The sequence below is a fragment of the Paenibacillus larvae subsp. larvae genome, from assembly GCF_002003265.1.
Classification (GTDB): domain Bacteria; phylum Bacillota; class Bacilli; order Paenibacillales; family NBRC-103111; genus Paenibacillus_H; species Paenibacillus_H larvae.
This window is the reverse complement of record NZ_CP019687.1, coordinates 3,592,844-3,707,550: the sequence shown is the minus strand read 5'-3', so window position 1 is coordinate 3,707,550 and position 114,707 is coordinate 3,592,844. Positions and strand designations below refer to the sequence as shown.

Annotated in this window: 115 protein-coding genes, 5 tRNA genes, 20 pseudogenes and 1 other annotated feature (2 of these 141 running past the window's edge); of the genes and pseudogenes, 41 read left to right on the top strand and 99 right to left on the bottom strand. The window is 42.5% G+C overall.

Going from position 1 to position 114,707, the window contains the following annotated elements:
• From BXP28_RS19260 to BXP28_RS19250, 3 genes are all read right to left on the bottom strand, one after another.
• On the bottom strand, window positions 1–205 hold the 5' portion of the coding sequence (locus tag BXP28_RS19260) for a BhlA/UviB family holin-like peptide (protein ID WP_036655918.1). It extends 32 nt beyond the left edge of the window; the window shows 205 of its 237 coding nt (coding positions 1–205); its start codon is at window positions 203–205; its stop codon lies off the left edge, out of view.
• Window positions 206–514: 309 nt separating this feature from the next.
• Complete coding sequence (locus BXP28_RS19255) at window positions 515–802, bottom strand: hypothetical protein (RefSeq protein WP_024093137.1); 288 nt, start codon at window positions 800–802, stop codon at window positions 515–517.
• A gap of 11 nt (window positions 803–813) precedes the next feature.
• Window positions 814–1,404, bottom strand: a complete 591-nt coding sequence (locus BXP28_RS19250; protein WP_036655915.1) for a hypothetical protein — start codon at window positions 1,402–1,404, stop codon at window positions 814–816.
• Window positions 1,405–1,973: 569 nt separating this feature from the next.
• On the opposite strand from BXP28_RS19250, the gene BXP28_RS19240 reads away from it, so the two are divergent.
• The 3 genes from BXP28_RS19240 to BXP28_RS19235 are packed head-to-tail and all read left to right on the top strand — an operon-like array spanning window position 1,974 to window position 3,457.
• Window positions 1,974–2,468 (top strand): LexA family protein, encoded by a 495-nt coding sequence (locus tag BXP28_RS19240; protein ID WP_023485547.1) that lies wholly within the window; start codon window positions 1,974–1,976, stop codon window positions 2,466–2,468.
• Between the two features lie 12 nt (window positions 2,469–2,480).
• On the top strand, window positions 2,481–2,771 hold the full coding sequence (locus tag BXP28_RS24630) for a hypothetical protein (RefSeq protein WP_051427979.1): 291 nt from the start codon (window positions 2,481–2,483) through the stop codon (window positions 2,769–2,771).
• Window positions 2,759–3,457 carry a site-specific integrase gene (locus BXP28_RS19235; RefSeq protein WP_051427978.1) on the top strand — a complete coding sequence of 233 codons (699 nt, stop codon included), beginning with the start codon at window positions 2,759–2,761 and terminating at the stop codon, window positions 3,455–3,457. Before BXP28_RS24630 ends, BXP28_RS19235 begins: the two co-directional genes overlap by 13 nt.
• Window positions 3,458–3,536: 79 nt before the next feature.
• On the opposite strand, the gene BXP28_RS19230 is transcribed toward BXP28_RS19235, so the two are convergent.
• From BXP28_RS19230 to BXP28_RS19205, 6 genes are all read right to left on the bottom strand, one after another.
• Window positions 3,537–3,619, bottom strand: a tRNA-Leu gene (locus BXP28_RS19230).
• A gap of 16 nt (window positions 3,620–3,635) precedes the next feature.
• Window positions 3,636–3,708, bottom strand: a tRNA-Lys gene (locus BXP28_RS19225).
• 32 nt (window positions 3,709–3,740) lie between these two features.
• A tRNA-Glu gene (locus tag BXP28_RS19220) sits at window positions 3,741–3,815 on the bottom strand.
• Between the two features lie 166 nt (window positions 3,816–3,981).
• Window positions 3,982–4,073 (bottom strand) — tRNA-Ser (locus BXP28_RS19215).
• An 11-nt stretch (window positions 4,074–4,084) separates the two neighbouring features.
• Window positions 4,085–4,160, bottom strand: a tRNA-Asn gene (locus BXP28_RS19210).
• A gap of 18 nt (window positions 4,161–4,178) precedes the next feature.
• Window positions 4,179–4,649 carry a SprT family protein gene (locus BXP28_RS19205; RefSeq protein WP_023485402.1) on the bottom strand — a complete coding sequence of 157 codons (471 nt, stop codon included), beginning with the start codon at window positions 4,647–4,649 and terminating at the stop codon, window positions 4,179–4,181.
• Between the two features lie 98 nt (window positions 4,650–4,747).
• On the opposite strand from BXP28_RS19205, the gene BXP28_RS19200 reads away from it, so the two are divergent.
• The 3 genes and pseudogenes from BXP28_RS19200 to BXP28_RS24625 all read left to right on the top strand — a co-directional run.
• On the top strand, window positions 4,748–5,104 hold the full coding sequence (locus tag BXP28_RS19200) for a hypothetical protein (RefSeq protein WP_036655908.1): 357 nt from the start codon (window positions 4,748–4,750) through the stop codon (window positions 5,102–5,104).
• Window positions 5,105–5,265: 161 nt separating this feature from the next.
• A complete protein-coding gene (cmpA, locus tag BXP28_RS22970; RefSeq protein WP_096761197.1) occupies window positions 5,266–5,373 on the top strand; it encodes a cortex morphogenetic protein CmpA in 108 nt (35 codons plus the stop codon).
• A 12-nt stretch (window positions 5,374–5,385) separates the two neighbouring features.
• Window positions 5,386–5,561, top strand: a pseudogene (locus BXP28_RS24625) (AAA family ATPase); the annotation flags it as partial.
• 120 nt (window positions 5,562–5,681) lie between these two features.
• Here the strand turns inward: BXP28_RS24625 and BXP28_RS25345 are convergent.
• The 5 genes and pseudogenes from BXP28_RS25345 to BXP28_RS19175 all read right to left on the bottom strand — a co-directional run bounded on the left by BXP28_RS25345 (window position 5,682) and on the right by BXP28_RS19175 (window position 8,413).
• Window positions 5,682–5,861, bottom strand: coding sequence for a S8 family serine peptidase (locus BXP28_RS25345; protein WP_052337368.1), 180 nt, complete (start codon window positions 5,859–5,861; stop codon window positions 5,682–5,684).
• A 14-nt stretch (window positions 5,862–5,875) separates the two neighbouring features.
• Entirely contained in the window at window positions 5,876–6,880 is a 1,005-nt protein-coding gene (locus tag BXP28_RS19185; RefSeq protein ID WP_024093129.1) for a S8 family peptidase, read from the bottom strand.
• 255 nt (window positions 6,881–7,135) lie between these two features.
• On the bottom strand, window positions 7,136–7,363 hold the full coding sequence (locus tag BXP28_RS19180; protein ID WP_036655907.1) for a hypothetical protein: 228 nt from the start codon (window positions 7,361–7,363) through the stop codon (window positions 7,136–7,138).
• A 59-nt stretch (window positions 7,364–7,422) separates the two neighbouring features.
• A pseudogene (locus BXP28_RS25800) lies at window positions 7,423–7,719 on the bottom strand (YqxI family protein).
• A 235-nt stretch (window positions 7,720–7,954) separates the two neighbouring features.
• The gene (locus tag BXP28_RS19175) at window positions 7,955–8,413 is read right to left on the bottom strand and encodes a YqxI family protein (protein WP_023485404.1); all 459 of its coding nucleotides are present in this window, start codon (window positions 8,411–8,413) and stop codon (window positions 7,955–7,957) included.
• A 438-nt stretch (window positions 8,414–8,851) separates the two neighbouring features.
• On the opposite strand from BXP28_RS19175, the gene BXP28_RS19170 reads away from it, so the two are divergent.
• Complete coding sequence (locus tag BXP28_RS19170) at window positions 8,852–9,376, top strand: RNA polymerase sigma factor (RefSeq protein WP_235430723.1); 525 nt, start codon at window positions 8,852–8,854, stop codon at window positions 9,374–9,376.
• 201 nt (window positions 9,377–9,577) lie between these two features.
• Here the strand turns inward: BXP28_RS19170 and BXP28_RS19165 are convergent, their stop codons facing one another.
• The 6 genes from BXP28_RS19165 to BXP28_RS19135 all read right to left on the bottom strand — a co-directional run bounded on the left by BXP28_RS19165 (window position 9,578) and on the right by BXP28_RS19135 (window position 16,186).
• Window positions 9,578–11,782: a Tex family protein gene (locus BXP28_RS19165; protein WP_046655196.1), complete on the bottom strand. Its 2,205-nt coding sequence runs from the start codon at window positions 11,780–11,782 to the stop codon at window positions 9,578–9,580.
• Between the two features lie 171 nt (window positions 11,783–11,953).
• Entirely contained in the window at window positions 11,954–12,304 is a 351-nt protein-coding gene (locus BXP28_RS19160; protein WP_023485406.1) for a type II toxin-antitoxin system PemK/MazF family toxin, read from the bottom strand.
• Window positions 12,305–12,307: 3 nt separating this feature from the next.
• A complete protein-coding gene (locus BXP28_RS19155; protein WP_024093124.1) occupies window positions 12,308–12,589 on the bottom strand; it encodes a CopG family ribbon-helix-helix protein in 282 nt (93 codons plus the stop codon).
• 234 nt (window positions 12,590–12,823) lie between these two features.
• Window positions 12,824–14,011, bottom strand: a complete 1,188-nt coding sequence (gene alr, locus BXP28_RS19150) for an alanine racemase (RefSeq protein ID WP_023485408.1) — start codon at window positions 14,009–14,011, stop codon at window positions 12,824–12,826.
• A gap of 167 nt (window positions 14,012–14,178) precedes the next feature.
• Window positions 14,179–15,435 (bottom strand): LolA family protein, encoded by a 1,257-nt coding sequence (locus BXP28_RS19145; protein ID WP_024093122.1) that lies wholly within the window; start codon window positions 15,433–15,435, stop codon window positions 14,179–14,181.
• Between the two features lie 544 nt (window positions 15,436–15,979).
• A complete protein-coding gene (locus BXP28_RS19135) occupies window positions 15,980–16,186 on the bottom strand; it encodes a hypothetical protein (RefSeq protein ID WP_144029578.1) in 207 nt (68 codons plus the stop codon).
• A gap of 741 nt (window positions 16,187–16,927) precedes the next feature.
• Between BXP28_RS19135 and BXP28_RS19125 the strand changes: the two are divergent.
• Window positions 16,928–17,714 (top strand): annotated as a pseudogene (locus BXP28_RS19125) (IS5 family transposase).
• On the opposite strand, the gene BXP28_RS23385 reads toward BXP28_RS19125, so the two are convergent.
• From BXP28_RS23385 to BXP28_RS19100, 6 genes are all read right to left on the bottom strand, one after another.
• Window positions 17,711–17,881: a hypothetical protein gene (locus BXP28_RS23385; protein WP_024093118.1), complete on the bottom strand. Its 171-nt coding sequence runs from the start codon at window positions 17,879–17,881 to the stop codon at window positions 17,711–17,713. The pseudogene BXP28_RS19125 and the gene BXP28_RS23385 sit on opposite strands and share 4 nt — an antisense overlap.
• Window positions 17,878–18,549 (bottom strand): ABC transporter ATP-binding protein, encoded by a 672-nt coding sequence (locus tag BXP28_RS19120; RefSeq protein WP_023485410.1) that lies wholly within the window; start codon window positions 18,547–18,549, stop codon window positions 17,878–17,880. The genes BXP28_RS23385 and BXP28_RS19120 overlap by 4 nt, the downstream gene beginning before the upstream one ends.
• Window positions 18,542–19,087, bottom strand: a complete 546-nt coding sequence (locus BXP28_RS19115; RefSeq protein WP_036655900.1) for a hypothetical protein — start codon at window positions 19,085–19,087, stop codon at window positions 18,542–18,544. The genes BXP28_RS19120 and BXP28_RS19115 overlap by 8 nt, the downstream gene beginning before the upstream one ends.
• Window positions 19,088–19,089: 2 nt before the next feature.
• Entirely contained in the window at window positions 19,090–19,650 is a 561-nt protein-coding gene (locus tag BXP28_RS19110) for a stage II sporulation protein M (RefSeq protein ID WP_046655195.1), read from the bottom strand.
• Window positions 19,613–20,557, bottom strand: coding sequence for a hypothetical protein (locus BXP28_RS24620; protein ID WP_257125650.1), 945 nt, complete (start codon window positions 20,555–20,557; stop codon window positions 19,613–19,615). The genes BXP28_RS19110 and BXP28_RS24620 overlap by 38 nt, the downstream gene beginning before the upstream one ends.
• 888 nt (window positions 20,558–21,445) lie before the next feature.
• Window positions 21,446–21,772 carry an uberolysin/carnocyclin family circular bacteriocin gene (locus BXP28_RS19100; protein ID WP_036655898.1) on the bottom strand — a complete coding sequence of 109 codons (327 nt, stop codon included), beginning with the start codon at window positions 21,770–21,772 and terminating at the stop codon, window positions 21,446–21,448.
• A 268-nt stretch (window positions 21,773–22,040) separates the two neighbouring features.
• Between BXP28_RS19100 and BXP28_RS19095 the strand changes: the two are divergent.
• The 3 genes and pseudogenes from BXP28_RS19095 to BXP28_RS19085 all read left to right on the top strand — a co-directional run.
• Window positions 22,041–22,925: pseudogene (locus BXP28_RS19095) on the top strand (HAMP domain-containing sensor histidine kinase); the annotation flags it as partial.
• A complete protein-coding gene (locus BXP28_RS19090) occupies window positions 22,894–23,562 on the top strand; it encodes a response regulator (protein WP_036655897.1) in 669 nt (222 codons plus the stop codon). The pseudogene BXP28_RS19095 and the gene BXP28_RS19090, both read left to right, overlap by 32 nt.
• Window positions 23,563–23,734: 172 nt before the next feature.
• Window positions 23,735–24,538: pseudogene (locus BXP28_RS19085) on the top strand (IS256 family transposase); the annotation flags it as partial.
• A gap of 5 nt (window positions 24,539–24,543) precedes the next feature.
• Here BXP28_RS19085 and BXP28_RS19080 read toward each other — a convergent pair.
• From BXP28_RS19080 to BXP28_RS19040, 8 genes and pseudogenes are all read right to left on the bottom strand, one after another.
• Window positions 24,544–24,702 (bottom strand): annotated as a pseudogene (locus tag BXP28_RS19080) (transposase); the annotation flags it as partial.
• A pseudogene (locus tag BXP28_RS19075) lies at window positions 24,632–25,536 on the bottom strand (type III-B CRISPR module-associated Cmr3 family protein). The pseudogenes BXP28_RS19080 and BXP28_RS19075, both read right to left, overlap by 71 nt.
• A gap of 2 nt (window positions 25,537–25,538) precedes the next feature.
• Complete coding sequence (gene cas10, locus BXP28_RS19070) at window positions 25,539–27,212, bottom strand: type III-B CRISPR-associated protein Cas10/Cmr2 (protein ID WP_023484479.1); 1,674 nt, start codon at window positions 27,210–27,212, stop codon at window positions 25,539–25,541.
• Window positions 27,212–28,144 (bottom strand): type III-B CRISPR module RAMP protein Cmr1, encoded by a 933-nt coding sequence (cmr1, locus tag BXP28_RS19065; protein WP_023484478.1) that lies wholly within the window; start codon window positions 28,142–28,144, stop codon window positions 27,212–27,214. Before cmr1 ends, cas10 begins: the two co-directional genes overlap by 1 nt.
• Window positions 28,145–28,166: 22 nt before the next feature.
• The gene (locus BXP28_RS19060; RefSeq protein ID WP_023484477.1) at window positions 28,167–29,048 is read right to left on the bottom strand and encodes a DUF6602 domain-containing protein; all 882 of its coding nucleotides are present in this window, start codon (window positions 29,046–29,048) and stop codon (window positions 28,167–28,169) included.
• Between the two features lie 153 nt (window positions 29,049–29,201).
• On the bottom strand, window positions 29,202–29,468 hold the full coding sequence (locus BXP28_RS19055) for a hypothetical protein (protein ID WP_024093104.1): 267 nt from the start codon (window positions 29,466–29,468) through the stop codon (window positions 29,202–29,204).
• Window positions 29,469–31,014: 1,546 nt separating this feature from the next.
• Window positions 31,015–31,791, bottom strand: a complete 777-nt coding sequence (locus BXP28_RS19050) for a hypothetical protein (RefSeq protein WP_051427976.1) — start codon at window positions 31,789–31,791, stop codon at window positions 31,015–31,017.
• 426 nt (window positions 31,792–32,217) lie between these two features.
• Window positions 32,218–32,538 (bottom strand): annotated as a pseudogene (locus BXP28_RS19040) (transposase); the annotation flags it as partial.
• A gap of 181 nt (window positions 32,539–32,719) precedes the next feature.
• On the opposite strand from BXP28_RS19040, the gene BXP28_RS19035 reads away from it, so the two are divergent.
• Together BXP28_RS19035 and BXP28_RS25795 are read left to right on the top strand one after the other, a co-directional pair.
• Complete coding sequence (locus BXP28_RS19035) at window positions 32,720–33,346, top strand: HAAS signaling domain-containing protein (RefSeq protein WP_036655891.1); 627 nt, start codon at window positions 32,720–32,722, stop codon at window positions 33,344–33,346.
• Between the two features lie 135 nt (window positions 33,347–33,481).
• The gene (locus BXP28_RS25795; RefSeq protein WP_496543682.1) at window positions 33,482–33,580 is read left to right on the top strand and encodes a hypothetical protein; all 99 of its coding nucleotides are present in this window, start codon (window positions 33,482–33,484) and stop codon (window positions 33,578–33,580) included.
• Window positions 33,581–33,636: 56 nt separating this feature from the next.
• Here BXP28_RS25795 and BXP28_RS24615 read toward each other — a convergent pair whose 3' ends face one another.
• The 20 genes and pseudogenes from BXP28_RS24615 to tyrP (BXP28_RS18950) form a co-directional block, all read right to left on the bottom strand.
• Window positions 33,637–33,858: an RNA polymerase sigma factor gene (locus BXP28_RS24615; protein WP_024093097.1), complete on the bottom strand. Its 222-nt coding sequence runs from the start codon at window positions 33,856–33,858 to the stop codon at window positions 33,637–33,639.
• 50 nt (window positions 33,859–33,908) lie between these two features.
• Complete coding sequence (locus BXP28_RS24610; RefSeq protein WP_235430730.1) at window positions 33,909–34,217, bottom strand: RNA polymerase sigma factor; 309 nt, start codon at window positions 34,215–34,217, stop codon at window positions 33,909–33,911.
• A 242-nt stretch (window positions 34,218–34,459) separates the two neighbouring features.
• Window positions 34,460–35,256 (bottom strand): annotated as a pseudogene (gene rfbD / locus BXP28_RS19025) (dTDP-4-dehydrorhamnose reductase).
• A 53-nt stretch (window positions 35,257–35,309) separates the two neighbouring features.
• Complete coding sequence (gene rfbB / locus BXP28_RS19020) at window positions 35,310–36,269, bottom strand: dTDP-glucose 4,6-dehydratase (RefSeq protein ID WP_023483984.1); 960 nt, start codon at window positions 36,267–36,269, stop codon at window positions 35,310–35,312.
• Complete coding sequence (gene rfbC, locus BXP28_RS19015) at window positions 36,266–36,823, bottom strand: dTDP-4-dehydrorhamnose 3,5-epimerase (RefSeq protein ID WP_023483983.1); 558 nt, start codon at window positions 36,821–36,823, stop codon at window positions 36,266–36,268. Before rfbC ends, rfbB begins: the two co-directional genes overlap by 4 nt.
• A gap of 209 nt (window positions 36,824–37,032) precedes the next feature.
• Entirely contained in the window at window positions 37,033–37,422 is a 390-nt protein-coding gene (locus tag BXP28_RS24605; protein WP_051427975.1) for a glycoside hydrolase family 18 protein, read from the bottom strand.
• A 143-nt stretch (window positions 37,423–37,565) separates the two neighbouring features.
• Entirely contained in the window at window positions 37,566–37,844 is a 279-nt protein-coding gene (locus BXP28_RS25340) for a hypothetical protein (RefSeq protein ID WP_051427974.1), read from the bottom strand.
• A gap of 42 nt (window positions 37,845–37,886) precedes the next feature.
• Window positions 37,887–37,994, bottom strand: a pseudogene (locus BXP28_RS25335) (carbohydrate-binding protein); the annotation flags it as partial.
• 289 nt (window positions 37,995–38,283) lie between these two features.
• Window positions 38,284–39,099 carry an N-acetylmuramoyl-L-alanine amidase gene (locus tag BXP28_RS19005; RefSeq protein WP_023483981.1) on the bottom strand — a complete coding sequence of 272 codons (816 nt, stop codon included), beginning with the start codon at window positions 39,097–39,099 and terminating at the stop codon, window positions 38,284–38,286.
• Between the two features lie 231 nt (window positions 39,100–39,330).
• Window positions 39,331–39,981, bottom strand: a complete 651-nt coding sequence (locus BXP28_RS19000; protein WP_036657415.1) for a TVP38/TMEM64 family protein — start codon at window positions 39,979–39,981, stop codon at window positions 39,331–39,333.
• Between the two features lie 309 nt (window positions 39,982–40,290).
• Complete coding sequence (locus BXP28_RS18995; RefSeq protein ID WP_023483979.1) at window positions 40,291–40,587, bottom strand: YerC/YecD family TrpR-related protein; 297 nt, start codon at window positions 40,585–40,587, stop codon at window positions 40,291–40,293.
• A 286-nt stretch (window positions 40,588–40,873) separates the two neighbouring features.
• Window positions 40,874–42,258 (bottom strand): annotated as a pseudogene (nhaC, locus tag BXP28_RS18990) (Na+/H+ antiporter NhaC).
• 91 nt (window positions 42,259–42,349) lie between these two features.
• Window positions 42,350–43,165: a bifunctional hydroxymethylpyrimidine kinase/phosphomethylpyrimidine kinase gene (gene thiD, locus BXP28_RS18985; RefSeq protein WP_023483977.1), complete on the bottom strand. Its 816-nt coding sequence runs from the start codon at window positions 43,163–43,165 to the stop codon at window positions 42,350–42,352.
• A gap of 109 nt (window positions 43,166–43,274) precedes the next feature.
• A complete protein-coding gene (gene tdc / locus BXP28_RS18980; protein ID WP_036655885.1) occupies window positions 43,275–45,137 on the bottom strand; it encodes a tyrosine decarboxylase in 1,863 nt (620 codons plus the stop codon).
• A gap of 57 nt (window positions 45,138–45,194) precedes the next feature.
• Window positions 45,195–46,643, bottom strand: a complete 1,449-nt coding sequence (gene tyrP / locus BXP28_RS18975) for a tyrosine-tyramine antiporter (protein WP_024093087.1) — start codon at window positions 46,641–46,643, stop codon at window positions 45,195–45,197.
• Window positions 46,644–47,635: 992 nt separating this feature from the next.
• Window positions 47,636–48,337, bottom strand: a complete 702-nt coding sequence (locus BXP28_RS18970) for a protein rep (protein WP_023483974.1) — start codon at window positions 48,335–48,337, stop codon at window positions 47,636–47,638.
• Between the two features lie 31 nt (window positions 48,338–48,368).
• Window positions 48,369–49,631, bottom strand: coding sequence for a tyrosine--tRNA ligase (gene tyrS / locus BXP28_RS18965; RefSeq protein WP_036657413.1), 1,263 nt, complete (start codon window positions 49,629–49,631; stop codon window positions 48,369–48,371).
• Window positions 49,632–49,794: 163 nt separating this feature from the next.
• Window positions 49,795–50,018: a binding site (T-box leader), on the bottom strand.
• A 162-nt stretch (window positions 50,019–50,180) separates the two neighbouring features.
• Entirely contained in the window at window positions 50,181–51,569 is a 1,389-nt protein-coding gene (nhaC, locus tag BXP28_RS18960) for a Na+/H+ antiporter NhaC (RefSeq protein WP_023483972.1), read from the bottom strand.
• Between the two features lie 70 nt (window positions 51,570–51,639).
• The gene (gene tdc, locus BXP28_RS18955; protein WP_024093084.1) at window positions 51,640–53,508 is read right to left on the bottom strand and encodes a tyrosine decarboxylase; all 1,869 of its coding nucleotides are present in this window, start codon (window positions 53,506–53,508) and stop codon (window positions 51,640–51,642) included.
• An 11-nt stretch (window positions 53,509–53,519) separates the two neighbouring features.
• Window positions 53,520–54,971 carry a tyrosine-tyramine antiporter gene (gene tyrP, locus BXP28_RS18950; RefSeq protein ID WP_036655882.1) on the bottom strand — a complete coding sequence of 484 codons (1,452 nt, stop codon included), beginning with the start codon at window positions 54,969–54,971 and terminating at the stop codon, window positions 53,520–53,522.
• A 757-nt stretch (window positions 54,972–55,728) separates the two neighbouring features.
• On the opposite strand from tyrP (BXP28_RS18950), the gene BXP28_RS18945 reads away from it, so the two are divergent.
• Window positions 55,729–55,971 carry a hypothetical protein gene (locus tag BXP28_RS18945; RefSeq protein WP_036655880.1) on the top strand — a complete coding sequence of 81 codons (243 nt, stop codon included), beginning with the start codon at window positions 55,729–55,731 and terminating at the stop codon, window positions 55,969–55,971.
• Window positions 55,972–56,017: 46 nt separating this feature from the next.
• Window positions 56,018–56,194, top strand: coding sequence for a hypothetical protein (locus BXP28_RS22965; RefSeq protein ID WP_155116268.1), 177 nt, complete (start codon window positions 56,018–56,020; stop codon window positions 56,192–56,194).
• Window positions 56,195–56,666: 472 nt separating this feature from the next.
• Here BXP28_RS22965 and BXP28_RS18940 read toward each other — a convergent pair whose 3' ends face one another.
• Together BXP28_RS18940 and BXP28_RS18935 are read right to left on the bottom strand one after the other, a co-directional pair.
• The gene (locus BXP28_RS18940) at window positions 56,667–57,086 is read right to left on the bottom strand and encodes a hypothetical protein (protein WP_051427973.1); all 420 of its coding nucleotides are present in this window, start codon (window positions 57,084–57,086) and stop codon (window positions 56,667–56,669) included.
• Between the two features lie 292 nt (window positions 57,087–57,378).
• Complete coding sequence (locus BXP28_RS18935) at window positions 57,379–57,588, bottom strand: hypothetical protein (protein ID WP_036655878.1); 210 nt, start codon at window positions 57,586–57,588, stop codon at window positions 57,379–57,381.
• 199 nt (window positions 57,589–57,787) lie between these two features.
• Here BXP28_RS18935 and BXP28_RS18930 point away from each other — a divergent pair, with 199 nt between their 5' ends.
• Window positions 57,788–58,045, top strand: coding sequence for a hypothetical protein (locus BXP28_RS18930; protein WP_051427972.1), 258 nt, complete (start codon window positions 57,788–57,790; stop codon window positions 58,043–58,045).
• A gap of 529 nt (window positions 58,046–58,574) precedes the next feature.
• Here the strand turns inward: BXP28_RS18930 and BXP28_RS18915 are convergent.
• The 9 genes and pseudogenes from BXP28_RS18915 to BXP28_RS18885 form a co-directional block, all read right to left on the bottom strand.
• On the bottom strand, window positions 58,575–58,817 hold the full coding sequence (locus tag BXP28_RS18915) for a hypothetical protein (RefSeq protein ID WP_051427970.1): 243 nt from the start codon (window positions 58,815–58,817) through the stop codon (window positions 58,575–58,577).
• A 26-nt stretch (window positions 58,818–58,843) separates the two neighbouring features.
• The gene (locus tag BXP28_RS23375; protein WP_162544274.1) at window positions 58,844–58,996 is read right to left on the bottom strand and encodes an N-acetylmuramoyl-L-alanine amidase C-terminal domain-containing protein; all 153 of its coding nucleotides are present in this window, start codon (window positions 58,994–58,996) and stop codon (window positions 58,844–58,846) included.
• Complete coding sequence (locus BXP28_RS25330; protein WP_152532836.1) at window positions 58,954–59,205, bottom strand: N-acetylmuramoyl-L-alanine amidase; 252 nt, start codon at window positions 59,203–59,205, stop codon at window positions 58,954–58,956. The genes BXP28_RS23375 and BXP28_RS25330 overlap by 43 nt, the downstream gene beginning before the upstream one ends.
• A complete protein-coding gene (locus tag BXP28_RS22955) occupies window positions 59,189–59,353 on the bottom strand; it encodes an N-acetylmuramoyl-L-alanine amidase CwlD (RefSeq protein WP_155116269.1) in 165 nt (54 codons plus the stop codon). Before BXP28_RS22955 ends, BXP28_RS25330 begins: the two co-directional genes overlap by 17 nt.
• A gap of 1 nt (window position 59,354) precedes the next feature.
• Window positions 59,355–59,579: a BhlA/UviB family holin-like peptide gene (locus tag BXP28_RS18905; RefSeq protein WP_036655875.1), complete on the bottom strand. Its 225-nt coding sequence runs from the start codon at window positions 59,577–59,579 to the stop codon at window positions 59,355–59,357.
• 367 nt (window positions 59,580–59,946) lie between these two features.
• Complete coding sequence (locus tag BXP28_RS18900) at window positions 59,947–61,170, bottom strand: anthrax toxin lethal factor-related metalloendopeptidase (RefSeq protein WP_036655873.1); 1,224 nt, start codon at window positions 61,168–61,170, stop codon at window positions 59,947–59,949.
• A 137-nt stretch (window positions 61,171–61,307) separates the two neighbouring features.
• Window positions 61,308–64,334, bottom strand: a complete 3,027-nt coding sequence (locus BXP28_RS23370) for a binary toxin-like calcium binding domain-containing protein (RefSeq protein ID WP_036655871.1) — start codon at window positions 64,332–64,334, stop codon at window positions 61,308–61,310.
• A 71-nt stretch (window positions 64,335–64,405) separates the two neighbouring features.
• Complete coding sequence (locus tag BXP28_RS18890; protein WP_024093080.1) at window positions 64,406–65,656, bottom strand: hypothetical protein; 1,251 nt, start codon at window positions 65,654–65,656, stop codon at window positions 64,406–64,408.
• A gap of 522 nt (window positions 65,657–66,178) precedes the next feature.
• A pseudogene (locus BXP28_RS18885) lies at window positions 66,179–66,346 on the bottom strand (transposase); the annotation flags it as partial.
• 106 nt (window positions 66,347–66,452) lie between these two features.
• Here BXP28_RS18885 and BXP28_RS18880 point away from each other — a divergent pair.
• The 4 genes and pseudogenes from BXP28_RS18880 to BXP28_RS18865 all read left to right on the top strand — a co-directional run.
• Window positions 66,453–67,979, top strand: a complete 1,527-nt coding sequence (locus tag BXP28_RS18880) for a spore germination protein (RefSeq protein ID WP_394804619.1) — start codon at window positions 66,453–66,455, stop codon at window positions 67,977–67,979.
• Window positions 67,892–68,998: pseudogene (locus BXP28_RS18875) on the top strand (GerAB/ArcD/ProY family transporter); the annotation flags it as partial. The gene BXP28_RS18880 and the pseudogene BXP28_RS18875, both read left to right, overlap by 88 nt.
• A gap of 77 nt (window positions 68,999–69,075) precedes the next feature.
• Window positions 69,076–69,570: a Ger(x)C family spore germination protein gene (locus BXP28_RS18870; protein ID WP_024093077.1), complete on the top strand. Its 495-nt coding sequence runs from the start codon at window positions 69,076–69,078 to the stop codon at window positions 69,568–69,570.
• 269 nt (window positions 69,571–69,839) lie between these two features.
• Window positions 69,840–70,328, top strand: a pseudogene (locus BXP28_RS18865) (peptidoglycan recognition protein family protein); the annotation flags it as partial.
• Between the two features lie 421 nt (window positions 70,329–70,749).
• On the opposite strand, the gene BXP28_RS18860 reads toward BXP28_RS18865, so the two are convergent.
• Complete coding sequence (locus tag BXP28_RS18860) at window positions 70,750–72,525, bottom strand: M60 family metallopeptidase (RefSeq protein WP_023483965.1); 1,776 nt, start codon at window positions 72,523–72,525, stop codon at window positions 70,750–70,752.
• A gap of 446 nt (window positions 72,526–72,971) precedes the next feature.
• Between BXP28_RS18860 and BXP28_RS24595 the strand changes: the two genes are divergently transcribed.
• On the top strand, window positions 72,972–73,073 hold the full coding sequence (locus tag BXP28_RS24595) for a YjcZ family sporulation protein (protein WP_230460612.1): 102 nt from the start codon (window positions 72,972–72,974) through the stop codon (window positions 73,071–73,073).
• A 200-nt stretch (window positions 73,074–73,273) separates the two neighbouring features.
• On the opposite strand, the pseudogene BXP28_RS18855 reads toward BXP28_RS24595, so the two are convergent.
• The 4 genes and pseudogenes from BXP28_RS18855 to BXP28_RS18840 form a co-directional block, all read right to left on the bottom strand.
• Window positions 73,274–73,492 (bottom strand): annotated as a pseudogene (locus tag BXP28_RS18855) (transposase); the annotation flags it as partial.
• A gap of 17 nt (window positions 73,493–73,509) precedes the next feature.
• Complete coding sequence (locus BXP28_RS22950; protein WP_144029688.1) at window positions 73,510–73,767, bottom strand: RICIN domain-containing protein; 258 nt, start codon at window positions 73,765–73,767, stop codon at window positions 73,510–73,512.
• A gap of 28 nt (window positions 73,768–73,795) precedes the next feature.
• A complete protein-coding gene (locus tag BXP28_RS18850; RefSeq protein WP_144029687.1) occupies window positions 73,796–74,164 on the bottom strand; it encodes a hypothetical protein in 369 nt (122 codons plus the stop codon).
• 492 nt (window positions 74,165–74,656) lie between these two features.
• A complete protein-coding gene (locus BXP28_RS18840; RefSeq protein ID WP_036655866.1) occupies window positions 74,657–75,049 on the bottom strand; it encodes a YmaF family protein in 393 nt (130 codons plus the stop codon).
• 220 nt (window positions 75,050–75,269) lie between these two features.
• Here BXP28_RS18840 and BXP28_RS23640 point away from each other — a divergent pair, with 220 nt between their 5' ends.
• Together BXP28_RS23640 and BXP28_RS18835 are read left to right on the top strand one after the other, a co-directional pair.
• Window positions 75,270–75,395: a sporulation protein YjcZ gene (locus BXP28_RS23640; RefSeq protein ID WP_188318549.1), complete on the top strand. Its 126-nt coding sequence runs from the start codon at window positions 75,270–75,272 to the stop codon at window positions 75,393–75,395.
• Between the two features lie 232 nt (window positions 75,396–75,627).
• Window positions 75,628–75,912 carry a hypothetical protein gene (locus BXP28_RS18835; RefSeq protein ID WP_036655864.1) on the top strand — a complete coding sequence of 95 codons (285 nt, stop codon included), beginning with the start codon at window positions 75,628–75,630 and terminating at the stop codon, window positions 75,910–75,912.
• Window positions 75,913–76,160: 248 nt separating this feature from the next.
• Here the strand turns inward: BXP28_RS18835 and BXP28_RS25325 are convergent, their stop codons facing one another.
• Together BXP28_RS25325 and BXP28_RS25320 are read right to left on the bottom strand one after the other, a co-directional pair.
• Window positions 76,161–76,268, bottom strand: coding sequence for a hypothetical protein (locus BXP28_RS25325; protein WP_367869719.1), 108 nt, complete (start codon window positions 76,266–76,268; stop codon window positions 76,161–76,163).
• A 51-nt stretch (window positions 76,269–76,319) separates the two neighbouring features.
• The gene (locus BXP28_RS25320) at window positions 76,320–76,553 is read right to left on the bottom strand and encodes a DDE-type integrase/transposase/recombinase (RefSeq protein ID WP_077585170.1); all 234 of its coding nucleotides are present in this window, start codon (window positions 76,551–76,553) and stop codon (window positions 76,320–76,322) included.
• On the opposite strand from BXP28_RS25320, the gene BXP28_RS25315 reads away from it, so the two are divergent.
• Window positions 76,449–76,661, top strand: a complete 213-nt coding sequence (locus BXP28_RS25315; protein WP_036655862.1) for a hypothetical protein — start codon at window positions 76,449–76,451, stop codon at window positions 76,659–76,661. The two genes, BXP28_RS25320 and BXP28_RS25315, sit on opposite strands and share 105 nt — an antisense overlap.
• On the opposite strand, the gene BXP28_RS25310 is transcribed toward BXP28_RS25315, so the two are convergent.
• The 3 genes from BXP28_RS25310 to BXP28_RS18810 all read right to left on the bottom strand — a co-directional run bounded on the left by BXP28_RS25310 (window position 76,632) and on the right by BXP28_RS18810 (window position 78,682).
• On the bottom strand, window positions 76,632–76,814 hold the full coding sequence (locus tag BXP28_RS25310; protein WP_367869718.1) for a hypothetical protein: 183 nt from the start codon (window positions 76,812–76,814) through the stop codon (window positions 76,632–76,634). The two genes, BXP28_RS25315 and BXP28_RS25310, sit on opposite strands and share 30 nt — an antisense overlap.
• Before the next feature lie 148 nt (window positions 76,815–76,962).
• Window positions 76,963–78,186 (bottom strand): IS256 family transposase, encoded by a 1,224-nt coding sequence (locus tag BXP28_RS18815; protein WP_023483236.1) that lies wholly within the window; start codon window positions 78,184–78,186, stop codon window positions 76,963–76,965.
• A 292-nt stretch (window positions 78,187–78,478) separates the two neighbouring features.
• Window positions 78,479–78,682, bottom strand: coding sequence for a hypothetical protein (locus BXP28_RS18810; RefSeq protein WP_080675781.1), 204 nt, complete (start codon window positions 78,680–78,682; stop codon window positions 78,479–78,481).
• Window positions 78,683–78,769: 87 nt separating this feature from the next.
• On the opposite strand from BXP28_RS18810, the gene BXP28_RS25305 reads away from it, so the two are divergent.
• The 3 genes from BXP28_RS25305 to BXP28_RS18800 all read left to right on the top strand — a co-directional run bounded on the left by BXP28_RS25305 (window position 78,770) and on the right by BXP28_RS18800 (window position 79,712).
• Window positions 78,770–78,937: a helix-turn-helix domain-containing protein gene (locus BXP28_RS25305; RefSeq protein ID WP_077585168.1), complete on the top strand. Its 168-nt coding sequence runs from the start codon at window positions 78,770–78,772 to the stop codon at window positions 78,935–78,937.
• The gene (locus BXP28_RS23625; protein WP_024093072.1) at window positions 78,870–79,157 is read left to right on the top strand and encodes a hypothetical protein; all 288 of its coding nucleotides are present in this window, start codon (window positions 78,870–78,872) and stop codon (window positions 79,155–79,157) included. Before BXP28_RS25305 ends, BXP28_RS23625 begins: the two co-directional genes overlap by 68 nt.
• 117 nt (window positions 79,158–79,274) lie before the next feature.
• Complete coding sequence (locus tag BXP28_RS18800) at window positions 79,275–79,712, top strand: tyrosine-type recombinase/integrase (protein WP_024093071.1); 438 nt, start codon at window positions 79,275–79,277, stop codon at window positions 79,710–79,712.
• A gap of 88 nt (window positions 79,713–79,800) precedes the next feature.
• Here the strand turns inward: BXP28_RS18800 and groL are convergent, their stop codons facing one another.
• From groL to BXP28_RS18755, 8 genes are all read right to left on the bottom strand, one after another.
• Window positions 79,801–81,429, bottom strand: a complete 1,629-nt coding sequence (gene groL / locus BXP28_RS18795) for a chaperonin GroEL (RefSeq protein WP_023482503.1) — start codon at window positions 81,427–81,429, stop codon at window positions 79,801–79,803.
• An 89-nt stretch (window positions 81,430–81,518) separates the two neighbouring features.
• A complete protein-coding gene (gene groES / locus BXP28_RS18790; protein ID WP_023482502.1) occupies window positions 81,519–81,800 on the bottom strand; it encodes a co-chaperone GroES in 282 nt (93 codons plus the stop codon).
• Window positions 81,801–82,121: 321 nt separating this feature from the next.
• The gene (gene tatC, locus BXP28_RS18780) at window positions 82,122–82,883 is read right to left on the bottom strand and encodes a twin-arginine translocase subunit TatC (RefSeq protein WP_024093068.1); all 762 of its coding nucleotides are present in this window, start codon (window positions 82,881–82,883) and stop codon (window positions 82,122–82,124) included.
• 44 nt (window positions 82,884–82,927) lie between these two features.
• A complete protein-coding gene (gene tatA, locus BXP28_RS18775; protein WP_036655855.1) occupies window positions 82,928–83,191 on the bottom strand; it encodes a twin-arginine translocase TatA/TatE family subunit in 264 nt (87 codons plus the stop codon).
• A 31-nt stretch (window positions 83,192–83,222) separates the two neighbouring features.
• Entirely contained in the window at window positions 83,223–84,233 is a 1,011-nt protein-coding gene (locus tag BXP28_RS18770) for a molybdopterin-binding protein (RefSeq protein WP_023482500.1), read from the bottom strand.
• Entirely contained in the window at window positions 84,230–84,721 is a 492-nt protein-coding gene (locus BXP28_RS18765) for a MogA/MoaB family molybdenum cofactor biosynthesis protein (RefSeq protein ID WP_023482499.1), read from the bottom strand. The genes BXP28_RS18770 and BXP28_RS18765 overlap by 4 nt, the downstream gene beginning before the upstream one ends.
• Window positions 84,722–84,739: 18 nt before the next feature.
• Window positions 84,740–85,237: a cyclic pyranopterin monophosphate synthase MoaC gene (moaC, locus tag BXP28_RS18760; protein ID WP_023482498.1), complete on the bottom strand. Its 498-nt coding sequence runs from the start codon at window positions 85,235–85,237 to the stop codon at window positions 84,740–84,742.
• 13 nt (window positions 85,238–85,250) lie between these two features.
• The gene (locus BXP28_RS18755; protein ID WP_036655852.1) at window positions 85,251–85,880 is read right to left on the bottom strand and encodes a 5-formyltetrahydrofolate cyclo-ligase; all 630 of its coding nucleotides are present in this window, start codon (window positions 85,878–85,880) and stop codon (window positions 85,251–85,253) included.
• 280 nt (window positions 85,881–86,160) lie between these two features.
• Between BXP28_RS18755 and BXP28_RS18750 the strand changes: the two genes are divergently transcribed.
• On the top strand, window positions 86,161–88,092 hold the full coding sequence (locus BXP28_RS18750; protein ID WP_036655851.1) for an ABC-F family ATP-binding cassette domain-containing protein: 1,932 nt from the start codon (window positions 86,161–86,163) through the stop codon (window positions 88,090–88,092).
• Window positions 88,093–88,187: 95 nt separating this feature from the next.
• Here the strand turns inward: BXP28_RS18750 and BXP28_RS18745 are convergent.
• A pseudogene (locus BXP28_RS18745) lies at window positions 88,188–89,203 on the bottom strand (S66 family peptidase).
• Between the two features lie 636 nt (window positions 89,204–89,839).
• On the opposite strand from BXP28_RS18745, the gene BXP28_RS24585 reads away from it, so the two are divergent.
• From BXP28_RS24585 to BXP28_RS18730, 4 genes are all read left to right on the top strand, one after another.
• Window positions 89,840–89,953, top strand: coding sequence for a sugar diacid recognition domain-containing protein (locus BXP28_RS24585; protein ID WP_024093062.1), 114 nt, complete (start codon window positions 89,840–89,842; stop codon window positions 89,951–89,953).
• A gap of 22 nt (window positions 89,954–89,975) precedes the next feature.
• A complete protein-coding gene (locus BXP28_RS24580) occupies window positions 89,976–90,254 on the top strand; it encodes a hypothetical protein (protein ID WP_024093061.1) in 279 nt (92 codons plus the stop codon).
• Window positions 90,166–90,468: a PucR family transcriptional regulator gene (locus tag BXP28_RS24575; RefSeq protein WP_096761331.1), complete on the top strand. Its 303-nt coding sequence runs from the start codon at window positions 90,166–90,168 to the stop codon at window positions 90,466–90,468. The genes BXP28_RS24580 and BXP28_RS24575 overlap by 89 nt, the downstream gene beginning before the upstream one ends.
• A 224-nt stretch (window positions 90,469–90,692) precedes the next feature.
• The gene (locus tag BXP28_RS18730; RefSeq protein WP_023482492.1) at window positions 90,693–91,832 is read left to right on the top strand and encodes a glycerate kinase; all 1,140 of its coding nucleotides are present in this window, start codon (window positions 90,693–90,695) and stop codon (window positions 91,830–91,832) included.
• A gap of 132 nt (window positions 91,833–91,964) precedes the next feature.
• On the opposite strand, the gene tsaD is transcribed toward BXP28_RS18730, so the two are convergent.
• The 4 genes from tsaD to tsaE all read right to left on the bottom strand — a co-directional run bounded on the left by tsaD (window position 91,965) and on the right by tsaE (window position 94,885).
• Complete coding sequence (tsaD, locus tag BXP28_RS18725) at window positions 91,965–92,993, bottom strand: tRNA (adenosine(37)-N6)-threonylcarbamoyltransferase complex transferase subunit TsaD (RefSeq protein ID WP_036655844.1); 1,029 nt, start codon at window positions 92,991–92,993, stop codon at window positions 91,965–91,967.
• Between the two features lie 12 nt (window positions 92,994–93,005).
• The gene (gene rimI, locus BXP28_RS18720) at window positions 93,006–93,458 is read right to left on the bottom strand and encodes a ribosomal protein S18-alanine N-acetyltransferase (RefSeq protein WP_226989829.1); all 453 of its coding nucleotides are present in this window, start codon (window positions 93,456–93,458) and stop codon (window positions 93,006–93,008) included.
• Between the two features lie 72 nt (window positions 93,459–93,530).
• Window positions 93,531–94,409, bottom strand: a complete 879-nt coding sequence (gene tsaB, locus BXP28_RS18715) for a tRNA (adenosine(37)-N6)-threonylcarbamoyltransferase complex dimerization subunit type 1 TsaB (RefSeq protein WP_023482489.1) — start codon at window positions 94,407–94,409, stop codon at window positions 93,531–93,533.
• On the bottom strand, window positions 94,406–94,885 hold the full coding sequence (tsaE, locus tag BXP28_RS18710; RefSeq protein WP_023482488.1) for a tRNA (adenosine(37)-N6)-threonylcarbamoyltransferase complex ATPase subunit type 1 TsaE: 480 nt from the start codon (window positions 94,883–94,885) through the stop codon (window positions 94,406–94,408). Before tsaE ends, tsaB begins: the two co-directional genes overlap by 4 nt.
• Before the next feature lie 405 nt (window positions 94,886–95,290).
• Here tsaE and BXP28_RS18705 point away from each other — a divergent pair.
• From BXP28_RS18705 to BXP28_RS24565, 7 genes and pseudogenes are all read left to right on the top strand, one after another.
• Window positions 95,291–97,201 (top strand): annotated as a pseudogene (locus BXP28_RS18705) (fructose-specific PTS transporter subunit EIIC).
• 147 nt (window positions 97,202–97,348) lie between these two features.
• The gene (locus BXP28_RS18700) at window positions 97,349–97,606 is read left to right on the top strand and encodes an HPr family phosphocarrier protein (RefSeq protein ID WP_023482485.1); all 258 of its coding nucleotides are present in this window, start codon (window positions 97,349–97,351) and stop codon (window positions 97,604–97,606) included.
• A 25-nt stretch (window positions 97,607–97,631) separates the two neighbouring features.
• The gene (gene ptsP / locus BXP28_RS18695) at window positions 97,632–99,371 is read left to right on the top strand and encodes a phosphoenolpyruvate--protein phosphotransferase (RefSeq protein WP_036657390.1); all 1,740 of its coding nucleotides are present in this window, start codon (window positions 97,632–97,634) and stop codon (window positions 99,369–99,371) included.
• 196 nt (window positions 99,372–99,567) lie between these two features.
• Entirely contained in the window at window positions 99,568–100,875 is a 1,308-nt protein-coding gene (locus BXP28_RS18690) for a BglG family transcription antiterminator (RefSeq protein WP_023482483.1), read from the top strand.
• A 29-nt stretch (window positions 100,876–100,904) separates the two neighbouring features.
• Complete coding sequence (locus tag BXP28_RS18685; RefSeq protein WP_023482482.1) at window positions 100,905–101,504, top strand: PTS sugar transporter subunit IIA; 600 nt, start codon at window positions 100,905–100,907, stop codon at window positions 101,502–101,504.
• 323 nt (window positions 101,505–101,827) lie between these two features.
• Window positions 101,828–102,136: pseudogene (locus BXP28_RS25300) on the top strand (GNAT family N-acetyltransferase); the annotation flags it as partial.
• A gap of 173 nt (window positions 102,137–102,309) precedes the next feature.
• The gene (locus tag BXP28_RS24565; RefSeq protein WP_235430695.1) at window positions 102,310–102,960 is read left to right on the top strand and encodes a hypothetical protein; all 651 of its coding nucleotides are present in this window, start codon (window positions 102,310–102,312) and stop codon (window positions 102,958–102,960) included.
• A gap of 128 nt (window positions 102,961–103,088) precedes the next feature.
• On the opposite strand, the gene BXP28_RS18670 is transcribed toward BXP28_RS24565, so the two are convergent.
• From BXP28_RS18670 to BXP28_RS23470, 11 genes and pseudogenes are all read right to left on the bottom strand, one after another.
• Window positions 103,089–104,522 carry an NAD(P)/FAD-dependent oxidoreductase gene (locus BXP28_RS18670; RefSeq protein WP_023482479.1) on the bottom strand — a complete coding sequence of 478 codons (1,434 nt, stop codon included), beginning with the start codon at window positions 104,520–104,522 and terminating at the stop codon, window positions 103,089–103,091.
• Window positions 104,523–105,148: 626 nt separating this feature from the next.
• The gene (locus BXP28_RS18660) at window positions 105,149–106,507 is read right to left on the bottom strand and encodes an ABC transporter substrate-binding protein (RefSeq protein ID WP_077585166.1); all 1,359 of its coding nucleotides are present in this window, start codon (window positions 106,505–106,507) and stop codon (window positions 105,149–105,151) included.
• Window positions 106,508–106,626: 119 nt separating this feature from the next.
• Window positions 106,627–107,765, bottom strand: a pseudogene (locus BXP28_RS18655) (anhydro-N-acetylmuramic acid kinase).
• A gap of 51 nt (window positions 107,766–107,816) precedes the next feature.
• Window positions 107,817–108,740: an exo-beta-N-acetylmuramidase NamZ family protein gene (locus tag BXP28_RS18650; protein ID WP_023482475.1), complete on the bottom strand. Its 924-nt coding sequence runs from the start codon at window positions 108,738–108,740 to the stop codon at window positions 107,817–107,819.
• 19 nt (window positions 108,741–108,759) lie between these two features.
• On the bottom strand, window positions 108,760–108,906 hold the full coding sequence (locus tag BXP28_RS24560; protein WP_024093050.1) for a hypothetical protein: 147 nt from the start codon (window positions 108,904–108,906) through the stop codon (window positions 108,760–108,762).
• A gap of 48 nt (window positions 108,907–108,954) precedes the next feature.
• Window positions 108,955–109,323, bottom strand: coding sequence for a hypothetical protein (locus BXP28_RS18645; RefSeq protein WP_158529830.1), 369 nt, complete (start codon window positions 109,321–109,323; stop codon window positions 108,955–108,957).
• 59 nt (window positions 109,324–109,382) lie between these two features.
• Window positions 109,383–109,667, bottom strand: a complete 285-nt coding sequence (locus tag BXP28_RS18640) for a hypothetical protein (RefSeq protein ID WP_077585164.1) — start codon at window positions 109,665–109,667, stop codon at window positions 109,383–109,385.
• 77 nt (window positions 109,668–109,744) lie between these two features.
• Complete coding sequence (locus BXP28_RS18635; RefSeq protein ID WP_036655842.1) at window positions 109,745–110,851, bottom strand: ABC transporter ATP-binding protein; 1,107 nt, start codon at window positions 110,849–110,851, stop codon at window positions 109,745–109,747.
• 81 nt (window positions 110,852–110,932) lie between these two features.
• Window positions 110,933–111,766: a carbohydrate ABC transporter permease gene (locus tag BXP28_RS18630; RefSeq protein ID WP_023482471.1), complete on the bottom strand. Its 834-nt coding sequence runs from the start codon at window positions 111,764–111,766 to the stop codon at window positions 110,933–110,935.
• Between the two features lie 12 nt (window positions 111,767–111,778).
• Window positions 111,779–112,716: pseudogene (locus BXP28_RS18625) on the bottom strand (carbohydrate ABC transporter permease).
• A 51-nt stretch (window positions 112,717–112,767) separates the two neighbouring features.
• Entirely contained in the window at window positions 112,768–113,034 is a 267-nt protein-coding gene (locus BXP28_RS23470; protein ID WP_155116214.1) for a hypothetical protein, read from the bottom strand.
• A 614-nt stretch (window positions 113,035–113,648) separates the two neighbouring features.
• On the opposite strand from BXP28_RS23470, the gene ku reads away from it, so the two are divergent.
• Complete coding sequence (gene ku, locus BXP28_RS18610) at window positions 113,649–114,491, top strand: non-homologous end joining protein Ku (RefSeq protein ID WP_024093045.1); 843 nt, start codon at window positions 113,649–113,651, stop codon at window positions 114,489–114,491.
• Window position 114,492: 1 nt separating this feature from the next.
• Window positions 114,493–114,707, top strand: the start of a protein-coding gene (locus tag BXP28_RS18605) for an ATP-dependent DNA ligase (protein WP_023482468.1). The gene runs 733 nt beyond the window's last position; 215 of the gene's 948 nt are visible here — the first part of the coding sequence; it begins with the start codon at window positions 114,493–114,495; the stop codon falls past the right edge of the window.

Below are 114,707 nucleotides of genomic sequence, written 5' to 3'. Positions count from 1 at the left end.
AAATCCCTTTGATCTCGGCAATATCACTGGAAAGAAGGCTAAAAGACTTCGCTTGCTCCCGAATGACTTCCTGATTCTCGCTAATAGTCTTCTGATACTCCTTCTCCCGTACTTCATTTTTCTTCATTGTAGTAAAAAGCAGCCAGATAAACAGCGCACCAAATATCCCGGTATTTAGCGCTGTATTAAAAATTTGGTCCTCCATTCATGGTTCCTCCTGTTTTCTTTCATCATACTTCAACTATAATTTTAAAGATTGCTAGAGGATCATATATTTTTTCACCCATTGATGAAAATTTCATTTCCATATGTCCCCTCCTGTTTTTGAGCAATAAAAAATGCGCCTCATTTGGCGCTATTACACTTCTTCTGTATATTCCAAAATGTAATCCTCCACCGCACAGCGGTAATCTGGATTCGTTATGTCCTCTATCACATCCGTTTTTTTCGTTTTCGGGTTCAAACCACCGTTTACAATTCTATCCGCAAATCCTCACTACAATCATGTTTACCATTATAAAATACCTCCTGCTTCTTTATCGCTTGCTAATAATAAAGCATCTTCTACTTCTTTCACTTGTTGTTTCTCAGGTGTCTGTGGAATTTCTTCTAAGATTGGTTTTTTTGTTTCTGTATCCATTCTTACAATTCTGTATTTTGTATAGTCTATCGAACCGAAATCAAAATCAACAACATCTAATTTTGTGATGTTCTTGCGCGGTAAAACATCACCTTGCATTTCTCCTGATTGAAAAATAATCTCCCCATCTTGGTCATACAAAACTCTATTTCCAACTTGCATATTCTTACCTCCTATTCGCTTGCGTACCAAGAGCCCCATACTTTACGTTTATTTGAGTTATTTGGAGCCCTATACACGAGGACAGAGAATCCATTGTCCTGAATACTAAATGGTTCACATGTACCAATCGCATTACCAGAAAGACAAATCTCTACTTCGTTCATTTTCCGAATGTCAAATATCTCTGTATACATCCTACAGTATTGTAGGGTACCAGGGTGTTCGTCGGCTAGTTTATACTCCATAAGGATCATGCTAGGTTTAAATTCAAGTTGATTGACATCCAAATAATAAGGTTCATCATAGTCTAGGTTTCGCCTAGGTATGGTTCCCTCTGCCCATTTCTTCCCCGTATTAATTTGTTTTATCTTTGTTGCTAAGTCTGTGAATGTGTCCTCTTTTACCGCGGGCACTCCTTGGTCAGTAATGGCCTTAGCAACTTGTTTTTTCCCATCACTGACAGAGGTAAAAAGCTCGCTAATCGTAGTTTCAACATCTTTGTACTTATCTAACGTTTCTTTGATCCCGCCTTCAATCCGGTTAAAATCCTTTTCTGTCACCGTATCATCCAATTTCCAATTTAATTTAGGTACATATGCCACGGGTTACACCTCCTCCACAAATAAGGTTTGTTTGATCACGGTATCTGAAGTAATCGGGATAAAGACCTCATTTTTACTAATCAACCCACCGTCCGTTGTTTTCACTTCAATGGTATGAATGTTTTCAACTGCTCCCTTGGGCACCATATACTCAAGACTAATTACGTGGTCATGGAGCGTCTTCTGAACGTTTTCAACTTCATATTCAGAGTTAAGAATTACTTTTCCTATTCGGTTCTGAGCATACCCTGCAACCTCATTTAAAAAAGCTGAAATTAGACAGATCCTATATATCTAAATTGAGGAGTGGCATCGTTAAGCCACCATCTGACGAAATCACTGAAGCTATCGCTGAAGTAATTGGATGCGATCCTCTTGAATTAATTTGGGCAGCTACGATAGAAAAGTCACATCCTAAAATTCAAAAAAGCCTAATGAACATTAATGCATCTTTAATGAAAAAAGGTATTGAATTAGAGAAAAAATACCCTATACCTGACCAAATGGACGAGATAGATACGGACAAATATATTTCAAGTATTCCTGAGTACAAAAAGTTCTAAGATGACTTGATTGACGAACTTGGTAAAAATGGAGGACTAGAAGAGTTAACTAAAAGTAACGAAATCAGTGATCTGCAGAATAACGATGTTTTCAATTCCACAAGAAAGAGGATAAAAATCCCTATTTATGGTTCAGTTTTAACAAGCCCGAATGGTTTAGTTTTTAAAAACTACTTAGGGGAAAGATGGGAGGATATTGAGCTTACAGATGACAATTATTTCTACATTTTAATTAAAAAAGACTCAATGATAGGGGATGCAATTATGCCGGACGACCTTGCATTGATTAAAGAAGAACACAATGAGGATTATTTTGGACTATCAGCAGGAATTGTTGATAACGAAGAATGTACAATCAGGCGAATTTATAAGAAAGACGATTCTATTGTTCTTTACCCATCGAACCCTACGTTTCCACCAAGGATATTTAAAGGTCAAGAATTGAATCGTATACAGATTATAGGAAAAATTCAACAAATTATACGAAACTTCAAAAATTGAAAGGAGAAAACAATGGCAAGTATTCAAAAGAGAGGGGACACTTCTTATCTTCTTGTGGTTGAGGTCGGAAGAGACGCAAAGGGTAAGCGGATTAAACGTACTAAAACAGTCCGAGTAGATGAGAAGTTACTAAAAACACCAAAAAAACTAAGTAATCATTTAGAATTAGAGTTAGCTAAATTTCAACTAGAGGTCGAAGCGGGGGAGCATATATCTCCTGAGAAAATGACTATTGAATCATTCGTAAACGAATGGAAAGAAAAATATGCAGTAAAATCGGAAAACATCCAATGGAAGGAGTAAAGAAACCGAAAGTAACTAAAACTGAAATGAAATTTTATGATGAGTCTGAAGCTAAAAAAGTGATCGAATCTTTATACAAAGAATCTGCCATGTGGCGATTGTTTATTCTTACAGCAATTTTAGGAGGGTTAAGACGCGGTGAGATTCTGGCATTAGAGTGGTGCAATATTAATTTCGAAGAAGGGTTTATTTCTGTTAATAAAAGTATTTCCCTGACGGTAAATGGACAAGCAATAATTAAAGAGCCAAAAACCAAGGGGTCTAAAAGAAATATAACTATGCCGGAGTGGTATTTCAAAGAGCTTAAGGAATATTGGACGGAATGGAAAAAGGAAAAATTGAAAGTAGGGGAACTATGGAGCGGAGGAAATTTTCAATATGTATTTCATGCTGGCTTTGGAAAACCGATATATCATACACAGCCTTCAAAATGGTGGAGGGAGTTTTGTAGCCGACATGATTTAAGATATATTCGATTTCATGATCTACGCCACAGTCACGTTGCCATTCTTCTTGAAAATGAAACCGACCTAAAAATTATTCAAGAACGACTCGGCCACTCTTCATATCAAACTACAGCGGATACCTATGCTCATGTCTCTAAAAACATTAACAAAGCCACTGCCGACAAATTAAATAAATTAGACCCTCGAAAAAATTCGTCAACAACTCGTCAACAATTGTAATTTTGGAGTCTTACCCTTAGATTTGAAATTGTGGGTATAAAAAGGCAAAAAGCCTTGAAATACAAGGCTTTTCCCATTATGCGGTAGAGAGGACTCGAACCTCCACGGGCGTACGCCCACTACCCCCTCAAGATAGCGTGTCTGCCATTCCACCACTACCGCATATTCGGTTGAAAAGTGAGCCATGAAGGACTCGAACCTTCGACACCCTGATTAAAAGTCAGGTGCTCTACCAACTGAGCTAATGGCTCGCAGCTAGGATGCTGGTATTAAGTTGAAAGGCTGGTGACCCGTAGGGGATTCGAACCCCTGTTACCTCCGTGAAAGGGAGGTGTCTTAACCCCTTGACCAACGGGCCACAATCAATTGTAACTTGTTGCAGCGACAAGTGTTATTATAGCGAATTCCTCCGCAGATGACAACCCCTTTTTTTATGAAATTGTTGGTTTTAATAATCTTTGCTTCGCTTCAAAAAAAAGAAGCTGTATCGCAGACAGCTTCTATCCAGGTCGTCTTTGTATGTATGGCGGAGAGAGAGGGATTCGAACCCTCGCACCGCTTGCGCAGTCTAACCCCTTAGCAGAGGGTCCCCTTATAGCCACTTGGGTATCTCTCCATAAATAAGAATGGCTCCCCGAACAGGACTCGAACCTGTGACAACTCGATTAACAGTCGAGTGCTCTACCAACTGAGCTATCGGGGAAGGACATGATCTAATGTATCATGATTGCGGATAAAAGTCAAGTACCTCTAAACGAAGTTTACCGCGGCAAGATCCGCAAGCATATTTTGCCGGATCCATCTTTCTTTTTCTGCGATAAATGTGCCCGCATTTAGTACAGACAAGCTGATATTTAAAAGGTTTAGGAGGCTTGTCCTGCAAAGCTTTACAATACCTCGCACCGCCTACAGCCTTAAGAAGCTGCTTAAATTCCCGATCTCGGTGACGGTAACCCCGCCCCATCAAGTGTAAATGATAATGGCAAAGCTCATGCTTAATAATTTTCTCCACTTCTTCCCGCCCATATACGTCCCATTGCTTTTGGCTAATCTCAATATTGTGGCTTTTCATCATATATCTGCCACCAGTAGAGCTTAATCTTCTGTTGAAGGAGGCTTTATGCCGGAACGAACGGCCAAAAGACGTCAAGGAGATGTCCTCTACCCACGCCTGAAGCTCTTCATCTGTCATTTTTCCCGGTCTCCTTTCTTCTTCTCTTGAATTTGTACAAGATCTGTCGCTATACTGTCAAGTAGTACAAATGTGACCGGAGAGGAGCTTACACTTTTATGTCTACTTATGCCTACGCTATCCTGCAAAGCCGGCAAGGCCTTCAATTCGTGCAAATGCCGGATACGCATCTGTATCAACTCACTGCACTACACCAGCGGCTCCATAAAGAATTGGACAAGCTGACTGCCTGTGAGCTTCCCGATTTGCCTGTTGTTCTGGCAGAATGCCGTTCTTTAGAGCTAATTTCTGCTGAGCATAATATTCATCAAGGATTGGAGTATATTAATCAATTGAAACAATCATTTGCCTCTATTCCTGAAAAATCTTACCCTTTGATCTCTCTTTTTACTGAAATTCGTGCTTTACAGGCCCAATTGGAGCAGTGGTACGAGGAAGAAGACGACATGGAGTAAGGGAGGGCTTAGAGGGTTTTGGGCGTTAAAAGCTAGCCAAAATAGCCGTACTAGCAAGATTTTTGCCTTTTTCCGCTTGCAGACAGGCACCCTTTGGGCAGTTTCCCCATATGCTGATCATAATCAGTTAAGGCACAGTCAGTCAGGGAGGGGAAACCGATATGCCTCAATGGCTTTGCAACCAACTTATGCGGGCATTTCAAAACAAAAACCGCCGGCAGATCCGTTTGCTGAATGACAGCTGGTTTTTTTACCGCAACCGAAAATAATCATTAAATCCGCCGCTAATAAATAGAATGGACTCCATTGAATTAAAAAATAATGTAACTTTTTTGTAGGCAAAAATGGTTCAGGTAAATCCACCTTGCTTGAGGCGATAGCGTATCAATGCGGCTTCAATACAGCTGGTGGTGGGAGAAACAATACCTACTATTTAAATTCATTCGAATCTGCATTAGAATCAGTCTCACGGGGAATCATTTCTAAGTTTGTTCAAATCGTTCTAAAACATTTATTTGGTGAATCAAATGAATAAAGGGACCAATAGCCAATGGTCCCTTTATTTTATAAAATAATTTCATTCCCATATGTAATCGAAGGCTTTCAGAGCATCCACCAATCCATACCCGTACGTTCTTTTCTTCCCCAATTTAGTTGCAGTCTTGTCTAAAATCTTTCTAATGTCTTTGTTCTTCAATAAATCGGGTTTGGCCCCCCAAATTTGAGCGGCTACACCCGTCACGTGTGCTGAGGCCATTGAAGTACCCAGGTTCATCGAATATTGATATTCAGTGATGTGCTATAGATGCTAGCTCCCGGAGCCATTAATTCAAGATCTTTTCCGGAGCTTGAATAAAATGTCCGTTCATTTCTGCTGTTTATTGCTCCAACAGCAATGACCTCTTTGTAGGCAGCCGGGAAAGCAATTGTATCGTCTTTGTTGAATCCATTATTTCCGGCGGCTGATACCAATAGTACACCTTTTTTATAAGCTTCTTTCACAGCTTTTTTTAGCGTCTTGCTGTCCGTTGTGGTCTCAAGGCTTAGATTGATGATATTTATTTTATTTTTAACTGCCCATTCTATCTCGGAAATGACAGCACTAATATCCCCATCACCTTTTGAGTCTAGTACCTTTATGGAAAACAGTTCGGAATCTGGTGCTATACCTGCAACACCAATATGATTGTTTGTTGCCCCAATAATACCTGCTACCGCTGTTCCGTGCCCATAATCATCCATATAGTCTGTATTTCCTTCAACGAAACTTGTCCCCCCGCAGACCACTAGGTCATCATGTGTATAATCAATACCGGAATCAATAATTCCTATCTTAATCCCTTTACTGGTAAAACCTTTCTCTTGTACTTTTAATGCGTTTATTTTTTCTATTCCCCAAGGAACTATCTGGGGTGAAGCCTTTTTTTGATCAAGGAATAATCCTTTAAATAATAGGATAGATTCAGCAGGAACCTTTAATTCAGAAACAGGTTTGATTTTAAGATCAGGTTCAAAAAACTCAATTTGGGGATAATCCTTCAATTTCGAAACATTGTTCTCAGAAATCTCCACAGCAACCACAGGCATATCCTGATACTCTACTATTATCTTACTCTCTAAGTTTTTGATTAGCTCATAATCAATGGAGGTATGGAAAGAAATTAAGTACTTTGATTTTGTTTCCTCTGCAGGTCCCAAATTTTGTGCAAAAGAAAAGGGCGATGCAATAAAACATACCAAGGTAAAGGAAAAGAAGAGAAAACCGATTTTTTTCATTATTCGCTACAATCCTCCTTATGAAATGTTTAAACCTAGCTATTTGGAAGGGAAAGCAAATAGTTACAAACTTCAACCTGCATTCCTTGTTCTTTCATAGCTTTTATTAAAGATAAAGGAAGGTCCTCATCCATTACCGGCCAGATTTTTGTTATGGCACTTATGACATTTTTAGTTGTATTGGATTATCACTGAACAAAAAGTCAGTATTATAAGTCTCAGTTTCTCTAAGATGGAGGGGGAATTTTCTGCCGGCTAATTTTTCGGATAATAACATAAACAATCTATTGATCCTTGTTTGTTGGTCAGGCGTGATCCCATAAGAAAAATGAAGTCGTAATAAGGAAAGTTTCCATTAGAGGCTTTACAGATAGATAAGCGAAATACAATATCTTCCAATATATCTATTTTTCGTTTCATTTCGAGAAGCTCATCACTTTGGTTTTTTACTATTTTCTCCAACTCCGCCACTTGTCGTTCCATGGTCCAGTCCCCCTAGTAAGGAGGAAAATAGAAGCCCCTCCCTTTATATTTACTATAAACTACAATAAAAGGAAGTCAACAGTAGTAGCGATTGCCTTAGCAATAGCTACACCATATTTATCTGGTACTCCCGCTATACGTAGGCCATCAAGGATAATAGTTCTGATCGCTGCTGTAGTATATTCTCCCAATTAATCCATTTTGGATATTGCATTATCGATACCTTTAGCAATTTTCGAAGAATTCTTGGAAAGATACTTAGCAGTATCTTTGTCAAGCCACTTTACAACATACGAAAGTGCTTCACCTCCATATTTTACTGCACTCTTTATAACAACGAGAGCTCCCCTAACCAAGAATCCCCATTTTCCGGCTGACTTTACCTCTCCGTTGGTAACTGTTGCTGATGTAGTAACGGATGTTAAAGGTTTAGCAGCAAACGCTTGAGAAGCTGAGAGTATAATTCAATTTTGTATTTGAAATAGGGATAAAAAACATAAAGAACTCCCGCTGCTATAGTATTTCGCGGGAGTTTGTCTTCAATCTGAAGGAGGAACATAGAAGTTCCTCCCTTTAATTTTTTTCTATAAACTACAATAACAGGAAATCAACAGCCGCAGTGATTGCCTTAGCAATAGCTACTCCATATTTATCAGGTACCCCCGCTATACGTAGGCTATCAAGGACAATGGCTCTGATCGCTATTGTATTGTATTCATGCAACTGATCGATTTTGGATATTGCATAATCGATACCTTTAACAATTTTCGAAGACTTCTTGGAAAGATACTCAGCAGTATCTTTATCAAGCCACTTTACAACATACGAAAGTGCTTCACCTCCGTATTTTACTCCATTCTTGATACCAACGAGGGCTCCTCTAATCAAGAATCCCCATTTTCCGGCCGCCTTTACCTCCCCGTTGGTAACTGTAGTTGATGCAGCAACAGGTGTTGAAGGTTTAGCAGCAAACGCTTGTGAAGCTGGGAGTATTGCAGTAAGAGATAATACAGTAGCCAATGAAGCAAGTACCAAAGATTTCTTGAACATTCGAAAACCTCCTAAATGATTATTTCAAAACCAGACCTAAAAAAACTCATCTATTGAGAATCACATTGGTATGTTTGATAGAACATCTCCTTTCCCAGCAGAATCACCCCAGCCTTTATCTGAAAAGAACGTTTACGATGTAAGGTAACGGAAGCTTGTTTCTTTTACATATAAAGAAATGCGGCCCGCTGTGCCACAATCAAATCCTCTTTCTCATGGAATTGATGAGGCTTTCTTATCTATATAACGTATATCGAATACAAAATCTGACGAAAATATCCAATTTTTTTAAAATTAATTTGAATTAGTTGTAAATTTTTGGTTTTACTGTATACTATAATTACTGGGTTGCATATCAATAAACATTATGGATTTGTCATGATTGGGGGGAATAATATAGATCAATGGATTTGCTTGTTACAAAACAACATCGGGGATTTGGAAGCTGATTTACAGGAGCTAATCTATCTCTCTTTCTATAAATTTGCATATCAATATATTTATTTTTTGATTCGGGACCATGCAACTACAGAGGATATTATACAAGATGCCTTTATTAAGATCATGAAACATGGACCAAATCTCCATGCATCTAATTTAAGGAGTTGGGTTAAACAAGTAATCCGGAATACAGCTCTGGACTGGTTAAGAAAAAATAAAAAAGTCAAGTATATGTTTAATGAGGAATACTTTAATACGGCAGCACATTTTCAAAGGGAGCCATCTGACATAGAGAATGACGTTGAACATAAATTAAGGAACGAGTTACTACATCAAACAATCAATGAATTAAAATCAGAATACCGGTGTTTACTCTGGCTATACTATATGGAAGAAAAATCATATAAAGAGATATGCCATGAACTCAATCTGTCCGAACAAGTCGTCGCACAGCGTTTGGCAAGAGCACGTAAAAAATTGCTTCAACACTTTTCAAGAAAATGGATTAACCAGAATACATAATATAACAAGTTGTGGAATATATCGTATGCCCATGCAATAGTCTCTCAGACACAAAACCAGCCTTAAAAAAAACCAGGCACCCTCCCTGGTCAATTCGGAAAGAGCGCCTAGAGTAATGTTGTCTTGTTTGAATTTTCCTTAGGTAGAATCAATTTCATTATTGGATTCCATCTGAAGTTGTCTTACAAAATTGTCCCCTAATTATTTCTCCTGGACAGGCGGCTTCATTGTTAAGCCTACACGGCCTTTTTTAATATCGACATTCAGCACCCACACCGTTACATTATCTCCGACAGATACAACATCCATGGGATGCTTAACAAATTTGTCGCTCATTTGGGAGATGTGTACCAATCCGTCACTCTTGATTCCGATATCTACAAAAGCGCCAAAATCAATCACATTCCGGACTGTTCCCTGCAGCTCCATACCAGGAGCCAGATCCTCAATCTTTAAAACATCCGTACGGAAAATTGGCAGCGGCAGTTCTTCACGCGGGTCGCGTCCGGGACGCTGAAGACTCTCGATAATATCTTTGAGTGTCGGTACCCCGACATTCAACTCCTCCGCCATTTCATAGACATTTAGACTTTTCAAGGCTGCCGACAATTTGGATGTACCCAGTTCTTCCGTATCCAGACCCAGCTTCTTCAGAAGCATTCCCACTACTTCATATGATTCCGGATGAATCGGAGTATTGTCAAGACCGTTTTCTCCTCCGCTGATTCTTAGAAAGCCGATACTCTGTTCATAAGATTTGGCACCCAGGCGAGGAACCTTCTGAAGCTGTTTCCGGTTGGTGAATTTCCCGTTTTCTTCCCTATACTTAACTATATTTTTTGCAATCGTTCTGTTGACACCTGAAACGTAGGCAAGCAAGGATGGGGAGGCTGTATTTACATCCACTCCAACATGGTTAACAGCGGACTCCACAACGGCTTTTAAGCTTTCTTCCAGGTGCTTTTGCGAAACATCATGCTGATATTGGCCCACCCCAATTGCTTTGGGCTCAATTTTGACAAGTTCCGCCAAAGGATCCTGCACTCTCCGTGCAATGGAGATGGCACTCCGCTCCGCCACGTCCAGGTCCGGATATTCAGCCTGGGCCAGTTTGGATGCAGAATAGACACTTGCACCCGCTTCGTTCACAATAAGATACTGCAGATTTGCCTCTTTCATTTCCCGGATTAGATCTGCGACGAATTGTTCTGTTTCCCGTGATGCTGTTCCATTCCCTATAACGATCAGTTCTACTCCGTGGCGCTGGATTAACTGTTTTAAGATCGTTTTTGCTTCCTCTACTTTGCTGTATGGAGGAGTCGGATAAGAAACAGCAATCTCCAGCATTTTGCCTGTTTCATCTACAACTGCCAGCTTACAGCCCGTCCGGAAAGCCGGGTCCACACCCAGTACGGTTTTGCCGCGGACCGGGGGCTGCAGCAGCAAATTCCGCAGATTAGCGGCAAATATCGTGATCGCATGTTCTTCCGCCCGTTCCGTCATTTCCCCCCGTACTTCCCGCTCAATAGAAGGAGAGATCAGCCTTTTGTAGGCGTCCTGAACAACCTCTTCCAGCTCATTCTGAACTACAGAGGGGCCTTGGATCAATTGGCGGCCCATATATTGGTGAATACGGTCGGGCGCCACTTCCAGGTTTACTTTCAAGAATCCTTCCCGTTCCCCCCGATTAATCGCCAAAATACGGTGTGGCGGCATACGTTTGACCGGCTCATCGTAAGCATAATACATCTCATACACGGATTCTTGTTCGGCATCTTTGGCTTCGGTACGAAAAATCCCCTCATCCCTGGTATATTTACGTACCCAGGCACGCACTTTAGCATTATCCGCTATATTTTCGGCAATGATATCCATAGCCCCTTGAACGGCATCCGCTGCCGATAGGATTCCTTTATCCTCATTGATATACTTCTCAGCCTCTTCCGCAAGCGAACCTTGCTTCGGCTGCTTCAGCATCCAGCCTGCAAGAGGTTCCAGTCCGCGTTCTTTGGCCACACTTGCTCTTGTTTTCCGTTTTTGGCGGTAAGGGCGGTATAAATCTTCTACATCCTGAAGTTTCACCGCTTGTTCAATGGCGGAATGCAGCTCTGCTGTCAGCTTGCCCTGTTCATCTATAAGTCGGATGACTTCAAGCTTACGGTCTTCCAAGTTCCGCAGATACTGCAGGCGCTCTTCAATAGAGCGAAGCTGGTTCTCATCCATTTCCCCGGTCATTTCCTTCCGGTAGCGGGCAATAAACGGAATCGTATTGCCCTCATCCAGAAGAGCGGTAGCGGTCTTTACCTTACCGGGAGTAAGAGCCAGCTCCGTTGAAATTTGCTTTTGAATACGGAGTTGAATCTCCTCTTTCTTATCTTCTGTCAGCTCATAAGCCGCCCCGGCCAGCGTTTCCGAATGGCTTGTCCCTCCTTGTTCCGTAACTGCCCACGCCAGACGGGCTTCCCATGCCGGATAAAAATATATATTCACTCTGATTCCCTCCCATACTTACGGTCAGACATTGACCTTACCATCAAAAAACGAGGGTTTAATATCCCCTCGTCTCTTTCTTGTCTTTTAAAATTCTATCAACCCTACACTTACCTGTAAAGCATCGTTCACTTTACGCATGGTATCTTCATCTAAATGGGTAATTTTATCGGTCAACCGCTGCTTGTCAATGGTCCGGATCTGTTCCAGCAAGATAACCGAATCGCGGTCAAATCCGTGTGTTTCCGCATCGATCTCCACATGAGTGGGCAGCTTGGCTTTTTGAATTTGGGCGGTAATCGCCGCCACGATTACCGTCGGGCTAAACCGGTTCCCGATATCGTTCTGAATGATAAGAACAGGCCTCACTCCCCCCTGCTCGGAACCGACAACAGGAGAAAGATCCGCAAAGAAAACATCACCACGTTTGACAATCAAGGACTACACCCCGCTCACTAAGCGGTCCACCGTATTGTCGGCTTCTTCCTCCGCTTGAAAAGCTTCGGACGCCATATTTAAATTAATTTTCGCCATTTCCATATAGCCTCTCTGCATGGATTCACGGAGGGTCCTCTTCTTTCTTTCGAGCAGGTACAATCTCATGGCTTGTCGAATGAACTCGCTGCGATTCGAGTTTTCTTTCTCGACGATGCCGTCCACCTCCTTCAGAAGGTGGTCTGGAAGACTAATCATGATACGCTTCGTATTATGCATATTACTCACTGATCTCGCACCCCCAATAACATACAAAGACAATATTATCATTATGGTTTAGCTGATATCTTTTTATTCAAAGCTAGTATATGTACCCCGTATAGCGTATATGCTATACGTGCACAAAATAACCAGCCGCTAAGTTAATCTATTCGTGTCGAAGGATCGAAAATCCTTTTTCTTTCGAGCTATTTTTTAAAAAAGACATCGAAAGCAACTTTATTAAAATAATCCGGGCAAATGCTATGTTGAGTGGTGGTGAAGTACATTTTTCACCTCAACGATGCGCCCTTCCTTAACATAGACACGCGGTATACGATGAGCCATCATACAGGTTACTTCATAATTGATCGTGCCCAGATGCCCGGCTATTTCCTCAGCGGGAATGACTTCATCCCCCTGTCTTCCTATAAGCACCACTTCATCACCGGCTTCAGCTTCCGGTACCCCGGTTATATTGAGCATGCACTGATCCATACAAATACGTCCGACGATAGGGACCCGCTTTCCCCGGATAAGCGCGTTTGCCTTAGTCGACAACATTCTCGAAAATCCGTCGGCATATCCGATCGGAAGTGTGCCGATCCGTTCTTCTCCTTTTGTGTGATAGATCGTACCGTAACTGATACCTGAACCCTCAGATAGCCATTTATCATGAATCATCCGGGTTTTCAAAGACATAACGGGTTCAAGCTTAATGATGGTATGATCCACCTTTTCAGAGGGGTATAATCCATACATGGCAATTCCCAACCGTGCCATATTATAAACGAGCTCCGGGGTATCTATAGCGGCTGCACTATTTCCCGCATGAATATAAGGTATGTCTATTCCAAGGCGCTTCACTTCATGCACAACTCGGGAAAACTTTTCATACTGCAGGCGCGTATATGCCTTGTCCGCCTCGTCGGCACAGGCATAATGAGTAAAAAGTCCTTCCAAACAAATATGGGGCATCCGGGCAATCTGTTTCAGATAGGAGACGGCCTCCTCCTCTTTGTACAGGCCGATCCGGTGCATGCCACTGTCCACTTTTACATGAACGCGGAGCCTCTTATCCAGAGCTTCAGCCTGTCCCTGAAGGAGTTCCATTCCTCTTAGCATTTCTTCATTAAATACGGTTAACGTAATATTGTTTTTCAGAGCCATTTCTAACCCGTCCGGAGCAGTATATCCCAATACCAGGATTGGGGCTGAAATCCCTGCTTCCCGGAGCTGCAACGCTTCATCCAGAAAGGCTACTGCCAAATGATCGGCTCCCGAAGCAATGGCTTCCCGGGCAATACTTGCCGCTCCGTGTCCATAAGCATCCGCTTTAACAACAGCCATTATCCGTATCGAATCCGGTAAAGCCTGCCGGAAAGCCTGCAAATTGCCGGAGAGCGCATCCAGGGAAACTTCTACCCATGTAGGGCGATAATATGCATCCACTTTCTGTTCACCTTCTTTTTAACAAAGCAGAAGGGAAGCAGCACCGTATCGGGCGATGACTTCCCTGATTCTTGCAATCTGGCCTTAATAGCCAATTAAATTTATGTTAATCTCTGGGCCTGAAGCTGTCAATGAACAGAATAGGGTAAAAATTTCCCCTTATTTGCCTATTTTCCGCCTTCACCCAAAACAGACATCGCTACTTTGATCATTTCTTCCTTAGGCATATCGGAAGTGGATAATTTAAAGTCTACGCCTTGATACGTCCAGTTCAGCGTACGCTGTTCTTTCCCGGTAAGCACACCCAACGTAAAACCAAGGTCCACCAGTTCCCCCGGCAGTACGGCAACTGCTTGAGCTTGCGGTCTTACTTCTACAATATTGTAATTGAACTTCCCTTTATAGCGTACCAAGATGGCTTTTTCTTCTCCGTACTTGAAGTCACTGATCCCCGATTTTTCCACACCTTGGGGTATATAGGCAGGCTCAATGATGCCGAATGACCGGTCTTTACCAGATTCGCTTGTCTGCTTGCCGTCCTTATCCTTTTTTTCTGAATCGGAGTTATTTTTGCCCCGTTCTGTTTTTCCCTGATCCGTCCCTTTCGGGTCAGTACTGGAATTTTTAGTCCCTGGTGTACTGGAAGGAACCGGACTTACGCTTGGCCTGGTACCGTCCTTTTTAGATTCGTCCGGTTTTCCCGCTCCGGTCTTATCTTTCTCTTCCGTATTAGCCTTTTCGTCTCCAAGCACATTTTCATCCGGTGTCAAGCTCAAGGAATTCATGTTGGAAGTTGTCATATTACGCTGCATGTCAAAAGCATTTTTATCAAATTTGCTGCCAAATTCAAATTGGGTAAAGTCCAATTTCACGATAACTTTAGAGTTTTCATCGGATACTTCCACATGCTTAGGAGCAAGATTTTTCTTATCCAGCCAAATTTTTTGGCGCTTCAGGTTTCCATTGTTCTGGTATTTAGCCGTAACATCAAAGACATAAGCACTGTCTTCATCAACAAACTGGCGCTCGTTATCATTCACAATGCTTTGCGCCAGCGTTTGAAATAAATAAACCTGTCCTTGATTATCCGGCCAATCACTTTGGAACCGGAAGCTTTTGTTAAGATGAGGAGTGAGCACAAATACCCCGTCATCATTGCGAAGGACAATCTGCTTAATGTCTTTGTTCTCATTCGTTAGAGAGATGCGGTAAAAATGCGGATTCTGATACCACACCTCAACCTGATATTCCTGTGGATGTTCTCCGGTGTTAAGTACCATCTTCCCAGTTCCTTTATAGCTTTCCAGCTTGCTCGTCATGTTGTTAAGATCCTTTACAACGGATCCTGCATCCTTGCTCCCGCATCCAGCTAATACTGCTGCCAATCCTATCACAATGGCCAATATCCATGTGACCCGACGCATCCCATCATCCCCTCACCGTAAATAAAATCAAATTTGGTATATGTCTATGAGGGGACTTGACCAATTATGCAGACTGGCATTGGCAAGCATGACAAGTTATAGGGATAGACAAGGTCTGTTCATTCCTTAATCATCCCCAACTAATATTGCAAATATAAAACAGGCAGAGCGCAACGCCCAGCCTGCATTGACGAAAGAAAAAGTTTGAATATGATATTACACTCCTGTGTCCCAACCTGCGGAAGTATGATACGTCACTTTCTATTTTCGCCGCAATTTACGGTCGATAGCTTATTGAATCCATTTCATAACTTAGATTTCCATCGAATATAAAATGGATTCTATTTCTTCTTTTTTATTTTTATAGCTATAAGGTTCCACGCTATTATATAAAAAATAGAATTAATTATGCATGTGTACCATTTAAAGCTATAATCGTTATCACCTAGAGAACGTAGATATTCAAATGCTATAACATAAACAGGTACTAGGATAAGTGAAATTGCCAGCGTAACCCAGCTATTTTTCAAAATATTCAACGATATCAATCATCCTTTGTTTTAATGGTTTTAATGACCAATACATTTTGCTGCTGCCAGGCTAACCATCCTGCTAATACCCAGGGATTTCTTTTGACCCCTTTTTTAATTAACGTCCATGCCAACTCTGTCCATTTCTTCTCTGCGATTAAAACTCCTAATGTCCCAATATTTACAAGTTCCTCGAATTCCTGCATTAATTTATCTTTCATACAAGTTACGAAAGACCTTGGTTCAGGAGCATGATTGAGATTAGGTACTTCACTGTGATATAGGGCAAGCTGGATGCGGAGATTAAATTCAGTTTCATAAAGAGTCCGTTTTTCTAGGGCACCGCCTCCCTTAAGTATTAGAGTTGGCTAACCAGTTGTCTGCATGGAAGCAGACGCACAGTACTAAACCTAAAGGACATAATTGGCGATTGGATGAGGTACGAATCAAATGAAGACAAAAATGAAAGGCTAATGACGTAGTAGTTCCAAAGACGGTGCCAACCTATTTTTCCCTTAATTTCATACATCTAATGTATCATCAACTTATTTTTCCAGTTAATAACTGCTTAATGATCAAATTAATTTCTTAAAAGCAATTTATTGGTAAACTTGACTCTATAATTTGCCTCTGAATCCATTGGAACAACAGTAATTTGCTTTCACTTCAAATGGTAACCCTAGCTTTACCAGAACACATTATGATAACGAAAAAAACAGCGAACCAGGTTTTCTTGGATTGATGCGGGTACCCGCCTAATCCGTTTTCATGGCGGAAAGATTAAAACTTGCGGGGGTAAAGCACACTTTCCTAACCCTTCCGGAAGAGGACTACTTATTCGACAGGCAGATAGACAAGGAAAACATCGGCAGGACTTTGCCCAGGTACTTGATTTCCTGCATAGCTATCTAGAGTGTGTCTTCAAACTATAAGTTCACTCCAAAACATGATAAACTTTCCATATGAAAAAACGATACGAAATACGCGATGATCAATGGGAAAAAATTAAAGATTTACTGCCACCAGAACGAAAACCTCAAGGTGGGCGCATTGCGAAAGACAATCGCATGATGCTAAATGCCATGCTTTGGGTTGCAAGGTCTGGAGCACCTTGGCGGGATTTACCCGAGCATTATGGTTCATGGAAAACAGTGTATACTCGTTTTCGACGCTGGCAGATGGCCGGCATATGGGATGAAATTCTAAAGCAAGTTTCCGTGTCTCCCGATTTAGAAAATATCATGATCGATGCAACCATCGTCCGCGTCCATCAGCATGGGGTGGGCGCAAAAGGGGGCAGCAATTTCAGGACATCGGACGCTCCAGAGGCGGAATAACAACCAAAATTCATGCCATTGTAGATGCACTTGGAAATCCGTTACGATTTGAACTGACTGCTGGCAATAGCCACGACTGTGTCAAGGGCTATGAAATGCTTCAAGCTATGGATCTCACTGGTAAAACTGTGATTGCCGATCGAGGTTACGACATGAACAATATTTTGGAACTGATTGAGAAGCAGCACGCTCTTGCTGTCATTCCAAGTCGGAAACATCGCAACATCCAGAGAAATTGCGATTGGTGGCTCTATAAAAACGCCACTTGGTGGAATGTTTATTCAACAAGCTTAAACATTATCGTAGGCTGGCTACTCGCTATGATAAGCTATCCTGTGACTTTTGCGGCCTTTCTATCATTGGCCTCTATTTTGTTATGGTTAAATTAGGTTTGAAGACGCACTCTAGTTAATGTCTTCTTTTTGATAGACCGATCAATCGGATTATTGAAGTAACCAAGAAGGCAGCGGCGGCAGCAAGGATAATTTTACCAATAAAAACCCCAATTAAATTCAAAACTAGAACAACCATAATGGCAATCAGACTAATGGCAATTACGACGATTGAATAAGTTTTCATAAATGCTCAATCTCCTTTAGATTCCCATCGTCAAGCTGAAAAAAACGGTTTCCCAGTTCAGTATACAGATAGCGTTGATGACTGGTAAACAATATACATTTCTCGGAAAAGGCACTTGTCAGCATGGAAATCGATTGTTTTTGTGAAGTTTCATCAAGGGAAGTAAATGGCTCATCAAGAATGACCAACTCTGGCGACCTCGCGAGCATGCAATTTAAAAACAGTTTATACTTCATACCTAGAGAGTAATGTTTCACAGGCATTTCAAGTGCATGTGTCAAGTCAAAAAAGCAGCAAAGGTCTTGAAATTTTTCTTCATATAATGCTTTTCCCTCTTTCTGAATTCCCCACAGAGACCGAATTAATTCCTTATGCTCAAGACCTGTCAGTGCATCGTATACAAGAGGTTTGTCAGGGATATATGCAACCATTCTCTTGAAGTGGTTCGTTCTTGGACGGATATGATCATTTAATAAAATGGTATTTGATTTTGATGGAATCAGCCCGGAAATGAGCTTCAATAGTGTCGATTTACCACTTCCATTTTTCCCGAGAATACATACCCGATCACCTAGCTTTAAATCAAAGTTAATGTCCCTGAGCAGTAATTCAGTTTCAACGTTTTGTTCATATTGAAATGATAACTGAGAGACTTGCAGTCTAACCATTTAAGATTCCTCCAATGGTAAATATACCAGTTACTACAAAATATAAAAGAGAAACCGCTAAAGCCCCCTTTTCAGATCCTTCCGTATAATGAACAATTCCATGATAAAGCAAGCGCAAAAAATATGTACTAACTGAAAAAGAAAGCAATTGGATTATAATTAAATAGTGTCCTAAACTTAACTTCATGATACAAAATAGAACAATACTATTCACTAACAGGATAAAAGCATTATAAGTAAGGATGACAAAGTACATTTTACGAAAAACAAAATGTCTATCAAAAAAATACATAAAAATTGAAGTCAAAACCGTACTCAAAAAATTCAATATAAGATATAACGGAATGGCCAAAAAAAAGATTAAGACAAAAGTCGCAATCTGCTTTTCAATAGATAACGTTTCATCTGATAAAATGTCTAAAATAGAAAATGTCAAAAAGGAAGTCGATATAAACAACAATAGAAAGGTAATACCCATTAGTAATTTTACTGATTTGTTTTTAAGAAAATACCCTTTAGGAAAAAAAACTAAATTCATATTCATCTTTCTCCTTTCAATTCGAGGATAAATTGTACATAACTGATATAATCTTCAATAAGAGAAGCAACAAATAAGAGAAGAATGCCTATGAGAATGAAACGAATGTTCGTCAGTATAAGCTGTTTGACATCAATAGTTCTGCCTATCAAAAATTGATAAATAGAAATGAATGGAAAAGAGCTGACAATTGCAAAAAGAGTAAGCCCCAGAATCTCTAATAGGGCATGCGGCATTAAACCCGTCCAAAGCGCACCTGCTTGATCATTCGAAAAGAGAAATTGCACCAATTTCCCTATAATATAACCGTTATAAAAGAGGATAACAGCTGACATCAGCCCGCCAGTTATAGAACCAATCCCCAATATGGCCATACTCACTTGAATGTTATTTAGAAAAATATCAAGAAAGGATGCTTGATTGTTATCTTCTAAATGGGGAATACGCTCTGCCTGTGTAAAACTCCCGGTACAAACTGCTAAAAAAAACACTCCTAAGTAGAAGAATCCAAGTACACACACAAGTTTATTCGCTGATAGAATAGATTTTAATTTTTTCAACATACCCTATTCCTTTTGATATCATTTTATGGCAATAAATCCAGCAAATAAATGAAACTCCAGAAAAGTATAGGATGGAAAGAACATTCACTACTTTAACCGAATGCTGTAAAACCGGAAAAAAAGAGGATACAATTAAGTAGTAAATAAATGGCATAACAAGAAAACTTCGTATAAATGATTGTCCTTTATCCACAATACCTGTTTCTTCTTTTGTCGTCCCGATTTCATACTCATGTATAAAATTGAATTTCGTAACAAATGGGAACAAATAGAGCTGAATCAATGGAAATATGAAAAAACCAATAAATATACCGATAATAAGAATCACCATTTGGACATCATAGATCTCATAGATAAGCATCATAAAGAAATTAAACAGCGTCAGAAACAGGGATGGAAAAAAAAATAAGCAGTAAAACAGCTTGATTTTTGACCTGAAGAACTGAAAAAGTGAAGAGAGAGAAAGCTGATACAGCCAAATATTCTGTTTTTCCGCGCTAATTGAGAATAATGAAGGAGTCAATACTCTCATTTCTAATGCTTGGTTTGCCATAATGATGACATTCATTGTGAAAAGTAACTGAACCTGAAGCGCCGGGCTCTCCACAGCTGACAGAAATCCTGTAAAGACCCCCGCATAAAAAACAGCTTCATACGAAATGAAAGAGTAATTGAAAAATTCCTTTGACAGAAGCCACCTTTTCCCTTGCAACACCCTCAAGTCCTTGTAAATGAGCAGATCAGCTCGAAATATCAAGTAACGCACCTTGTGAAGGGCACGTAAGTACCAATGAAATAAATCCTTAAAATGGCTCGTGCTGTTCGTCTCCTCAGTCGGTATCCATTTGGCAGGTATGATAAGCAATCCTAATACACCTGCCGCGAGCAGCAGTGTTGCAGCAGGCAAACTTATAAACTGCTGAACTTGGAGAAAAGTGGACCCTTCTAAAAACAAAAATACCTGAATGGAATGGAGCTGATTAGAATAAAGAGAAACTAACTGCTCAGATAATTGAATCCAGGACGCATTATCAACAGCCGAATGGATCGAGTGAAAATTCTGTCTAAAGGCTTCATAAAAGGGAAGAATAAAACCTGAAATAAAAAGGCGTCCCAACATGAAAAATATGGAGGACACAGCAGAGAAAAAAATGAGCCGAATCCAACCGATTTTTTTCACAACAATGTTGTACATATAAGCACCATATAACTTATTACTGAGTACAAAAAGGAAGATACTCAATATTAATACATTGACATGTTTGATCCAAAAGTAGAAATCAATTGAATCTGTAATATATCCTTGAAACATGAAATAAATGAAAAAAGTACTGAAGTTCGTAAATCCAATCCAGATCCATTCTGCGATAACTGATGTAATATGAATATTTTTTGCCGGAACCGGTGCAAGCTCTATCAATTCTTGGAAAGGCGGAATATGCGTTTTTCGATAAGAATTAACTCCTTTTAAAATGGAATAAAGTAGTAAGAAAACAATGAAACCACTTTCCCATTGTTGTCGGTAGGCAGGGGAATAAAGCCAAGCATGTATCACAGATACAACGGTAAGACCAAAGAGAATATCAAGAAAAAATAAAAAAATTATATACTGTTTTGACGACAATCGCTTCAAAAAAGAAACCTTTCCAATGATCCATTGAATGATGTTCGAATATTGCTGTTTCGTTCTAACCGATAGAAGTAGAGATAACAGTGAAAATAGCATACTCTCACCTACAAAGTAAAATGATAAATAGAAGGGGAGTTTCCCCTTCTATTTAATAAAAGTTGAGAATTACCAAGCAATAGTAGCTCTTTTTCCTTTTTCTTGAATTTTCTTTTTCAAGAACTGGCGAATTGTTTCTTTACCTGCAGCAGCAAGTAAAGAAAGACCGCCTGAACCAACGGCTAACAAAATACTAACGATTGTTGTGACAGCACCTCCTGCATTCACAATATTTAGTACAACTGCAGCGATACTAGCTGGGATACCGAATTCTTTTGCTAAATCTGCGACTGGGAGAAATTGGAGAGAGAACAAGAAGAGAGCCAGCATCAAAAATCCCATTGCTAAAGCACCGAGAAGAAGAGACAGTTTGATTTCATTTCTTGTTGCTACCACAAATGATTCCTCCTTATAATGGATTTTATGACATTTATAGTCTATCATTCGTTTGAATCATTATCAATACATATTTTTATATAAATTCCTCTATTTAACAACATTCTTTGTAAGGGGTGATGGATAGAAGCAAACTATATAAGTTGAATTTAAGTTTAGAAAAGAATGGTAAGGAAATGTACACCTGCTTGTCGAATAAGATAAGGAAACCCATTCAGACAGGCAGGGATTAAGATGAATAATCAATTCACATTAAACGAAGTGACACAAGCCAATAAATAACCTGGTTGCTGTTGCAACAGGCATATCGGCCGGAAATTTGTCCCTTCGGGCTAAAGCAACAAGTGATGATGAGGTAGGAAAACTGGCACAGGCTTTTAATGAAATGGCGGACAATCTGATTAGCTCTAATACGGAAATAGAAAAGCTGTTGAAGGAACTTCAAGAAAAAGAACGGCTTCGGGATACGCTGATCTTAAAGTTATTGTCTGCCCAGGAAGATGAGAGAAAGAGAATTTCCCGGGAGCTTCACGATGAAACAAGCCAAGCCCTAACTTCATTTATGGTTACCATGCGTGTTCTGGCTAATGAAGCCAAAGACGCTGAACAGCAGGAACTGCTTAATACCAGCCGGGAGATTGCTGCAAGCATTTTGCGGGAAATTAGAGATTTGGCGGTAGAATTAAGGCCCCCTATTTTGGATGATATGGGATTAATTCCGGCAATAAAGAAATATATCCAGAAGTTTGAAGAGAAGTATGGCATTGCGGTTGTCCTATCCGCCCCTGAAGAGGATATCGCCATCGATAGTCGTACTGCTGTAGCCTTGTACCGGATTCTTCGAGAAAGCCTCACTAATGTAGTCAAACATACGGCGGCAACACGGATTGTGATTGGATTGAGGCTTGCAGATCATTGTATACAATTGACTGTTCATGATAACGGTCATGGTATCCAACAGGAAGATTTTGAAAGGGCCCGCCGGCAAAACCGGATCGGCCTATACGGTATGAAGGAAAGAGCTGAGCTGCTCGGCGGTTCTTTCTTCGTCAGAACTACAAATATCGGCGGAACGGAACTTATAGTATCTATCCCGCTAAAACTGGAAAAAGGGTGCAGTGATGGAACAGACCATTCAAATCATGCTAGTTGATGACCATGCTTTGCTAAGATCGGGGTTAAAACTGCTGCTGCAAAAGAAACCACCCTTCAAAGTTGTAGGTGAAGCCGCTAATGGAATTGAAGCACTCCGGCTTTACGAAGATTTAAGACCCCATCTTTTAATACTCGACATCAGCTTGCCGCGCTTAGACGGCATTCAGGTTCTCAGAGAAATTAAATTGCGACATGAAGAAGCCAAAGTCATTGTGCTTACCATGCATGAGGATGAGGATTACATTACATCTATCATGCAAGCAGGAGCTTCGGGTTATATCCCAAAGGCAGCAGTAGATGAAGAATTATACACGGCTATAGATTCCGTTATGAACGGATATATGTATCTTCGGCCAAAAGAAACCAAGACATTGATTTCATCGATGCTTAAAAAAGTACCAAAAGAAGCAGATTCGCGGAATCCTTACGTCATTTTAAGTCCCCGCGAACGCGAAGTATTGCGATTTCTTGTCAGAGGATATTCTCTTGCTGAGACGGCCAAGGCATTAACGGTCAGCATCAAAACGGTTGATACCCATAAGACAAGAATGATGAATAAACTTAATATTTCTAAAAAAAGTGAACTTATTGAGTATGCCTTGGAATATAGACTTTTGAATGACGGCCAAGTGTAAGGGCAAAGGGTTGTTGGGCTGTTTTGGGGTCTGATAACCTCTTTATGGGATTGGAAAGGATAGAGTCTGTAAATTAGTTTGTGTAAACTCTCAAATCTACTAAAATGAAAGTAACTGAAAGGTTGGAGAGAACACATGGGACTTTGGACGAAACAGCAGCCCGTGAGAATTCATTAAGGAAAACAATCTGGTTACCGCACAGGATGCTCAAAATGCTTTAAAAGAGCTTTTTGCAGAGACGATTCAGGAGATGCTGGAGGCGGAACTGGACACGCACCTGGGGTACGAAAAGCATGAGGTCAAGGCCAAGAAGACGCCAAATAGCCGAAATGGAAGAAGCCATAAAACGGTAGTCAGCGAATATGGAGAGCAGCAGATCCCAGTTCCCCGTGACCGGATGGGTGAGTTTGAGCCGCTGGTGGTCAAAAAGCACCAATCCAACGTTAGCGGTATTGAGGATCAAATTGTAGCTCTGTACGCTAAGGGCGTGAGCACCCGTGAGATTCAGGATCACCTACAAAATCTGTATGGTATTGAGGTATCGCCCACACTCATTTCCAATGTGACGAATAAGATTGTACCCCTCATCAAAGAATGGCAGAATCGCCCCTTGCAAGGCGTATACGCGGTTGTTTTTCTCGACGCTATCCACTTCAAGGTCAAACAGGAAGGGGCCATCGTCAGCAAGGCGGCGTACATGGTCATTGGCATCGATTTGGATGGCAACAAAGACGTGCTTGGGATGTGGATTGGCGAAAACGAGTCATCCAAGTTCTGGCTCAGCGTGCTGAATGACCTGAAAAATCGTGGCGTCCAGGACATTCTTATTACGTGCGTGGACAACCTGAATGGGTTCTCCGAGGCCATTACGGCGAGCTATCCCAAGACGGAAATCCAAAAATGCATTATCCACCAGATCCGGAATTCTACCCGTTATGTCTCTTACAAGGATTTGAAGAAGGTCACCGCCCCGATTTAAAGCCCGTTATCTTCAGAGTAAACATCCCGAACCAAGTCATAGATGAAACTAAAATCGATGGCGTATTCGATTTTACGGACCAAATGATCTTTAGGTAAAAGCTCGTCCAAGGAGACCATGGAAATTTGAGAACGTCCTTCGTAACCGGTTTTTCGCAACATACTCAAGCACTCCCGCACTAATACGACGTTTTTTATGTGCAAAAACTCCTTCTTTAGAAGCAGAGTCGATCCACCATGGAAGCCAACCTTGCTTAAAAATAGCAGGCGTTGCCAAGTACAGCTTAAAGTATTTTTTGTCCGATGACGCAGGCTCGAAATGACATCCCTGCTCCAAATTCCGAATGCTTGCAGCCCTTGACTCCCCTCCAAGCTTAATAGCTCCCGGTGTATGAACGTCGACCCCCTCTGCTTCAACGACTAGGCTGCACCTGCTATTGCCCTGGCTAACGGGGCGTACCTTCTCTATGGAATACCATGCTCCTGCTTGAGACGCTCCCGAATATCGGTCAATTTGAATACCAACATGTCGCTCTCTATGGATTAAATCCGACAACGACAGGCACACAGAATTGAAATTATAGCCCTTCAGATACTGGACAATGCCCGCTTCATCCAAGTATCCGCCACCTTTTGGCTCGATTTCCTTTTCCTTTGTTATCGCTTTTCCAGATAGAATCAACGGAAGAGGGTTGCTCCCCACAGGGGCTGGCGCAAGAGGCAGTATCTTGAGCTTAGTGGATGGAAGTACCATCGTGTCCAAAGGTCTTGGCAATAATATCCTTCCATCCGCCATAAGCCCGTTGAAGCCAATTTTTAGTTTTCTGCTAACGGCAGTCCTGCTTTTATCAACGGATGTATCAGCATAACGCAACGCCCCTGCATAGACAGTGGGAAGGGGGGAAACATGCTAGATGCACTCTGGCTTAAATCAGCATCAAACGGAGAGGCATTTCTGAAGAAAAATGTATCTACTGCATCAATGGCATAGAGCATCATTACACCTCCCTAGAAATAAATGCTACAAATTGCAAAAAGTATTTGAACGTATTAAGATTGCTATCAAAGTGCAAAAACAGACGATACAATGCTTCAGACTGAGTCTGGCACTCTTCCTTGGTTATTGACGACATGCTTCTTTGAAGCGACTGCTCAATTAACGCCCGAACAATTGGCTGATGCTCAGCCACAGTGAATTCCCCCAACCGCCCCAAAATCTCACTAAGGCTATAAATGAAGGATTTTGAATATTCATTTTGACTCAAGGCAAGGACCACCTTATGGATGTGGAGCAATATATCGCCGCTATCTCCAAAGCTGCTTTTCACAAGAAGTTGATCGCCGCTGCGCTTCACAAGTCCAATAGCAAATGCATTTTTCTCTTCGTGCAATTCCTTGGCCTGCCGCTCCATCTCACCAGTTTTTACGAGCATGGCGCCAAGTGGCTGCATCAAATGGGCAATAACAATTCCAGCTGAAAATGTCAAAGGCTTGCCATGTTCCGGAGGAGCCGTAACCTGGGTTATAAACTCCTGCCTGATCTGATACAATGTCGTAAAAAGCTTATCAATAGGTAAGAATCCCAGAAAATCCTCTCCCCCTGCATAAATACAAATACCACCCTGCTCGGACATAATCGTTCTTACTTGGCTCGAAAAATGACTAGTGTTTTGGCTTAATTGTTCTTGAATCTGCCGATCTGGATAATCGCGGTACAATTGCCCCATCCCATCACCATCAAACTTTAAAAGAGCATAGTAAGGACTAACTTTATGCGCATCAAGCTGTTGATATATTTCCTTAGCAACGGCAATGCTTGCAGGTCTGTATTCGTCTGGGGACAATTCCTGACCATTTTGCAAATCAAAGATCGCCTCGGATGCTTCATCCTTCAGCAGCTTCAGTTTTGCTTCTTCTTCTTTTCTCAAGCTGTTCTTCAAAAGCATATAAGCGACAGAAGGAATATTCAAACTGTATTCGGGAAGCAACTGATCTTCTTCAAGGAGATGCAACATACGTTTTACATAGGCAACGGCCGATAGTCCTTCACCGGGCTTAATTGCATTCTTGCACGTCTCGACTTGAGTAATATCAATCGCGTATTTTTCATCAACAAATGTCGGCAGCATTCCATTCTTTTTTCGTTTGACAAAGATTGCGTTGTATTCGGGATAAATATCGCACTTACGCCCACTGGGCTCATGCGTCTGTTCAAAACTGCGAAGTCTCTTAATATTACTCAAGCTGCCATTTGCCTTGTTGTACGCGAGGGAGTAGCTGGACTCCTGCTCGAACACCCAATATACCTCTAGGAAGCTCTTTATTTGCTGAATGGCTGCCTGGTTTGGAGTAACCTGGCTTTTCGCAAATACTTTCTGGCATATCATTACAAATTGCTGCCGTACAAACTGACTAAGCTCACGTCCCAATTGTTCCTTATCCTTCAAGCTGTTGGCATCCACCTTAGCGATCAAACGGTTGGGAATGTTGCTCTGATCCGGATACGGGAATATAATTTCCGCCTTGACATCCCGCTTAGGAAGCTCCTCAATGACTCCTTTCATTAAATACGAGAGCAGGTAGCTTCCCGCATACAAATCCCTTGCTTTTCTCGAATGATCAATAAAGGATTTCACCGGGCCAATTGTAAACAAAAACAATATAGTATTCATTAAGTCCTCCCCTCAATGAAGGAGATCATCGTATTGCGCTCCTCATGGTCAATATCGAATGTCTGGTTGTTATTCCTATTATTTACCACCGCTTTTACAAAAGTATATATTGGCAGCAGTTGCCCATCGCTCGTTCGTGTAACACTGACAAGAAGTGAAGATGCTAACCTTCCTTTTCCGGCATAACCAGTTGCAAAGAGATTCCTCTCTGATGGGTAGGTACTTTTTATTTTATGTGAAGCTATATCTACTTTCCTCAGAAATGATTCTGTTTTTGGAATTGGTTGACCCAAACGAATTTCTTCTATAACTGGACGCGTATATTGATTCCAATGGACTTTTGCCTTAGGGTGTACAATAATTTTTCCTTGTTCGAACACGTATGTCCTATGCTCAGAATTGGCTGCCTGTCCATTCATTAAATTCAGTTGTTCTGTTATCCAAGGTAACAAGTTTGGGAGTGTCAAATAGGGAGTATATTCTCCGGAATCGGCCATAACAAAACATCCTCTTCCCCTTCGACTCCGCTTGCCCAATCCGCCAAGAATAAGAGAGAGAACTATTAGATTTTGATAAAATTGCAAATCCTCCCCCTTGCTTAAAAACTTGCGAAGCACAATATCAAATGCTCCTCCTTCAGAAAAACACTCTACTTCCTTCGAACTCTTATGCAATAAAAGCGCCTTATTACGCTTTGCCAGGCCTTTATCAATTACTTGCAGCCGAATGGGAGACGCGTGATGCTCTGCATTTCCAAACAACCGGGTTTCTTGCTCATATAACTCTTTAGGTTTAATAGTTTTGCTTGCAATTCTATAGACGTAGCGCACAAGCGCTTTCAACTCAGGCGCCCGCAATTCGTCTTTATTACGATCCGCTCCAGAGCTGAACATGGGAGTAATAATTTCACAATGTATGGTATGCTTCTCCACAAGATGACCTCCTTATTCATTGCTATATGTACTTTTTGTTAAACAAGTCAACATAAGCCATATGCGGGAACAACATAGGATTGTTGACAAGCATAAGCAGTTGGTTTAGCTGAAAGTTGAAAGACAGCAGAGATACCTCTCGTTCTTCGCCATCAGTACCGCTTTTCACTTGATAATTGTCTATTGAAGCCTTTAATTTTTCTGGGGCATCGTACTTTAAGTTTTGATCAACAGTCGTGTCATGATGATTCAGAGCATGATACCACTCATCCAATGTTCTTATTTCCTCTTTGCGGTGAATATGTATTTTGCGCTGTTCTGAATCTGCTTGCAAGGTAAAATCAAATAACTCCATATTTTTGCTATGTTTATCATCAAGACAACAATAAATCAAGATGGGGCGGGTAGCAGTTTGAGTTTGGGATTTCCCATTCATATCCCCTGTAGCAATATAACCATGCATTCTGGCTACCGATTCACGGGAAGTTTTCAACCCTTTAATTGTATCTGTCCAAGTCTCCAAGGATTCATAAGAAGCAGACAAACTTTTGCACTCTATCGCTACCGCTACTGCTTCAATGGGAATGAATTTCAGACGTCCCTTACGAAAAATATATGGAGTGTAAATTTCATCCAAAATAACCAGGTCTACCTCCGGAGAAACATGCCCTTTTGAATCAATAATGAAGACTGATTGCTCCACCACGAACTTCTTAGGAACAATTTGAACGAATAACTCCCTCCAAATGTCTTCCCGAAATCCGCCAATTGTACTGCCATTATTCTTATATTTAAAAAACAGTTGACTCACCATGGATTGTTCCAATTCGACATAATTATGAATAATTTCATCAATTGTACCTATATCCAGTTCCAGTTGAAGCTTTTCTTGTTTTTGTTCCATACAATTCCCTCCCGAAATTTATAAAATAATATACAAAATTATACTACATTTTTGATAGTTGATCCACATTATCTTTTAATTTGAACCATTTAAATAAATTGGCATCAGATATTAAAACTAGTAGTTCTGTGCAATAATTTCAATCTAAGCTCATTAAAAGCATCGCAAAACTATTGGGTTTCTTTTCTTTCCTCCAATCCTTGCCCGGGTAAGGCCGGATTCCAAAGGACCGAATCCGTCTACACAGATCACCCGACCATCTGCGCAATGATACAGAGACGCAATCTCTTTGACTTTCATTTTTTGCGCAGAAGCTAGCAATATGTAAGCTCTCCGTACAGCAAAGCCAGACGTATTTCGGCGAGCAACACGGAGCAGGTGTTGACCTTCTTGATTTGTTAGTTCACGGACAAAAAGCATAGAAAATCCCTCCCGCTATTTACTTCGTCAGAAGGGCTGGGAAATCCTTCCCATATCAGGTTAATATTTGTTGATGGGGCACTAGGTCAAACACTAATAAAAAAACGCTTCTCTTTTTCAGGTAATTTAACAAATACATCTTCCCCCATATCGAAACCTTCCGGACACCAGCACTCTTCTGGATATTGATGAAGTTCAAATTGCTCCCTTGAATATCTTATAGTCTCCTTTTTTAATCAATTCTCACGCCAATTTTTCCCATTTCTTTTTGGCAATTTAGTATACTATTGCCCCAATATCTACGAGATCCTCAAATTCTTGCATTATTTTATCTTTCAGACAAATTATGAAAGATGTCCTCAGTTCAGGAGCATTATTGAAATTAGATACTTCTTTATTATTTAAGTAAGCCACCAAATTGTTTGATTCCATTGATTTCTTCTTGTTGGAGTCCCTTCTCTACCAACTTATCTTCATTCAGTACATATTTCTGTTCATCTGTTTGGGTAATTGCTTCTGTAAATACAAACTCTATCTCTTCTACTAGTTATATGCACAGGTTTCAAACAAAATTAAACAACCTTAGTCCAGTGGAATACCGGACTAAGGTTGATTAGGGCATATCAGTTTTAATGTTGTACTTTACGGGGGTAAATAAAATACTTTAGCTCTTTTTTTCTTACGAAGAGGCATGCGCGTGAAAGCCTGTAAGTGTACTCCGGATTTCCCGATCCGGATTAAGAGGTAGTGAAAATAACCGGCTCAAGAAGCCGGTTATTTAGGGCCTAGAAATTTTTTATTGTCCAGATCCATGTATGATAGCAACAGACATAGTAGGTGCCTGACCAGATCCATGTATAGCAGCGACAGCAGAACCTTCAGAAGTAACTTGTAACGTACTGAGAGTAATTCCACTGCCTAGTATTGCGGTAGCCAATACAACACTTAATAGCAACTTCTTAGATTTTTTCAACCTCCAACACCTCTTTCATCAAGTTTCCGAATTTTTCCCTTTGGGGGTCCGAAGCATTGTTTTGATACTGCTCAAACTGGGCTGCACACAATATAGATATAGAGTGTCTTTTTGTAGGGATAGACAGGGATAGACAGTGTAAGATGGATTCCAATCCTGTAGTAAAGCGCTGTTGATTCAACTCATATATTCCTTTTTGGTAATAAAATTCAATATGATATTCAATCCTTACAACGTTTACATCATTTTCTAAAGAAGGCTCAGGGAACTGTTCTAAGATATGATCTATGGAAAATCCATGTGCATTTGCGGCTTTTGTAATCAGGAGAAGACCTTCAGGAATATCATTTGGATGCTCGGCAAGATAATTTACGTATTCATCAAGTACACTGAGATCATCCCCTAAAAGTAGTTTTGTACCATATTTATTTGCTCTTGCCCAAAGGCGGAAGTTGTCTACTTCTTTCTTACCTTGTTCGTCTAAAATCTCAAACCAACTAAGATCTTCATATCCTTCTATATATTGCTTGGCTTTCTCATAATGGCCTTGTTTGAATAGTGCAATACTCTTTATCAGATAGGATGGCCATAATACACAACAAGAGGGCGTTCTGTTTTCAGTGGTTCTGATTCACTGTTGTTCTTTTTCATTAGCAGCTCTTCCTGGTATCTGATCGTAGCGAGTATTCTTAATTCATCAGCAAATTGCTCAGTTAGGTTCCATTTACCAAGAGAAAGGCAAACATTCGTTAACTGCAATAAGGCATCCAATTGAAAAGCCTCAGGGAGTTTTTTACGGAAGTCTTCAAAACGAATCACTGCTTTATAATTTTCTTCGGCATTAGCTCCGATACTCGCCCTGAAAATTCGATAATGACTGATGGCCAGCCGATCCGATTCATTATGCTTTTCCTCCTCAATGACTTCCTCATAAAAAAGAAGCGACTCTTCAACAAGACCATTCAGATATAATTCCTCTGCTACAGAAAAAAGAAGTTCGATGTACTCTGGATGCTCCACTAAGATATGTATGGCCTTCATGACCAAGTCGGTTTTCCCCAGCTCGGAACAGCGAATTAAAAAGGATTTCATTCTGGGAACTGCCAATCTGTTGTTAAAGAAACACTCAGCAAGGTATAGATCATAGTAATGTCCTTCTGGTAAGTCGAGGGTTTCTGTTAACGTATCTAACTGTTTCATAGTGATAGGCCGGAGTCTTCCTTCCCTTCGGAGGATATCACTTAGATTCCCTATATGAGAGCCTCCTATCTGCTGAAGTTTTGATAACGTACATCCGGCTTCTGATATGGCATTTTCAAGTTCAACGCGTAATGCAATTCGACTATCCATTTTCATCTCCTTTTCAAGTTTTATAATACCATATATGGATTATTTTAACAATATTAACTATTTCAGGGCAGTACCAGCTAAGCTGGTACTATTCGCAAAGTAAATGGATAAAGCACTTTTCGGTTTAATTTTTATAAGCTGAAAATTTTTCCCCCGGCTCCTTAGCTCTCCCTCTGGCTCCCTCCAGAGGCAGCCCTTTTCTCTCGTATACTCGCTTATTCGCAGGATTTCGAGATCCTTTAACACAGGAATAACAGATTGAGCATCGGGAGAAGAAACTTGAACCGGTCGAACGGCATGCGGGAATAAAGAGATTGATTCTTCCCTCCCCATTTTTCCCTTGCCTATTGCACGTTTCTCCACAATCCTATGAGGATTCACGCCCCCATGTCTCAGCGGGTCTGTCTAAGCCCTTACCTTCCTTCGTTATACCTGTTCAAGGAGTGGGGGTCGATCATGTTCAGTAAACGGGTCTAGGCCCTTCAACAAAAGGAACTCGATCCTCCGTATTTTTTTGAAATCCTGCGAACGAGCCAGTTTGCCGATGAGCTTGAAAACGGATCTGTGCTTTTTCATCTGTCGTATCTCTACATTGTGCCGATGCCACTCTTTAAATGATGGATGGTGGGCCACTAAGTTCATGACAGCCAAATACAAGTACTTACGGAGTTGTCTCCGCCCGCGTTTAGAGATGACGACTTGCCCTTTCTTTTTTCCTGACGTACTTTCGGCCAGGTTAAGACCTGCCATCAATATTCACATAATTCTGAATAAAAGGAGTATTTAGTTTTTATCCACATGTGGGTAAGAATTTATAATTTCATTCAGAAAAAACGTTATATTCAAACGGTTTATATCGTTATGGTATTAGAAGCTCTTCTTATGGAACCGAGATTTAAATTCATTAAACAAGAGGAGGTTTTTCGTGATGGAAAGGCAGGAGATGTGTGATCAGTACTTACGTTCATTGAAATACTATATCTGGATTAGTAAACTGAGCCCTGAAAGAAAAAAAGAGTTATTTGAGGAATACCGGCTGGCAATTGAAACCAAGGCGAATTCTGCACTTTCAGACCAAAGCCTGCGTACTTTTTTAGCTGAGCTTGATAATCCGAAGGATATTGTCAAAAAGGAAATGAAAGGAATAGAAGGTTTTTTGTCTCCTTCTCCGGGGAAGTTCAAACGGGGCATGGGCTTTATACCCTATATCTTTACGATTAGTTGGACATTAAATACTGATTTGTATCGACAGATGGCCACAGGTCAGCTTCAAGCCTCATTTTGGTTGCATGCAAGTATTATTCTCTTGCTTGTGCTCGGTACGATTTTCAGTTTTTATCAGTATCGTTATGACCAATCACTGTTTAAAGAAATAGCATTTACGAACTTCATTGTATATCTTCCGTTATCCCTTATTTTTTGTTACATGCTGCTGCAGCAATTTTCAATAGGCGCTCTTTTGATTCCGTTTCTTCTGATTGTCCTGACTACTGTTGCTGCATTCTATTTTGATTGGAAAAACTCGACCTTTATGAGGCAACTATTCATTCCTTAAAGCCGTATTCTTGTTGGGTACCAACAAGGGGGGCTTCAGAGCAATAAACTGGGACTCCTAGATAAAGAGGTATCTCCTTTAACTATCAACTGGAAACATTTTGCTTGTTCTCTGTCAGGAGCGTTGGCTTGCCCTGTGGCTTGTTTATCATTTGTCGCACTGCCACCCGTTATGGCCGCTTGTAACATAGGTTGTAAATTAGCGTGGGAAACGGGACTCTGCTCACGATCGTAAGAAAGGTTTATCCCAACAAAAAAGGAATACGGAGATTTCCCCGTAGTATAGACATACTACGGGGTTTGTCTTCCCCATTTTTTTGAAAAGTAGTGCAGCAATTTTTTACGTGCCCGAAATAAAGTTTGGGCCAATGCTTGTTGTGACAATCCTAGTCTTTGTGCGATTTCTTTGTACGGTTTTTCCTGGAAGTAAAATTCAATAATGATTTGGCGATATTTAGGCTTAAGTTGATTTATGGCTTGATGCAGAATATCATTACGAATCTGTTCTTCCACCAGATCGGCTACCGTCTTCTCCTTGTCATCAGAGGAAGACTCTACTAAATCTATAACGCTGTCAAGACTATAAATAGGACGACATTATTTATTTTTTTTAGCATATCATAGGCTGTATTTCGGGCGACTTCTTTAATCCAAGCTTTCATATTTGCAGTGTTGTCCAATTTAGTTGCTTTATCAACAACTTTTAAGATTGATTCTTGTACCACGTCTTCAGCTAATTCATGTTCCCGGAATAAAAAGTAAATATCACGATAGACTAAATTTTTATAAGAATGGTAAATCCACTCTTGGGATGAGCTGTCCAAATCTTTAAAATTGCTACGTAAAAAAAATAGCCACTGCTCCTGTTCCATATTCCCTCCCCCCACCTGGCTTTATTTCTGATTCAGCCTTCGGAACAAAAACGGTGGTGAAGAACGACTAAATTTTTATATGAATTTCCCATGTATAAATTTACCTTATTTTTCAAAAAAATAAATATATAAAAATGAAAGTATTCCAAACTCAGGTAAGCGGTAAACTTGATCAGACTTCGTATAACAGAGATGGGTCACAATCGTTACAGGATGAGCAATACAGAATATCAATAAAAAGATTATTTATCTTTTATCCACATGTGGATAAATTCCCGCAGAGCTTCCCTCCAGGGACGAAGGGGTTTGAACCCGCGGTCCGTTAGCGAATCCGGGGAAAGAACGGAGTAGGATGGTCTCCGGGCCAATTGCCGGTATTCCTCACTGGAACAAGGATGAAGCAGAGACTGATCCAGGCCGCTTTCCTCGAATATTGCCTTGGCGAAACCATACCAGCTGCACGCTCCACTGTTAGAAGCATGGTATACGCCGTACCGGTCCGTTTGAAGCAGCTGTTCCAATAGCCCCGCCAGATCGGCCGTGTAAGTCGGACAGCCGAATTGATCATTCACCACTGTCAGCTTTCTGCCTTCCTGCCCGAGACGCAGCATGGTCTTGACAAAGTTGCTGCCGTATTGGCCGTATACCCAGGAGGTCCGCACCACAAAAGGCCTGGAGGAAAGGGAAAGCGTCCAATGCTCCCCTTCAAGCTTCGTCCTGCCGTAGACATTCAGCGGAAACGGCAGGACATCGGTACCGTACGGCGAGTCAGCACAGCCGTCAAATACATAGTCGGTGCTGATATAACAGAGCTTCGCACCGGCACATTCCGCCGCGGCCGCCACATTGCGGCTGCCCAGCGCATTGACCTTGGAGGCGGTGTCCGCATCAGTCTCCGCCCGGTCCACCGCCGTGTATGCGGCAGCGTGCAGGACCGCCTCCGGACGGAGGCGGTCGATCACGCTCATGCACGAACGGGGATCTGCCACATCCAGATCCCCCTCCCCATGCCGTGGACCTCATGGCCACGGCTCTTCATAAGCTGGACCGCCTCCCGGCCCAGTTGTCCTTCCGCTCCGGTGATCAGGATCTTCATGAGCAGTTTTCCCGTTCATACTGCTTCACGTACCACCGGATTGTTTGAACCAGCCCCTCTTCCAGGGTATGGTCCGGATACCATCCAAGCTCATGCCTGATTTTCCCCGCATCGATGCCGTACCGGCGGTCGTGGCCGGGACGGTCGGGAACAAACCGGATCAGGGAATCCGGCTTGCCGAGCTCTTTAAGTATCAGCCGGACCAATTCCAGATTGGTTCTTTCATTCCTCCCGCCTATATTATAAACTTCCCCGTCCCTTCCTCCATGAAGAACGAGATCCACAGCCCGGCAGTGATCCTCCACATACAGCCAGTCCCGGATATGAAACCCGTCCCCGTAAATAGGCAGCGGCTGATCTTTCAAGGCCCGGAAAATCATAAGCGGAATAAGCTTTTCCGGATATTGATGTGAGCCGTAATTGTTTGAGCATCTCGTAATCGTAACAGGAAGCCCATAAGTTTCATAATAGGACCGGGCCAGAAGATCAGCGGATGCTTTGCTGGCAGAATAAGGGCTATTCGGGGCCAAAGGGGTTTCTTCCGTAAATAATCCGGTTTCTCCTAACGTCCCGTAGACCTCATCTGTAGAGATTTGAATATATTTTTGAATACCGTGTTCCCGTGCTGCCTCCAGCAGAACCTGGGTCCCCAGCATGTTGGTCCGGACAAATAAATCGGGGTCCGCTATACTCCGGTCCACATGGGATTCTGCAGCAAAATGCACAATAGCATCCGGTTTTAATGTAAATGCCTGCCATACATCCCGCTTGGCAGCGACGTTACCGTGAATAAAGGTGTATCTGAGGTCATCACTTACATCACTGAGACGTTCCAAATTCCCCGCATACGTAAGACTATCCAGATTAATCACTTCATAACGGGAATAGCGGTGAAGGATATAACGGATAAAATGGCTGCCGATAAATCCGGCTCCCCCGGTTACAAGAAGCCTCATCGTCCCTCCCTCCTCTCCAGTTCAGCATCTTCCAGTAAAGGAAGGGTCCTGTCCTTTTCTGATAACACGGGATCAGCTACAGGCCAGTCAATACCCAGGGACGGGTCATTCCAGGCTATGCCCCTGTCAAGTTCCGGATTATACAATTCATCCACCTTATACAGCACCTCGGTATGAGGAACCAAGGTACAGAAGCCGTGTGCATATCCCTGTGGCACCAGCAGCATTCTTTTGTTGGATGCACTAAGAATTATCCCCGTCCAATGGCCAAAGGAGGGTGAGTCCCGCCGGATATCTACAGCCACATCATAGATAGCGCCTGCCGTTACCCGGACAAGCTTAGTCTGGGCCTTCGGGCTCAGCTGGTAGTGCAGTCCGCGAAGCGTCCCTGCCTCAGCGGAATATGAATGGTTGTCTTGAACATACGCAACGGGAAGCCCATTTTCTGTAAAAACCTTCTGATTAAAGCTTTCCATAAAAAAACCGCGGCTATCCCCGTGAACCTTAGGTTCGAGCAGGATAACGGACTCTAAAGCGGTCGGAAGCATCCGCATTTTTTTTCACCTCGTTCTTTTTCCCTCTTGGAATCACTGCTTTTACTATATGCAGGGCGGAGGAAAGTAGGGACAAAAACAACGGTCAGGAACTAAAAAAAAGGACCCAATTTCTTAAAGACTTGTGCAATATGTAAATAACCCGTTGGGATCATACAGCTTACTTTAAATTGTCCAAAAACGGCCTGTGGCTTCCGGAAAATTCATTGTTATTGAATTTGTCCCAATTGACAGACCAGGTAGGTAAGGGCCTTTTGTACATCCGCCGGGGCGGTATACCCCCCTGAAGCCGCTTGGCGGGAAGCAGGAAGACCGATCAACACCTGCTCCGGCTTAAGTACCGGGAACATCTGGCTCGTATTGCGGCCAACCGGGAACCCCTGCAGAAGCATATCACTCATCGAAACGAGAAAATCAGGAGTACCCTGCGAGTAATTCCGGCCGTCGAGCGCTTCTATCGGCCCGGAGTTGTAAAGCTGTACATGCAGATACGTAAGTTTGTCCTTGAATGCGTATATAACCGGCAAATAGGCTCCCCATACACCCCCGTAGTTGGCATAGCCTCCTTGCACATAGGCGGTTTCCGGGGTCATGGACAAAATAAAGCCGTTCCCGAAACTTGCCTATAATCTCCTGCGTAGCCGAGACCAGATATTTAATTTTGGGTGAAGTCGGATTTTTAAAGTCCGTATCACCCGGGTTCAAAGATAATGAACTGCCTTCCAGATCAATATCGATTCCATCAAAACCGTGTGGAATTGGCAAAATTATTTCTCGCCTGTTCACTCGTCAGTTCAACCGCACCGTTGGCCCCGCCAATGGAAATAACTACTTTCTTTCCCTGGCTTTGCAGATAGGCAATATCTGCTTTAAACTCATCCTGAGTAGCGTTATACGGAGTAAACCCCATCGCTGGAGCAGTTGGGGGCTGGGTATCCGGAGGTACGGTCGGGGAAGGAGTTGGGGTAGGAACCGGTGTCGGCGTTCCTCCTCCCTGCTGAAGCTGCCAGAGTGCAGGCACATTCGGCGGTTCCCATCCCTTCAAGGAGGTATGAGGTTGAATACATTTATACGTAGAACCTTGATAGGTTACGACATCTCCGGCTTTATAAGCCGTGTTAGGAGTCCAGTCCGACGTCCCCCCAGTGCCGTCATGGGCACCATTGCAAATAAAAGAACAAAAATCAGCAATAAAGCTAAGCCTTTCCTTCTGTGAAGTTTCATCCGTAATCTCTCTTCTTTTTCAAATATTGTGACTGTAAGCGCATACATAACGATTTAAACCCGTTTCTTTCACCTCCTTTTTTTCTATTCAACCATACCCTGTTTTTTATAAAAAGGATAAATTTCGCTAATAATAGGATACTTTTTTCTTCTATACTTATCTGCAAGTTGAAAAGACCCCTTATGCAGGGGTACGGTCGTGAAAAGAAAGCATATCCGAATCACCATCATTTTGTTTAAAAAATACGGCGCATTTGTATAATGGACATGACAGTCAGCAGTTCTTCCGGTGTCATTTCGGTCTTATAGGCTTTCTCTACCCAGCGGTAATCATTCAGTACGGGAGGTATAATTTTTCCGCTGACAGAGTCCTGATACATCCGGTTGAGTTCAGCCGCCAGTTCTCTCCACTGTTCAATGGTCAGATTCATAGCCTTTCGCCACCATCCTTTATCTATAGTTTGGTTTCCGTTGCCCGGTACAAGGTCAGGTGAATCTTTACTCAGTCCGTAAAATTCGGCAATCCCGTCCACAATCGCATCCGCACATTTTCGCCTGTATGAATCCGCTTTCAAAAGGTCGGCTTCATAGTGATTGGACATAAATCCGCATTCGCACAAAATGGCAGGCATTACCGTTTCTCTGAGAACATGAAAGTCCTCCTGCTTGACCCCCCGGTCTCTAAGTCCTGTATAAGCAATTAGTTTGGACTGTATTATTGCCGCCAGCTTCGGAGCCACCGTTCCCGGATACAAGTATACGTACGTTTCAATTCCGCCAACATTATCATTCCAGTAGTCTCCGACCGCATTCGCGTGGATGGAAACAAACAGGTCCGCTTCCCAGGCATTGGCTTTATTTGTCCTCTCTTTCAAAGGCACATCTCTTGTATCTTCAAACGTAATCTCTACCTGAACATCTTTATAATCATTCAGTGCAGCTACCACGCGTCTTGCCGTGCTGCTGTTAAACTCATACTCCCTCATCGAATCATCGGGGACCCGCTTTCCCGGTGTATCCGGTCCATGGCCAGCGTCTATCATGATTTTCATGTTGTGACCCTCCCTTCTGATGGAATAAAATATCTTCATTATAAATATTCCTGTCTGCCGGAACCCGATTGTGTGTATCTGTCCAAATGTAAAATAAAAGAGCCATTAAGCCGTATAGCTTAATAGCTCTGCCATCTGTTATAAAGCTGGAATTCCTTTGGCATTCCCGGCAGACGTTGGCAACATTCTCTTTTTTTCATACTCCTATCTTTTCATTCATTTTGGTTCATTTTACATCGAATCTTTCCGGCCTGGTTTATACCTGTCCATTTCTCCTGTATCCGCGGCAACTCCCGTAAATTTCGTCTCGACTTTTTTACTGACCCAGAGCGAAATAGCGATAAATAAGATAACATATAAGATTTGAACAGGATCATGAATAAATCGGGTGATATCATGTCCAATGTAGGAGACCGCTAATACCATGAGCGCTTTACCGCCGGCAACGGCAATCAGGAAGGAACGCAGGCGCATTCGGGCCATCCCTGCCACCATGTTAATCATAACAAACGGACCGACCGGAAAAATGCTCAGTATAAAAACATAACTGAACGCATTTCTTCGGACCCATAGCATCCCTTTTTTCACTTTAGGTTTTGCAGCCCAACGCTCCAGATACGGATGACCGGAAATTTTGCGGACAATGAGAAATGTCGTTAAACATCCGCCTACTAATCCAATCCAGGAATATAAGAACCCGAGCCATAACCCGTATACAGCTACATTGACGCCTACAATGACAATTGTCGGCAACGGGGGAATGAAAGATTTCATGAATGTTAGAAAAATACCGGGGAAAGGCCCGAAAGAACGATACTTTTCCAGTAAGTTCATAAGGTTTTCCTCGGTCAGATAATAAGACATTATATCCGATAATACCATATATCTGCATACACCTACTTCTGCATACATTTGAGACTCTGGGTGGCCATACAATCACCTGCCTCCAATCTCTATGCATTAGCATAACATAAAAATCCCCCGATACGGCCCGTATAACATGGCATTTTAATGGAAAACCGGCCTCGCTTGTGATTTATCATATTTTTATAATAGCCATGCCTTACTGACGGATGTGGCAGACTTGCATCTGGAACGGCAGAAGCTTTCTTCTCATACCCTATAGCCGGGACATTGGTGCTCGGACGTAAAATCTCACTAATTTCGTTAGGAGATCAAATTGCCTTTCGGTCATTTTTTTTCCTTCATGCGGCCGAACATAACTTCATAACTATCATTTCCGTAATACAAAGACCGCTTCGTACGGGAGATTGTGGCTGTGCTTGCACCTGTTTCATCTTCAATCTCACTATATGTGTTGTTGTTAAACAGCATTTTGGCCACTTTAAATCTTTGAAGAAAGGTACCGATTTCATTCACCGTACATAAATCATCAAAAAAGGAATAACATTCTTCTACAGTTTTAAGTGTTAAAATCCCTTGAAAAAATTCATCCAGATCCTTTCCACGTATTTTATCTATTAGCATGCGCCTTCCCCTCCGATGTCACTTTATTAAAGTCATGTTGAAACAAGCAAACATATCTTCGTCTTGCGCCCATCATTTACACTTTTAGCTTCAAGTATGATTTGGGAAATGAACGCGTCAAAGTATTTAGTCAAAGAAATATAGAATCGGTATCTTACCTGATATTCTATCCTTGATTTACCGTTTTATTCGGCCTATACATGTGAGTCTGCCATCAGTGAAAGATTTGGCACTCCCACTGATGGTTATCCGGTTAGAATCATGAATATAGATTCTTAATGGGAAATTATGGGGAAATTCTATGTTGTTGAAACTGATTTTTCCCCGGCCTCATAAATCCTATCAAAATATTGATAATGGGAGCAATTATACAGAAGATAGCAAAAGGGAAATATTCCAATGTGGGAATCCCCAATGTACCCGTTATGAATACACCGCTAACTCCCCATGGAATAAGCGCATTGACGGCTGCACCGGCATTTGCCAGAATGGACGAAAGGTTCTTCATATCTACCTGAACACTGCCAAACTGGGGCTTAAAAGCCTCCCCCGGCAAAATAATGGAAAGATATTGTTCTCCCAGAAGCAGATTCACTCCTATGGAACTTAAAGCCGTCATGAGAATCAGTTTGCCTTTTGTGCTTACAAAAGCTGAAATTTTCGAGATAAGGGTCTCAATAATTTTCAGTTCTACCAGCAATCCTCCAAGCGCTAAGGCAAGAAGTATCAAGGAAACTGACCACATCATGCTTTGAATCCCGCCACGGGTCAGCAGGGCATCTACATCCTGTACGCCTGTGCGGGAAACAAATCCGTCCTGCATCAGATTTGCGATTTGTAAAAGGCTGGTATGCGGAAAATAAATATAGGAAACCCCAATCGTCACCATAATGCTCAGAAGCAAAGTCGGGATAGCCGGTATCTTCTTCCATGCACAGAGAAACAAAATCAATACCGGAATCAAAGTAACAACTGAAATGGGAAAGGAGGAATGCAGCGTATTTACTAACTCTTCAATCTGGCTTCCTGTTGTTGATACGTTTGAATGACCCATTACTCCAAAAAAAACTAGCGTAACAAGGAAGGACGGAATGATGGTCCGCATCATATTTTTAATATGATCGAATAAATCCACCTGGGCAATAGCCGCAGCCAGATTCGTCGTATCCGATAAAGGTGAGATGTTATTTCCCAGGAAAGCGCCTGAGATTATGGCACCGGCTGTCATCGCAGGGTTGAAACCCATAATTTGCCCCATGCCGAAAAAGGCAATGCCCACGGTCGAAATGGTTGTAAATGAGCTGCCTACTGTGACTCCGACAAGAGCGCAAACCACAAAAACGGATGGAAGGAAAAATTTGACCGATATAAGACTGAAGCCGTATACCATAATGGTAGGAATTGTTCCTGCTTCAATCCATACGCTGACTAAAGCACCGATGAGCATAAAGATAATGATAGGGATTAATCCGGGTGAGATTCCATTTTGAATTCCCTTATGAATAGTATCCCAGGAGAAACCTTTGATCGCTGCATAAAACATGACCATGGCTATGGAAATCAGGATAGGAATTTGGGGGGCAAGCTTAAACCTATGATACAAGTTCCTATAATAGCTAATAAAACTACTAAAAGAAAGACGCTTTCTTTTATCGAGACATCCTTTTTCATGTTGTTTTGCTCCTCATGTTGTGTCATGGAAATAGCAGCTAGGCCGCTGCTATGAAATAAATTTCATAAAATATGAATTGGAACCGCTAATTTATCGTTTATCCGCCTGATTATATGCACCGTGCCAAACCGGGCCGACGAATGCGTTAAAAGCGAATCCGCCTTTAATAGCCTCAGCTGTAAACCTTTTTGCTTTAGCTACCGCTTCTTGTACCGATAATCCCTTTGCAAGTCCTGCCGTAATAGCTGCGGCAAATGTACATCCGGCACCATGATTATGATTCGTATGAATCTTCTCCGCTTCATAAAGAATAAACTGTGAACCATCATAGAAGAGGTCAATTGCTTTATGGTCTTCCAGCGCTTTGCCTCCTTTAATCACCACATTTCGGGCTCCAAGGCCAACAATTCTCCGGGCCGCTTCTTTCAAATCGTCTACAGTTCTTAAGTTTTTCATACCGGATAACTGGCCCGCTTCATACAAGTTAGGCGTTACAATATCAGCTTCCGGCACAAGAAATTCACGGATGGCATCTTCATTTTCCGGAGCCAGGGGTTCATCTTCCCCTTTGCACACCATAACAGGATCAATCACAACATGTTTCACTTTATATTTTCTGATCATGTTATTTACAAGCTTTATCATGTCTACCGAACCAAGCATTCCTGTTTTCATAGCATCTACCGGACCGCCGGAAAAAATCGTTTGCAGCTGCTTATTTACAAGCTCTGTATCCATAGGGTATACTTCATGGCGCCAATTATGATAAGGGTCCATCGTAACAATTGCAGTAATAGCCGTAAAACCAAATGTTCCATACTCTTCGAATGTTTTCAGGTCCGCTTGCAAGCCGGCTCCGCCGCTTGAATCCGAACCCGCAATCGTCAATACCTTTTTGATAGTCATGGTTTCACTTCCTAATCGTTATAGTTACCGTGCAATTTAGAACAGACGAATGCGTAACATCTTTTACAAAGTGTTACGCATTCACTGTTACTTCCGGGAGTACTTCTATTTAATTTTCTTCTTTATAGATAGCTTCCAGTTTTTGTTGAATCGCTTTTTCCATTTTTTCGGCGTATTCAGTGAAAACATCTTTGTCATGGGCATACGGAGACAGAGCACAGGCACGCAATACCGTAACTTTCTGCTCACGATCCCACTCCGCTTTACTAAATCCCAAACTTTGAACGTACGGAAGAGGGCTGTTTCCATAGTCAGGTGCGGCAAAGTCTGTATGGGATGTGATAAATTCATTGTGATATAATCCGCCTTTAACATAAGAAGCCTGATCGAAGAAGTCATGGTTTAATTTGTTCATTTTAGCCAAATCGGTGTTGCCTTCTTCATTGAACACATAGTCCACCATGTTGAAATCCGGTTTAGTTAACGGATAGACGTTGATCGTTTTGTCCCCGACTTTGAATTCTTTACCCTGCAGGAAGTGGTAGAAGCGGTAAGCTCCTTCAATACTTGCGCCGATTAGTTTGCCGTACCCCGTTACGTTCAGCGGCAATACTTTATGGGCGGTCCAAACCGCTGCCGCAGTTGCCCCCGCTTTAGAACCTTCCAGGATGTAGGCACCAAGCAGTGCAGGAATATCGGCACCTTTCTCAAATACATAGGTTGCGAAGTAAGAGATGACGTCACGCATTCTGATGTCTTTTACTACGATACCTCCGGCGGAATAAGGGATATATCCCATTTTGTGCGGATCAATAGTGATCGTCTCAGCCTGGTTCATAGCTTTGAAAGATTCGTAGATATCTCTGGTTAACCATTCGCATTTTTCAGTAAAAATGTTGTATTTCGCATATACTTCATCGATTTTATCCCACTCGATAAATTCATTGTTTTCGTCGAGGAAGATGGCACGCGCATATCCGCCGTATGCGGCATCTACATGGATGTAAAAGTAAATTCCCTCTTTAGCCAGTTTCTCCCGAAGGGCAACGATTTTGTCGATGCGGTCAACTTCTCCTTCTTCTGTAGTACCAACTACACCCACAACACCAAGAATAGGTATTTGTTTATCCGCATATTCCCGGATCTTAGCTTCCAATTTGTCGATATCCATGCGGTAGTTGTCGTCTACGTCTACAGAATCAACGCAGTCCAGACCAACACCGATGATATCAGCGGCTTTCAGCCAGGAGTAGTGTTTCGTTTGTGGAATTAACCATTTACCCAGTTTTTCCAAGTTTTTTCCGCTGCGTGCAGAATGAGCCTTGATTTCGTCTACTTTATCCGGAATTTGGTCCAGGATTTCCAGAACTTCTTCAGTGGACATGTTCAGAAGTTGCCACTCGGATTTTCCTTCCACGAACTCAGGCGCTACTTCTTTAATAGCAAGCGGCAGGGATTTCATGTTCCGTGCATACCATAAACCTTCAAGGTTGGCGATAGAGCCGTCGGCACAAATATGACCCCAGCTTTCGCCTTTTTTATAACTCATCAGCGTGGCAAATTCGTGTCCGACTTCTTCTTCCATCTGGGAAGTACCCGGAGAAGATTCATAGGCTACGTTGTTGCCGTTCCATAACATGGCAGCTGTGTAAGCGATAATAGCCGGCATAAGGGTTTCAGCGTTCATATGACCCCAGAAACGTCCGGCAGTGTGCCATGGAAGTGAGTTAGCCCGCAGTTTGGAAGATAATACGTTGAATACGCTGCGCATATGGTCGGCAGTTTCCTGAAAGCCTTGCGAGCTTTTATCTTGTGGCGTAATTACCGGCAAGTCTTGCGGTTGGTAGTTTTGTCTCCAGCCTACATGCTCGTCAACCATTTTCAGAAGTAATTCTTTAAACAGATCTGCGTTTTCTCCCTTTTCGCCTAAAAATAATGCTTTTAAGTTGATGTCTGCAATTTGATTCTTCATGTCCTGTTCCTCCATTTTCATGCTGAATGATCTAGTTGAAAAACCAGTTTTCACCTTTCAATAAGCTTTTTTTACCGAGACTTTTGTCTGGTCTGCAGATGCCTCTTTTTTCCATTCAGGTTTCTTGCATTTATTGATAATTAGAGCAATACCAATCATGACTACTGTAGCGACTATCTGATAGATAATATAACCCGTATATTGGCTTGGCTCCAGAATGGATGGCGGAATTAAACTTACGGTAATCGTAATGATCACACTTATCATGGAAAGCAGGGAAACAAACCACATCAATCCATTCCCTTTGCTTCCTAACCTAAATGGCCGTTTCACATCTGGCATTTTGTAACGCAAACGGATAGCTGAAATAGCAATTAAAGCATAGACAACACAGTAAAGAATGGTTGTAGTAATCGTAATAATCAGGAACGCGCTATTCACATCCGGAACAACCACGTATAAGAAGGATACTAAAGAAATTACAATCGCTTGAATCATAACGAAAGTAATAGGAATATCTTTTTTGTTTCGTTTTTGGAAAAATTTAGGAAGATTCCCTTCATCCGCTACTTTAATCATAGACTTACTCGGACCAAGCACCCATGCACTCAGTTGAACCAATACCCCGATCATGATCATTAGGGAAACAAGGTTGACGAAAATAGAGGGAATGCCCAAGTTTTCACAAAAAATCAAGTAAGGCTGAGTAATATTAGCAAGCTGCAGTTCACCCATTGGTACAGCGTTAGACACTGTTAAACCGGCAACGATGTTGAAAATTACCAGCAATATAACAGAAGTAATAACGGCCACAGGGTAGTTGCGCTTTGGATTCTCAATGTTGTTAGCGTGTACGGAAGAGATTTCCACACCCGCGAAAATAAAAATAATTCCGGATAGATAGGTCAAACTGCCCAAATCTTTAAAATTAGGAACCAGATCGCTTGCTTTAAAATTTCCTAAGTAACTTTGCGGTTGAATCCCGTTTTTGATCATGTAGATCACACCAAGCACGACAAGCAGTACGAATGGAATATAGACTCCAATCACGGCCCCCCAGTTACCGGCAATTTTAACCATATCGAATTTCAGGTTTAATAACGTGACACCCCAGTAAGAGATGAGAATAACAGCAAAAATAAAGTAATTATTCGTAGACAGTTCCGGTTTATTGATAACGTAGCCAAATAGAACACCAACTGTAGAGGCTACCATCACCATACCGAAGAACATTTGGACCCATAGTAACCAGGAAGTCACAAATCCCCATTTTTCGCCTAAAGCATTTTTCGCCCAGACTTGCGGCCCGCCTTCTTCCGGGAATCCGGTGGAAAGTTCGGCCGACATTAATGCAATGGGTAATGCAAATAGAACAGCCGCAACCAGCATATAAAAAATTTGCGTCCAACCTGTAATGGATAGAGTAGGTACACTACGTACCGTTCCAAAAAAGGCCATCGTAATACCAATCAATCCAAAAAGCGACATTTTCTTCTGACCTGACATAATTATCGTCCCTTCCCTTATCCAATTCCGCATTGAATAAATGGTTAAATCAATTTCACAGCTTAAAATTTCCTTCTGAAGCTGTTTTGTGAAATTGATTTGGTTAAAACTGAAAAGCAACCTGAACTAATAGTCTAATCTTCAATAGGCTGTATAACTGGGATGCAGAAATGCAGACTTGAAAATTAGAGTATTAAAACAAACTACTGAAGAAAATATAGGGTCTTATAGAAATCATCCCTTTCGTGAATAGCGGTTCTGCTAGGACAAAAAAATACTTGTCTTATTTCACAAGCCTACTTCATTATTCAAACTATTTATCAAGCATTCTTTTGGCCTTTCGCTAGTTTACTAATTTACTAAAATAAATTTGACTTGTGAATTATCATGCAATGTCAGTTTACGCCTATATTTTTGTTTTGTCAATATATTTAAAAACATTGATATATAGCCGTTTTTATAACATTTATAAAATCTTGTTGTTCATTTATTTAAAGCGTAATCCCCTTTATCGATAAAGACGTAAACCCATAAATGCTTTGATGCGTTGGTGTATTTTTTATCTCATTAAGATTTTTTTACTTGATTTTGTGTAAAAAAGAGGATGCAATTTTAATTTTATATCAAACCACTTGCATCTGGATTTTCGTGAGGTTGTATGATGGGAAGTAACCACGGGATAAAAATGTTGGGGAAGATGTTAAATGAGTAAAGAAACCCATTATTCAATCGGGGAAGTATGATCCCGAAGCGGATTGGAAGAAAATCATGGCTAATTGAAGAGGATATGGCTAATTGAAGAGGATATGGCTAATTGAAGAGGATATGGCTATATAAAAAGAGGTGGGGTATATCCCTCCGGCCAACGGCTGGAAGGATATACCCCACCAGTCAATGCAGATCATTTCTGCATGAAGTGGGTTTCCGGGCAAGGTCAAGAGTAACTTCGCTCTTTTAGCCGGAATAGGTTATATTAAGATATTAAGCTTTTATTATAACTGAAAAAAAGGATTCCTGTTTTCGGATCTTACACCAGGGTGCCATTCTATCATATTTTCAAATGCAGCATTCGCAATGGTATCCTCTATGCATAATTGGTCCAAATCCAAAGCGAAATCTCCGCCTGCTACAGTCTCATCCATTACCTCTTTGAGCAGTCTGCTGTACCCTATAAGTCTTCGGGATGCAATAAGTGTATTTTTTCCAGTTGAAGTTTTTTTGTTCGAAACATCATGAAAAGCTAAGATGCCTTTTTTCATTTTACTAATAATTGTGTGATTATCCACTTTATCATTTATTACTTTGACTTTTACAGATACGTTACTCTCGGCACTCAATGCCTTACTCCACAAGGAAATCCAATTATCATATTTAATATAATATCTTCCCTGGAAGTAACTTTTGATAGTTGGAAGCAGGATATGAATCCGAGGATGGTAACCATCCCCGGATTTCCAAATATCCAGCATACGAAAATAACCCAGGGAAGCCTGCTTGATACACTTATATTTAAACAGGCGGTTGAATCCAATTAACATACAATCAAGTACTTGATTGATATGATCTTCGGCCACTTTTTCTTCTAAACCCAAATCTACTAACAGCCAGTTAACCTGTTTCTCCTTGTTAACTTTTGTCATCAGGTATTGATTAAAATAGGCTAATTCCAACGATCGGTTCCACGATGCCAGCATCAACAATCCTCACTTTTATTCCATGGTGAACTTATTCTCCTAATTTCACCAGGCTGTAGTTCTTCTTACCTTTCCGGATAATGATGAATCTTCCGTCGAATGAGTTTTCCACTGTTACTTCCGTATTTAGATCACTTACGCGTTCCCCATTCATTGAAATGGCTCCGTTCGTAATGTCTTCCCGTGCTTGCCGTTTGGATGGTTCTATTCTTAATTCCACTAACCAATCCACAATATTTTTGGATTCTTTGGATGCATGGAATGTCGGCATATCTTTAAATCCCTGCTCAATTTCGTCTGCAGTCAGTCCTTTGATATCCCCGCTGAACAAGGCTTCGGTTATTTTTCCGGACTGAGCTAAAGCTTCTTCACCATGCACAAACTTCGTCATTTCTGCCGCCAGCACTTTTTGTGCCTCACGCTTGCCCGGATCCGTCTCAACCTTTTGAGCCAGTTCCTCAATCACTTCTTTAGTTAAGAAGGTAAAAAACTTCAAGTATTTTACTACATCGCGGTCATCAGTATTTACCCAGAACTGGTAGAACTCGAATGGTGTCGTTTTCGCCGGATCTAACCAGATAGCCCCGCCTGCTGTTTTACCAAATTTCGTACCATCGGCTTTTAACATTAACGGGATTGTTAATCCGAATGCCTTCGCATCCGGGCCTTCTTTCTTCCGGATCAGGTCCAGACCGCTGGTTATATTCCCCCATTGGTCGGCCCCGCCAATTTGCAGTTGAACATCTTCTTCCTTGAACAGATGATGGAAGTCCATGGACTGAAGAATTTGGTAGGAAAACTCCGTAAATGAAATACCGCTTTCCAGACGGCTCGCCACGATATCTTTGGCCAGCATCGTATTAACGCTGAAGTTTTTACCATAGTCACGCAAGAAATCGAGAACATTCATTTTATGTGTCCAGTCGTAGTTATTTACCATTTTCACTTCATTATCCCCGCCAAAACCAAACAGCTTTTTCATTTGGGCGGTAAGAGCTTCAACATTATGCTGGACTTGTTCCAACGTTTGCAACTGCCGTTCGGTCTGGCGTCCGCTTGGGTCGCCAATCGTTCCGGTTGCCCCGCCAATAAGAATAACCGGCCGGTGTCCAAATAACTGGAACCGTTTCATCATCATGAAAGGAATCAGATGTCCAATATGCATGCTGTCACCCGTCGGGTCAACTCCACAGTACAGAGAGATCTTCTTCTCCTCTACCAGTTTGCGTAGTCCCTCGGCATCTGTCTGTTGATTTATCGCATCGCGCCATTCCAACTCATCGATAATATTCATTGCTGTCCACTCCTTTAATTTATTAATTTCTATACCGCGGCATTTTGCATCCATTCTTTTAAAGATCAGAATGCAAAAACACCTTACATGAACTTCATGCTGAATGTACATGTACACCATGCATTATTTTTCTAAATAAAAAAGCCCCTATGTCTAGCCTAGACACAGGGACGATTATTAACCGTGTTACCACCCAATTTGCATGAATAGTGCTGCAGTCACTATCCATACCACTCTCAGCAATAATATCGTATGCTATCCCGCTTAGTGTTACCTAAGATACTCCGGAGTGTAATTCGCAAGTTTTGTTTGTGCTAGGTCGCATCAACCCCCAGCTTTCTGGATAACAAGGGCAAAATTGCTACTGAGCTCCTTCAGCGTATATGTTGTATAAGATTTTATAGCCATTATAGTGAATGAACAGTTAATTGTCAATTAAGTAATTAAAAGTTTTCAGAAAAATTAAACGAATCAATTTCATAATACAACTGGTGAGCGCTTAATGGAGAAGATATAGATAAATACGGTCCAAATTTAACTATGCGAATTTTAATGAGAGGGATTTCCCTGTGATTTCAAAATATTCTTACTTTTTCCCAAAAAACCCATGACAATGTTTATTAGGGGAGCTGCTATGCAATATACGGAATACGGCAAGTATTCCAACGTTGAGACGCCTAAAGTACCTGTTATAAATACTCCGCTGACCCCCCATGGAATGAGCGGATTGACAGCAGCCCCTGCGTTGGCTAATGTAGCTGAAAGTTTTCTCAGATCTATCTTGATTTTGTCAAATTGTGATTTAAAAGCTTTGCCCGGCAAGATGATGGAAAGATATTGTTCCCCCAGAAGAAGATTAACCCCTATTGAGCTTAAGGACGTCATCAGAATTAATTTCCCTTTTGTGCCGACAAAACCTGCAATTCGGGAGATTAACGTTTCGATAATTCTGATCTCTACTAACAGCCCTCCGAGTGCCAAGGCAAGAAGAATAAGGGAAACGGACCACATCATACTTTGAATTCCGCCCCGGGTTAATAGGGAATCGACACCCGGTACCCCGGTTTGCGATACATATCCATCCTGCAAGAGCCGGGCCATTTGATCAAAGCTCGTATCCGGATGATAAATGTAGAAGATACCGATCGTTATTACAATACTCAAAAGCAGGGTCGGAATAGCCGGTATTTTTCTCCATGCGCAAAGAAACAAAGCAAAAACCGGAATTAAAGGAACAAAAGAAATCGTGAAGGAAGACCTCAAAGTATTTACCAGTTCCTCTATTTGGCTTCCCGTTGAAAGCACATTGGCATGGCCAACCACTATATAAAAGAGAAGGGAAATGAGGAAAGCAGGAGTCACGGTCCGCAGCATATTCCGGATATGTCCGAATAAATCCACTTCCGCTATGGCCGAAGCCAAGTTCGTTGTATCCGATAAAGGAGAGACGTTATTGCCCAGGAAAGCGCCTGATATAACGGCACCGGCTGTCAAGGCCGGATGAAAGCCCATGATTTGTCCCATTCCAAAGAAGGCGATGCCTATCGTTGATATTGTAGTAAAGGAACTCCCGACTGTTATTCCTACAAGTGAACAAATAATAAACACAGAGGGCAAAAAGAATTTAACAGATAAAATACTGAATCCATATACCATAATGGTTGGAATTGTCCCTGCAGCAATCCAGACGCTTACAATAGCCCCAATCAGCATAAAAATTATAATCGGGATTAAACCTGGCAATATTCCGTTTTGGATTCCCTTATGAATAATATCCCAAGAAATTCCCTTTATTGCCGCGAATAGGATAACTATACCTAAAGAAATAAGAATAGGAATTTGCGGAGGTACACCAAATCCTATGATGCAAACTCCTATTATGGCTAATAAAACCACTAAGAGAAAGATACTTTCTTTTAATGTCACATCTTTTTTCATTCTTGAGGAACTCCTTGGCTGCGGTCTAAGTGGGTAAACATTTTTTAGACTTCAAAAAGACTGATAAGATTTATTCAGCCTGGGCCTGCATGTATATGACCTCGAGCTTTTCCTTCATAGCTTTTTCGATTTTAGGCGCATACTCATTAAAAACTTCTTTATCATGGGCATACGGGGATAATGCAGCAGCACGTAATACGGTAATTTTACCCTCTTTCATCCATTCGTCTTCACTAAATCCTAGGCTTTTCACATATTGAAGCGGACTATGGCCATAATCTGGAACGGCAAAATCTGTATGTGATGTCAAAAATTCATTCATATAGATGCCGCCTTTTACATAAGAAGCCTGGTCGAAGAAATCATGATTTAATCTGTTCATTTTAGCTAAATCGGTATTGCCTTCTTCATTGAACACATAGTCCACCATGTTGAAATCCGGCTTGGTTAACGGATAGACATTGATGGTCTTGGCCCCGACTTTAAATTGTCTGCCCTGCAGGAAGTGATAAAAGCGGTAAGCTCCCTCGATACTTGCGCCGATTAGTTTGCCGTACCCCGTTACGTTCAGCGGCATTACTTTATGGGCGGTCCAAACCGCTGCCGCAGTTGCCCCCGCTTTAGAACCTTCCAGGATGTAGGCACCAAGCAGTGCAGGAATATCGGCACCTTTCTCAAATACATAGGTTGCGAAGTAAGAGATGACGTCACGCATTCTGATGTCTTTTATGGCAATCCCCCCCGCCGCATAAGGGATATATCCCATTTTGTGCGGATCAATGGTGATGGATTCAACCTGACTCATGGCTTTAAAAGCGTTATAAATATCTTCAGTCAGCCATTCGATTTTTTCGGTAAAGACATGGTGTCTGGCATAGACTTCATCCAATTTATTGTAGTCAATAAACTGATTATTCTCATCCAGGAAAATGGCCCGTGCATATCCGCCGTATGCCGCATCTACATGAATGTAGAAATAAATACCCTCTTTAGCCAGTTTCTTACGAAGGGCGATGATTTTGTCGATGTGGTCTACCTGACCTTCTTCTGTTGTTCCAATAACCCCCACTACACCAAGAATGGGAATTTGCTTAGACGCCAATTCGCGGATTTTCGTTTCCAATTTACTGATATCCATACGGTAATTATGATCAACGTCAATAGATTCCACACAATCAAGGCCTGTACCGATAATGTCAGCAGCTTTCAGCCAGGAATAATGTTTCGTTTGTGGAATTAACCATTTTCCTAATTTTTGCAGGTTTTCTCCGCTGCGTGCGGAATGAGATTTAATTTCATCCAATTTTTCCGGAACCTGATCCAGAATATTAAGAATTTCCTCTGTAGACATGTTCAACAATTGCCATTCAGATTTGCCTTGAACTAATTCGGGCACTACTTCTTTTATGGCTAAAGGAAGGGATTTCATGTTCCTTGCGTACCACAAACCTTCAATGTTGGCAATAGAACCGTCGGCACAGATGTGGCCCCAGCTTTTATCTTTTTCATAGCTCATTAAGGCCGCAAAATCATGCCCCACTTCTTCCTCCATCTGGGAAGTACCTGGAGAGGATTCATAGGCTACATTGTTGCCGTTCCATAACATAGCAGCTGTGTAAGCGATGATAGCCGGCATCAGGGTTTCAGCGTTCATATGACCCCAGAAACGTCCTGCTGAGTGCCAGGGTATTGAATCTGTACGGAGTCTGGAAGATAATACATTGAATATGCTTCGCATATAGTCAGCGGTTTCCATAAAACTCTTTGAACTTTTGTCCTGAGGGGTAATAACAGGTAAATCCTGAGGTTGATAGTTTTGGCGCCACCCCACATGTTCATCTACCATTTTTAGTAATAATTCTTTAAATAAATCAACGTTTTCACCCTTGCTTCCTAAGAATAAGGCTTTTAAGTTAAGTTCTTGAATCTTGGTTTCCATATTATCCTCCTTCATGAAGTGTGTTTTCCTATCAAATGATGTGATTCGTACTCAGAATCCTCTTTCTTCCAATCCGGTCTTTTCAGCTTATAAATGATGAGCGCAATTCCAACCATAATGACGGTTGCCAGCACTTGGTAAATAATGTATCCCATGAATTGGTTAGGCTTCAGAATGGAAGGCGGGATGATACTCACAACAATGGTAATGGCAACACTTATCATGGACAGTACTGAAACAAACCACATCAATCCATTCCCTTTGTTTCCCAATCTGAACGGCCTTTTTACATCTGGCATTTTATAGCGTAAGCGTATCGCTGAAATAGCAATTAACCCATACACGAGACTGTAAAGAATGGTTGTTGTGATAGTAATAATTAGAAATGCGCTATTTACATCCGGAACAACTACATAAAGTACCGATACAATTGAAATCACAATCGCCTGAATGAGAACAAAGGTGATGGGAATATTTTTGTCAGTACGTTTCTGGAATATCTTTGGAAGATTTCCTTCTTCCGCTACTTTAATCATGGATTTACTTGGTCCAAGTACCCATGCGCTTAACTGGACCAGCACCCCAATCAGAATCATCAGAGAAATAATATTGGCGAAAAAGGATGGAATCCCTAAGTTCTCGCTAAAAATTAAATAAGGCTGAGTAATATTGGCAAGCTGGAGTTCACCCCGTGGTACGGCATTGGAAACTGTCAAGCCTGCAATGATATTAAATATAACAAGCAAGATAACGGAGGCGATAACAGCAATGGGGTAATTTCGTTTAGGATTCTCAATATTATTCGCATGCACAGAGGAAATCTCTACACCTGCAAAAATAAAGATAATGCCGGATAAATAGGTTAAGCTGCCCAAGTCTTTAAAGTTGGGAATCAGATCTCCTGGTTTGAAATGTCCCAGATAACTGTCCTGTTTAATTCCATTTTTAATCATAAAAATGATCCCAAGCACGACAAGCAGCACGAATGGAATATAAACTCCAATCACAGATCCCCAGTTCCCGGCAATTTTCACCATATCGAACTTAAGGTTTAATAAGGTAACCGTCCAATAGGAGATGAGAATAAGAGCAAAAATAAAGTAATGATTTGAGGATAGTTCCGGTTTGTTAATGACATATCCGAGCAGGACGCCTATTGTAGAAGCAACCATCACCATACCGAAAAACATTTGAACCCATAATAACCAGGAGGTTACAAATCCCCATTTATCTCCTAAAGCCTGCTTTACCCAGACTTGGGGGCCTCCTTCCTCAGGCCATCCTGTAGAGAGTTCGGCAGACATAAGTGCGATGGGTAATGCAAACAAAACCGCGGCAATCAGCATATAGAAAATTTGCGTCCAACCTGTTATGGAAAGTGTCGGTACGCTTCGCACGGTACCAAAGAACGCCATGGTAATGCCAATTAATCCGAATAGTGTCAATCTTTTTGATTTGGCCATAAATAACCCTTTCTTTCTCGTATTCAACTAATAATCCAATATCCAGTAAGTATTATTTCTTAAAATGTTTTATTGGATGCATGCCATATTTTGCACAGAAAAGGACTTTAGCGTCACTCTCCCCTTCACTCAGAAAAAATCCACAGGAAAAGTTTTAGCCACCGCCAATGTGATTAATTTAAAGAAAGAGAAACTATACAACTGTATTCATGATTGAACAGGAAGCAGATGTCATTTCGGTTCCAAGTTACCAGCTAAACAATCAAGCAAGCGATTTGTATAAATATGTTTGCATTACAGAATATATAGATATGCCCCCATCCCCAACCCGGCTGTAGTCAGGGAAATCCATTCAACTTCAAAATCCGGCTGGGCACTAACCCCACCATTATCCTTGATGCGAAGGGCACTATAGAAATAAATAAATTGAACAGATCCGAGGTGAATGGGAGTTCCTGAACAAGGCTAACTCAATCAGCGGACCGAAAAAGACCCGCGGGGAATTAGTACAATGATTACGATTGGAACATTGATCAAAAAACATGATTGGCCTGATCCGGCACAACCTGAACAAACCGGATACCTAAATACCGGTAGCCGAGGAGTATTCCTGTCATATGTAAAGGTAATCCGATTATTGATAGTATTTATTCGAAAATTGTCATGAGAACTACTCACAACATAGTTATGTTATTGTCCAAGCATAAAAAAGTTTCCTACATACTATGTAACGAATACTGTAAAAGGAGGTAGATGTATGAGTAACGGCTTTGGCTCATATACGGGAGGAAATTGCTGCCCTCTGGCAAAAGAGATTATCGATCCGCCGTTATACATCTTTAATCATTTCTATCACCCCCAAGAAGTACCGATCGTACACACTATTGAAATTATCAATCAGCATCACTGCGTTCCAATTCCAAAACATATAATTAGGTCAGAAACCAAAGACGTCTTCAGTTCAGCAAACAAGAAGCAAAACAAGTCCAAAAGAAAATAATCATGATCACCGGAATTTTTTAATCAATCTGAAGGAGCATGCGTCTATGAAACTTAAAAAAAGTAAAAAACCGCATTTCTTCAAGGGAGGGCAACTGTTCCATGAACGCTTTAATGAGTTGAACTTGCTTGATGAATATCCGATAGAGCTTCGGGAAAAAATTATTACTCCACACAAAGTAGCGACTGAGAAAAAGAAAAAAGAAAAACCGATATCTGGATAAATCTGCAAGATGCCCGCCCAATCACTTAAATTTCACGTTTTTTGTCTATATTCTCATTTTTTCCGTTATAGAAAATCAAAAAAGAACCTTGAGGTTTTTCCCAAAGGTCCTTTATAATCGTGTTAAGAACAGAGGTAAAATCTACAGTATTAGAATGGGTTTGCCTAAATTGTGGGAAACTCACCGTTGCTCGTGATAAGAGACTTGGAATAGAACCTGGAGTCTGTGTTATATGCGAAATAGAATACGAAGTAGCAACATGCTTTCAATGTGGTTAAATTATGAACTTGATGCATGAAGGAGAAGTATTTTGAGTGATTATTGGTTTCAATCGTACATCGATCACTTTAATGATAATAAATGACCTTAGGGATTGTTGAATAAAAATTTAAGGAACGCGAATTAATTAAGCCCTCAGGGGCTTTTTATTTTGCACAAATAAGACCACAGAGGAATATTGAAGTGTCCCCTCTCAAGTAGACAGTGTAAAAAAACAAAAATAGTTAGTTTGTTTCCCATCCCCTAAAAGTAGTTTTGTACCATATTTATTCGCTCTTGCCCAAAGGCGGAAGTTGTCTACTTCTTTCTTACCTTGTTCGTCTAAAATCTCAAACCAACTAAGATCTTCATATCCTTCTATATATTGCTTGGCTTTCTCATAATGGCCTTGTTTGAATAGTGCAATACTCTTTATCAGATAGGATTGAACATAATACACAACAAGAGGGCGTTCTGTTTTCAGTGGTTCTGATACACTTTTGTCCTTTTTCATTAGCAGCTCTTCCTGATATCTGATCGTAGCGAGTATTCTTAATTCATCAGCAAATTGCTCAGTTAGGTTCCATTTACCAAGAGAAAGACAAACATTCGCTAACTGCAATAAGGCATCCAATTGAAAAGCCTCAGGAAGTTTTTACGGAAGTCTTCAAAACGAATCACTGCTTTATAATTTTCTTCGGCATTAGCTCCAATAGTCGCCCTGAAAATTCGATAATGACTGATGGCCAGCCGATCCGAGTCATTATGAAGAAAAAAGCATTTCAGTGTACTTAGGATGTTCCACAGACATATGGATCGCATTCATAATCAAGTCGGTTTTCCCCAGCTCGGCACAGCGAATTAAAAAGGATTTCATTCTGGGATTGGAAACTTTGTTGTTATGGGAAACCTCAGCAAGGTAATATTCATAGTAATGTCCTTCGGGTAAGCCTAAGGCTTCTGTTAACGTATCTAAATTGTTTCATGGTGATAGGCCGCAGTTTTCCCTTATGCTGCAGGCTGGCACTCAGGTTACCGATAGATAGTCCGCCGTATTCTGCAAGACTTGATAACGTACATCCAGTTTCTGCTATGGCTTTTTCAAGTTCAACTCGCAAAGCAATCCGGTTATCCAATTTTTCAACTTCCCTAAAGTTGTATTTAGATGGAGTATATTTACTTCCCTTGTAGAAAATGTAATCTGATTCCTATATAAGGGTCAATTAATACCAGGGAGGTAGTTAAAATGAAAAAAGCCAAGTATTTTTTGGTGTTGCGAGTTTGATTATGTTTTTTTCGTCTATAGGTTCCCCTATTGTTCTAGGGGCAACAGAAATGGATTACGAGCAACGACTAAAGCAAATGGAGGAAGCATTTGAATTCATTGGTGAACATGCAGTATTAACAGATGAATATGGCAACATAATTGGGTTCGATTTCGACAAAATAAGAGAACGGTATGCCGAAGATGAAGGACTAAACTTATTGGAAAAAGAAATAAATGAGGCAAGGGAGTCTCATAGTGGTGCATGGTTCGAGTGTATGAAGTCTGCTTTAATGGATACTTTGGGGTCAGTACATTCCAAGCCATGATAGATGCTGGAATATTGACTTATATAAAACAAAAGTTATGGAAGGAGGCTGCAAAAATTGCGGTTAAATTTTTTGTTAAGCTCAGTATCGGAGGTATAGTAGCAACTTTGATATATTATAGCGGTAAGTGTGCGATATGGGGAATAAAGGGGGAAAATAAAATTGAAGATAGAGACTACGCGTATAGTTAAATTGATGTTCTTCGTTGTAGGCCCAGTGGCGTATGTTTTGAGTTTTATCTTATACCACCTTATTTTCAACCGACCCACCAACTGGATTGAAGTCCTTGCTGTAACAGCTATCTTTTATGTTTGTATGATTGTTGTTTACTTTATAACAAGAAAAAAAATCGTAAATGATTTAGAGAAATTAAAGAAATAGCATCACTTTGGTTAATCCAGATCTATATCAAAAAAATAGGGCCTTGAGGTGCTTCCTTAAAGGCCCTTTCTGCGGTGTTGCTTCCACACATGCATATTGTACCAATTATTTAATTTGGTGTCCATAAAAGACACCCGCGGTTCAATTGTTATTGTTCTTTCTTTACTGCACTCTTACCGGTACTATATAGGCCGCATGAAGTAAGACCGGAGATAATACCGAAAATAACGCTTGTCTTTAAATCACCTGGAAAGTAAACAACGCCCGCCACGATACCTAGGATAACGGATAAAACCGGGGCTAGACGAACCGGCAGTCCGATCCCTTTCGCCATTTCAACAAGACCGACTATCACAGCAACAATGATAACATCTGTGATTTCTATATTCATATTTATGCCTCCCTTTCATTTTCTGTTTACGCATCTTTCAGTTCATAGTACCAACCGTGTCCTTGGAGCCATTTCTCCGTACGAGCCAAATTTTCATTACTTAACGCTCCTGTAATAGCATAAGGAGTGCCCTCATTCAGAAACTGAATCTGTGCCCAAAACCTTTTTTCCAGGAACATTTCAGAATCTCGTTAATAGCCGCCAGACTCATTCCACCTGTAACGATTTTCTTTTTTCCGGCGGAACCTGGCACCTCTGTGCCGGTTACAGCCCTGACAATTGCAGAGATGACTTTTTGTTTATTGTTCAAAAGTTTTCGCATGTCGTCATCATTCGTAATGAAAGCCAACTCTATTAAGATTGCCGGGGCATTAGTGGAAATTAGCACCCGAAGTTCTTTCCGTCACTTGTTTAAAGGCCTCAATCAGCAGAGCTGCAAATTCCCTGGCCACTTCATGTTCCTTATAACCGCATCCAGACGCACCTGGTACAATTACGTTATGCCCTGCATGGACTGTTATCAATTCATAACTCATGTTACTCTCTCCCTTTTTTAACAATTTGTTTGATTTCAGCTATATCACTTGAAAGAAATCTAAAAGATTTTGCTTGTTCCTTGATTACTTCCTGGTTCTCACTAATGGTCTTTTGATATTCCTTCTCCCGCAATTCATTTTTCTTCATCGTGGCAAAAAGCAGCCAGATCAACAGAGAACCGAATATCCCCGTATTTAGCACTGTATCAAAAAATTGTTCTTCCATTCATGGTTCCCCCTGCTAATCTTCTTTTCAATTACACTTAAAAATATATCTTTAAAAATGTCTAAAAAACATACATATTTTCACCTATCGATGAAATATGTAACCCCTTCCCCCTTCTATCTTTAAGCATAAAAAATACGCCTTAGGCGTCGCCGTCTTTATCCATATTGTCTTGTTTCATACTCGTAACCGTTACATGGTCCGATCATTACCAGAGCATTTGTAAAATCCATTATCTAAATGCAAAAATAACCTGCCGTAAAGACAGGCTATTACATCCTCTTAAAATTCCTTTTTCATCATTGTCATCCCTCATAATATCTAAAAATGGGAACCCAGCGTGTTTAGAAATCCAAAGTTCTCTTTACTATAGTGAGGGATAGTTCTCAACTAGATTTTTTATAAATTCACATGTTTTTGGTGCTTCCCTTTGTATTTGTTCTCGTTGTTGGAGGTTTGGTGAGTATAAGTAACCAAACACTCCCCCAAAAAATTCCACTGAATCTTCCTTAATATATTCTTCAATAGTAATATTATCCTTTTTTTCTTCATATATTTCGTTAAACTCTTTTTCGAGAGATATATTATCAAAAAGTAAATCATCTACTGTATGTCCGAATTCATGGAATAACGTATTTATAACTTCATCCTTTTTTAGTATATGGCCTTCATGATTAATTTGAATGATGAGATTCTTCTTTGCGGGATTATAAAAGCCTAAATCATCAGGGTTTCCATCATAAAAAACCAAACTATTATCTGTAAATATAAACGCTGCGTCTTGATTCATTTTCTCTATACTACCTACTAAAATATTTCTAGGTATATGACTAATGAACTGTTCAAGAAGTGTTTCAGTTCTATGAACCATAACTGATGCAGAAAAACCATCTATATTGAGCTCTATCGCATTCTGTTCGATCCCTAATTCACTAGTAAATCTATCATTTAAATTTGTTTGAACTGCTTTAATTCTATCCGCTACTTTCCCCTTTGATGTCAATTCTCCTTTTACTTTGATAACTTGTCTTCCTTTTTCAGCAATGATTTTCATAGATTTTACTTCAAATCCCTGATTTCGGCCAATAAAAATTTGATCCTCTTCTAAGTATCCCATACTTTCTCCTTTTGGTACTTTTAAGTGCAGTAGCACAGGGTATGATTGATCTCCAGAATGTGGAGTTAAATTTGAATGCATAAAATCATGAATAACTCCGTATTGAAAATTATTTTCAAATTGACTGTATTGTTCTCTATTTATAGTATTTTTTCCTTTTTCATAGAATGAATTTGGTACGTCCCCCAGCTCTTTACTTACTAAATTCCTATAAACATATATTGAATCATCTAGTTTAGCCTCTCTAACTTCTAAAGACTTATCAAGCCTATCTACATTTTTCCGAACAGATGAAATTTTTATATAGCGACCACGGTTTTTTTCTAAAGTATCATTTACTCTTTGAAAACTAACAGAATCTTCAAGAAGCCTTTTTTCCTCGAGACCTAATGATTTCTTCCATTTTTCCGATTTTTCTTTAGCCCAATTTTTTGCTTTCTCTCGATCTTTTTTAAAATCTTCTAGCCTTAACATTTCATTCCTCCCAAGGTTCCTTCCGGTTTTGCTTTCTGAAGATGACCCTTATCAATAAAGACCTTGCCAATTTTTTATATTTGAAATAGGAAGGACAAACCATGCTTAGGCAAGGCTTGTCCTGAAATCATTAAAACCTATTCTTGGACCTTCTGGGGAAACCGGAAGTATTGTGATGGTTTGTTTTCATCTAGTGTCGCAATTCGAATTCGTTTTCCATCTTTTACTTTTCCATCATTATCAGTGTCATACTCTAATACTTTGCTTCTATCCAAATAATTTATAATTTGATAGCCCATTTGTTTTGGGTTAGTAGATTTTTTCAAATACCAGGTCTCAATCTTGCCACTCTCAAAAGTTATTTTTGATTTTAATTTATCCCATGTTAAGACCAGTTCCTTCTTCGTATCAATAATAACAAACGAATTATCTGTTTTATCAAAGGCAAACTTGAAATATTTATTTTCGTTCGTATTTTTTTTCATAACAGCCTCACCATTTACATTGGCAATAACCATTTTTTCGTCAGATACTGGATTCACATAATATCTGGCCGAAAGATCAATCTGTTGAGCATAGTTTTTATTTTCTTTCCTTAATTCATCCATACCCTTTCCTATTTTTATAACAGAAAAATTATCAATGTACACTGGGCTTTGGGTGTGATTCTTAATAAGAATTTCTAAATGTTCCTCCATGCCGCCAAATGTTTTAAGTACCATTTTCTCATATTTATAGTCTTTATCCACTATAAAGTTTCCGATTTCTTTAATTCCTGTTACTCCATTAACCTCGACTGTAACATTCTTCTTCCCTGTCTGACTTCCTTTAACGGCCATTATAATTAAATATATAGCATTACGCTCAAGATTAAAGTCACTATATACCCCTACTTCTTTTTTGGGTATCTTATAACATTGACCTTTATACAAAGCATTCTCTTTATCATAGTCCCCTCCGTCCCATTGGCCGGATTTTTCCGTGAAGTCGTCATACAGTACGGGAACATTGATTTGTATATTCATTCCGGGCCGGATGGTCATATCATAAATGGTTTTCCCGTCCGGATTTTTTTTGGTATTTTGTAAATGCCACTTTTGATTCTCACTTCCACCGTTATCCTTATGGGCTTTTAATTGGTTACTATTGGTAGTGTTACTGTCCGGTAAATCAAGAACCATCTTTGGATTTTTATAGTTCCTGAGTGTAAAGTAACCGTCCGACGTTCTTTCTACACGCCAATATTGGCTATCATAATCTCCAGCGTAACCAAATATTTTATCTGAATCCTTGCTATCCCAAGTAAGGGCTAGTTTAGGATTAGATACACTTGTTATTTTGTAGGCTTGTTTATCACGATTAAAGGTAAATCTCCATTTTTGATTATTTCCTTCATGGTTACCATAGATGACAACTTTATTATCAGCTAAGTCCGCTACTTTATTTTCACCTATACTGCTTACGATCTGGTATTCGCCAATTGTTTTATTAAGTTCTTCCCTTATCTTTTTATCTGTTTTTGTATCATATACAAGATGAACCAGATCAGGACTTATAATATGTTTGGTGCCTGTTTCTTCATTTATGAAATAAAAATTTTTGTTCTCTTCATCTAAGTACATCCCTATCGATTTTTCCAAGGCTTCTCCCAGTGTCAATTCCGGAGTTCGATCATTGGGATTCAGAGGGTCTTTTGCCGCAATACGCCGTTCCATGAACCGGTTACCCCCCATATTAATCAGGATACCAGCCGTCACACTTTCTATTTGCGGCATATAATGAGCCCACTCATTTTCCTCCAGTACTACTTGACCGCCAGCGGGAGATCTTTTTGCAAATGCTCCCTGAAATTGAGTAGTTTCTAACTTCAATTTTTCTCCCGATTCCAATCTATCTAATTGATTGATATTAAGAGCAATGGGGGCCGAGCTAAACTGATCTAATGTATTTAAAGCCACCCCATGTAAATGTTGTTTAGGATACGTCTGCCCGGGAGCTAAACTAAGCGATCTTTGATTAAGTTGTCCGGTGACGGTAGTAACGGTTTGTCTTCCTAACACTAAATTCGTGGTCGGAACCAGGTTATATACAGGGGCTGTTCCCGTATTATAATAGCGTACATTGGCATTCATATAAGCAGATTGTCCGGTATTTAATTCTAATTGATGCTGCCAATCTTGCCCTGAAGTATTGGAAGAATCAACGGTATGCGTTGATGAATGGGAATAATGGCCGGTAACGGATGCTGAAAATCCCTCAAAGAGAGAGAATCCCACACTTGCGTCGATCCCTTCCGTATTAGAGTCACTAACACTAGAAGAAGTGGACCGGCTAACGGTCTTTCCCTCTGTCGAGCTAATATTTTTATTATTTGAAAGAACCAGTTCTTCCATGCCAACTGTAATACTGGGATATGCCGCAACAAGAGGGTCCCGGGCTGCTTTGTGAATTGTACGGTCAAACGCGCCGCTTGCTTTTTCCAAATCTGAATAGGGGTCTCCAGCCGTATGAGATTCATTCGGATTTGAAACAAATTTTTTAAATCCTTGCTTAATTAATTCTTTTTCTTCTTCTGACCCCTTTTTAGGCCAAGGAAGAACCAAATGGTTTTTTATATAATATCCGTTCACTTCCCAATCATCATAAATACCATCATCATCGGTATCTAACATAGGCTGTTTATTTTCTTCCGTTTTAGAATCAGTGCCCATTGGAAGATTTTCAAAAGAAATGATTTTAGGAATAGAAAAAGTTTCGACTTCAATCTCTTTTGTTTCTTGTTGATTCAAGGTATAGTCTACGTCTAATTGAAGCAGTTCTTCTTGTTCTGCCATTGGATTTCCAAAGTAAGCTACCACGAATGGATAACTTTTTCCTGCTTCTAACTGCATTTCTTGATCCTTAGCATTTTCACCGTCAATGAGAATATGGGCAAAACAATTAGGATTTATGGTGAATGTATAGGCACCGCTTTTCCTTGGTTTAAAATTGGCTAACCACCGAACAGATTTTATGTTCTTTCTAACATTCATGTCATCTAAAGTTTTGTTATCTAATTTAAATCCATTCATGCCCCGAGCCACAACAAAGGCCGGTTCGTTAAAATTCTCTCCGTAGAAGAATTGACCTACAGCTTTTAGCATTTTCTCTTCTGTTTGTATCATGGGGATTTCTCCTTTTCTTTATATAAAGTAAGTAAATCTCTTTCATTCCGATCAAATGTTGTGATGTTTACCTATTTAATTCTTTCTAATTTAAAAGAATCAATATATCCCCCTTTATCATAGTAATTGGCGAAAAATTCAAATGTCAGATTTTCTTCACCCTCTCCGATAGTAAATTCCTTACTCACTTCTTTAAATCCCTTATTTACGGGCGGTAAATACTGCGAGCTTGAAGAAAAGATTTCTCTCTTTTTCGAGGGACTGTTATCTTCAGGTATCAATGATAATGCAATTTTATCTCTTGTACTTAAAATATCTGGCTTGACAAGAGCCGTAAATTTGTACGAGGCTCCTTTTTCTAAGCTATACTCTTTATGGGCCTTAATTGAATCATTAGAATAAATGGCGTGGTCGTCTGTTAGACTATTAGCAGGGTTTCTAACAATCTCCCATTGATTTGCAGAAGTAAACTTCCAATCCCTAAGGTCACCATTTTTCCAAGTACTTTTATCCACAACGTTGAATGTTACATCAAAAGTACGGTTATGGTCGTTGTCATTTCTATCTTCTTCCCCGTATTCATCCCATACATGGATTGTAGTAGTCTGCTTACCTATATGGGTAAAATCTGGTTTCTTTATAAATTCCGATTTTACTTCCCCAGCACTATTTTTTACATTATAAAAATCCTCAGGTTTCACATTTGAATTGAGATTCACTTCGTGTACGTTTGTTTTAGAATCAATCTGCAATTTTGGTGCCTCTTCAAAATTTGTAAACCTCAGGCTTTGAGAATCGGAGGTCGTTCCTATTCGATCATTTACTCGATACCAAGCCCCATACCATTCCCATGTTGCAAACGCATAGTCAACTTCCATTTCCAATTTTAGATTTCCTGTGGATTTACTATTTTGAATTCTTTCTATAGTAAATTCCTCCTTAGAAGTATTATATGATACATGAATAGTAGGATCGCCTGTTGCTGTAACTTTTTTAGCAATGGTTTTCCCAGTAAATGCAATGTTATCATCGTAGGCCCTGAGGTCTTCTCCATACACCTTACCATCTACTTTTACTGTTAATTTACTGCCTTTTAAGTAGCCTAATTTCCTACCAGCTTTATTTATTTCATTTATAAAACTATTTATTAAATATCTGGCATGTTTTTCTGCCATTTTTCTTGCCTCTGCATCAGTAGTTTCAGCTGCAATAAACGTTGCCGCTTTTGTACCTTTTTGTGTAGCTGCAAGTGATGTAATAGGTACTAAACTTGCTAAAATTAAAGATAATGCTGTTGTTAGTACTAGTATTTTCTTTTTCATTTAATTCCCTCCTCATTATTTTGTACATATTCTTCTTGTTATGAGGCCCTTCTTTTCGACCGCTCTGCCGACTCATCTATCAACATTTTAGTGAAACAGAAATTTTTAAACTTTGTTCTTTTTACAGTCCCTCCCCTAGACAAAGTATATTTCTATTTCTTTTTAAAAAAAGATACATTTTTTCACCCATAGATGAAAATAATATAATGAGCCTTGTCGGTTGGAAAATTAATATCAAAAAGGAGTGAGCCTGATTGAAGGCCCAAATTTTCTGTGCTAATCAATCTGTAGTTATATTTCTCCAATAATCATCATTCATTTTGTAGCTGAGATAGGAAGTAACCAGAGAGATGATATCCAAAAAGCAGTTGAGCAAGAGATAATAAAAATCGCCCCAAATTAAATCTGTATATCCTAAAAATACAACTGCAATTAGATTGCCCACCTACATATTCCTTTAATACAACTGCAGCATTATTGGCAAGCGATTTTTACGTTTCCCCTATATATCCTGATTCATATTCAGAGAAGCAACGTCAGTTTTCTGAGCACACTTTCCCCGACGTTCTTGCAGATTTCGGTAACGGTGTGAAAGAACACGTTGTTAATCACATCGGATTTCAGCCATTTCCAGAGCCCTTCGACGATGTTGAGTTGCGGACTGTAAGGCGCCAGAAAAACCAGCTCAACTTCCGCGGAATATGATTGAAGTCACTCAAACCCAAAATTTCAAATTTAAGATGAATATTTCCATTTAGAACTCCTCATAATTAGAATACACTCTCTTAATAAGGTGGTGATTTCTATTTTCGATTGGCTCAAGGGGAAGAAGGCGTACGAACCGCAAAGACAGCAGGAGTTCAAAATCACCCCTTCAATCACTTCAAACACAAAGCATTTGTCTGAACTTTTCGAAGGCATCCCGGAATTTGTCTGTAAAGAACTCGTGCTCAAAAACAAAAATAAAGCCGCAATTGCTTATATCGACGGGTTGATCGATAAAGTTATTATCAACCGGGACATTATACGCCCCCTTCTATATGAAGAGTGGGATGACCAGCATTTGTTCGAATCTGCCGTTTCCATGGGGACTGTGAAAAAAAACAGAAACTGGAGGGAGATAGAACAGGCTATTCTTTCCGGGAAGACTGTATTATTTGTAGATGGAATCTCCTATGTATTAGTGTTGGAGACGCAAGGCTGGCCTCAAAGGTCGGTACAGGAGCCGAAGGTTGAAACTGGTGTTAAAAGTGCCCACCAGGGCTTTACGGAAACAGCCAATCAAAACATTGCCATGATCCGCAGGTACGTTCCCAGTACAGAATTAAAAGTTAAAACTTGCACTGTTGGAAAACGGGGCAAAGTGAATGTCTCTATCCTTTACATAGCTGACGTAGTAAATAAGAATGCTCTTCAGGAAGTAGAAAAAAGAGTTAAAAAAATTGATGTTGATACAATCTTAAATACCGGCGAGTTAGAACAATTTATCGAGGATGATCCATATACACCGTTTCCCCAGTTAGCTATGACCGAACGGCCCGATACAGCTGCTTCCCATTTGCTTCAGGGAAGAGTCGCCATCGTTGTCGACCGCTCGCCGGGTGTATTGGTTGGCCCCATGACCTTTACTTCTTTTTTCCAGGCTATTGATGATTACAGCATACGCTGGCTTGTCTCTTCTTTCGTTCGTGTGCTCCGGTTTCTAGGCGCTATTATTGCTATATTTGCCCCGGCTTTATATATCGCTCTGATTTCTTTTCATTATGAAGTGATTCCACTCCGGTTGCTTCTGTCCATAGCGGAATCCAGGGAACGGATTCCCCTGCCTCCTTTGATTGAGGCTCTGATTATGGAGCTTGTTCTTGAAATGCTCCGTGAAGCCGCAATCCGGCTACCTGCTCCAATAGGGCAGACGATAGGCGTTGTCGGTGGTATTGTCATCGGTCAGGCAGCGGTGCAAGCCGGAATAGTCAGTAACATTATGGTGATCGTCGTTGCAATGACGGCTATATCTTCTTTTATTTTGCCTAATATAGAACTTGGCGCGGGAATTCGGCTTATTCGTTTTCCTGTAATGATGTTGGCTTCTGTCCTGGGTATGGTTGGCATTGTTGCAGGTATCATGACCCTTGTAATCCACCTGTTGGCTTTAGAGTCTTTGGGAATGCCTTACAGTGCCCCTGTTTCACCGTTATGGCTACGTGACATGAAGGATACTTTTGTCCGTTTGCCTGTATGGATGCAAAAAGAACGGCCGCAATCTGTCGGGCCTCAACAATTGAAAAAACAGGATATGAAAACCCAAAGAGAGGGAGGCAAATGAACATTCCAAATAATAAATTAAAGTTGTCTTTGATGCAATTCATCTTACTGATACATGGTTGTGAAACTGGTTTAGCTGTCCTTACCCTTCCTAAGCAACTTGCTCAATATGCCGGGACAGACGGCTGGATTTCCTTGATTTTAGGCTGGATTATTGTGACCATTATAAGTATATGCATTGTCAGGATTATGGCACAGCATCCCGGCGAGCATTTCAAGGACATTTTGATCCGGTATCTGGGAAAATGGGCCGGAACAATTTTTTTTATTCTATGGATAATATATATTGTGTTAAGTGCACTTGCAACTCTGCTTGTTGCAGTAAATATTATCCAGATATGGGTTTTGCCGAGAACACCTCTCTTTCTTATTCTCACCCTTTTGATGTTCAATACCTTTCTGCTTCTTCGTGGAGGTATCCGCTTGCTGGGGCGTTATGCCGTATTCGTCTTTTTCTTCACTCTTTTAATGCCCATATTACTGTTAATTCCCTTAAAAGATAGCAATGTTTTGTACCTGCTTCCCGTCTTTAAGGAAGGGTGGCGGCCCATAATGATCGCTTTAAAAACAAGCGTTTTCGCTTTTCTCGGGTTTGAAATCACGTTTCTTGCCTACCCTTATTTAAAAAATAAAAAAGACGCGGTTAAGGGGATTATAGCGGCCAATACGATAACATTCATCTTTTATTTGCTGATCACGTTAAGTTCGTTTATTTGTTTCAGTCCTGACGAAATTAAAGATTACTTATGGCCGACCCTGATGTTGGTGAAGCCCATTCAATTCTCGTTTCTTGAGCGGATGGAAATTTTATTTTTATCTTTTTATCTTTTTGTATTTTCAACAACATTTATCCCGTATACCTACTTTTTCACGGATGGTATTACCAAACTCGTTAACAAAGAAAAGTGGAAGGTTCCCTTTTTAATTCTCCCGCTTATTGTCGTACTCTCTTTGTTTTTCCACCTGGCTTTTAAGCAGGTAGAAGATTTTGAGCATTTCTATAATTTGTTAAGCTTTTATTTCGCTTTTGCATTTCCGGTCCTTTTCATCATTTACATCTCCGTCTATAAACGATTTAAAAAAAGAGGAAACCAAACGTGAGACGAAGAATTCGAATGGCCCTTCTTTTGTTAAGCATACTCGCCTTAGCCGGATGCGGAGACCGGATAGATGTGGAAGATGCTACTCTCGCCCTCGTGTATGGAATGGAATTAGAAGATGATCACCTGAACATCTATGAAATGAATCCGGTATTTAACAAAAATGCCGAAAAAAAATATGAAGTTTATAAGGTAAGTACCGATACAACGCGGCATGCCAGACCTATCTTTAACAGCAAGATGAACGGACAGCTAGTCACGGGGAAATTACAGCTGCTGGGGGAGAATCCCAAAGTGGGGAAACCCTTTAGGAGTGGACCTAGTAATTCAGCGGCCATACGAACCAGTCATTTGGCTGGTTTTTTATGTTTCTTAACACAAACGGTCTGGTTGCAAAAATTAGCCCGTAATTGTAGAATGGTTGCCAAGCATAATGAGGTGCTTGTAGCGGCAGAAAAGGTATCTTATTCAACAAAAAGGATATTATATTGAGAGAGAGTGGGCCTGTTATTCAGGTTCACTCTTTTTTGTTTTCAATACATTTTTTTCATCAATGGGTGAAAAACTCTATGCTTTTTTAGACATTTTTAAAGTTATATTTTAAGTGTGATTGAAAGGAAGACTAGCAGGGGAAACCATGAATGGAAGAACAATTTTTAATACAGCACTAAATACGGGGATATTCGGTTCTCTGTTTATCAAGTGATATTGCGGAGATCAAAGAGATTTTAAAAGGAAACATGAAGAGGAGGTGTTGAATGATGGAAATCAGAGAAATGTTAGTAGACCCAAGTAAATATGGCATTAAATGTCCGAATAAAATGGCACCGAAATATATCACCTATCATAATACGGCTAATGATGCTCTTGCAGAAAATGAGATTCGCTATATGATTGGAAACAATAACGAGGTTTCGTTCCACGTTGCTGTGGACGATAAAGAAGCTGTTCAGGGCATTCCTTTTGATCGTAATGCCTGGCATTGTGGAGACGGGAACGGGACAGGAAACCGTCAGTCCATCGGGGTAGAAATTTGTTACTCTAAATCGGGCGGCAGCCGCTATTACAAAGCAGAAGACAATGCGGCGGTTGTCATTGCCCAGCTCATGAAACAGTTCTGCATTCCAATAGAGAACGTGGTACCACATCAACACTGGAGTGGTAAATACTGTCCGCACAGAATGTTAGATGAAGGAAGAGTGCCAAGCTTTATAGAGCGAATTAAACAAGCATATGAAGGAGAGGAAGACATGAATAGAACATTACAACTGGAAGATTGGCAGTGGAAACAGCTCTATGACAATATGGGGAAAGCCTGGAATGCCGGGAAATTTACTGATTGGTGTTGGATGGTCAAGATTGAAAACCGTTGTCTTACCGTTGATGAGCTGGTGTGGCTAAATAACCACATTTTGGCGAGCAGCCTGTAGAATAGAAAATAGGCCGTCACGGCAACGCTTATACGTCCAATCCCAGACGCTAAGCGGAAAACCGTGGAGGCCTATTTCCAACTGTGCAGAAGAGAAGCACCACCCCATGAAAAGGGGAAGTTTAGCTTCATGCTGGCTATATAGTACTGGTAAGAGTGTGACTTATATGATATTCATAATGTAAAAGAAAAAATAATTTTTACTGCTCTTATATATTTTTGAGGTTTTGTTTGAGTCCTTGCTATTCAATTGGCATCCATAAAGATAATGCGTATATCCAATTAGGATCACCTTTCCCTTGATAGCCTTGAACACATTCATAAATTATCCCTTTATGTTGTACCCTATTTCCTTTTTGATAGGCAGCACTTGGGTTCCATTGTTCATACTTAGATGAACTCTCTTGTTTTGTTTCTACCTTGATTTCATTAGTAGGATCCGAAACATTCCCTTTCATATCAACCGCTTTGATTGTATATCGATATTCGGTATTGGCCTGTACATCTGTATCTGTATATTCGGTAGAAGAGGTCACTCCTACTTTAGTACCGTTACGATAGATCTCGTACCCTTTTATACCAGCATTACTCTCAGAAGAATTCCACTTTAAAGTGACACTATTAGCTTTGATATCTGTTGCTTGTAGACCTATAGGAGTCGGAACAACCGAATCAATTAGATCAATTGGTTCAACATCCCCATTCATATCATCCATATATTGCCATATTTTCTTTTCCAAGTGCGGCAGGGAAGCCAGTTGCTGCTTTGTTTCTTGGGTCACCATTAATCCCCATTTTTCAAAAAACGGCGTTAAATTCCTATTGGCCGTTCGGGAAGCCAGACGGATAAATCGTTGTTGTTTCACGGCATCAGAGCCAGACCACTCATTCAATTCCCGGTACGCTTTATGTAAAGAGGGATAGAAATCCTTACCATAGGCCAAATCTAATTGACAAAACATAGCAAGCTTAACAAACAAATCATTAATTTTATTATAATCTTTATTTGTTTGTTCTAAATAGGCAAAGACTTTATTGTATGTCTTATCTTCTTCAAGTCGGCTATGGTTTCCAAAATAACGTTGAACTGACATTGAATAAATGTTATTTGTTACCTCTCCTAAACCGGACCAATTCAGAATGTTCATTTGATGGGTATGACCGACTTCATGCCAAGGTCCCCAGCCATCTCTTTTAAAGATATCTGGATTGAGAATGTATTTCATTGCGTTGCTTACGTATCCTGTATGTTGGAGCCAAGCATACATCCATCCCCCAGAGTCTTTTTCACGCATATGATGTTTCATTGGCGCTGGCTGATGAACGTCTTTAGAACTATCAAGTCCGGCAACGCGATTCTCTTCTTCGATGGCTTCGTCATGGGCTTTCATTAGTTCATTTGGAGAATGAACGAGTGACATGCTTTTGTTTCCGCCTGTTATAATCACGTGTTTACTAACCAGTTCAAATCCTGGAGCATTTGGATTAGAGAGTTTCATCTTCTCCCAGTCGGCATCTGTATGTTTACCTAAAATAAATCGGGGTAATTCTTGTCCACCCGAAATCGTTACAGTTGCAGGTTTTTGTGTTGGTCCTGATTCGTTTATCAGATGAATAATGCCTGCTCCTTCTCTGATGAAATTCCACCCTTTTTGAAGTGGGATTCCACTATCTCTTCCTACATCCGTATGACTTTTAAGGACAGTCGGCGATATGACATATTGCGGCATAACGGACTGATCTGTATTTGGGTCGACATAAATCTCAATCACATCATTACTATTTTTGTAGACACCCGTCGATTGTCGATTACTCGGTCCAAAGGTTACTTTAAGTCGATTACGGATATCGTAAATTGAACCTGTTTGTTCCAGCTTCATCGTCATCTCTTGTTTTGAAGCAACTGTTTTACCTTCGATTGGTTCATTTTGGGCATATACCGGAACGGTTGCCACTGTACTCCCCAGCATAAGAGCCGATAAGGCAAGCGGAACAATTATTTTTGTTGTTTTCTTCATTATTCTTCCTCCAATTTAACATTGTGAAAAAATGAACATAAAAGTGGACAACAAATGAACCTTTACAAAAAATTTAAAATTAGAGCATAAAATCGACCCCCTTTGATATTTTTAATATAACATTATTTATAATTAAGCATAGATAAATATATTGCAATATTGTGAAATTATATTAGTAAATGGAAATCATTAGAGGCTCTTTTGCATACACAGGAGAAGAGGTGAATTAATATAACAAAAAATGCTCCCAAACTTGCAGGGAGCCTACATAAAAATATATCGGGAAGCTATCGTCCCTCAACGTTACGCTAATAACGTAAGAATAGCATACCTAACGCTTCCTCACAAGCCCATGCAGCCTATTTCTAAAACATGCTCTACAAGTCCAAGCATGTTCTAATCTCTTTCATACAATATATTGAATCTAAAAGAAGGGAGAGCTTTGTATGAGTTATTCATGTGGAGGATACGGAGGATTCACAAGTACATCAGCCATTCTAGTCCTATTCATTTTATTGGTTATTGTTTCTCGATCCTTTTTGTATTAAACAAGTGTGGGAGAAATAGGATAACCTGTCTTAGCGGCAGGTTATTTTTATGCAAAATAAAAAGCCCCGAAGGGCTTACTTAAACAATTTCTTTTATACCGGCTCTATGTATAACCTGGCGTTTGATGCTTGGCTTACGTATGCCGAATTTCATATGATGGCCGTTCCTTTCTATATAAGTTGAACTAAAGAAATCAGGATCAAAACCTGATACAGAGACGATCAATAATTGAATCGGGGCTTTTCATTATTTCGTCCATAAACTGTCCGACGTTCTTGCAGATTTCGGTAACGGTGTGAAAGAACACGTTGTTAATCACATCGGATTTCAGCCATTTCCAGAGCCCTTCGACGATGTTGAGTTGCGGACTGTAAGGCGGCAGAAAAACCAGCTCAAGTCTTCCGTTCATCTCCAAAAGAACTGCCTATACATTTCTCAATTTGAATTTTTGATTTTCACCATTATTTTGTTTATACACAATAATCTTTGTCTGGAATTTGAGATAGCATTCCATGCTAATACTAAGTTTTCATCGTACAAATTTCTAAATTGGTATGCTTCTTTCGTTTTATCATAAATTGCTCTCCATTTTTGGTTTGAACCTCCATGATATTTCCACAAATGAACATTTCCATATTGTTGTAAAGACATATCAACGACGCTTGTATCATTTAATGCTGTTACAATTTGCAATATTGAGTTTGCTGGGGTAAATCCTAATTTATTTAAAATCGCTTTTAATCAGGCATAACCTACAAGCATAATGCCCTCCCCATTTCCACCAGGTATATCCCATGAATACTGGGGGCGTCAATACCAAGAGGAGCGGAATACAAGTACCCTTGTTTTTTAAATAGAGGATTCCGATTAGGTTGCGCGAATAGCGTTGGATCTTCCATTTCGGCAACTGAATCTGGTACGTCGAATTCAATAGCGTCCGGTTCAATATAAGCCGTTTCAACAAGGGAGATTGTTTGAGCCTGTCCACAATAGATTGAGGATCACCTTGTTCTTTAGAAACTTCTACCGAATAATAACGGAATAAACTCAAATGTTCGGGCAGGTTATAGGTTTTAAAATCTTGAATCATATCTTCCTGTGATACTGTAAAAATGAGACGATTAAATTCCAATCCAGAAAAGGAACTAAAAAAATTATCATGGTCTTGGTGAACTGTGACCCGTAAGATGGACACTTTGAAAAAAAGTGACCCTCTTGGGGGTCACAGTTCATTCCTTAAAGGCCCTTTTAAATATCTTCATGTTGTAGTTTTTTTATAGATACTGATTATAGTTATAAAAAAGCTCATTCCTTATAAAATAAATTATCCACAAATTCATCAATATTAGCCGCCAGGAAGTATACGTTGTTCATATCATCTGGGTTTTCAGATTCTTGCTCATGATCCCAAAAATATATTGCTTCATAATATGGCTCTTTTGTTCCTAAGCAAATGACGTTGCCCCCGAGTCATCCTCCTATTGGTATAAAACCTTCAGGTAGTCAATATTCATATATATCAATAAGTATTTTTTCAACCCGTAATCTTAGATTTGGGGGCTTTTTCGTATTCCTGAATCAACTATAAAACTTTCTCATTGCCTGTATTTCCACAGTAACTGTGGGAGTGGGGAGTCATCCCGTTTACTGTTGTATATCCTTCAAACCTGTGAAAGTGTCCTCCTTCCGGCAATGGAATTGCGGGCCCTGTGGTTCCTCTGATCGTATGAGAATGACCATCATTAAATGATGTTTCCGCGTAATAATTGTGAACATGTTCAATTCTACTTGGGGCTGGTTCCGTTACGCCAGCGTAATGGTGATAATGGCCCACATCAAAAGATGTGTTTCCTGCAAAAGCATGAACATGGGTATAAACAGGTCTTCCGTCCCAGGAAGTAATATAAAGCTCATGAGAATGTTCGGAATCGGAATCATCAGAACATACAACGAATCCGGTTATCGATATTTCCAATATAAGCACACTTCCCTTCATTCTACATTATTTGTTCTACATTATATGGGGGAAGGGACTAAAAGTTTCAGGATTTATGAATTTTTGATGGGCCTAAAGGATACCAGATTTGTTTTAATTTTTGGCGAATTAATGAGTGAACACATTTCCCAAAGTGTCCAAGCATGTAGTTCATTCCCACCATAGAATAAATTAGTTTTCTGAGAAAGGAGGCTTTTCAATGGGATATACGGCTGGCTCATATGGAGGAGGAAATGGATACGGAGGATTGATTACTAGTACAGCTACAATTCTTGTTTTGTTTATCCTTTTGGTCATTGTATCTCGCAGTGTATTGGGCTATTAATTTCGGACGATGGGGACGTTTGGGAAAACGGCCCCATTTCTTCTATCGACTTATTTTTTTGAAAGGCATAGGTGTTCTTGCTAAAGGTTGGTGTTCTGATAGTAAATATCGGTACAGTCCTGCTCCTTCTTATTCTATTCATCCTTTTGGTTATCGTACTTAGTACAATGCAAAATAATTTTCTAGATAAGCCCTTATTTAGGAAAGTACAGTAAACTGGGGTGATATAGGGGTGGCGATTAGTAAAAAACAAGTAAAGTCTCTCGTTGAAAAGTATGTATATGTCATGATACGCCAAAGGGAAATTTTGGAAGGTATTTTGCATAGGGCGGAAGATAAAATCTATCTTAACCCAAATAACCTTAGCCCAAATGATAAACAAATAGGTACACGTGCGTTTACTCCATTCTTCAACCCATACGTATTTGCTCGCCATTGCGGAAATCCCGTTCTTCTTCGGCAGCCCCCCATTTTTCTTTTGAGGAACTTTCAAAATCATGTATCAAAAATGGAATAAGACCACATTGGTTATTGATATGCTACATCATAGTAGACAGTAGAAAAAACAAAAACTTCTACTTCTACAAGGATGGGATAATGTCCAAAAGGAGACCAATTTCTTTAGAGGTAAAGCTACGTGTCGTAAAGCGATGTCTTCGGAATGAGAAAAACCCAAGTTATGAGGCGAAATATAATGCTCCCCATTGTCAAGAAACGATTTTTTGAGAAATAAGTTAAGTCCTCCTACTCGTGTATTCCAGTATGTTAAGATGCGAGTTTATTGATAGTGTGAGCGTAGAATTGGTTTGGTTTTGCTCCATCAAGAGATTGATAGGGACGTTCCTGATTGTAAAATTGGACATAGCGAGCTATCCCTTTGCGGAGTGCGCGAGGGTCTTCAAATTCATTTAAATAAATACATTCCTATTTGAGGGATCGAAAGTAGCGCTCTGTTCGGCTATTGTCCCTTGCCCGGCCTTTACCATCCATTGACACCTTGATGCCTTCTTTCTCTAGCAATTCCAGATAATCAGCATTGGTGAAATGAGAGCCTTGATCACTATTCATCATCTCTGGTTTGCAACGGCTGAATGCGCGTTTGAGGCACTTAAGAACAAAGCTTTTCTCGAGCGTGCTGGACAGTTCATAGTTGATCACTTTACGGCTGTACTAATCGAAGATATTAAACAGGTACATGATTCCCTTCCCCATCCGCAGATACGTAATGTCGGTTCCTCAGACCTGATTCGGCCGGTCAATGGTTAAACTGCGCAGCAGGTAAGGACGGGTGTATTTGGCGTGAAGGCGTTTGCTCAGGTTCGGCTTCGGATAGATCGCCTCAAGCCCCATGAACTGCATAGGCCGACGTACGCGCTTATAATTAATCTCAAAGCCCTGATCTCGAAGGAATCGTGTCATACGTCGGTAGCCGAAGTACGGGTGCTCCATAAAGGGAAACTTGAACTTATTACATCCCCAAATAAGTTAAATATTGTTTTTGTAACAAACTTTGGATTCATAGAGATCAAGTCCAAATTCGTGTGTAAATTCCCTCAGCTAGACTGTGCTACATAATGCGAGTCACTTTGGCATCGGACTTTGGCCGATCCTTCCGCCATTCCATGTACTCGGTCATGTCGAGATATTTCTTGCCGGCTGCCCATTTTTCATCCTGTTCCATCAATAGAGCACCAATAAGACGAATCACGGATTCACGGTTTGGGAAGATGCGAATGACACGTTCCCGGCGTCTAACCTCTTCGTTGAGACGCTCAACGCTATTTGTCGTGCGCAGCCGTTTTCGGTAACGCTCTGGCAGCATTAAGACGGCGGTAGCATCGTCAAATCCGCTTTCCAGCACGCCCATCGCCTTACCCGCCTTATCTTCATAAGCCGCTAAGGTCTGTTTTAATAAAAACCTTGCCGTTCCAGTATCAGGAGCATCTAGAATCGACCGTAGACGGCCATGGATCTCATCCTTCAAGGCTTTGGGTGAGGCTTCTAATACATTTCGCGTGAAGTGAGTCTGGCATCGCTGCCATGTTACCCCTTGCAGCTGCTGCCGTACCGCGCGTACAAGGCCGCCATGATCGTCGGAGGTAATGAGATCCACACCTCGTAATCCACGTCCTTTTAGAGAGCTGAAAAACTCACTCCAGCTTGCTTCAGATTCTGTGTCACCCAGCATCAGGCCAAGGACTTCACGATAGCCCTCGGTGTTTACACCAATGGCAATCATGATGCCTCGTGAGCGTACACGACCGTCTTCACGGACCTTGAGATACATCGCATCTACGAGAACAAACGGAAAGAGGCTGTCTGCCAGGCTTCGATTATTCCAAGCAGTTACGATGGGATCCAGCCGCTTACAAAGGTCTGAAACAGTGGATTTAGAAAACTCGGTTCCGCAGAGTTCTTCGGTTACTTGCGAGACTTTACGCGTAGAGACGCCGTTTACGACCATTTCCATCATCGCTAAGATTAACGCTTGTTCACTTCTCTGGTAACGACTAAAGAGCTCTGTCGTGAACTTCCCACCACGGATGCGCGGAACACTTAGTGTAATGGTTCCCACCCGCGTATGCAGCCCATGTGGATACGATCCATTCCGGTACGCTTTTCGATTCTCTGTTCGTTCATAACGATCTGCTTCCACTTGTTCACTCACCTGTGCTTGTAAGACTTGGTTCAGTACAGACTCGAGCAGCTTGGCTACACCCGCATCCTGAGAATTTCCCAAAAATAGTTGATGCAAAAGCTGCGAATCTACGTTAATCTGGTATTGAGCCATTTCATAACACCTCGTATATTTAGAATTTTGTGTCCCAACATTATTCTAACTGAGGGCTATGAATATGGCTCCTTTCATTTTTTGGAACCTAGCTTTTTACACAATTATACGGACTCAACTTTCATAGAAGCGGAAGAAATCATTTCACCAAATTTCCAACCTAAAGAACTTACAGACCAAGAGGATATAATTTCTTTTCTGTTCGCTAATACGTTAAAAAATGCTAGCGATTTTATGGATGACGAGAATTCGAATATAAACGATAAATGTTTTATTCTTGGTAATGCTAAAGTCATGACCCATGAGGGTAAAAGCCACTTTCTTTCAAAAATGATTTTGTTTGTTGATTCAATTGTTGGCTTATCAATTGGAGATTAACAGGATGAGTAATCGTAATAGTTGCTTTTATTTCTAACGCCGCCTTTGTTGCGGCTTCTTTTTTTTCAAACTCTTCCCGAAAAATTTCCCTTACTCTTTGTTCTTGCGATTGATTCATTCCCTTACTCATCCGCATCCGTATTTCTTTTCACGTAGCCTTTGTTGATCCAATAAAGTGGGTATTCCAGAAAAAATAGAAGAAGTAATGAAAAAGCAAGGAGTTAGCAGATACAAACTATCTAAGGATACAGGAATTCCATATACAACTTTGACTCAGATTTTGAATGGCAGAACAAAAACCCCAAGTGAGTACTTTACAGGCTATAGCAGATTATTTCGGAAAACCTCTAGACTACTTCACTGGAAACGATAACGAAGAAGGAGATATTCCTGAATGGGCTTCCTCTAAAGACAAGCGTGATTTCAAAAAAATGCTTGAGGAAGACATTCCGATCATGTTTGATGGAGTACCTATAGATGATGAAAACCGAGAGAAAGTAAAAAGGGTAATGGAAGCCATTTTTTGGGATGCAAAGAAAAAAATAAAAGAAAGCCTATCGATGATTAATAATCGGAGGGTAGGGAATGGATAAAATCATAAGGTAGCTTATACGTAGATATAAAACTACTGACCCGTTTGAGCTAGCCAACTGCCTGAAAAAATTACTAAAACATACTACAACCCTACAAACAATATAAAGAAATATCAATTGGTTCCACCTAAAACAGCAACATCCAGAAGAACTATTGATATTGATCCAAAAGTCCTGGCTGTTCTTGAAGAGCACTGTCCATTACAAAAACAGGTTCGAATGAGATATAGGGATACTTATCACGATGAGGACTTTGTTTTTGATAAAATGGACGGATATCCAGGTTATCCGGAATTAATCAAAACAATTGAAAACAGAATGAGGCGATTATTGAAAATCGCTGGATTAAATAAAGAACTCCTAGAGCTAACTCCCCATTCGCTCCGTCATACACATACATCTCTGCTAGCTGAAGCTGGAGTTAGTTTACCTGAAGTTATGGAGCGATTAGGACACAAAGACGAAGACACTACAAAAAATATTTACTTGCACGTAACAAAAGAAATGGAAAAAGAGGCTTCCCAAAAGTTTGCTCGACTCATGGAAAACCTCTAATCTTTTTGTTCCCGATGTTACCCTTTTGTTACACAACGCGGAGTAACATCTGAAAAAGCATTGATAAATCAAGGCTTTATGATGTTTATTACATCATGCCGCCCATTCCACCCATGCCGCCCATGTCAGGCATAGCTGGTTTTTCTTTTTCAGGTTTGTCAGCGATGACAGCTTCAGTAGTCAGGAACATAGCCGCTACGGATGCTGCATTTTGCAGAGCGGAACGAGTAACTTTAGCAGGGTCAACAATACCTTGTTCCAGCATATTTACCCATTCGCCAGTTGCTGCGTTGTATCCAATGCCTAATGCTTCTTTCTTCAGGCGTTCTACAATTACAGAACCTTCTTGTCCTGCATTTGCTGCGATTGTACGTACAGGCTCTTCCAGTGCACGAAGTACGATGTTAACACCTGTTTTTTCGTCGCCTTCAGCTTTAACTGCGGCAACAGCATTGTATACGTTCACCAGGGCAGTACCACCACCAGCAACGATACCTTCTTCCACAGCTGCACGAGTAGCGTTCAGAGCATCTTCAATGCGGAGTTTACGTTCTTTCAGCTCAGTTTCAGTAGCTGCACCTACTTTGATTACGCCTACACCGCCAGCCAGTTTAGCCAGACGCTCTTGCAGTTTTTCTTTATCAAATTCGGAAGTGGTTTCTTCCAGTTGAGCACGGATTTGGTTAATGCGGGCTTCAATATCTTTCTTGTCGCCAGCACCGTCAACAATAATGGTGTTTTCTTTGGTTACGCGAACTTGACGTGCGCTACCCAATTGGTCGATTGCAGTGGATTTCAGGTCTAATCCAAGTTCTTCGGTAATCACTTGTCCCCCGGTCAGAGCAGCAATGTCTTGAAGCATAGCTTTGCGGCGGTCACCAAATCCAGGAGCTTTAACTGCTACGCAAGTGAACGTACCACGCAGTTTATTGACGATCAGTGTAGCTTGTGCTTCACCTTCAACATCTTCAGCAATGATCAGCAGAGCTTTACCTTGCTGTACTACTTTTTCAAGCACAGGCAGAATTTCCTGAATGTTGGAGATCTTTTTATCTGTAATCAAGATGTAAGGATTTTCAAGAACAGCTTCCATCTTGTCTGTGTCTGTAATCATGTAAGGAGAGACGTAACCGCGGTCAAACTGCATACCTTCTACGATTTCCATTTCCGTAGCGAATCCTTTGGATTCTTCAACCGTGATAACACCATCTTTTCCAACTTTTTCCATAGCTTCAGCGATCAGTTCGCCTACTTCGTCATCTGCAGCTGAGATGGCCGCAACTTGTGCAATGTTTTGCTTGCCTTCGATAGGTTTAGCAATTTTTTGGAGTTCTTCAACAGCAGCACGAACCGCTTTGTCAATACCTTTGCGGACCACCATCGGATTTGCACCGGCAGTCACGTTTTTCAGACCTTCCGTGATCATAGCCTGAGCCAGTACAGTTGCGGTAGTAGTACCATCACCTGCTACATCGTTAGTTTTGGTTGCTACTTCTTTAACCAGTTGAGCTCCCATGTTTTCGAAAGCATCTTCCAGCTCAATTTCTTTGGCAATGGTTACACCGTCGTTAGTGATGAGCGGGCTGCCGAATTTTTTCTCAAGAACTACGTTGCGACCTTTTGGTCCAAGCGTTACTTTAACTGCATCTGCTAAAGCGTCGACCCCACGAAGCATCGCACGGCGAGCGTCTTCACTGAACTTAATATCTTTTGCCATGGATAAAACCCTCCCTAAGTTATGGTTAATAGAATATTCATTCCGGATACGATCTCATCCCGGATCACGTTCGATGTATGTGTGCTAAATTAGGCTAATACAGCAAGAATGTCGCTTTCACGCATAATCAACAGTTCACGGCCATCGTATTTCACTTCAGTGCCTGCGTATTTGGAGAAAATAACGCGGTCGCCTTCTTTCACTTCCAGCGCAATACGCTCTCCATCCTTCAAAGTTCCGCTGCCAACAGCAACAACTTTACCTTCTTGCGGCTTTTCTTTTGCTGTTTCCGGAAGTACGATGCCACTTGCGGTGGTCTCCTCTTTCGCAATGGCTTCAATGACTACGCGATCACCCAACGGTTTGATCATGAGAAATAGCCTCCTTTAGTGTTATGTTTCGATTCATTTTATTTAGATGAAGTTGTTTTTAGCACTCATACATATCAAGTGCTAACAACAATTATTATGATAATGATTTTGAAGCTACTTTGCAAGTGGTTGAGCAACATTTTTTCAAAATAATCCGCATCGGGTCCGTTTAGCCCGGTGAAGATTGGTTCAACCGTAAGATAAACGCGGACCCCCTCCCGGGCGCCCATTGAAGTACTGCAAAGCGGGTGGCCAGTCCCCATTGTTACAATCGAATACGCAAAATGCCTGACAGCCTGAACACCTTTCCAGCACAGGCTGTCAGGCATTTTGAACGAAATCCTCTTCCCATTTGGCATCATCAATCAGCTGCTTACGGTAGATAACACGGGAAAGTACAACGCTTGCCTCATAGAGAAGAATAAGCGGAATCGCCACTAAAATGGCTGAAAGGGCATCCGGCGGGGTAATGATCGTCGACAAAATGACCAGCACCATGTAAGCAATCCTTCTGAATTTGCCGAGTCTTGCCGGATTGAGTATGCGCAATTTTGTCAAAAAAAGCACGATAATAGGCAGCTCAAACAATAGTGAAAGCGGCAAAATGATGTTAAACATAAACGAAAAATATTGGGCAGCCCCGTACATTTCCTGAATGTCCAGGCTTTTGCTTATGGCCGTAGTAAAGTGAAAAGCGAGAGGAAAGACAACGTAATAGCCGAAGGCAAGTCCCATCACAAACAGAAGGAAAGCGAACGGAATGTATTTAACTGTAGCTTTTTGTTCTACTTCCCTAAGCCCGGGCTTTACAAACGCCCACAGGTGATACATGGCAACAGGCAATGTAATTAAAATCCCCACGATAAGGCCTACATTCATGTAAAGCTTAAGGGCATCCCAAGGAGAAAATACGTTCCATGTAATCGTATTGGCAGGAGGCGCTTCTTTCAAAAACAAAATAACCGGTTTCGCACAGATAAGCCCTATTACCAGGCCAAACAAAAGGCAGGCTATCACCCACATTAATCGTTTGCGCAGTTCCTGCAAATGGTCCATAAATCCCATATTATCCTTTGAACTCATGGTTGTACCACTACTTCCTTCCGGTTTGCTATTTAGTTCCGCCATTAATCCGGCAGGCGCCGGGTATCTGCAGGCTTTTCCGCCGGCTTCTCTACAGATTCAGACTCTCCCTCGTTCTTTTGGGACGGTGAAATCGCAGAAGTGTCTTTTGGTCCTGTATTGGGATCGTCGACCAATCCATGTATAGCATCTTTGAATTCTTTTAGAGTTTTGCCAAAAGCCCTTCCCAGCTCCGGCAGTTTTTTCGGTCCAAACAGCAGCAAACCGACAATAATCAGCAGTATTACTTCAGAAAAACCGATATTCAATGTTATCCCACCTTATTAAGTTCAGTAGAAACTAACATCCTTGTAATCCGCCATACCCAAGCCCTGTAATTTCCTCACGCCGGATAACCCGGCCTGCACAAATGCGGGGAAGCAGAACATCGAAGGAAGTGTAAGGATCGTGCATCACGCATCCGGGCAACCCCATAACGGGAACATCACCAAGATAGGCCATCATTAGCATGGAACCCGGCAGCATAGGTGTTCCATAATTCACCACCCGGGCGCCTGTTTGTCTGATAGCCCCCGGTGTCCGGTCGTCCGGATCTACGGACATGCCCCCTGTAACAAGAATCAGGTCGATATCCCCGTCAGCAAGTTCCAAAATATACCTTGAAATGATGTCCGCTTCGTCAGGAGCCAGACGCTGCTCAACCACCTCAGACCCCAGTTCAGCCACCTTCCGTCTTACAACCGGGCCGAACTTGTCCTGAATCCGGCCTTTATACACTTCACTGCCTGTTGTAATCAGGCCTACTTTCAGATTCAGAAAAGGCTCTACCCGTACCGGGCTGCATCCATGCTTCTCCCTATATGTCCGTACTGTTTCCTCAATCTGCTCAATCCGGGTTTCTTCTATATAGAGGGGGATAATTCTGGTTCCGGCAACCGGCTGTCCGGGCTCTACCACCACCGAATCTTTAAGCGTTGACATGACGATGTTCTCTATCGAGTTTACTTTATGCACCCAATCGGGATCTATATGAGTGAGCCCGTGAATGGACGAGCGAAGCGTCACTTTTCCTTCATGGGGTTCGGTCATGCTCATCCGACTGTCTTGAATGGCGGCCGCCATCCGTAAAGCAGCTTCATCCTCATGCAAGTATCCTGCTTCCGGTTCCATGACGTAAATATGCTCTTTTCCAATACTCAACAGTGCAGGGATGTCTTCCTCCGTAATCCGGTGGCCTTTCTTGAAGAGGCGTCCTTTAAATTGTCCGGGGAGAATTTGTGTCAAATCATGGGGGAGGATAGCGCCAACGGCCTCCTCCACCTTCACCTCGCGAAGCATCTGCTTATTCATCCGTGATCTCCCTCTCTCCCTGAAAGAATGCCTAAGGCATGGGGAAGCTGTTCAATAATAACAGCAAGGTTCTCGTGTACTCCCTTAGGACTGCCGGGCAAATTAACGATTAATGTATTTCCCCGGATTCCGCATACCGCCCGGGACAACATGGCTCTCGGGGTTTTTTCCACCGATTTCATGCGCATGGCTTCCGCAAATCCCGGCGCTTCTCTGTCAATTACACTTACCGTTGCCTCAGGGGTAACATCTCTGGGTCCCAGTCCCGTTCCTCCGGTGGTCAGGATCAAATCTGCTTTATGATAATCAGTCATTTCTATAAGGGCTGCCATGATTTCATCCATTTCGTCGGGTACCACTCTATACTCAATAATCTCGCCTTGAATTTCTTCTTCCACAAGCTCGCGGATGACCTGGGCACTCGTATCTTCGCGCTCGCCCCGGAACCCACGGTCACTAGCGGTCAGGATAGCCACCTTCCAGCTCATGAAACTCACCTCTTTCTTCTACTCTGACGGGGTATGTGATTTCCCCCTGTGAAAATCATCACTTTTTCCGCCTGTCTTTTCAAGCAAAATCGTAGGCCCTATTATCATCCCCTTCTCTACTGCTTTGCACATATCATATACAGTAAGAGCAGCAGCAGAAGCGGCCGTCAATGCTTCCATTTCCACTCCGGTAGGTCCGGTTGTGCGGACAGTGACCGTAATCTCCAAATGCCGGTCACCGTCATCCGAGAAGGCTATATCAACCCCGCTTAAAGAGATGGGATGGCACATCGGAATAATCTCGGATGTTTTTTTGGAGGCCATGATTCCGGCTACCTGGGCCACAGCCATAACATCGCCTTTTTTCATAGTCCCTTCTTTAATCTTTTGAAGAGTTTCCGGGTTCATGGTTAGCGTAGTTTTGGCTACTGCAGTCCGCTTTGTATCCTTTTTATCCGAAACGTCTACCATTCTGGCTCTTCCCTGTTCGTTAAAATGGGTAAATGTATCACTCATAATTAAATCGGATTCATTCCTTTCTCTTCCCGACGGGGTGCAGACAGCGGGACTCCGTGATGATCGTATCTACACGGAAATCATGCCAGGCTCCCGGAACATGGGGAATAATCTGGCAGTCAAAAGCCCCTGCAAGCAAATAGGGAATACGGAACTTGTCCCGTTTCATCTTATGGATAAGACGGTCATAATAACCTCCGCCATATCCCAGCCTTCCCCCCTGACGGTCAAATGCCAAGCCGGGCACCAGAATCAAGGTTAGTTCCTGCATATTTTCAAATCTCGGCAAGCTTGTCCTGGGCTCACGAATGCCCCAAATACCTGTCTCAAGATCATCATAGCTGTTTATCACGTAGAAAGCCATTTGTTTTTGTTCTTTTTCAACACGGGGGACAACCATGCGGATGCCTTCCGTCCATCCGTATTCCAAAACCAGAGTTACATCAGCCTCTGTTCGGAACGGCATGTAGGTAAGCACAGTAGGCGAGGACTCGTCCTGTCTTCCGGTTAAATACCGGCGTAAAAAAGAAATAAGCCCTGTTCCTATGCTTTCTTCCTTCTGCCGCCTTGTCTCTCCGGTGAGCAGGGCGCGCTTCTCTTCCACTTGTTTTCTCAGCCTGGCCTTATCTACCTTGATGTGCATATTCATCGCCTTCCGCTTTTTTCTATATCAGCAAATTCCTAAAGTGGCTTTTATATAAATGGATTTCTTCATCCAAATGGAGGTTTCCTCTTCTTGAACGCTTTTATTTTATCACAAGCGGGCAACAGTTGAAAAAACTGGTTCAAACTCCAGGATGATCCTTCCGTCTATGGAAGACAATCTTTTTGTTTTCGCTTTTTTCCTGTACACTATAGGCAAAACCAACATGAAGGAAGCCTCCTTTCTTATAGATAAGAGGCAAGTTGAAGGAGGTAGCCATATGCTGCTGCAAGTAACGGGAATAACGAAAAGTTTCGAAACGGACCCCGTACTCTCTAATATATCCCTGCAGATTGAAGAAAGGGAGCGGATCGGACTCGTAGGGGTGAACGGAGCGGGAAAATCGACTCTGTTGCAAATTATTGCAGGGGAGCTTTCATACGATGAAGGAAGCATTTTTAAAGCCAAGGAAACCCGGATCGGGTATCTCAGACAGCAGGCCGGTCTGCAATCGGATAAAAGTATTTGGGAAGAGCTGATTGGTGTATTTGCCTCTTTGCTGGAAACGGAAATAGAACTCCGCGAGTTAGAGGGCAAAATAGCGGACCCCGCCGTGCACGACCAGCCAAAGCTCTATCAGGAGATTCTTGATAAATATGCGGTGAAGTCCGAATGGTTCCGGGAAAATGGAGGCTATGAAATCGAAGCCAAAATACGGGGTATTCTGAACGGTATGGGATTCGGCTCCTTTGCTCCGGAAACCCCTGTCAATACGCTGAGCGGAGGACAAAAAACGAGGCTTGCCTTAGCCAAAATGCTTCTGGAAGAGCCCGATCTTCTGCTTTTGGATGAGCCTACCAACCACCTGGACATCGAAACGTTAACTTGGCTGGAAAATTACCTGAAGGGATACCCCGGTGCTATTCTTGTGGTTTCTCACGACCGCTACTTTCTGGATGCCCTGGTGGGAACAATCTATGAAATTGAACGCCATCAGTCACGGCGTTATACGGGGAATTATTCCAAATTTATCGAATTGAAAGCCGCCGAATATGCTATCGAGATGAAAAAATTCGAAAAACAGCAGGAAGAAATCTCTAAAATGGAAGATTTTATAAGAAAAAATCTGGTGAGAGCTTCCACTACGAAAAGAGCCCAAAGTCGGCGCAAAGCTCTGGAGAAAATGGAAAGACTGGAAAAACCCTTGGGAGAGCTCAAAAAGGCCAGCTTCTCTTTTGAAGTGGAAAGAACCTCCGGTAAAGATGTACTGCAGGTGAAAAAGTTGGCCTTGTCCGTAGGTGACGGGATTACGCTTGCCGAACATATCTCTTTTCAGCTCCGCCGCGGCGAAACCGCAGCCTTGATAGGACCTAACGGGGTAGGTAAAACGACCCTGCTGCGCACATTGATCGGCCAGCATCAGCCAGACAGGGGTTCCTTAGAATGGGGTACGGGAGTGAAAGTCGGTTATTATGACCAGGAGCAGACCGGATTGCATCCGGAAAAAACAGTGCTTAATGAGCTTTGGGATGATTTCCCCCAACTGGAAGAAGTCCGTATTCGTACAGTACTGGGCAACTTCCTGTTCAGCGGCGAAGATGTTCTTAAGAAGATTTCCGCTTTAAGCGGAGGGGAAAAGGCCCGGGTAGCCCTGGCAAAATTAATGCTGCAAAAAGCAAATGTCCTGATCCTTGATGAGCCGACTAACCATCTGGACTTATACAGCAAGGAAGTACTGGAATCGGCCCTTTTGGAGTATGAAGGAACCTTGTTATTCATTTCCCATGACCGCTATTTCTTGAACAAAATTGCCGAACGAATGCTGGAAATGTCCCCATCCGGTGTTACAAATTATCTTGGCAATTATGATGATTACGTGGAGAAGAAAGCCGAACTCGAAGAATTAGCTTCGGAACAACAGGCCGGAGAGTCCTTCAAAAAGACGAAGGAAGGGGCGAAACAGGAAAAAGGGGCTAGTTACGAGGCGGATAAACAGGCAAAAAGAGAGGAACGGTCCCGTCTGAGAAGACTGGAACAACTTGAAAAACAGATTGCCGATCTGGAGAGAGAGGTCAAGGCTCTGGAAGAAGAGCTTGCCCTGCCGGATGTTTTCAACGATTACAAACTCGTTCAGGAAAAAAACGCAGCTATGGAAGAGAAAAATGAAGAATTAGCCCGCTATTATGCAGAATGGGAATCTCTTATGGCGTAATGCAAACAAATCACCACCGGTCGAATGGTGATTTTGTTTGTATTTTGAAGCGGTTTTATGAAATTGATTCATTTTAGCGAATAAATATACGGCAATTACGATTTAAAATGTTGTAAAATTACTCCTTTATTATCTTTAACTTCAACTTCGGCAAATGCTCCATTAATAAAAGTGATTTGTGGAGGTACATGGCCACAATCCACATCATAAATAATTGGAATATTAAGCTCATGACTGAGTTCTCTATACACATCTTCAACAGTATAATTCTCAATTGGACGGTTTGCGGCACTGCGTCCAAACAGTATACCTGAACAATGGTCAAACCAGCCTGCCAGTTTCATTTGAACCAATGAACGCCGTAAATCGACAGTAGTTAGCTCACAGTTTTCCAGATACCAAATTAAAGGCTCGTTATCAGCATGTTTTTTCCTGAAATCTTGTACTCTACCAAATGGAGTGCCAATAAGGTGCCTAATGACGTCAATATAACCACCGAGTAGCCGACCTTTGATTTTTACATTTTTAGCTGAAATAGTTTTCCAGTTTGTATCTTCTGTCAAATGATAGACACATGGAGATGGATCATGATGCTTCCATTCCTTTTGATATTTATCTGAAGAGTGTTGGGTGATGGAAGCCCCTGTTTTAGTCGATAAAACACTTTGCCACATAGCTGTTGTATCATCGGAGTATTCTCCTCTTAAATCTACCAGATTTGTCCCGTGGGCAGTGGCTATTCCCGTGTTTAAAGTAATCGCCAGTAATAAAACGCTTGTATCCGAGTATCCAAGTACCCATTTCTTATTTATCTTTTCAAAATCAATTTCTTCCAGTATTTCAATTAATAGTTCACCGCCCCAAGGAGGAATGATGATATCAATGTTTTCGTCTTGCATCATCCCGATAAATTCATTTGCCCTCTTTTTAGCACTGGCAGATTTAGCTTTCTCTTGTGTCCAAACTGTTTCTCCACAAACAACCTGATACCCTTTTTTTTCCATGCTTTCACAGCATTGCTTAAACATATTATGTAATTCTGCATTTAAACCGGAGGAAGGTGCAGTTACACCAATTGTTGCCCCTTTTTTAAAAGCGGATAGTTTATCATATGCACTTCTCCTTTGAGATTATTGGAAAACCTGCTATGAATCATCGTCTCTTTAAATGAAGCTGCTGTTTCCTCTGTACACATCCTTATCCACAGACAAAAACAGGCCTTTATTCCCTTTTCATCAGGTTATTGATGAGTTTTACACAGCTTTACCCACATTATCCACAAAAAACTGTGAAAAAGTTGTCCTGTTTTTCAGGGATTTCCCGTTCCCTAAAAACGGGGATTGAAAGCGGTTATGCACATTATCCACAAGGGGTGTGAATATGTCAATGCACAGCCCTGTGTGTATAAGTATTCCCCCTTGCATTTCCCACATATTGGACTATATAGATTGTGCCTCCTGCTTTTCGGAATTTCGCTTGATTGCAGGCCGCCAAATAAGCTTTGGCAACAGCAAGAAGAATGTCCTGATCCATTCCCGTTCCTTTAAACGATTTATGATGGTGGTCGCTTCCGCGGCCGCATCAATGTCTCCTTTTACCGCCCTCGCGAAACCGCAGAAGTATGCGGAATCAGGAAAGTCAATACGCTTTTTTCGCCTTAAACCCGGAGATTTGTAATTTAAAGGGAAAGACTGTTATAGTGTAGGCTATGAAAAAAAGGCTTTGATCTGGAGGATAAACGTTTATCATGAGCAGACTTACCCCGAAGCTTGCACAGCAAATTGCCAACCGTACCATGCAGGTTATCGGATATAACGTAAATGTTATGGATGAAACCGGACGAATCATCGGTTCCGGATAAACGGCTCAAGGAGGAGTTTCTGTTGTCCATCCTACATGGAGACAGGGCTTCAGTCACTGCATTGGACGAGCAGGCCAAAAGACTTGGCATCACCTTTGATATTCCTCGTCTTGTCTGTGTGATGGAAATCCAGCAGCAGAAGGAAAAACCCCGCGAAAGAGATTTGACCCTCCGGAAAGTCATCTCATTACTGGATAATCGCCGTCAATCTCATGGCCGAATCCCTGCTGGTACCTGTTCAGCCTACATGGAGAGCAGACGAGCCGATTGGTCTCATCCAGAATTTATTGCAGCAGGATAAATCCGGAGAACTCTATGACACCCTTCAGGTTTTTCTTGCTGAGAATGGGGAACCGCACAGAACAACTGAAAGGTTAATAATCCACCGGAATACCCTTCGTTACCGTCTAAACCGAATAACCGAAATAACCGGCAAAGATCCCCGCCGTTTTCATGATTTATTTCAACTGCAGATGGCTTTATGGTTATATTTGTTCCGCCAATCGGACCCTTAAAGTGCAAGGTGGATATACTTATTTGGCCAGCTTTGTTCATACTGATTCTAGAGGAGGATATAACGATGACTGTATCCGTTTCTGTTCGGGGAGCTATAAACGCGTTAGCCGTTGCCATCGGGATGATATTGAAACCCTCATCTTCGGTGTATTTAAGCTGTTTGTCTGACAAAATAAAACCATGGAGATAAGAGAAACCATCTTTTTTAAGAGGAGCGGTTATTATGAAAAAAATTATTATTGCCCCTGATTCGTTCAAAGAAAGCCTTACAGCTTTGGAAGCAGCCTCAGCTATAGAAAAAGGATTTCGCAGTGTATTTCCTGATGCGGAGCTTGTCAAAATTCCTATGGCGGACGGCGGGGAAGGGACGGTTCAATCCCTGGTGGATGCTACAAAAGGTGAAATCGTCAGCCTGGAGGTCACCGGTCCTCTGGGAAAACCGGTGAAAGCTTTCTACGGAATGCTGGGAGACGGACGTACAGCCGTGATTGAAATGGCGGCAGCTTCAGGAATCGCTCATGTGCCTTTATCTGAACGCAACCCCCTCGTCACAACCACTTTTGGAACCGGTCAGCAGATTTTGGCCGCATTAGACCGGGGAGTCAGCCATATCATTTTGGGTCTTGGAGGAAGTGCAACCAACGACGGCGGAGCCGGAATGGCTGCGGCCCTCGGAGTCCGTTTCCTGGACAAGAGCGGCAAGGAGATCGGCTGGGGGGGCGGAGAACTGGGCAGGCTGCATCAGATTGATATCAGCGGCCTGGACAAACGGCTGTCAAATGTGTCCGTTGTGGCTGCTTGTGATGTGGATAATCTTCTAACGGGCCCCACAGGCGCCTCCGCTATCTTCGGCCCCCAAAAAGGCGCAACGCCGGACATGGTCCTGCTGCTCGACGCCAACCTGGGCCATTATGCAAAGAACATCCAAAAAACCCTCGGGCTGGATCTGGAGTCCGTACCAGGAGCAGGAGCGGCGGGCGGACTGGGAGCAGGGGAGCTCGCCTTTCTAAAAGTCGAACTAAAGCGGGGCATTGACATTGTGGTTGAAGCATCCGGGCTAAAGGACGCCATGAAGGGAGCCGATCTTGTCATAACAGGCGAGGGCCGTATCGATAGCCAGACGATTTATGGCAAAACCCCCATTGGAGTGGCTAAAACAGCCAAAGCATTCGGCATCCCGACCCTCGCCCTTGCCGGATGTGTGTCCGCCGACTATGCGGTTGTACTGGAACATGGCCTCGATGCCGTCTTTCCTATCATTCCGGGAATTCAAAGCCTCGATCAGGTACTTCGGGAAGGGGCCATCAATTTGGAGCGGACAGCACGGAATGCGGCAGCTCTCCTGAAATTGCCTGACAAATAAGTCCGTTATCTTTAAGATAAGCGGATTATAGCACGGCTCCAAAAAAAATCTCACGGATCTTCTGCGTTAGAATCCGTGAGACTTTTTATCGGTTTGCCGGGTCAGCTGTTTTCAGCCGGCCAGGTTTCCGGATTACCAGGTTTCCAGATCAAGCAACGGTTCCGCCTTGAAGTCGAGGGAAGTAAACTCCTTCTTCTCCCATTTCAGAAAAGCGGCGGCGGCAATCATGGCCGCATTGTCCGTACATAACTTCATCGGGGGAGCCAGAAGCGGAATCCCCAGCCGGTTACACCGCTCATTCAACCGGGTACGGAGCCCCCTATTGGCGGCCACCCCGCCGCAAAGCAGAAGCTGCTTGGCACCGAATTCCTCAATCGCGCGGGCCGATTTCTCCACAAGCACGTCGATGACGGAGTTCTGAAATCCTCGCGCGATTTGGGCCGACTGCAACGCTTCACCTCGCATATTGGACTGATTCACCACATTCAGAACAGCAGATTTCAGCCCGCTGAAGCTGAAGTCGTAGGAATCGGCCTCCAGCCAGGCGCGCGGCATCTCAATTTCCACATCGGCCTCGTGAGCAAGACGGTCAATATGGGGACCGCCCGGATATGGCAGGTGAAGGGCCCGCCCTACCTTATCATAAGCCTCCCCGGCCGCATCATCGCGCGTTTGTCCAATAATGCGGAATTTTCCTTTCTCCTCCATATGAACAAGCTCGGTATGTCCGCCGGATACGACCAGGGCCATAAGCGGATATTCCAGCTTATGGACCAACTGATTCGCATAAATATGCCCGGCAATATGATGTACGCCAATTAGCGGCAGTTCAAGAGCACAAGCCAGTGCTTTCGCTGCCACAATACCTACAAGCAGGGAGCCGACAAGTCCGGGTCCCCGGGTAACCGCAATGGCGGATAAATCCCGATTCGTCAGTTTCGCTTCCGTGAGCCCTTTCTGCATGATCCAGGTTATGGATTCCACGTGCTTTCGTGAAGCAATTTCCGGTACTACTCCGCCGAATTTTTGGTGTGTCTCAATTTGGCTGGATACTACATTGGCCAAGATATGCTTACCGTCCCGGACTATAGCCACAGATGTTTCATCGCAGCTAGTTTCTATCGCTAAAATGTAAGTCGGCTTTTTGTCCATCTTTTCCATTCCTTTATCGTTTCAGTCCTCCGGACCGCTAGTATTTATATCGGGCAATTCAGCCCACATAATGATGGCATCTTCGTTGTTGTCGGTATAATAGCCTTTGCGGATACCAGAATATACAAAACCCATTTTGTTGTATAAACGCTGAGCAATATGGTTTGAAGCCCTGACTTCCAGGGTCATCCGTTTCGCCCCGAGAAAACCTGCCGTCTTTTGCATCTCACGCAGCAGTCTTTCCCCCAGTTTCCGGCCACGGTATGTTTCAGAAACGGCAATATTCGTAATGTGCGCTTCGTCCATAATAAGCCACATTCCACCATAACCGGCTATGTCACCATGAACTTCCATAACCATATACCGGGCGAAATGGTTGCTCGTCAGTTCATTTATGAAAGCACCCGCCGACCAAGGGGTCGTAAAAGCTTCCTGCTCAATTTCGCAGATCCGTGAAATATCCCCGACCTGCATAAGTCGAAACTCCAGGCCTGAAACGGTTTCTGCTTCCTTTAGATCCTGAGGCTCCACACCGACCATCCTCTCCTAAGATTTCCCCATCAGCTTAACTTCAGCTTCCGTGAGTTGCGTATAGTTTGGAACCAGTGTATAGGGATTGTCCGTTTCTCTCTCCAGCAGCAAACCATAAGCCAAGATTCCTATATCTTCCGCCTTCATTTCATGCGGTATCTGCCGCACCGTCCCTTTCCAGGAAGTTTTAAAGTTCTCGATCATGGGATCAAAAAGCCCGACTTCCCCGGCAAAGACAACCTCGGTAGGGGCTTGTTTCCGCTCTTTTTCCCGATCAGAGCCTGCAAGTTGTTCCGCCTTGACCAGAATATCCCGGACCCAGTTCTCCATCAGCCGAATACCGTCCGGTTCCAGCCTTTGCCAGTCTAACGATTTCTGCGTGGCAAATAAGGATGTAAAAGCCTGTCCCCTTCTCCCATTGACCAATGGTACCAGCCATCTGATTTCCGGTTTACAGGCCGTCTCCCCTGTCTGACAATCTTCTTCCATCCGTCTTGTTCCATCGTTTCCTTCGTGCAGAACCGGTGAATCCCCTTCATTGCATTCACGGTTAGCCCCAAAAGCCAGCGCCTCCAAACTTGAAACACTTACAAGAGGAATATCCAGGGACCAGGAAAATGTTTTCGCGGCAGTTACGGCAATTCTGACACCTGTATATGAGCCCGGTCCGTTCCCGACAGCGACAGATTCTAAATCAGAAGAACGATACCCCTGTTCTCTAATCAGTTTTTGAACGGCAGGAAGCAGGTGAATGGAATGATTGCGTTCTGCTCTTGAATTCACCTGAGCAATCTGTTTTCCTTGTCTTAGCAGTGCCACTGTCATGGAAGAAGTGGATGTATCCAAAGCGAGCATCAATCCTGAAGCCGCCTGTTCAAGCTGTTCGTTCGTCATAAAATTCCCTTCTCCTTTAATTCCCTGCACCAGGTTTCATACGGCTCTCCGCGAGGAGTAAGGCGGAAAACCCGTTGATTCCCCCCGGCATTTTCAATATAAATATCCAGTCTGTCCGGAGGCAGCAATTCTTCAATCAAGCTCGCCCATTCTAAAATAGTCAGCCCTTGACCATAAAAATACTCATCAAGGCCAAGATCATCGGCTTCCTCCAGGGAAATCCGATACACATCCATATGATAAACCGGGAGTCTGGCCCCTTCATACTCTTTGATAATCGTAAAAGTTGGACTGTTAACTACTCCTTGTACGCCCGCGGCCCGTGCCAGTCCTTGCGAAAATCTTGTTTTTCCCGCACCCAGGTCGCCGTCTAGAGCAAGGAGTGATCCGGGCATGAAAAAATCACCTAACCACCCGGCTAAGTTCTCCGTATCTGTTTCATTATTTGCTTTATAGCTGTAAGAGGGTGTTGTCATTTTATTCCCCTTTGAAAATGATTATCCTCCGGTTTCGTTAGTTCCCGGGTAGTATTGTCAGGGCGGATAACAAAAGCGCCCGCTGCGGTCGTTTATGGCATGACCGATTGTTCCTATTATTATATCCTTAGCTCTTTTTTGTAGCAACCAAGCCGTTTTTAGGAGAACCGGGCCTTTTCTCCTATTAAGAAAACCTGAAGAAACCTGTTTCTTCATCTAAATGTTTGGATTAATAACAAATCGAGGGAAAACTTGTCAGAAATTTGTTTGAAAACGGATAAAAATAAGGTTCTTTCCACATATTACGGTAAGAATTCAGTCCTATCCCCTCCAATCCGTTCAGGCATAATGGTCTTGTGATCATTTATTTATCCAATTTAAATTAAGATTAGGGAGGCAGTCATCATGAAACTGCTCGGTATTACTTCCTATCCTAACGGGATTGCCCATACGTATATGGCAGCTGAGAAATTGTCCAAAACAGCAGCTAAACTTGGCGTTGACATGAAAGTGGAGACTCAGGGGACCATCGGTGTCGAAAATGAATTGACTCTTGAAGAAATTGCAGCGGCAGATGGCATTATTATTGCTGCGGACAAAGCAGTTTTAAACAAAGAACGGTTCAAAGGAAAAAGAGTTTTGGAAACAGGCGTCACTTCGGCCATCAAAAAGCCTGAAGAATTAATCAAACAATTTGAGACCGGGGAAGTTCCTATCTATGGCGAAGCAGAGGAAACTCCGGAGAATAAGAAAGAACCGGTTACATCTATCCAGGAAGTAAAAAAAGAGCGGAAATCCAAACAAAATCCGATTTACCGCCACCTGATGAACGGGGTATCTTATATGATTCCGTTTGTGGTTATCGGGGGATTATTGATCGCCATTTCCTTGGCTATCGGAGGACAACCGACACCGGAAGGCGTGAAAATACCCGACGGTTCGTTCTGGAAAACAGTAAATGATATCGGGGTTGCGGGCTTTACCTTCATGATTCCGATTCTGGCCGGCTTCATTGCGGTAAGTATTGCGGACAGACCCGGTCTTGTTCCCGGTATGGTAGGCGGATTTATTGCCGCGAACGGCAGCTTCTACGGCAGTGCGGCAGGGGCCGGTTTTATCGGCGGTATTATTGCCGGTTTTCTTGCCGGTTATGTGGCCAAAGGCATCAAATCGCTGAAAGTGCCGTCTGTAATTCAGCCGATTATGCCGATTCTGATTATCCCGATTTTTTCGACATTGATCGTTGGCCTGCTATTCATTTTCCTTTTGGGTACGCCGATTGCTAACCTGATGGAAGGCTTGACCAATTGGCTGAACAGCATGCAGGGATCCAGCAGTATCATCCTCGCTTTGATCCTGGGTGCTATGATCTCCTTTGATATGGGCGGACCTTTCAATAAGGTTGCCTTCTTGTTCGGTGCTTCCATGATCGGACAAGGCAATGCTTTCATCATGGGTTCTATCGCCGCGGCTATCTGTGTGCCGCCGCTCGGTATGGGACTCGCCACTTTGCTTAATAAACGCAAATATGAAGCCGAAGAGCAGTATGCTGGTAAAGCCGCACTCGCTATGGGATTGTTCGGCATCACAGAAGGGGCTATTCCATTTGCCGCAAAGGACCCCCTTCGCGTCATTCCAAGTATCATGGTTCGTTCTATGGTAGCTGCCGTTATCGCCATGCTGAGTAAAGTAACAGATTCGGTACCGCACGGAGGACCTATTGTTGCCGTATTTAATGCGGTTGGAAATGTGGGTATGTTCTTTGTGGCACTTGCTATTGGCACAGTTATCACTGCTATAATGGTCAATGTACTCAAAAAAGAAGTGCCGCAGGACGATCAATAATACAGAGGAGGAATCAGCTTGAAAATCACCGATATTATTAACAAAGATCTTATTTCTCTGGAGCTCTCGGGAAATACTAAACAATCCATCATCTCTGAGATGATCGGCATGCTGAAAGCACAAGGGCTATTGAACAATGAAGCCGAGTTCGAAAAAGCAATCTATGCCCGTGAAGAAGTATCCAGCACAGGCATTGGAATGGGTATCGCCATTCCCCATGCTAAAACAGATGCGGTCAAAACTCCGTCTCTCGTATTCGGTTTGAAAAAACAGGCGGTTGACTGGGAAAGCATTGACGATGAACCCGCTAACCTGTTTTTCATGATTGCAGTACCGGAGGCAAGCGCCAGCAACGACCATCTTGTCATTTTAACCCAGTTGTCCCGCAAGCTGATTGACGATGAATTCCGGGAAAAACTGATGAACGCTTCATCCAAGGAAGAAGTACTGGAATTGCTCGGCACTATCTAATAACCAATTCCATCCATTTGACTAGGCGCCATTCAGCAGAGTATAATCCCTCGTATTCCGAGGTTTTTAAACAACGAATACATTTCGTGACTCAACTTGTTACGAAATGTATTCAACTCAAATCTATTCCAGTGGGGGTAACCGATTATGCAAAAAGAATTTACAGTTAAAAATCCAATGGGTATTCATGCTCGTCCTGCAGGAGAAATTGTGAAAAAAGCTTCCTCCTTCCCTTGCAAAATTACTTTTGTAAAAGGCGAGAAAAATGTAAACGCTAAAAGTATCGTCGGTGTTCTGGCTCTTGGTCTGCACAGTGGAGATACTGTAACCGTTGTTACCGAAGGGGAAAAAGAAGAAGAAGCTCTCAACGAAATTGGCTCACTGATCGAATCTATCTTGGAATAAACCAAAAAGGAAGTTGGAGGTCATGATGGAACTACGAGGAATTGCCGCAGCATCCGGTTATGCGATGGGACCTGCTTTTCTTCTTCAAGAAACAGAAGCAGAAATTGTCAGACGCGAGCTTTCTCCTGAAGAAGCGGAAATGGAAGTGAAGCGTTTTGAGGCAGAAGTGAATCAATCCATTGCCGAACTGGAAGAATTGAAGGTACAGACAGAGGAAAAAATGGGCGAAGAACATGCCAATATTTTCGGCACCCATATCCTTGTTCTTCAAGATGAGGAGTATATCGGCAGAGTGAAAGAAATGATTCAAAGCAACCGGATCAATGCCGAGGCCGCTCTGGAAGATGCCACCCAGGAAATTGTCACTTTGTTCGAAAGTATGGATAACGAGTACTTGCGCGAACGGGCGGCAGATATCCGTGATGTAAGCAAACGGATTATGAATCACCTCCTTGGGTTAGAAGCAGGCGGACTCAGCCAGGTGAAAGATTCAGTTGTTCTGCTTGCCCATGACCTGACTCCATCCGACACAGCCCAGCTGGACCGTGATAAAATTGCCGGTTTCGCCACCAACATTGGAGGACGTACTTCTCACTCGGCCATCATGGCCCGTTCCATGGAAATTCCTGCGGTTGTAGGTTTGAATGATGTAACAGCAAAAGTAAAATCGGGCGATTATGTTATTTTGGACGGAGCTAAAGGCATCCTGTTGATTAATCCGGAAGAATCCGTAATCGCTTCTTATAAAGAATTGCAGCAAAAATATGAAGCCCGCCTTCAGGAATTGAAAAAGTTTCATGATAAACCATCCGTAACCGCTGACGGCCACCTTCTTGAGATTGTATCAAACATCGGAAATCCCCAGGATGCCCACGCGGCCGAACGCAGCGGAGCCGAGGGCATCGGCTTGTACCGTTCGGAGTTTCTTTACATGGGACGGCAAAGTCTTCCTTCGGAGGAAGAACAGTTCGATGCTTACAAGGTGGTCGCAGAAATATTCGGAAGCAAAGCTCCTGTAGTTATCCGGACGCTTGATATCGGCGGAGACAAAGAGCTTCCGTATATGGATCTTCCTAAAGAAGCGAATCCGTTTCTTGGCTACCGGGCGATCAGGCTTTGTCTGGATCGGAAGGACATTTTCAAAACACAGCTTCGCGCTATACTCCGTGCCAGCTCTTTTGGCAACATCAAGCTGATGTACCCGATGATTGCAACTATGCAGGAGCTTAGAGAGGCAAATGCCATCCTGGCCGAGGTCAAGCAAGAACTGGACAAGGAAAACATTCCTTATAATCGTGAAATGGAAGTCGGCATGATGATCGAAGTACCGGCTGCCGCCCTGGTCGCAGACCAACTGGCCCGTGAAGTTGATTTCTTCAGTATCGGGACTAATGATCTTGTGCAATATACAATGGCGGCCGACAGGATGAATGAACGGGTCTCCTACCTGACGGAACCGTTCAATCCGGCTGTACTCCGCTTAATCCGCAATGTTATTAATGCCGCGCACCAACAAGGCAAATGGGCCGGTATGTGCGGGGAGATGGCCGGTAACCTGACGGCCATCCCGTTATTGGTCGGCCTGGGACTTGATGAATTCAGCATGAGCGCAGGCTCCATTCTCTCTGCCCGGGCACTGATGAGCAGGCTAAACCGTCCGGAAATGCAAAAACTGGCAGAAGAAGCCCTGAATATGACATCGGCAGAGGAAATCAAGCAATATGTGGAAAGCAAAGTTCCTGCCGTGGCGGAACTGACTTTATAACTTCGTCCTAACCGGGATGATTCAAGAAAGAGTAAGAAAATTCTTGCTCTTTTTTTAAAGAAAAGAATGAGATGTTGTATGATGTGGATGTATGGTCTTAAATTTCAAGAGGGATACACTTCCTGTCTGAAGAAGAGACAAATCCTGTTTCCTTTTGGTTCTTCCCCTGCCCGGAGTGGAGGTTTGAGGTGGAAAAATGAACGCAAGACAAAAACGTTTGCTCACTTTTTTTCTTACAAAAGAATCGAAGTTTATTTCTATCAAAGAGCTGGCTTCCAATATGAACTGTTCGGAAAAAACAATCCGGAACGATTTTAAGGTTCTGGATAACTGGCTCATTAAGCGCTCTCAGGCTGTATTGATCCGTAAACCAAGTGCCGGGGTTTGTCTTCAGGCGGAAGATTTCGAGAAAAAACAGCTGCTGCTGGAATTAGACAAGGTGCAAGTGGATATGCTGCAGGATCACCGCAAACTGAATATAGCCAAATTGCTTTTGACCCGCGAGGAGTGGGTGACCATCCAGGAACTCGCCGAGCTTTTCTACACCAATCGAGCGGTTATCCGGGAAGATTTGGATGAACTGGATGAATGGGTAGAGCGGCATGGTCTTATTTTGGTACGCAGACAGAACTACGGCGTTAAACTGGGAGGTCCAGAACGAATGAAGCGCCGTGCCGTCTCCGCCATCGCCGAGCTTGCTCCGGCCGCACATAAAAGCAGCTTTGAATATATGGCAGACTGGTTTGCCCCTAGTGAGAGGCAGATGGCCGAAACCTGCCTGCGGAGACTCGAAAGCACACTTCCCTTCAGCTTTACGGACCTTGCCTTCCAATCTCTGCTGTTTCATGTATTGATCGCCTATCACCGGTATAAATTGGACCTTAGGCTGAATGAGCTGCCCGGCGAAACCGAAATTATCCGGCAGAAACCCGAATATACCCAGATGAAAGCGTTAATTCGGGATTTGGACACAGCCTTTGCCGTTGCCCTTCCGGAAGAGGAAATTTTAAACCTGACCCTTCATCTGTTCGGGGCCAAAATTCAGCTTGATGCTACTTTGACGCCTAAGGAACGGGAAGATTTATTGAAACAACTGGAGCCGGAAATCGTAACCTTTACAGGGGATTTGATCAGAAGAGTCAGCCAAAAGGTAGACCCTTCCCTCGTTCAGGATGAGGAACTAAGAGTTCTTCTGGCCATTCATCTTCACACAGCGGCGGCCCGGATCAGACACGGTCTGCCCATTGTGAACCCGATGCTGAAGGAAATCAAGAAAATGTACTTTTATATTCTTGAGGTCCTCTATTCTGTTCTGCCCGACCTAGAGGAGGAGTATGGAATTCATCTGCCTGAAGATGAGGTGGGCTATGTAGCGGTTCATTTCCAATCCTCTCTTGAGACGAATAGGCAGCAGCATAGAGCAAAAGCTCTTGTGGTCTGTACGATGGGAATAGGATCTCACAACTGCTACGGACTAAAATCAAACGGTCATTTACCTCTGTAGACACTGTCGCTATCTCGTCTGTTGCGGAGTTGGATAAATCCATAAAACTGTACAAGCCTGATTTCCTGATAAGCGTAGTGCCTTTAGAGGAGATTGATTTACCGGTTTGCACGATTTCTCCCCTCTTTACAGATGCCGATCAGCAAAAGCTGCAGCATTTTATAGAATCCAGGCAGAGCAGTAAACTGGCTGCACACCGTTTTCCTGTCATCCGGAGTATGCTGGACAAATCTATGATCAAGATTCACACCGAGAAAGTTCATGGAAAATATCTGCTGGTGGAGATGGCAGAACAGCTCCGTGAAAAAGGGTTCGTGAAGGAAGGATATACGGAGTCAATGCTTAAACGGGAGGCCATGTCTTCCACTTCTATCGGCGGCGGCATTCTTCTTCCACACGGAGAATATACGCTGGTGAACCGGAGCCGGGTCCTTTTGCACAAGCTGAAGTACCCTCTCACTTTAGAAAACGAATCCATTTATTTTGTGTTTATGCTGGCTTTAAAATCTGAGAATTTGGAAGGCCTGGAACAGCTATTTTATGAGCTTGGGGATATTGTGGATGATCCAGTCTTTTTGGAAAAATTAAAAGCTCAGCATACACCTGCTGACTTATACGATTGCTTCTAGAGGATACCGGATTAATAATCCGCCAATTATGGAACAAATAATCGTTAAAATAGCGGCATTTCTGTACTGAAACATGGGTGAAGTTACCGGGAAGACAACTTCACTCTTTTTCTTACCCAAGCCGATTGATTCCGTGATTAGATTGCCCTGTAATTCGCGTGACTAGATTGATTCTGTAAATTAAAAAGTGCGTTAAACTTCCGGGTTGAATTATAAATTCACTTGAAGTCTCTATTTAGAGAAATATTATTTCAGTTAAAGGCAACCCTCTGGTATACTGAAGTTAATAACTGTATTAGCCAGCTTGCAAGGAGGACAATGATATGACTGAATATAAACTTGTCCGGGAACAAGAGTGGTCTCAGGCCGTTTCTCTTGCTGACCGTGTTTTCCGGGATGACGAGCAGAAATCCATGGCGGAAGGTTTCCCGCTTGTGTTCTCTCCGGCCCTGCGCCAATCTTACGGTGCTTTTGAGGAAGGCCGGCTTGTCGCCTTCATTGGGCTTGTGCCCCATCTGATCCGGATTGGAACCGCTATCCTGAAGACCTTCTCTATTGGGGCCGTCTGTACAGACCCCGATGAACGGGGACGCGGACATGCCGGCCGCATCCTGGAGCTGGTCCAGCAGCACGCTGCGGACGCCGGGGCGTCCCTGCTGCTGGTTTCCGGCGCGCGCCCGCTTTACACACGAGCGCACTGCTACCCGTACGGCGAGATGCACCGGTACGGGTTAACTCCGGACGGCGTTGGGACCGTCCGGAAGCTGCGTGAAGGGATCACCGTCCGTGGGATGGACCCACGGATTTGTATGCCCTTCACGATTTGGCCCGCGCGCGCCGGTTCGCCTTCGAGCAGAGTCCTTACGAGTTCGCTCTCCTGCTGCGCGCGGAAGCTTACGCCAGCTGTACGAAGCTGGCGCACCGCACACTGCTTGCCGAGGAGAACGGAAAGCTGCTTGCTTTCGCTGTGATGAGCCTGCCCATCCCGGGAATCACTCCGCAAAGGGCTCCTTTCCTTGTAGAGTGGGCAGGTGATCCCTCCGTTGCGGCCGGATTGCTCATTCATGCTGTTCAGGCATATGGCCTCGAAAAGCTGGAGGCCGTTGCACCATGGCATGAACAGGAGTTTATTGAAGCGATGGACGGGATATCATACCAGATTGAACAGAACTACGGAACTATTCATGTATTATCCCCGGATCACCTACTGGAACAGCTTCGGCCCTATTGGCAGGATCAAGGGCTCTCAGATACCAATTTTCAGGTACGGCAGGAAGCAGATGGAACGTACCTGCTCGCTCTGGCAGGAAAATCTCATACCCTTACTACAGAAGAATGGGTTTCTCTGCTGTTCGACCCGGTATCCAAAGCGGATCTTCCTGCGGAATGGAAAAAGCCTCTTGCAGCCTGCTTCCCAATTCCTTTTCCTTATGTGGCCGGTCTGAACTACGTTTAGAACTTGCGAGAAGCAAGTTTCTATATTTTCTGACTCAAGTTATTTATTGATTCATATTCCTCGCAGCTTGGATTCAAGTTCACATTATAAATCACTTTTAATCCAATTGAGTTTTACAACAGTCAGGTTTACTTGTTCCACTTACTTACGATATCCCGGGCAATCCGCACTCCGCATGCACCGGCCTGGGCGAGACCGCGCGTGATTCCTGCACCGTCTCCTCCTGTGTATAAACCGCGGATTTCCGTTTCAAAATGCTCATTCAAGTGAGGGCGGGCGGAATAAAATTTGGCTTCAACCCCATAGAACAAGGTATGGTCGCTGGCTATACCCGGTGTAACATGATCCAAGGCTTCTACCATTTCAATCAGACTTTTCATTGTGTTATAAGGAAGAACCAGCCCAAGATCTCCCGGTACGGCTTCCTTGTGGGTAGGCTCAATGAACCCTTCCTTGATCCGTTTCTCTGTAGTCCGGCGGCCTTTTTTGATATCCCCGAACGTTTGAACAATTACTGAACCGTTGGATAAATCGTTCGCCCTGCGGGAAATTTCTTTCGCATATTCATTCGGCTTGTCAAAAGGTTCCGTAAATATATGAGATACCAGTAGGGCAAAGTTCGTATTCGGCGAGCCCAGTTTCTCATCCTTGTATGCGTGCCCGTTCGCCGTCATTACCCCCGTATGATTTTCCACAACCACATGTCCGCTCGGGTTGGAGCAAAAACTGCGGACAACCTGGCCCACCGATGTCCGGTAAAGGAATTTCCCCTCATATAGATGCTTGTTGATCTCCTCCATCACCACGTTGGATGTTTCTACGCGTACACCGATATCCACCTGGTTATTGATCAGCTTCAATTTATTCTTCTTCAACAGGTTGCCAAGCCATTCGGAACCGTCCCGTCCCGGCACGATAACGACTTTCTCGGCTGTAATCGTTTCTCCGTTCCGGCACACAACTCCTTTAACGACTTTCCCGTTCCTTTCTTGTTCCACAATCAGATCTTCAACTTCTGTTTTAAATTTCATGATGATCTTCGTTTCTAGCTCGCGGTAGATACTCTGGAGAATCTCCAGATTCTGTTCTGTACCCAAATGCCTCACTTGAGCACGCAGCAGCTTGAGCCCTACACCCGCTCCACGGCGCTCAATTTCTCTAACCGCAGGGGTGGTAGGGTCCGTTACATTATCAGTTGCGCCATGCTTCAGGTTAATCTCATCTACATACTTAATAAGCTCTAACACTTCGGAGGGAGGAAGATAATCCGTCATCCACCCTCCAAATTCGGTCGTGATATTAAATTTTCCGTCCGAATAAGCCCCTGCCCCGCCAAAACCGTTCGTAATTGAACAGGCCGGCAGACAGCCGCTGAATTCTTTTCTTCCCGCTGCCGGGGGACACTTCACAATGCGTTTCTCCAAAATGGGACAGTGTCTTTTAAAAATATCGTGACCTTTATCTATTAACAGCACGTTTAGCTCAGGTTGTTTTCTCGTTAATTCATAAGCAGTAAAAATTCCAGCAGGACCGGCACCTACAATTACAACATCCATATGCATCAGCCAAGTTCCTCCTTAAGATGGTATGAGTACTTTCAGCACCCTTACCGATTATACGCAAATTAAATAAAAAGTCAAATAAAATTACGAATATTATTAATAGATTTTATTTTATCGTTCGTATTTAACTCTATTGTAAGCGAATTTCGTCTTATTTTCCAGGGGCATAATCTTTTTTTAGGTAATCATCTAGAAAAAAGAAGAATTCTGAAAAGACAAGTCCAGCACTGCTAAAGAGGGTTTCTTTTGCCTAGCCCCACTCTCCCCTCCGTTCAGAAAACAAATACCGGCTTTAATCATTTAAGCTGTTCCCGGATTGATTTCTGCCTACTGATTCTGCTGATTTCAATTTTTTATCCCGTTTCTGTGTCCGTAAGGTCTGTTTAAAGTGGAGCCTGCGAATACAAAGCTCTTCCATTTATTCCTGATCCAAAGGGAGAGTGAAGCTAAGGATATGAAGAGAGCATCATTTCTTTGGACCCTCCCATTAGAAAAGGGGCTGTCCCAAAAGGTAAAAAAACCTCCATCTCCACTTTATCAGTGGATTTGGAGGTTCTATCGTGTGAAATTTGGACTGGGCCATTCATGCGAACACTTTTGAGAACAGCTCCTTCAGGTTCAGTCATTTATTTCCTAAAAATTTGTTTTCCTTTAGTTTTAAAATCTTCGAAGGCCTGTTCCGGTGTTTTTTCACCATTCAATACCGCCTGATAAGACGGTTTTTGCACCTGATCCTTGAACTGTTTAATCTTTTCCCCCACAGAAGCATCCACAAAAAGGTCGGCCGGATGTACCGCCTGTTTGAACAGTTCTGCAGCTACATTTTGATTGTCCGGATTCCCGATGCCTTTCCCTTCGAAAGCTTTGGCCTGGGATTTCCGGACAAAGTTACCTGCAAGCTGATTAGCTGAATTTCCTGCTTTGGAGCCCGTTAAATATTCCAGAACATCAAAGGTGTTTTTGGCATGTTCCTCCCCTTTGTCATTCTTCTGCTTAAAGGCCACATAGCCGTCCGCGACTACGGTTGTCTTAGGTTCACTGTTTTTCTCGTGAGGTACCGGAAGCAGGATAAACTCAATTTTTTCGCCTTTCGATTTACCCTCATCAATATCCTTATTCCGTTGCCTCAAAAGAACGTCATAGTAAGGGAATGCTTTGCTCAGCATCGCAGCTTTACTCTGATAGAACATATCTGTTCTTTTTTGCGGGTTTAAAGATACCGTCTCCTTGGGCATGACACCTTCTTTAATCAGTTCTGCAGTAAATTGCAGTGTTTTTAAAATCCGGTCGTCGTTCCATATAAATTTGCCGTCTTTGTCTACCACATCCAGCAGCCCCGCATTTCGGGAAATCATCTCCAGGAAGTCATTGGATGTTCCATCCGTTACAAAGCCGTACTGGGTCGAACCGTTGGGAAGTTTCTTGGTCAGCTTTTTACCGATTTCCATAAATTCATCCCAGGTCCAACCCTCTTTCTGAATCTTTTTGTAATCGATGCCCTCTTCTTCAAAAATCCGCTTGTTGCCTCCAAATGTCCACACTTCCGTATAAAGCGGAATTCCGTATTGTTTGCCCTGGACTTTCCCTAAATCAAGCACACCCTGATAGAAATCGTCCTTCATTTCCTGGGTCATGTATTTATCCAGCTCTAGCGCCAGTCCGGAATTGACGATTTGTCCGTTTACAGCATGGAAATATATATCAGGAGGTGTTCCCGCATTTAAAGCCACATCAAATTTTTTACTGCCTTCCTCCCAGGACAGCACCTCATATTTGATCTTAATGTTTGTCTGTTCCTTTTCATAATCTGCAATTAACTGCTTAAGCTCATCTTCGTATTTGTCATAGACGGGATAGGTCCAGACTGTGATTTCGTTCTTTTTTCCGTTTTTATCATCCCCGTCGGCGCCCCCGCTTTTACTGCATGCGGTTACAAGAAGAAACATCAAACATACCAATAAGATAAATCCGGATTTCCACTTCATATTTATTCCTCCTGTTACACAATATACAAAATATCAACGACGTTCAGTTGGGAAATTCTTGAGGCGACGTTTTGGTTTGAATAGGCTGGTATGTAAATGAATGCGATTCTTAAGCAGGCTTAGGGAAGAGCCAGCTTGCCCAAGACGGCAGAACGACGGGCACCTGTGGCTGCCGGAACATTGGTAGCTTTACCCTGTACAAACCGGTCAGCAAGCAAAGCAAAAGCCAGAGCTTCTTTGGCATCAACCGGAATGCCCAGTTCATCCGATGACAGAACTTGCTGCTCCGGCAGAAGTGTCTTCAGCATGGCAAGCAGCGTCTTATTATGTGCCCCTCCCCCGCTGACCACAATCTCTTCAATATCCATATGGGGGAAAATAAACTGCTCATAGCTTCTTGCGATGGAATGCACCGTCAATGCCGTAAAGGTAGCCAGCGTATCAGCCTGCTGCATTCCCATAGCCTCCGCTTTTTGAAGCCAAAAACGGGTGTATTCTTGTCCGAATAGTTCCCTGCCGGTTGTTTTCACTGGCTGCTCGGCAAAATAAGGGTGCCCCAGCATATTTTCGAGAAGCGTTTCCTCAACCTCCCCCGGGCCGCCCAGGCTCCCGCATGATCGTAGCTTTTGACCCCGTCTGACAGCAGAAATACAGCTTGATCGATCACCATATTCCCCGGGCCCGTATCAAAGGCGATAAGCTCCTCCATCTTGGCCCCGGCGGCAATTGCCGTACAGTTTGCAATACCGCCGATATTCTGAAGGATTCTTCCTTTAACCGGATCCCGATAGCAAATATAGTCCGCAAACGGAACCAGGGGTGCACCCTGGCCCCCAACCGCCATATCCGCCGTCCGAAAATCGCCTACTACAGGCTTGCCGGTTCTTGCCGCCAGAACGGAAATATCCCCGATCTGCAAGGTGGAGGCAACCGACCAGGGAGGTTCCGTCCCAGGGATGGGCTGATGCCAAACAGTTTGCCCGTGAGACCCGATCAAATCCACCTGTTCCATTCTGTATCCGGCCTGCTCCACAGCCGTCAGGGCCGCTTTGGCCAACAGTTCCGCCACCCAAAAATTGGCGCAGCAAATGGATCTGATATCCGATGAATCTGGGCTGCACAAAGCCTTGATCCGTTCTTGAACTTCTCCTTCATAAGGAACGGATACATAATGCAATAGTCTCATTTCCAGATAAAGACCAGGTCCGCTCAACTCGACAACAGCTGCATCGACCCCATCCAGAGAGGTTCCGGACATTAACCCTACCACAATCCGCTTTGCCTTGTTCCGCAAATTGTCCAGCATTGACTATTCCTCCTTATACAGCAAGTATCGCTCTGTATCCTGCCTCCATTGCCTTGCTTCCCGTTCCCAATCTTCCAGAATGTTTTCCAACATACCCGGAATATGAAGGGAGGTCCTGACCCTGTCGCTGCCTGTCAGCAGATCAATAAACGGCTTTCCCCCTTCCCTGAAAGGGGGAATCCATTCGAAACGGTCCGGATGTAGCTTCTGTACCTCATGAAGAAGGGTCAAACCGGTACGCACCGCCTGGTAGGAGGAAGGATCCGTGACAAACAGCTGAATCCCTTCACAAAGCTGTCCTTGATGCTTAGAGAAAGCAGGTGAAAAATAGAGCGGATGAAAATGAACTCCCGGAAGATTCCGCTCATTTAACCTCCGGGCCAGACTCCTCGAGTCTAGCCAAGGGGCACCAATCAGTTCAAAAGGTCTTGTAGTGCCTCTTCCTTCCGATAGATTGGTACCCTCAAAGAAGCAAGTTCCGGCATACACCCTGGCTGAATCTATGGTCGGAATATTAGGAGAAGGGTTCAGCCAGGGAAGCTTTGTTTCGGGAAACTCCATCCCCCTTCTCCAATTTTTAAGAGGTACAACTGAAAGCTCGTAGGGCGTATCTGTTTGCCCGTTAATATACGCGGTAAATTCCCCGATCGTAAGTCCTGTTGTAATCGGCATTGGGCAGGCCCCTACCATGGAAGTAAAACCGGACCGAAGCATACCGCCCTCTGCCTTTCCGCCGCCAAGAGGATTGGGCCGGTCCAGCACCACAAAAGTCTTCCCTTCCCGGGCACAAGCCCGCATGGTATACAGAAGGGTAGATAAGTACGTATAAAATCGGACTCCCAGATCCTGAATATCAAAAATGATCATATCTACGTGCCGAAGCATCTCTTCAGTCGGTTCTTTATGTTTCCCATAAAGGCTGAACACCGGGATGCCGAGCTCCCTGTCATGTTCGTCTTCGAACCGCCCAGGTCGGTTCGTAAGAAGAAGTGATACCGGTTGGATTCGTAAGCAGGCCTGCTCTTGCCCTTGCCGGAAACAGCGCTGCATAATCCTTAAGCTGATCGGCTCCAGTTAACACAGCATGCTTCATGAATGAAAACTCCCTTCCACGCCGGAACTCGTTTTATAGAAATTTCTTCTACTGGACAGCCTGGCCCGGATTTTCCGGATTGCTGCGGACAAGCGTCCAGTTGTCTTCTTTCGGCCCGGATTCTTCAGGGGTACGGATCAGATTTGCCGTTACCTTGTTCAGATAGATGCCCATCACTCCCGGGTATAAAGCCATAAACCCGACCACGGTAAGGACCAGCGTCACCGTAACACAGACAACCTGAAAAAAGGCCCCGATCGTATAAAGAGGATGCTTCAAAAACAGCTTGATGCTCTGGTTCACAGCACGGAAAAATCCGGTTTCCTGTTGAATGACCAGAGGTAATGTGTACAGTTGTGACACAAAAAACATGGTGACAAAATAGGTCTGGAATACAGCGAGTATAAAGTAACCCATGCCGCTTCTGCTGCCGTAATACATCCAGGATGAAACAAGAATCAGCACAAATAAGCCTATCAATAATCCAAATAGGACGGATGGAAGGTAAAACCTGATAGCCCCCGGAAAATTTTCCGGGTCCCGCCATGCTTCTTGGACAGGTAATGATGACAGCTGTACAGTACTCCCGCCATCAGGGGAAAATAAACGGCCGACAAGAGCAGGAACGCGATGGGAATCGGAAAAAAGAACCCAATTGGGATCAGCACTGCCGAGCATACCAAACTGAACAGGGCCAATCTGGTGATTTCCCGGTAAATCAGAATGCCGGATTGAACCATGATTTCACTTAGTTTACGCATGTTTTACCCTCCCCTGTTTTTTGCATGGCAAAAACATTAAAAGCTTTGTTCTGAAAAAACGGGTAACTTGGCAAGTGTTACCATACAATACGGGCTTCTGTCTCTGGATCAAAGAAATGCAGCTTGCTGGAATCAAACACGAACGGTTTATTCTCTCCGACACTTACGGATGCCTCGGGGTGCAGCCGGGCAGTGATCATTCTGTTACCGATTTTGAAATAAACGAGATTCTCCCCGCCCAAATTTTCGATAACACTGATAATCGCCCTGATTTTATTATCCTTGGACACATGCTGAGAGAAATCTTCCCCATATATATGCTCAGGACGAATGCCCAGAATAACAGGTTTATTCTGATAAGCAGCCAATGCCTTCGCCATTGGATCGGCAAGAATAAATTCCGTACCTTCTATCGTTAATTTGTTTCCTTCGATACGGGCATCTATGAAGTTCATGGCAGGAGAACCCATGAATCCCGCAACGAACATATTATTAGGCTTGTTATACAGTTCCGTCGGACTGGCAATTTGCTGGATTTCACCTTTATTCATCACTACAATCCGTTCCCCAAGTGTCATAGCCTCGACCTGGTCATGAGTTACAAACACAATCGTAGCACCTAGCCTTTTGTGCAGCTCGGCAAGCTCAACACGCATCTGAACACGAAGTTTGGCATCCAGATTGGAAAGAGGCTCATCAAAGAGGAACACCTGAGGATCCCGGACAATGGCACGGCCTACAGCAACCCGCTGCCTTTGTCCGCCACTTAACTCTTTTGGCTTGCGGTCAAGCAGGTCTTCCAAACCAAGAATTTCCGAAGCCTGCTTTACTTTTGCCTCAATTTCCGCCTTCGGACGTTTCAAGTTTTTCAATCCGAAGGACAAGTTTTCACGGATTGTCATATGGGGGTAGAGGGCATAATCCTGAAAGACCATGGCAATATCCCTGTCCTTAGGATGAAGAGTATTGACCAGCCGGTCCCCGATGTAAATATCTCCCGAGGTTTGCCGCTCCAAACCGGCAATCATTCGCAGCGAGGTCGTTTTTCCGCATCCGGAAGGACCTACAAACACAACAAATTCTTTATCTTCAATGACAAAGCTGGAATTGGAGACCGCTTTAAACGTCCCTTTCTTCTCGTCTTCAAACACTTTTTCTATCTGATCAAACACAACGCGTGCCATAACTAGTCCTCCTCCGGGTTCATCAAGTTTGTTCACTGGCTGCAAGCGGCTTTGTTCGGGAAGTCCGGACGTATCCGGCTTTTATCCTTTAACAGCACCTATCGTAATTCCTTGCAGGAAGTAGCGCTGGAGCGCAAAGAATAAAATGATCATCGGCAAAGCCCCGATAGTCGCTCCCGCCATAATCGCCCCGTAGTCCGTAGACTGGGCGAACTTAAAGCTCGCAAGCCCTACCTGAATGGTTCTCATCTCACTTGTTTTGGTAACCAGGAACGGCCAGAAGAATTCATTCCACTGCGCCACGAAGGTGAAGATGGCAAGAACGGCCAATCCCGGTTTAGCCATAGGAAGAATGATTTTATAAAAGATCCGGAATTCGCTGCATGCATCAATTCTGGCAGCATGAATCAATGAGGTTGGCAGCGTGGACATATACTGCTTCATTAAGAATATGTTCCCTACTGTTACAATAGACGGCAAAATAATAGCCGTATAGGTGTCTCCCAGTTCAAACACGTTAATCATCAGTATGTAAAGCGGAATCAAGGTAACTTGGGAGGGAATCATCATCGTGGAGAGCAGAACCCAGAAAATCGTATTTCTTCCCGGAAATTTCAGCTTCGCGAACGCATAACCGGCCAAAGAGGCAAAGAATACGTTTGTAATTGTAATGACTCCCGCTACAATTACAGAGTTAAGGAGCCAGCGCAAGGCCATTGTCTGATTGAAAAACCGCTCATAGGGAGCTACGGACCAGACCGATGGGATCATCTGCGGTTCATAGGTGGCGGAACTCAGTGAATCCTGAAACGATCCGATCATCATCCAGTAAAGCGGGATAATGGTAGTGAGGGCCCAAACAAGCAGCAGGAAGACGGCGATGCTTTTCCAGACTGTTTTCGTTTTTAAATTCATTTGGTGTACCCCCTAGTACTCGATGTCCGTGGAAAAATACTTAAACTGCAGCACGGAAGTTACAATAATCATGGCAGCCAGGACAAACGATTGGGCAGATGCCAGGCCGAAATCATTAAAAACAAACGCGGTTTCATAAATCAGATAAGCTATAGTCGCAGTGGCAAAGTTAGGCCCGCCCTGAGTCATCAAATACACGCTGATGAAAACCTGAAAGGATGTGATAACCCCCATTACCAGCAAATATAAAGTGGTCGGCTTTAGTAAAGGCCAGGTAATCTTGGTGAATTTGGCCCATCCGCTTGCATGGTCAATATCTGCGGCTTCATACAGAGATTTGGGGATTCCCCCATCGCAGCCAGATACAAAATGATCCCGCTTCCGTGTGCTCCGAGATACGTCATTAACATAAGGGAAAATAGGGCTGTATTGGATTGCCCGAGCCAAATAACCGGATCTATGCCAAACAATACGAGGAACTGATTCAGCATTCCTGATGGTGTCGGGTCGAAAAATGCCAACCATACCAGAGAAATAGTTACACCGGAAGCCACGGCAGGCAGATACAGGACGGCTTTAAAAAAGGTCTGCCAACGGTATCGGAGATGAAATATGAAGAATGCCAGCATAAAGGTAATCGCGATATTCACAGGGACAGTACCAATTGTAAAAATGACCGTATTCCGGATTGATTTCCAAAATACTTCGTCCTGGAACATGTACTTGTAGTTAGCCAAACCCACCCAATCCGAACCCAAAATTTTATATTTTTGAAAACTCATCAGGAAAGCGGTAACCACCGGATAAAGCGTAAAAACAAGAAATAATAAAACAGGAATTAAAATAAAAAGGTACACCCAGCCGTAGTCCCGCCAAAACTGGTTCAGGCGGGACTGGGGCTTTTGCAGACGGACCGGTGACGGATCGGATAAAGCTGAATTAGACGGCATATCGGTCCTCCTGTGCTTCATTATTGTTTAAACATCTGACTTCCTTTGGTTTTATATTCTTCCGCTGCCTGTTCGGGAGTCTTTTCTCCGCTCAGCAGAGCCTGGAAGATCGGGTTTTTCCATTTGTTCCCTGAACTTCTTCATATTGGCGGAAACTTCTACATCAATCTTCAGATCAACCGGGTAATGCCACATAGCCTTCCGCCTGGATTCTCTTCCAGTCAATCCCGGCTTCTTCCAGCATTCGTTTGTTGCCGCCCCATGCCCATTGGAAGGTGTAAATTGGAAGCCTGTATTGTTTGCCTTGAATTTGTCCAAGCTCGAGCATGCCAGGATAGTAATCATCTTTGTATACCGGATAAGTCCAAACCTCGACGTTGTCCTGCGCCTGTTTACACGGCCGCTGAAACAGGCATACCCTTACATTACTTTACACAAGCCCCTCCATTCACCCGCCGTCAGCGCCGCTTGGCTAGCCCATTATCGCCTTGCACAACTGAATTAAGAGGTGTTGTTTGATATGAGCAACCTACTGAATGAACTGACTACGGAACAAATAAATGAACATATACGGAATATTGACCAGCTAATCTACTCTGGAAATTGTAAAGAAAATCAATCAGGAGGATCATCAAATTGCAGGGGTCATCCAAAATCTGCTTCCCGTTATTGCGGATGCCGTTTATCTGATCATCGCTTCCTTCAAACAGGGGGCCGCTTATTTTATGTGGGGGCCGGGACTAGTGGAAGACTCGGTATCCTCGACACTTCCGAATGTCCTCCTACTTACGGTACGCCTCCTTCCATGGTAAAGTATATGCCAATCTTATGGCAGATCTTCAGCCGGCTAATGAAAAACTGGTGGCCGTCCTCATTCATAAACCATATTTCTTCTGGATATACTTGAGTCATGAAGAAATAGGGGGGATTTCATGCATACACTTTGGAAAGGCGCTATAAGCTTTGGACTTGTACATGTTCCTGTCAAAATGTTTTCAGCCACAGAAGCTAAAGATATTTCCATGAGATATCTCCACCGAAGATGTAATACTCCGCTTTCCTATGTCCGAAAATGTTCGACTTGTGAGACAGAAGTGGAGTGGGCCGAGATTGTGAAAGGATATGAATATGAACCGGGTCGCTTTGTCCTCTTTGAAAAAGATGAGTTGGAGAAAATAGCCGGAGAAGTCAATAAAGAGATCAAAATACTTGATTTCGTCAATCTGACGGATATCGACCCGATTTATTTTCAAAAGACTTACTATCTATCCCCGGGGGATACCGGCGCCGGAGCCTACAATCTGCTGCTGGAATCCATGCGTCAATCAGGGAAGATCGGCATTGCCAAAGTTTCCATTCGTTCTAAAAGCAGCCTTGCTGCCATTCGGGTAATTGAAAATTGCATCGCTATGGAAACTATTTTTTACCCGGATGAAATTCGGCCAATTCAACAGGTGCCTAATTTACCGGAAGCCGTGTCCGTTAACGATAAGGAACTGGAGATGGCGAAAATGCTGATTGAACAGCTTTCCACTCCCTTTGACCCTGAAAAATATAATGATGATTATCGTCATGCGCTTATGGACGCCATTCAACAGAAGGTATCCGGTCAAGAAATCCAGGCCGCACCGGAACAGCCGAAAACGAATGTTATCGACTTGATGTCTGCCCTTCAAGCCAGTCTTGAAGCGGTAAAACCAGCCGAGCCGGCTGGTGGTAAACCTAAGGCAAAAACGACCCGAGGGTGCAAAAAGGCGAAAGAGACGGTATCCTAGCATGCTTCTTCCCGCCGAGCCGATGATTCCCATTTCACGGGATACTTTGCCGCATGGTAAAGAATGGGGCTACCAGCTGAAATGGGATGGTGTTCGTTTACTTGCCGCTGTGGAAAAAGGGAAGGTTGAATTATACTCGCGGAAGCTTCTGAACAAAACATCCATATACCCGGAAATTGTCCATCAGCTTCAACATTATAAGGCTTCAGGTTCCTC

Excerpts from the sequence above, each read along its gene's own strand:
- BXP28_RS23385 (WP_024093118.1), bottom strand. The coding sequence starts at position 17,881 with ATGAAAACTTATTCAATCGTCGTAATTGCCATTAGTCTGATTGCCATT.
- BXP28_RS19055 (WP_024093104.1), bottom strand. The coding sequence starts at position 29,468 with ATGCTTTTTGTCCGTGAACTAACAAATCAAGAAGGTCAACACCTGCTC.
- BXP28_RS18630 (WP_023482471.1), bottom strand. The coding sequence starts at position 111,766 with ATGAATTTAAAAACGAAAACAGTCTGGAAAAGCATCGCCGTCTTCCTG.
- thiD (WP_023483977.1), bottom strand. The coding sequence starts at position 43,165 with ATGACTATCAAAAAGGTATTGACGATTGCGGGTTCGGATTCAAGCGGC.
- BXP28_RS18750 (WP_036655851.1), top strand. The coding sequence starts at position 86,161 with ATGCTGCTGCAAGTAACGGGAATAACGAAAAGTTTCGAAACGGACCCC.
- BXP28_RS19200 (WP_036655908.1), top strand. The coding sequence starts at position 4,748 with ATGTCTACTTATGCCTACGCTATCCTGCAAAGCCGGCAAGGCCTTCAA.
- rfbC (WP_023483983.1), bottom strand. The coding sequence starts at position 36,823 with ATGCGGATGCTTCCGACCGCTTTAGAGTCCGTTATCCTGCTCGAACCT.
- BXP28_RS18860 (WP_023483965.1), bottom strand. The coding sequence starts at position 72,525 with ATGAAGAAAACAACAAAAATAATTGTTCCGCTTGCCTTATCGGCTCTT.
- BXP28_RS18810 (WP_080675781.1), bottom strand. The coding sequence starts at position 78,682 with ATGAATCAATCGCAAGAACAAAGAGTAAGGGAAATTTTTCGGGAAGAG.
- BXP28_RS18890 (WP_024093080.1), bottom strand. The coding sequence starts at position 65,656 with ATGAAAAAGAAAATACTAGTACTAACAACAGCATTATCTTTAATTTTA.
- BXP28_RS18815 (WP_023483236.1), bottom strand. The coding sequence starts at position 78,186 with ATGGCTCAATACCAGATTAACGTAGATTCGCAGCTTTTGCATCAACTA.
- cmpA (WP_096761197.1), top strand. The coding sequence starts at position 5,266 with ATGCCTCAATGGCTTTGCAACCAACTTATGCGGGCATTTCAAAACAAA.
- tyrP (WP_036655882.1), bottom strand. The coding sequence starts at position 54,971 with ATGGCCAAATCAAAAAGATTGACACTATTCGGATTAATTGGCATTACC.
- BXP28_RS19135 (WP_144029578.1), bottom strand. The coding sequence starts at position 16,186 with ATGAAAGATAAATTAATGCAGGAATTCGAGGAACTTGTAAATATTGGG.
- BXP28_RS18930 (WP_051427972.1), top strand. The coding sequence starts at position 57,788 with ATGGATTACGAGCAACGACTAAAGCAAATGGAGGAAGCATTTGAATTC.
- BXP28_RS22965 (WP_155116268.1), top strand. The coding sequence starts at position 56,018 with ATGAAACTTAAAAAAAGTAAAAAACCGCATTTCTTCAAGGGAGGGCAA.
- BXP28_RS18660 (WP_077585166.1), bottom strand. The coding sequence starts at position 106,507 with ATGAAGTGGAAATCCGGATTTATCTTATTGGTATGTTTGATGTTTCTT.
- BXP28_RS18700 (WP_023482485.1), top strand. The coding sequence starts at position 97,349 with ATGCAAAAAGAATTTACAGTTAAAAATCCAATGGGTATTCATGCTCGT.
- BXP28_RS25345 (WP_052337368.1), bottom strand. The coding sequence starts at position 5,861 with ATGGCCTCAGCACACGTGACGGGTGTAGCCGCTCAAATTTGGGGGGCC.
- BXP28_RS18690 (WP_023482483.1), top strand. The coding sequence starts at position 99,568 with ATGAACGCAAGACAAAAACGTTTGCTCACTTTTTTTCTTACAAAAGAA.
- BXP28_RS19175 (WP_023485404.1), bottom strand. The coding sequence starts at position 8,413 with ATGTTCAAGAAATCTTTGGTACTTGCTTCATTGGCTACTGTATTATCT.
- BXP28_RS19115 (WP_036655900.1), bottom strand. The coding sequence starts at position 19,087 with ATGAATTTAGTTTTTTTTCCTAAAGGGTATTTTCTTAAAAACAAATCA.
- BXP28_RS19180 (WP_036655907.1), bottom strand. The coding sequence starts at position 7,363 with ATGGAACGACAAGTGGCGGAGTTGGAGAAAATAGTAAAAAACCAAAGT.
- BXP28_RS18995 (WP_023483979.1), bottom strand. The coding sequence starts at position 40,587 with ATGCTAATAGATAAAATACGTGGAAAGGATCTGGATGAATTTTTTCAA.
- BXP28_RS18905 (WP_036655875.1), bottom strand. The coding sequence starts at position 59,579 with ATGGAAGAACAATTTTTTGATACAGTGCTAAATACGGGGATATTCGGT.
- BXP28_RS18970 (WP_023483974.1), bottom strand. The coding sequence starts at position 48,337 with ATGCTGGCATCGTGGAACCGATCGTTGGAATTAGCCTATTTTAATCAA.
- BXP28_RS19000 (WP_036657415.1), bottom strand. The coding sequence starts at position 39,981 with ATGGTATTATCGGATATAATGTCTTATTATCTGACCGAGGAAAACCTT.
- BXP28_RS18850 (WP_144029687.1), bottom strand. The coding sequence starts at position 74,164 with ATGATTCAAGATTTTAAAACCTATAACCTGCCCGAACATTTGAGTTTA.
- tatC (WP_024093068.1), bottom strand. The coding sequence starts at position 82,883 with ATGAGTTCAAAGGATAATATGGGATTTATGGACCATTTGCAGGAACTG.
- BXP28_RS18635 (WP_036655842.1), bottom strand. The coding sequence starts at position 110,851 with ATGGCACGCGTTGTGTTTGATCAGATAGAAAAAGTGTTTGAAGACGAG.
- BXP28_RS25305 (WP_077585168.1), top strand. The coding sequence starts at position 78,770 with ATGAAAAAGCAAGGAGTTAGCAGATACAAACTATCTAAGGATACAGGA.
- BXP28_RS25310 (WP_367869718.1), bottom strand. The coding sequence starts at position 76,814 with ATGACACGATTCCTTCGAGATCAGGGCTTTGAGATTAATTATAAGCGC.
- ku (WP_024093045.1), top strand. The coding sequence starts at position 113,649 with ATGCATACACTTTGGAAAGGCGCTATAAGCTTTGGACTTGTACATGTT.
- tsaD (WP_036655844.1), bottom strand. The coding sequence starts at position 92,993 with ATGGAAAAGATGGACAAAAAGCCGACTTACATTTTAGCGATAGAAACT.
- tyrS (WP_036657413.1), bottom strand. The coding sequence starts at position 49,631 with ATGAATATTATCGATGAGTTGGAATGGCGCGATGCGATAAATCAACAG.
- BXP28_RS18765 (WP_023482499.1), bottom strand. The coding sequence starts at position 84,721 with ATGAGCTGGAAGGTGGCTATCCTGACCGCTAGTGACCGTGGGTTCCGG.
- BXP28_RS19205 (WP_023485402.1), bottom strand. The coding sequence starts at position 4,649 with ATGACAGATGAAGAGCTTCAGGCGTGGGTAGAGGACATCTCCTTGACG.
- BXP28_RS24595 (WP_230460612.1), top strand. The coding sequence starts at position 72,972 with ATGAGTTATTCATGTGGAGGATACGGAGGATTCACAAGTACATCAGCC.
- tyrP (WP_024093087.1), bottom strand. The coding sequence starts at position 46,643 with ATGTCAGGTCAGAAGAAAATGTCGCTTTTTGGATTGATTGGTATTACG.
- BXP28_RS19110 (WP_046655195.1), bottom strand. The coding sequence starts at position 19,650 with ATGTTGAAAAAATTAAAATCTATTCTATCAGCGAATAAACTTGTGTGT.
- groL (WP_023482503.1), bottom strand. The coding sequence starts at position 81,429 with ATGGCAAAAGATATTAAGTTCAGTGAAGACGCTCGCCGTGCGATGCTT.
- BXP28_RS18640 (WP_077585164.1), bottom strand. The coding sequence starts at position 109,667 with ATGCGTAAACTAAGTGAAATCATGGTTCAATCCGGCATTCTGATTTAC.
- BXP28_RS18755 (WP_036655852.1), bottom strand. The coding sequence starts at position 85,880 with ATGCACATCAAGGTAGATAAGGCCAGGCTGAGAAAACAAGTGGAAGAG.
- nhaC (WP_023483972.1), bottom strand. The coding sequence starts at position 51,569 with ATGAAAAAAGATGTGACATTAAAAGAAAGTATCTTTCTCTTAGTGGTT.
- BXP28_RS19090 (WP_036655897.1), top strand. The coding sequence starts at position 22,894 with ATGGAACAGACCATTCAAATCATGCTAGTTGATGACCATGCTTTGCTA.
- BXP28_RS19060 (WP_023484477.1), bottom strand. The coding sequence starts at position 29,048 with ATGGAACAAAAACAAGAAAAGCTTCAACTGGAACTGGATATAGGTACA.
- BXP28_RS24560 (WP_024093050.1), bottom strand. The coding sequence starts at position 108,906 with ATGAAGCATGCTGTGTTAACTGGAGCCGATCAGCTTAAGGATTATGCA.
- BXP28_RS18770 (WP_023482500.1), bottom strand. The coding sequence starts at position 84,233 with ATGAATAAGCAGATGCTTCGCGAGGTGAAGGTGGAGGAGGCCGTTGGC.
- BXP28_RS18670 (WP_023482479.1), bottom strand. The coding sequence starts at position 104,522 with ATGCATATGGATGTTGTAATTGTAGGTGCCGGTCCTGCTGGAATTTTT.
- BXP28_RS18915 (WP_051427970.1), bottom strand. The coding sequence starts at position 58,817 with ATGAATATAGAAATCACAGATGTTATCATTGTTGCTGTGATAGTCGGT.
- BXP28_RS23375 (WP_162544274.1), bottom strand. The coding sequence starts at position 58,996 with ATGTTCCTGGAAAAAAGGTTTTGGGCACAGATTCAGTTTCTGAATGAG.
- BXP28_RS19035 (WP_036655891.1), top strand. The coding sequence starts at position 32,720 with ATGGAAAGGCAGGAGATGTGTGATCAGTACTTACGTTCATTGAAATAC.
- BXP28_RS18645 (WP_158529830.1), bottom strand. The coding sequence starts at position 109,323 with ATGGGTTACTTTATACTCGCTGTATTCCAGACCTATTTTGTCACCATG.
- BXP28_RS22955 (WP_155116269.1), bottom strand. The coding sequence starts at position 59,353 with ATGAGTTATGAATTGATAACAGTCCATGCAGGGCATAACGTAATTGTA.
- tdc (WP_024093084.1), bottom strand. The coding sequence starts at position 53,508 with ATGGAAACCAAGATTCAAGAACTTAACTTAAAAGCCTTATTCTTAGGA.
- BXP28_RS19005 (WP_023483981.1), bottom strand. The coding sequence starts at position 39,099 with ATGAAAATCATGATAGACGCTGGCCATGGACCGGATACACCGGGAAAG.
- BXP28_RS18730 (WP_023482492.1), top strand. The coding sequence starts at position 90,693 with ATGAAAAAAATTATTATTGCCCCTGATTCGTTCAAAGAAAGCCTTACA.
- BXP28_RS19255 (WP_024093137.1), bottom strand. The coding sequence starts at position 802 with ATGCAAGTTGGAAATAGAGTTTTGTATGACCAAGATGGGGAGATTATT.
- tsaE (WP_023482488.1), bottom strand. The coding sequence starts at position 94,885 with ATGACAACACCCTCTTACAGCTATAAAGCAAATAATGAAACAGATACG.
- BXP28_RS24610 (WP_235430730.1), bottom strand. The coding sequence starts at position 34,217 with ATGGAACAGGAGCAGTGGCTATTTTTTTTACGTAGCAATTTTAAAGAT.
- tdc (WP_036655885.1), bottom strand. The coding sequence starts at position 45,137 with ATGAAGAATCAAATTGCAGACATCAACTTAAAAGCATTATTTTTAGGC.
- BXP28_RS24575 (WP_096761331.1), top strand. The coding sequence starts at position 90,166 with ATGGCCGAATCCCTGCTGGTACCTGTTCAGCCTACATGGAGAGCAGAC.
- BXP28_RS24585 (WP_024093062.1), top strand. The coding sequence starts at position 89,840 with ATGAGCAGACTTACCCCGAAGCTTGCACAGCAAATTGCCAACCGTACC.
- BXP28_RS19235 (WP_051427978.1), top strand. The coding sequence starts at position 2,759 with ATGGAAGGAGTAAAGAAACCGAAAGTAACTAAAACTGAAATGAAATTT.
- BXP28_RS19120 (WP_023485410.1), bottom strand. The coding sequence starts at position 18,549 with ATGGTTAGACTGCAAGTCTCTCAGTTATCATTTCAATATGAACAAAAC.
- groES (WP_023482502.1), bottom strand. The coding sequence starts at position 81,800 with ATGATCAAACCGTTGGGTGATCGCGTAGTCATTGAAGCCATTGCGAAA.
- cas10 (WP_023484479.1), bottom strand. The coding sequence starts at position 27,212 with ATGAATACTATATTGTTTTTGTTTACAATTGGCCCGGTGAAATCCTTT.
- BXP28_RS19050 (WP_051427976.1), bottom strand. The coding sequence starts at position 31,791 with ATGGATAGTCGAATTGCATTACGCGTTGAACTTGAAAATGCCATATCA.
- rimI (WP_226989829.1), bottom strand. The coding sequence starts at position 93,458 with ATGCAGGTCGGGGATATTTCACGGATCTGCGAAATTGAGCAGGAAGCT.
- BXP28_RS24630 (WP_051427979.1), top strand. The coding sequence starts at position 2,481 with ATGGCAAGTATTCAAAAGAGAGGGGACACTTCTTATCTTCTTGTGGTT.
- BXP28_RS19145 (WP_024093122.1), bottom strand. The coding sequence starts at position 15,435 with ATGCGTCGGGTCACATGGATATTGGCCATTGTGATAGGATTGGCAGCA.
- BXP28_RS18945 (WP_036655880.1), top strand. The coding sequence starts at position 55,729 with ATGAGTAACGGCTTTGGCTCATATACGGGAGGAAATTGCTGCCCTCTG.
- BXP28_RS23640 (WP_188318549.1), top strand. The coding sequence starts at position 75,270 with ATGGGATATACGGCTGGCTCATATGGAGGAGGAAATGGATACGGAGGA.
- BXP28_RS23370 (WP_036655871.1), bottom strand. The coding sequence starts at position 64,334 with ATGATACAAACAGAAGAGAAAATGCTAAAAGCTGTAGGTCAATTCTTC.
- moaC (WP_023482498.1), bottom strand. The coding sequence starts at position 85,237 with ATGAGTGATACATTTACCCATTTTAACGAACAGGGAAGAGCCAGAATG.
- BXP28_RS19185 (WP_024093129.1), bottom strand. The coding sequence starts at position 6,880 with ATGAAAAAAATCGGTTTTCTCTTCTTTTCCTTTACCTTGGTATGTTTT.
- tsaB (WP_023482489.1), bottom strand. The coding sequence starts at position 94,409 with ATGACGAACGAACAGCTTGAACAGGCGGCTTCAGGATTGATGCTCGCT.
- rfbB (WP_023483984.1), bottom strand. The coding sequence starts at position 36,269 with ATGAGGCTTCTTGTAACCGGGGGAGCCGGATTTATCGGCAGCCATTTT.
- ptsP (WP_036657390.1), top strand. The coding sequence starts at position 97,632 with ATGGAACTACGAGGAATTGCCGCAGCATCCGGTTATGCGATGGGACCT.
- BXP28_RS18900 (WP_036655873.1), bottom strand. The coding sequence starts at position 61,170 with ATGTTAAGGCTAGAAGATTTTAAAAAAGATCGAGAGAAAGCAAAAAAT.